Raw genomic sequence first — 113628 nt, forward strand, 5'->3', positions numbered from 1 at the left:
CCCACCCACCCCCCCACCCCCCCCCCCCCCCCCCCCCCCCCCCCCCCCCCCCCCCCCCCCCCCCCCCCCCCCCCCCCCCCCCCCCCCCCCCCCCCCCCCCCCCCCCCCCCCCCCCTCCCCCACGGTCCCGCGCCGCAGAGTGCTCAGCGCGGCCCTGAGCGGGCTCAGGGCCGACGTCGGTCCGGGCCGTGCGGACGGCGGCCGTGGTCACCAGCACACGGCCCCGCACCCACCCGGTCGCCGCCCCTTGGTTTCCGGCCGTGCGGACAGTGCTCCCGTGACGCGGACGGCGGACCCCGGCCCTGCACCAGGCCGGTCGGCCTCTCCGGTGCCGGAGGGGACTCCGGCACCGGACGGTGCGGACGGCGGACCCCGCGGACCGCTCTCCGGCAGCCCTGGGCCGCGAGGACACCGTGAGGGCGCCGTAGCGGCATCTCCCCTTCGCTGGCCCCATCGCCGGACGCGTGCCAGCGGCGGCGTCCCGGCCGTGCTGGCAGGGGCACGGCGGCCGAGGTCCCCGGCCTCACAGCGGTCCTCGGGGTGGTCGAGGGGCAGGTCAGCTGGCGAGACCGGCGGTCTCGCACGCGTCGCGGCCGGTGACGGTGCGAGATCGCCGATCGCGCCGCTGCGACGGCACGAACCGTCGACCGATCAGCACACCGCTGTCACCGGAACGACGAGGGCCCCTCCCCGCGACAGCGGGAAGGGGCCCTCGAGGTCGGGGCGGGCGGGGTCAGCCCTGGGCGTTCTGCCCGACGTAGTACTCGAACAGCAGGCCACCGATGGTGATCAGCAGCGCCGCGCCGGCCGTGATGATCAGCCACGGGTAGAAGAACGCCAGCGCCAGGCCCATCAGGCCGGCCGACAGCGCGATCCCGAACGGCCAGTAGCTGCCCGGGCTGAAGAAGCCCAGCTCGCCGGCGCCGTCGGCGATGTCGGCGTCCTTGCGGTCCTCCGGGCGGGCGTCGATACGCCGGGAGACGAACCAGAAGAAGCCGCCGACGAGGAACGTCAGTCCACCGGAGAGGACGAGCGCGGTCGTCCCGATCGGCTCGCGGGACCAGACGCCGTAGACGACGGCCGCGATGATGCAGAAGACCCCGATGCCGTTGAAGATGAGCGCTTCGACCTTCACGGTCGTCCCTCCTGCTGCGTGGTGTGCGGTGCGCGGGTGCCGGGCACGTCAGCCGTCGGCCCGCTGCGCGTCGTCGATCAGGTCGAACGGCGCGGTGCTCGTGGCCGCACCCGGCTGGCCGATGCTCTCCAGCGCGTCGTAGGTGCTCAGACCGGACTCCCGCGCGGCCAGGTAGGCGTCGTAGTCCTCCGCGGAGACCGCCCGCACCTCGAAGTTCATGTAGGCGTGGTAGGTGCCGCAGAGCTCGGCGCAGCGGCCCACGAAGGCGCCCTCCTCGCGGACGGTCACCTCGAAGACGTTGTCCCGGCCGTTCTCGTTGCCCGGGATGACGTCGAGCTTGAAGAGGAACTCCGGCACCCAGAACGAGTGGATGACGTCGGCCGACGCCAGCTCGAAACGGATGGTCTGGTCGGTCGGCAGCACGAGGATCGGGATCTCCTCGCTGTTGCCGACCGTGTTCACCGGCTCGCCGTCGTCCGCGGTGGTCTCCGGGTAGACGAACTGCCAGTTCCACTTGAAGGCGTTGACCGCGATGGTCACGTCGGGATCGGCGCTGCGCTCCTGCACCCGGTTCTGCACGACCACCGTGAAGAAGAACAGCCCGGCGATGATGAGGAACGGGATGATCGTGTAGACGATCTCCAACGGCAGGTTGTACGCCGTCTGCTTGGGCAACTCGTCCCCGCGCTTGCGGTGCATGACGACCGACCAGCCGATGAGCCCCCAGACCGCGAAACCGACGATCAGGGCGGCGATGACGGACCAGATCCAGAGGGTCCGCATCTCGTAGGCCTCGTCGGTGATCCCGTCGGGCCAGCCCCAGCGCCAGAACTCGTTGTTCGGGGTGCACCCGGTCAGGGCGAGTACCCCCAGGAGACCGAGCGCGGCGACCCGCGCGAGCCTGCTGCCTCGAGCCACTGCTCGCTGCCTCCTCGTCCTCGTCCGGTACGCCGGACGGTCTCTCGGCGCGCCGCCAGCCGGTGCCCGGCGAACGGCGCCTGTGCCGACCACAGTCTGCGGGGAGACTAGCCGACCCCGCACGGCGGCCGACCACCGGAGATGGGTTCCGGCGGGTCGAGGAGCCCGTGAGCTGCAGGGCGCCCTCGCGGCCGCGCCGGGACCGGACGACGGCCCGGCGGCGCGACGGTGAGCCCCCTCACCGACGTGCCCGCCCGGCGGGCGGCGCCGGTTACAGTCGAGGCCGTGTACTCCCGGCTGCTGACGCCCAAGTGGGTGCTGATGCACCTGGTGGTGGCCGCCCTCTTCGTCGCCACCTTCTTCCTGGGGTACTGGCAGCTGTCCAAGGCCGAGGCCGGCGGCGGCGCGGTGAACTGGAGCTACGCGCTGCAGTGGCCGCTGTACGGGTTCATGGGCCTCGGCTTCTACGTGAAGTTGTGCCTCGACGAGGTCCGCCGCGACCCCGACGAGGACGAGCCGGGCGCCGACCTGGTCCTCTACCAGCGGCCGCGCATCGACACCTCGGGTGACCCGGAACTGGCCGCCTACAACGCCTACCTCGCCGAGCTCAACGAGCGGGCGCTGCAGCAGCGGACCGAGCATGGCCGCTGAACCGACGACGGCCTCGCGCCTGCCCCACGCGCTGGCCCGCCGGGTGGGCCGCGACGTCCCCGCGGCCCTGACCCGCTACCGGGTGATGGCCTGGATCGTGGGCGTCCTGCTCATCGCGCTGATCCTGGTCGCCGTGCCGCTCAAGTACCTCGGCGGCATCGAGGGGCCGGTGACCGTCCTCGGCACCCTGCACGGCTGGCTCTACTTCGTCTTCTTCCTGACCGCCTGCGACCTCGCCCTGCGCGCCTCCTGGACGTTGCGCGGCACGGTTCTCACCCTGGTCGCAGGCACCGTTCCGATCCTGTCCTTCGTGGCCGAGCGCAACGCCACGCGCAAGACCCGCGCCGGCGCCCGCGTCTGACCCTGCCGCGGCCACTCCGCCCGGCACACGACGATCCCCGGAGAACCACGCCCATGTGCGGCCTGCTCGCCTACCTGTCCACAGACGCCGACCGTGTCGACGACACCCGCGTGAAGGAGGTCCGCGAGGCGCTGCACTGCCTGCGGCACCGCGGCCCCGACGAGACCCAGGTCTGGCACGACGCGCGGGTCGCCTTCGGCTTCAACCGGCTGGCGTTCATCGACATCGAGCACAGCCACCAACCGATGCCCTACGCCGACGGGCGCTACCGGATCGTCTTCAACGGCGAGATCTACAACTACGTCGAGCTGCGCCAGGAGCTCGCCGCGCTGGGCGCGCGGTTCGCCACCGAGGGCGACACCGAGGCGATCGTCGCGGGCTATCACCACTGGGGTCAGGACGTCGTCCGGCGGCTGCGTGGCATGTTCGCGTTCGTCATATGGGACACCCACACCGGGACGGCGTTCGGCGCGCGCGACCCCTTCGGCATCAAGCCGCTGTTCACCGCGCGCCTCGCCGACGGGGCGCTGGTCTTCAGCTCAGAGAAGAAGGCGCTGCTGGAGATGCTCGGCGGCAGCGACGCCGCGGGCGGCGTGGACTCCGCGTCCCTGCAGCACTACCTGACGCTGCAGTACGTGCCCGAGCCCGCCACGCTGCACCGTGGCGTCCGGCGGATCGAGAGCGGCACCAGCTTCACCGTGGTGGACGGCGAGCTGCACACCAGCCGCTACTTCCACCCGACCTTCCCCGTCCGGCCGGTGGCGCAGGACGAGCAGCAGGGGTTGTACGACCGGATCGCGGAGGTCCTCGACGACTCGGTGCGGGTGCACATGCGCGCCGACGTCACCGTCGGGTCGTTCCTCTCGGGCGGCATCGACTCCACCGCGATCGCGGCGCTGGCCAAGCGCTACAACCCCGACCTGATGACCTTCACGGTCGGCTTCGAGCGGGAGGGCTACTCGGAGATCGACGTCGCCGCCGAGTCGGCGGCCGCGATCGGCGTCGAGCACGTGACCAAGGTCGTCTCCCCGGAGGAGTTCGCCGAGTCGATCCCGCTGGTCGTCTGGTACCTCGACGACCCGGTCGCCGACCCCGCTCTCGTGCCGCTGTACTTCGTCGCTCGCGAGGCCCGCAAGCACGTGAAGGTCGTGCTCTCCGGCGAGGGCGCCGACGAGCTCTTCGGCGGCTACAACATCTACCGCGAGCCGCTCTCCCTGGCCGCGTTCGACCGGCTCCCCGGGGGCATCCGCCGGGCGCTGGGCGCGCTGTCGGCGCGGCTGCCCGACGGCATGCGCGGCAAGGACCTGCTCCGCCGCGGCTCCATCCCCCTCGAGCAGCGTTACTACGGCAACGCGCGGATCTTCCGGGACGACGAGCTCGGCTTCCTCGAGCGCCGCGACCCCGACCTGTCGCACGTGGCCGTCACCCGCGAGCTGTACGAGCGCACCCGGGCCGCGGGCTACGACGACGTGACCGCCATGCAGTACGTGGACCTGTTCACCTGGCTGCGCGGCGACATCCTGGTCAAGGCCGACAAGATGACCATGGCGAACTCCCTCGAGCTGCGGGTGCCCTTCCTCGACCCGGAGGTCTTCGCCGTGGCGGGCACGCTGCCGGTCGACCAGCGGGTGACGAAGGAGACGACGAAGTACGCGCTGCGGCGCGCGCTGGAGCAGATCGTCCCGGCCCACGTGCTCAACCGGCGCAAGCTCGGCTTCCCCGTGCCCACCCGCCACTGGCTGGCCGAGGACCTGCACGACTGGGCGCGGCAGGTCGTCGAGGAGAGCCAGACCGACGAGTGGCTCGACCGGCGGCAGGTCCTCTGGATGCTCGACGAGCACCGGGACAACCACCGGGCCGGCTCGTCCGTCGACCTCTCCCGCAAGCTGTGGACGCTCCTGGTCTTCATGGTCTGGCACGGCGTCTTCGTCGAGCAGCGCATCAAGCCCGAGGTCCCGGAGACCGTCTACCCGGTGCGGCTGTAGGGCGAGACGACGCAGCGCCCGGCTCCCCGTGAGGGGAACCGGGCGCTGCGTCGCGACGAGTGAGGTCCCGGAGGGTCTCCGCGAGGAACGACGGAGCGGCTCAACGCGTCAGGGGGACGCCAACCGTCCGCGGGGCGATCCGGAGGACCGCGGCGTCACGGCTCAGCTGAAGGAGTCGCCGCAGGCGCAGGAACCGGTCGCGTTCGGGTTGTCGATCGTGAAGCCCTGCTTCTCGATCGTGTCCACGAAGTCGATCACGGCGCCGCCGAGGTACGGGCCGCTCATCCGGTCGACGATGACCTCGACGCCGTCGAAGTCGTAGGTCTGGTCGCCGTCGAGGAAGCGCTCGTCGAAGAAGAGCTGGTAACGCAGGCCGGAGCAGCCGCCGGGCTGGACGGCGATGCGCAGGCGCAGGTCGTCGCGACCCTCCTGGTCCAGCAGCGCCTTGACCTTCGCGGCAGCCGGGTCGCTCAGGATGACGCCGGTGGCCGTGGTGTCCTGCACCGTCATGTTGGAAGTCCTCCCACGTTCGAGGGTGCCTGCTGCGGCACGTCCTGCAGCAGGCCAACACCGCCGGAGCGGAGCCTCTTCCCACTGTACGGGGTCCGGGGGCGTGCGGACCGGGATCGGCCGAGGTCACACGTAGACTCGCGGCCGTGAAGTTCCGTCTGCCCGGACGCCGCGACCGCACCGAGGCCGCGCCCGACCCCGCCGCCGACCTCACCACGCAGCTGGTGAAGGCGGGCGGCAAGGGCCGGCCCACACCCAAGCGCACCGAGGCCCAGGGACGCCGTCCCGGGCCTCCTCCGCCGCCGCCGACCACGCGCAAGGAGGCCTACAAGCGGATGCGCGAGCAGCAGGCGGCCAACCGCGGCACCGCCCGCGCCGCGGCCGCCCGCGGCGACGACAGCTACTTACCGGCCCGCGACCGCGGCCCGGTCCGCAAGCTGGTCCGCGACGTCGTCGACGCCCGCCGCAACGCCGGCAGCTTCTTCCTGCTCGTCGCGGCGCTGGTGCTCCTCGGCAACTTCGTGCCCAACGAGCAGGTGCGCAGCTACACCGTCTCCCTCTGGCTGGTCTTCTTCCTGGTGATCATCGCCGACTCGGTCTTCCTCGGCCGGCGAATCAAGAAGACGGTGCTCGAGCGCTTCCCGAACCAGGACCACAAGATGAAGGGCCTGGTCTGGTACGGCATCACCCGGGCCACCATGGTCCGCCGCTGGCGCTTCCCCAAGCCGGAGGTCGCGCTCGGCGCGAAGGTGTGAGCGGCCGTGGCTAGCGTCGGGCCCCGTGGAATCCCGACGCCTGGGCCGCTCCGGCCTCACCATCTCCGCGATCGCCTACGGCAACTGGCTCACGCACGGCGGCCAGGTCGAGGAGGACGCCGCGCACGCGTGCGTCCGCGCCGCCCTCGACGCCGGCATCACCACCTTCGACACCGCCGACGTCTACGCCGGCACCCGGGCCGAGGCGGTGCTCGGCCGTGCCCTGGCGGGTCAGCGCCGCGAGGGGCTCGAGGTCTTCACCAAGGTCTACTGGCCGACCGGCCCGGGCCACAACGACCGCGGCCTGTCCCGCAAGCACATCACCGAGAGCTGCCACGCCTCGCTGCGGCGGCTGCGGACCGACTACGTCGACCTCTACCAGGCGCACCGCTACGACCCCGCGGTGCCGCTGGAGGAGACGATGACCGCCTTCGCCGACCTGGTCCGGGCCGGCAAGGTGCTCTACGTCGGCGTCTCGGAGTGGAACGCCGAGGAGATCGTCGCCGGCGCGGCCCTCGCCCGTGAGCTCGGCGTCCAGCTGATCAGCAACCAGCCGCAGTACTCGATGCTGTGGCGGGTCATCGAGGACGAGGTCGTGCCCACCTCCGAGAAGGAAGGGCTGTCCCAGATCGTGTGGTCCCCGCTCGCCTAGGGGGTGCTCACCGGCAAGTACCTGCCCGGTCAGCAGCCGCCGGCAGACAGCCGGGGCGGGCACGCGGAGGCCGGGGGGTCGATGCGGCGCTTCCTGCGGGACGACGTCCTGACCCGGGTGCAGGGCCTGCGGCCGGTCGCCGACGACCTCGGCCTGTCCATGGCGCAGCTGGCCATCGCGTGGGTGCTGCAGAACCGCAACGTCGCGGCGGCGATCATCGGCGCGACCCGGCCCGAGCAGGTCCAGGACAACGTGGCGGCCGCCGGCGTGACGCTCGACCCCGGCGTCATGACCCGGATCGACGAGGTCCTCGGCGACGTCGTCGAGCGGGACCCCGCCAAGACCGCCCGCGGCTGAGGAGGACCACCGGAGATGGCCCCTCCTGCCGGGTCCCGGCGACCCCTGCAGGGTCCCGCCACGAGCTCGCGAGTGGCGGGGAGCAGGAGGTCCTTCCACGACGGGTGGGGAGGACGGGGTCGTCCCACAAGTGGCAGGGGCAGGGTGGTCCTTCGTCAGGTGGCGGCCAGGCCCATCGGCCCGTAGACCTCCTGCCCGCCGTCGAAGAGCGTCACCGTGGCGACCCCGCGCTCCAGCAGGTCGCGCCAGTTCTCCCCCAGCCAGGACTCCGCGTCGCCCTGGTTGTCCGCCCGCGGGACCTCGACCCCGATCGCGGCGGGGTCCAGTTCCGCTCCCGAGGGGTCCTCCAACCGCCAGTACCAGCTCATGCGCGCCGAGGTTAGCGAGCCGACGGCGGGCCCGCCGTGCCCGGAGTGTGACCTGCGCCTGGTTACCCCGGCGATCGTCGGGGGCATGTGAGGACATCGACAGCTCCCCTCGTCCGGAGGACCGATGACCGACCCCACCGCGGGTGCCACCCGCGCGACCGCCCCACCCGCCGCCCCCGAGGACGCCTCGACCGGCCAGCTCATCGGCCAGCTCACCGAGCAGATCAGCCGCCTGGTGCGGGACGAGGCCCGGCTCGCGCAGGCGGAGGTCACCCAGAAGGCCAAGCGGCTCGGCATCGGCGCCGGCCTGTTCGGCGGGGCCGGCCTGTTCGCCTTCTTCGGCCTGGCGGTGCTCATCGCCACCGCCGTCCTCGCCCTGGCCCTCGTGCTGCCCGCCTGGCTGGCCGCGCTGATCGTCGCGGTGGTGCTGTTCGCCGTCGCCGGCGTGCTGGCGCTGGTCGGCAAGAAGGACGTCGAGAAGAGCACCCCGCCGGTGCCCACCGAGGCCATCGCCAGTACCAGGGAAGACATCGCGACGGTAAAGGAGAGTGCGCGCCGGTGAGCACGCCAGCCAGCCAGGGCCCCGACGGGACGACGAACGGCCAGCCGCCGGCGAAGGACCCCGACGCCATCAAGGCCGACATCGAGGCCACCCGCGAGCAGCTCAGCCGTACCGTCGACGAGCTGTCGCACCGGCTCGACGTCCCCGAGCGTGCCCGCGAGAAGGCCTACCGGGCGCGCGACACCGCCGTGGAGACCTACCGGGAGAGCCCGCCCGCGGTCATCGGCGCCGGCGCCGGCGTGGCCGCGCTGCTGGGCCTGCTGGTCTGGCGCCGCCGCACCAAGGACCGTCGGGTCGCCCGGCGCGCGGCCAGGCGCGAGGCGAAGCGGGCCGCCAAGGTGGCCGCCGCGCGCCGCGCCGCCGCGGAGAAGGCGGCGAGGAAGACGGCGAAGCGGACTGCGAAGAAGGCGGCGAAGGCCCGCCGGGCCGTGAGGAGGACGAAGTGACCAGCAGCAAGGGAGCCAAGCTCGTCTACCGGCCGATCGGCCTGCTCGGCGGTGTCCTCGCCGGTGTCATCTCGGGCGCGGTCTTCAAGCAGGTCTGGAAGCGCGTGTCGAACGAGGAGGACGCGCCCGACGCGCTGCAGAGCGAGTACCGGATGCGCGAGGTCGTCCTCGCCGCGGCCCTGCAGGGCGCCATCTTCGCGGCCACCAAGGCGGCGATCGACCGGGCCGGCGCCCGCGGGTTCACCAAGCTGACCGGCAACTGGCCGGGCGACTGACGTGGCCGGCACCCGACACCGCGACAGCGCCGTCGACCGCATCAAGGAGCGGGTCGAGGAGAAGGCGGCCCGCCGGGCGGCGGCCAAGGCGGCGGAGGCCCGCGGGCCGCACCCCCGGGCCGACCAGCCGCCGCCCGGCGCGCCGAGCGAGGAGCAGCTACCCGGCATCCGTGCGGACAAGCCGACCGAGATCCCCTGGCGGGGCTGGAAGCAGATCGTCCGGCGCGCCTGGGCGGAGAACAACGCCGACAACATGCCGATCATCGGCGGCGGCGTCGCGTTCTTCGGCTTCCTGGCGATCTTCCCGGCGCTGATCGCGATGATGAACATCTACGGGCTGGTGGCCTCCCCGGAGACCGTGGCCCAGCAGGTGGAGGACCTCTCGGCACAGTTGCCGGAGAGCGCCGCCGACCTGATCGGGGACCAGCTCAACGCCATCGTCACCAACAGCGGCGGAGCGCTCAGCTTCGGGCTGGCCGCCTCCGTGCTCGGCGCGCTGTGGAGCGCCTCCGGTGGCGTCGGGAACCTGGTCACCGCGGTGAACCTCGCCTACGACGAGGTGGAGACGCGGGGCTTCATCAAGCGCAAGGCCATCTCCCTGGGGCTGACGCTCGGCGCGATCGTCTTCGTGCTGATCACCTTCACGCTCGTCGCGGTGGTCCCGAACGTCCTGGACGCGCTGCCGCTGGGCCCGTTCGCCACGGTCCTCGCGCAGGTGGTCCGGTGGGTCGTGCTGCTCGGGATCTTCGCCGGGTCGCTGGCGGTGCTCTACCGGGTCGCCCCGGACCGGGACGCCCCGCGGCTGCGCTGGGTGAGCCTCGGTGCCGTCTTCGTCACGGTGATCTGGGCGCTCGTCAGCCTCGGTTTCAGCATCTACGTCGACAACTTCGGGTCCTACGACAAGACCTACGGGGCGATCGCCGGCGTGATCGTGCTGATGCTGTGGCTGTACCTGACCTGCTACCTGATCCTGCTCGGAGCGGAGATCAACTCCGAGGCCGAGCACCAGACGGCGGAGGACACCACGCAGGGCCCGCCCCAGCCGATGGGCGAGCGCGACGCCACGATGGCCGACTCGCTGCCCGACCCTCCGGTGCCCACCAAGGAGTCACACCCCCGCAGCTGAACCGCTCAGCGCACGTGCGAGGGGACGAAGGGCGGCCGCACGACCTGCACGGTCTGCGGCCGCCCGCGCACGTCGACGGCCAGCTCGGTGCCCTCCGCCACGCCGGAGGCGGTGTCGATCAGCGCCAGGGCGATGCCGGTGCGCAGGGACGGCGAGAAGGTGCCGCTGGTGACCTCGCCGACGCGGGCGCCGTCGGCCTCCAGGACGGCCATGCCCCGCCGCGGGATGCCACGGCCGGTCGCGCGCAGACCCCACAGCAGGCGGGCCGGCCCCGCCTCCTTCTCGGCCAGCAGGGCCTCCCGGCCCCAGAACGCCGGCTTGCGCCAGCCCACCGCCCAGCCGGCACGGGCCTGCACCGGGGTGATGTCGGGCGAGAGCTCGTGGCCGTGCAGCGGGTAACCCATCTCGGTGCGCAGCGTGTCGCGGGCACCCAGCCCGCACAGCCGCAGCCCCTCGTCCCGCCCCGTCTCGACCAGCACGTCCCACAGCTCCCCGGCGCGGTCGGCGGCCACGAGCACCTCGTAGCCGTGCTCGCCGGTGTAGCCGGTGCGGCAGACGGTGACCTCGGCGGAGCCGCCGCCGATGCCGGTCACGAAGGACATGTAGGGCAGCTCGCCGGGCAGCCCCAGGAACGCCAGCAGCTGCGCCGACCGCGGCCCCTGGACGGCCAGGACGGCGACCTCGGTGTGCCGGTCGGTGACCGTCACCCCGGCCGGCGCGGCGTCGGTCAGCCGGGCCACCACCTCGGCGGCGTTCGCGGCGTTCGGCACCAGCAGGACGTCGTCCGGGCCGTGCAGGTAGACGATCAGGTCGTCGACGACGCCTCCGGCGCGCGGGTCGCCGTCGGGCAGGCAGCACATCGTGTACTGCGCCTGGCCGGGCCCGATGCGGGACAGGTCGTTGGTCAGGCAGCTGTCGACGAACGCCGCCGCCCCCGGTCCGCGGACCGTGGCCGTGCCCAGGTGCGAGACGTCGAACAGGCCCACCCCGGTGCGGACCGCCTCGTGCTCGGCCAGCACCCCGCCGCCGGCGTACTCGATGGGCATCGACCAGCCACCGAAGTCGGCGAGCTTGGCGCCGGCCGCGACGTGCCGGTCGTGCAGGGGCGAGGTCCGCGCGGTCACCCCCAGACGCTATCGGTGCCGGCAGTGGCTGGGTGGCCCTCCTGCAGGGGCCCGCCGTGAGCCGGCGAACGGTGGGGGCAGGAGGGTCCTTCTACGATCGAGCGGTGCCGCCGACGATCACCGCCACCGACCGCCCGCTCGAGAAGCTCTCCGCCGACGCCGTGGTCGTCGGTGTCGGCAAGGGACCCGACGGCCTCCTGCCCACACCCGGCGCGGAGGCCGTCGACCGGCTGCTGGGCGGCCGGCTGCTGGGCGCCCTCGCCGACCTGGGCGCCCGCGGCGCCGAGGACGAGGTCACCCGGGTCGCCTCCCTAGGCCAGGGCCCGTTCCCCGTGGTCGCCGCCGTCGGCCTCGGCGCGCCCATGACCGGTGGGGGGTACTCCCCCGAGGCCGTCCGCCGCGCCGCCGGCGCCGCGAGCCGGGCGCTGTCGGGCCGCGCGTCGGTGGTCACCCTGCTGGCCGCGGTCGGCGGGACGCCGGACGAGCAGCGGCTGCACGCCGTCGGTGAGGGCAGCCTGCTCGGCGCCTACGAGTTCACCGCGTACAAGTCCGACACCGACGGCCGCCCCACCCCGCCGCGGGAGTTCACCGTCGTCGTCCCCGGCGCCGGGGACGCCAAGGCCCCGCTGCAGCGCGCCCGTGCGGTCGCCGGCGCCGTCGCGCTGGTGCGGGACCTGGTCAACACCCCGCCCAACGACCTCTACCCCGCCGAGCTGGCCGCCCGCGGCGCGGCCGCCGGGAAGGCGGCCGGGCTCAAGGTCGAGGTGCTCGACGAGCAGGCGCTGGCCGCCGGCGGCTACGGCGGGGTCCTCGCCGTCGGCGGCGGTTCCGCGCGCGGGCCGCGCCTGCTGCGGCTGACCTACGCCGGGAAGAAGGCGCGCACGAAGATCGCGCTGGTCGGGAAGGGCATCACCTTCGACAGCGGCGGCCTGTCGATCAAGCCGGCCGCGAACATGCACCACATGACCAGCGACATGGCCGGCGCCGCCGCCGTGATCGCCACCGTCTGCCTGGTCGCCGAGCTCGGCCTGCCGGTCGAGGTCACCGCCACCGTGCCCATCGCCGAGAACCTGCCCAGCGGCACCGCCTACCGCCCTGCCGACGTGGTGACCTTCCGCAACGGCAAGAAGGCGGAGATCACCAACACCGACGCCGAGGGCCGCGTGATCCTGGCCGACGCCCTCGCGCGGGCCGCCGAGGACTCCCCCGACGCCATCCTGGAGACCTCCACGCTCACCGGCGCGCAGCTGGTCGCCCTCGGCTCGCGCACCGCCGGTGTCATGGGCAGTGACGACATGCGCGACGCCGTCGTGGCCGCCTCCGGCCGCAGCGGCGAGGCGATGTGGGCCATGCCGATGCCCGACGAGCTGCGCCGCGGGCTGGACTCGCCGATCGCCGACTTCGTCAACGCCAACGCCGACCGGATGGGCGGGATGCTCGTCGGGGCGCACTTCCTCGCCGAGTTCGTGCCGGCCGGGGTGCCGTGGGCGCACATCGACATCGCCGGCCCGAGCTACAACACCGGCTCGCCGTGGGGCTACACGCCCAAGGGCGGCACCGGCGTCCCCGTGCGCACGCTCCTGGCCACCATCGAGGACCTCATCGCCGCCAGGTGACGGACGGGAACGGCCTCACCCCTCGCAGGCTCGGGCCGAGCCTGCGAGGGGTGAGGAGGACGGGGTCCTTCACCGAGGGGAAGGGGGACGGGGGTCCTTGTTCCAGTCCCGCATCCGCTGCGGGTAGCCGGTCACCTGCGCGTCGTAGACGGGGATGCCGAGCTCGCGCGAGAGCCGTCGGGCGGTCTCCGGGCCGTCGATCCGGCGCCGCGTCCACTCGCCGTCCGCGGCGACGAGGACGATCGTGGTCTCCGTGACCGCCGTCCGGGGTTCGACGTACCCCTCGACACCCCGGCGGCTGGCGACGAACTGCTCGAGGTGGGCGACGTCGGCCCGCTCGGAGCCGCGGTCGAGCGTGCCCCGGCCCGGTGCCTTCCGCCGCGATCGGCCCCACAGCCCCATGCCCGCTCCCGTCGCTCCGGCGTCGCGCTGGCGTCCCGACGTCAGCCGTGGCAACGGTGCTGCCCGCGACCGCGTTCCCGGAGTGGCAGGATGGGCGAGGATCATCCTCCGCCCGTGTGGACGGGACGGGACCCCGGCATTCGAGGAGACCTCGTGAGCTCACCCACCTCCCCCGCCGACCTGGTCATCCTCGGTGGTGGCTCGGGTGGCTACGCCGCCGCGCTGCGGGCCGCCGAACTCGGCATGTCCGTCGTCCTCGTCGAGAAGGACAAGGTCGGCGGCACCTGCCTGCACCGTGGCTGCATCCCCACCAAGGCCCTGCTGCACGCCGGCGAGGTCGCCGACATGGCCCGCGAGGGTGAGCAGTTCGGTGTCAAGACGTCGCTGGCCGGCATCGACATGGACGGCGTCAACGGCTACAAGGACGGCGTCGTCTCCCGGCTCTACAAGGGCCTGCAGGGGCTGATCAAGAGCCGCAAGATCCAGTACGTGGAGGGCGAGGGCCGACTGGTCTCCCCCACCGCGGTCGAGGTCGGTGGGCAGCGCTACGAGGGCAAGCACGTGCTGCTGGCGACCGGCTCCTACGCCCGCTCCCTGCCCGGCCTCGAGATCGACGGCACCCGGGTCATCACCAGCGACCACGCGCTGGACATGGACCGGGTACCGGCCTCGGCGATCATCCTCGGCGGCGGTGTCATCGGCTGCGAGTTCGCCAGCGCCTGGAAGTCCTTCGGCGTCGACGTCACCATCATCGAGGCCCTGCCGCACCTGGTCCCGCTCGAGGACGAGGCCTCCTCCAAGCTCCTGGAGCGCGCCTTCCGCCGCCGCAAGATCGGCTTCGAGCTCGGGAGCCGCTTCTCGGGCGTGCAGAACACCGAGAACGGCGTCAAGGTGTCGCTGGAGAACGGCAAGGAGTTCGAGGCCGAGCTGCTGCTCGTGGCCGTGGGCCGCGGCCCGGTCAGCCAGGGCCTGGGCTACGAGGAGGCCGGCGTCGCCATCGAGCGCGGCTACGTGCTCGTCGACGAGTACCTCCGCACCAACGTGCCCACCATCTCCGCCGTCGGGGACCTGATCCCGACCCTGCAGCTGGCCCACGTCGGCTTCGCCGAGGGCATCTTCGTCGCCGAGCGGCTGGCCGGCCTCGAGCCCGCGCCGATCGACTACGCCGGCGTCCCGCGGATCACCTACTCCGAGCCCGAGGTCGCCTCGGTCGGCCTCACCGAGGCCCAGGCCAAGGAGCGCTACGGCGAGGTCAAGACCCTCACCTACGACCTCGGCGGCAACGGCCGCAGCCAGATCCTCAAGACCGCGGGCGCGGTCAAGCTCGTGCAGGCCGTCGACGGTCCGGTCGTCGGCGTGCACATGGTCGGCAGCCGGGTCGGCGAGCTGATCGCCGAGGCGCAGCTGATCTACAACTGGGAGGCCGAGGCCGACGACGTCGCCGCCCTCATCCACCCGCACCCGACGCAGAGCGAGGCCCTGGGTGAGGCCCACCTCGCACTCGCCGGCAAGCCGCTGCACGTCCACGGCTGACCGCACCACCCCTCCACCCCACCCTGCGCCAGAAGGAGCCCTGCCCCGATGCCGACCTCCGTCACCATGCCCGCCCTGGGCGAGAGCGTCACCGAGGGCACGGTCACCCGATGGCTCAAGCAGGAGGGTGAGCAGGTCGAGGTCGACGAGCCCCTCCTCGAGGTCTCGACCGACAAGGTCGACACCGAGATCCCGTCGCCGGCCGCCGGTGTGCTGACCAAGATCCTGGTCGCGGAGGACGAGACCGTCGACGTCGGCGCCGAGCTCGCCGTCATCGGTGGGGACGGCGACGGGGGCGCCTCCGGAGGGCCGGCGTCCGCCGAGGACGAGTCCACCACGCCGCAGACGCCCGTCGACCAGGTCGAGGACGCCGGTCCCGGCCCGTCCGACGAGCCGCAGCCGGCCCCGGCCCCGGCCTCGGCCGACGGCGGCTCCGGTGGCGGTGGCGGTGGCGGTGGCGGCCAGGGGACGCCGGTGACCATGCCGGCGCTCGGCGAGAGCGTCACCGAGGGCACCGTCACCCGCTGGCTGAAGTCCGTCGGCGACGAGGTGACCGCCGACGAGCCGCTGCTCGAGGTCTCCACCGACAAGGTGGACACCGAGATCCCCGCGCCGGTGTCGGGCACCCTGCTGTCGATCTCGGTCAACGAGGACGAGACCGTCGACGTCGGCGCCGAGCTCGCCGTCATCGGCTCCGGTGCGGCCGGCGGCGGTGCGCCCGCCGCGGCGCTGGCCGCCCCGGCGCAGCAGGAGCCGCAGTCCGCGCAGGAGCCGAGGGAGCCGGCGCCCCCCGCGCAGGCGACCCGGCCCACCCCGCAGGCCGACCCGACGCCGCAGCGGGCGCAGCCGGCGTCCGAGCAGCCCGGCGCCGACTACGGCTCGGGCGGGGTGCTGCCCAGCACGTCGCCCACCGACGCCCCCTCCCCGGCCCAGGCGGTCGCCCCCCAGGCACCCGCCGCGCCGAAGGCCCCGTCCGCGGAGCCCGCCGGTGACGGTGGCGGGCAGTACGTCACCCCGCTGGTGCGCCGGCTGGCCGCCGAGCGCGGCGTGGACCTGTCCTCGGTGACCGGTACCGGCGTCGGCGGGCGGATCCGCAAGCAGGACGTCATCGCCGCCGCCGAGAAGGCCGCCGCGCCGGCGCCGGCCCCGGCCGCCGCGGCGACGGGCCGGCCGGCACCGAGCCCCTCGCCGGCCGCCCAGCCGGACACCTCGCTGCGCGGGCGCACCGAGAAGCTCTCCCGGCTGCGCACCGTCATCGCGCGGCGGATGGTGGAGTCGCTGCAGGTCAGCGCCCAGCTGACGACGGTCGTCGAGGCCGACGTCACGGCCATCGCCCGGCTGCGGGACCGTGCCAAGCGGGACTTCGAGGCCCGCGAGGGCGTCAAGCTGTCCTTCCTGCCGTTCTTCGCCAAGGCCGCGGTCGAGGCGCTCAAGGCCCACCCGGCCGTGAACTCCTCGATCGACCTCGAGGCCGGCACGGTGACCTACCACGACGCCGAGAACCTGGGCGTCGCGGTCGACACCGAGCGCGGCCTGCTCGTGCCGGTCATCCGGGACGCCGGCGACCTGAGCATCGGCGGGCTGGCCCGCAAGATCGCCGACCTGGCCGAGCGGACCCGCACCAACAAGGTCACCCCGGACGAGCTCGGCGGCGGCACCTTCACGCTGACCAACACCGGCAGCCGCGGGGCGCTGTTCGACACGCCGATCATCAACCAGCCGCAGGTGGCGATCCTCGGCGTCGGCACCGTGGTCAAGCGCCCGGTCGTCGTCCAGGACCCCGGCCTCGGCGAGGTCATCGCGGTCCGGTCGATGGTCTACCTGGCGCTGACCTACGACCACCGGATCGTCGACGGCGCCGACGCGGCCCGCTTCCTGGGCACGGTGAAGGAGCGGCTGGAGGCCGGTCAGTTCCACGGGGAGCTCGGCCTCTCCTGAACCCACATCCGATCGGGGCCCCGGCATGGACGCCGGGGCCCCGATGGCGTCCCGCCCTGCCTGGAGGAGACAGATGAAGGTCGCGGTCACCGGCTCCTCCGGACTGATCGGGACGCGCCTGGTGGCCGCCCTGCGGTCCGACGGGCACGAGGTACTGCGGCTGGTGCGCCGGACGCCGAGGACAGCGGACGAGCACCGCTGGGACCCGCACCACCGGCGGGTCGACCCGGCGCTGCTGGCCGACGTCGACGCCGTGGTCAACCTGGCCGGCACGCCCATCCGGCCGCGACCGTTCACCGCCGGCTACAAGCAGCAGCTGCGCTCCAGCCGGCTGGACAGCACCGGGACGGTGAGCGGGGCGCTGGCGGCTGCGGCCGCGGCGGATCCGGGACGCCGCCGCGTGCTGCTCTCGGCCTCGGCCGTCGGCTACTACGGCGACACCGGCGACCGGCCGGTGGAGGAGGACGCACCGCCCGGCAGCGACTTCCTGGCCCGGCTCTGCGTCGACTGGGAGGCCGCCACCCGCCCCGCCGAGGACGCCGGCGTGCGCGTGGTGCACCTGCGCACCGGCCTGGTGGTCGGCCGCGACGCGATGCTGATGCGCATCCTCGGCCTGGTCTTCCGGGCCGGGCTGGGCGGCCGGATGGGCTCGGGACGGCAGTACTGGCCCTGGATCAGCCTGGACGACGAGGTGGACGCGATCCGCTTCCTGCTGACTGCCGACGTCTCCGGCCCGGTGAACCTGACCGGCCCGGATCCCGTGACCAACGCCGAGTTCGCCCGGCGTCTGGCGGCCACGGTGCACCGGCCGGCCGTCCTGCCGGTGCCCGGGCCGGTCCTGTCGCTGGCGCTCGGGGAGTTCGGCCGGTCCAGCGTGCTGGCCGGGCAACGGGCACTCCCTGCCGCGCTCCAGCGGGCCGGCTTCCGCTGGACCCACCCCGACCTCGACGCCGCGTTCCGGGCGGCCCTCCGGCGCGGCTGAGCCCGGCTCAGGTCACCCGCTCGGCCGACGCGATCCGCCACCCTTCAGCACCCGCCTCCAGCGTCATCCGCACCCCCGCCTCGCCGCGGCCCAGCAGCGACCGCAGCGCCGGCCCACCGACGTCCGCGGCCGGGACCACGGCATAGGGCGGCCAGCGGTCGACCACCCGCAGGGTCACCCGGCCCTCGGCTGCCGAGCCGTCGAGCACCGCTGCGCTGACCACCTCGGGCGCGAACCCCCGGAGCGCTCGGCCGGCGGTGGTCAGGTCGGCAACGGTGGCGCGGTCGGCGGCGAGGAGGGTACTGCCCGGCGCGTACACCTCCTCCAGCAGCGCGACGGAGCCGGTGGAGAGGGCCTCGGCCCGGCGTGCGTAGAGCTCGGCGAGGCGGGCCGGCCAGTCCTCCTCCAGCACGGCGGCGGCCGTCGGCTCGGGGGCCGGCGGTGACGGCGTCGGCGTCGGCGTCGGCGTCGGCGATGGCATCGTCGGCTGCGGGGTGCCGGACGACCTCGGCGCTGCTGGCCCCGGCCCGTCCGGTGCCCCGGCCACGCGGTCGGCCGACGCGGCAGGCTCCTGCGCCGGCGCGGACGGGGCGCTCCCCCACCAGCCGCCGAGCCACACCCCGAGAGCCACCACGGCGGCCGCCCCCAGCAGCGCCCCCGCTCTCCGGAGCAGCCGGCCCGACGGGACCAGCCGGGCCCGCAGTCCGGAGCGGTCCGGCGGCGCCTGCTCCGGATCCCGCCGGTGCCGACCGGGGAGCTGGTGGGTCAGCTCCGTGCGCGGGCCGCGTCCGGTGCGGCCGAGCTCCTCGTCGGGCACCCCGGCCCGCGGCAGCCGCACCGGCTCCGGGCGGCAGGCGTGCCGCAGGTCCAGCGCGAAGGCGGCGGCCGACCCGCGGTGGTGCGGATCAGGGGCCAGCCCGCGGGCGATCACGGCGAGCAGGTCCGGCGGGGCGTCGGGTGCGAGCTCGGCCAGGTCGGGCAGCACGCCGTCCGCGGCGACCCGGAGCGTGTCCGCCGGCGTCGCGGCGTTCCACGGCGCCACCCCGGTCAGCGCGTGGAAGGCCGCGGCGGCGACGCCGAAGACGTCCGAGGCCGGGCCGGGCGGGCCACCACGGGCGACCGTGGGGTCGACGTAGGCCGGCGTCACCTCGCCGGCGGCCTCCTCCCCCAGCACCCGCGCCACGCCGAGGTCGGTGAGCACCGGGCGGCCCTCCGCGGTGAAGACGACGTTGCCCGGGGAGAGGTCGCCGTGCACCACCCCGCGCTCGTGCGCGTCCGCCAGCGCCGCGGCCACGGGGGCGAGGGTGGTGACCACCTCACCGGGGCGCAGCCTGCCCCGCCGGGCCAGCAGCGCAGCCAGGCTGCCGCCGGCCGGCAGGTCCAGGACGAGCGCCACGCGCGGCTGCCCACCCCGGCGCGGCTCGTGCACGACCTCGTGCAGGCGGACCAGGTGCGGGTGCTCGAGCTCGCCCAGCAGCGCCGCCTCGCGTGCCTGCCGCTCGGCGTCCCCGGCCACCAGCAGTTTCACCGCCACCGGCGGGCCGCCGGACCGGGGCACCGCGCGCCACACCTCGCCGGACCCGCCGCGTCCGAGCAGCTCCTCCAGCCGGTAGCCGGGGACGACGGGCGCGGACGGGGACGACGGCATGGCGGGCACCGTAGGGGGCCGGGTCGCATCCCCGCCGGCGTTGTCCACAGGGACCGGTCCCGTCCACCCTCCGGGCCTCGTCCCGCCGGGAGTGGTGACGTCACAGCGACCGGCTGCTCCGGCTGGAGGCCGCCGGCCGCAACGGTGCGGCCGACGAACGCGTCCGGGCCGAGCGCATCCGCAGCCGGCGCGACGAGCACGACGGCATCGGCGCCGCGCCGCGGCAGCTCGTCGGCGCCGCAGGACTCCGCAGCGTCCACCGACGGGTCAGGCGCCGGGGCGCCGCTCGGCCGCTCCATCCCGTCGTCGGCGGGACGAGACCAACCCGACCACGATGGAGATCAGCGTCAGGACCGTGCTGACGAGCGGCAGCCAGGCCTGTGTCCAGGTGTTCCGAACCACCAGGACCGACCCGGCGACGACCACCACCACGAGCAGCCACGACTGCTGCCACCACGGCGTCCTGACCGGGCGCGACACGAGACGGACGCCATCCCCTCGCCAGTCCGGCGGCGGGGGTGTGGACACGCCGAGCCCGGGTCCTCGGCAGGCGACGGTGGACGGCCGATCACCACTCCCAGCGAGATGAGGACCGGGCCCGGACGGGTGGGCCGGCGTCGGGCGACCTAGGTTCGGAGCATGCCGCTGCCCGCCCGCGCCCAGGCCGTCGTCGTCGGGGCCGGTCTCGCCGGGCTGTCCGCGGCGGTCCGGCTGGCCGCCGCGGGCGTCGACGTGCACGTGGAGGAGGCGGCCGCGCACGCCGGTGGCCGGCTGGCCACCGAGCGCGTCGACGGGTTCGTCGCGGACCGGGGCTTCCAGGTGCTCAACACCGGGTACCCGCGCGCCGCCGACCTCGACCTGGCGGACCTCGACCTCGGGTGGTTCTGGCCGGGCGCGGTGCTGCGGGTCGACGGCCGCCCGCACCGGGTGGTCGATCCGCGGCGTCGCCCGACGGCGGCCCTCGACACGGTCCGCGCGCCGCTCGGTTCCCCGCTGCACAAGGCCGCGGTCGCGGCCTACTCCGCCCGGGCCGGCTACGTGCCGGTGGACCGGCTGCTCGGCGAGCCGGAGACCGATGCCGAGGATCGGCTGCGCCGGGCAGGCGTCGGCGAGACCGCGCTGGAGCGCTTCTTCCGCCCCTTCCTCGCCGGAGTGCTGCTGGAGGACCGGCTGGAGACCTCGAGCCGGTACCTGGACCTGCTGTGGCGCAGCTTCGCCCGCGGGGCCATCGGCCTGCCGGCCCGGGGCATGCAGTCGGTGGGCGAGCAACTGGTCGGCCGGGTGGGCGACGGCCGCGTGCACCTCGGCGTCCGGGTCACCACCGTCGCCGGGGACGCGGTGACCACCGACGCCGGGCGCACCCGCGCGGACGCGGTCGTGGTCGCCACCGACCCCGCCACGGCATCGGCGCTGGTGCCGGGGCTGACGGCGTCCGCGCCCCGGCAGGTGACCACGCACCTGCACGTGCTGCCGGCCTCACCGACCGGGGACCCGCTGCTGGTCCTCGGCGCGCCCGGCGGACGGCTGGTCAACAGCGTGGTGCTCACCGACGCCCAGCCCGCCTACAGCCCCGACGGCCGGGCGCTGGTCGCGAGCTCCAGCCTCGCGCCCACCCGGGAGTCCGACGTGCGGGGGGAGGTCGCCACCCTGCACGGCATCGGGCCCGGCGACCTGGAACACCTCACCTCGGTCACCGTGCCACGGGCACAGCCGGCCGCCCTCCCGCCGCTCCACCTCCGGCAGCCGGTGGAGCTGGGCGGCGGGCTGTACGTGGCCGGCGACCACCGCGACACCCCGTCCATCCAGGGCGCCATGGCCAGCGGGGCGCGGGCGGCCCGCGCCGTCCTGCGCGCGCTGGCGCCCGCCCAGCGAGGAGCTGCCTGAACCGTGCCCGCCACAGCACCGACCGTCCTGGCCACCAGCATCGGGTTCGACTCCCGGCGCCGAGGTCCCTACGACTGGGCGCCGGGCCCGGTCTTCGACCTCGCGTTCGAGCTCGCGGGGGCACCCGAGCAGCCGCGGCTGTGCTACCTCGGCACGGCCACCGGCGACGACCCGGTGCGGGTGGCCGGCGTGTACGGGGCCTTCGCCGGCAGCGGCGTGCAGGTCAGCCACCTGAGCCTGTTCCCGATGCCCACCGTGCCCGACCTGCGCGCGCACCTGCTGGCCCAGGACGTCGTCTGGGTCGGCGGCGGCAGCGTCGCGAACCTGCTCGCGGTGTGGCGGGTGCACGGGCTCGACCAGGTGTTCCGGGAGGTGTGGGAGGCCGGCGTCGTCCTGGGCGGGGTGTCCGCCGGCTCCCTGTGCTGGCACGTCGGCGGCACCACCGACTCCTACGGCCCCGAGCTGCGCCCCGTCACCGACGGTCTGGGGCTGATCCCCACCTCCAACGGGGTGCACTACGACTCCGAGGAGCAGCGCCGGCCGCTGTACCACCAGCTGGTCACCGAGGGCACGCTGCCCGGCGGCCACGCCACCGACGACGGCGTGGGGCTGGTGTACCGGGGCACCGAGCTGGTGGAGGCGGTCGCCGACCGGCCGGACAAGGCCGCCTACCGGGTGGAGAGGGGCCCCGACGGCACGGCGGTCGAGACCCGCATCGAGCCCCGCCGGCTGCGCTGAGCGCGGGCATAGGCTGGGCCCCGTGAGCGAGCTGCAGGTCGTCCGGGCGGGCACGGTTCCCTACGACGAGGCGTGGGCGATGCAGCGCGAGCTGCACGCGGCCCGGGTCGCCGGTGAGGGCCCCGACACGCTGTTGCTGCTGGAGCACCCGCCGGTCTACACCGCGGGCAAGCGCACCGAGCCGCACGAGCGCCCCTTCGACGGCACCCCGGTCATCGACGTCGACCGCGGTGGCAAGATCACCTGGCACGGCCCCGGCCAACTGGTCGGCTACCCGATCGTCCGGCTGGCCGACCCGGTCGACGTCGTCGCCCACGTGCGGCGCCTGGAGGCGGCACTCATCGACGTCTGCGACGCTCTCGGCCTGCCCACCGAGCGGGTCGAGGGCCGCAGCGGCGTGTGGGTGCGCGCCGACCACCGCGGCCCGGACCGCAAGGTCGCCGCCATCGGGGTCCGCGTGGCCAGGGGCGTGACCATGCACGGGTTCGCGCTCAACTGCGACCCGGACATGTCGGCGTTCGGCAACATGATCCCCTGCGGGATCGTGGACGCCGGCGCCACCTCGCTCACGACCGAAATCGGCCGCGACGTGACCGTCGCCGAGGTCATCGACCCGGTCGAGCGGGCGGTGCGCGAGGTGCTCACCGCCGCCGTCCCCGCCTGAGAAAGGACCCCCTTCCCCGAGCCCTTCGCAGGCTCAGGGCACGCCCGGAAGGGGGCCTCAGCCGACGACGAAGTTGACCAGCCGGCCAGGAACGGCGACGACGCGGCGCACGGTCCTGCCGTCCAGGTGCGCGGCCACCTTCTCGTCCGCCCGGGCCGCGGCCTCCAGCGCGGCGGCGTCGGCGTCCGCCGGCACCGTCACCTGCGCCCGCACCTTGCCGTTGACCTGGACGGCGACCTGCACGGTGTCCTCGACCAGCCAGCGCTCGTCGGCCTCCGGGAACGGCGCCCAGGCCAGCGACGACCCGTGGCCCAGCCGCGACCACAGCTCCTCGGCGATGTGCGGGGCCAGCGGCGCCACCATCAGGACCAGCGGCTCGGCCACCGACCGCGGCACCGGGGAGTCCGCGCCGTACGCCGACGTCAGGTGGTTGGTCAGCTCGGTGATCCGGGCGATCGCGATGTTGAACCGCAGGGTCGAGAACCCGTCCCGCACCCCGGCGATGGTCCGGTGCAGCGCCCGCAGGGTCTCCTCCGACGGTTCGACGTCGGCGGCCCGGACCGCGCCGGTCCGCTCGTCGACCACGACCCGCCAGATCCGCTGCAGCAGCCGCTGCGAGCCGACGACGGCCTTGGTCTCCCACGGCCGGGACTGGTCCAGCGGCCCGGTGGACATCTCGTACACCCGGAAGGTGTCCGCGCCATACGCCCCGATCATCTCGTCGGGGGTGACCATGTTCTTCAGGCTCTTGCCGATCTTCCCGTACTCGCGGTTGACCGGCTTGCCCTCGTGGAAGAACCGGCCGTCCTCCTCCACCACCTCGGCGGCGGGCACGTAGAAGCCCCGCTCGTCGGTGTAGGCGTAGGCCGAGATGTAGCCCTGGTTGACCAGCCGGCGGAACGGCTCCTCGCTGGAGACGTGGCCCAGGTCGAACAGCACCTTGTGCCAGAAGCGCGCGTACAGCAGGTGCAGGACGGCGTGCTCGACCCCGCCGACGTACAGGTCGACACCGCCGACGTCCCCGGGCTCGCGCGGGCCCAGCCAGTAGCGCTCCAGCTCCGGGTCGACCATCCGGGTGTCGTCGCCGGGGTCCAGGTAGCGCAGGTAGTACCAGCAGGACCCGGCCCAGTTGGGCATCGTGTTGGTCTCGCGGCGGTACTTCCTCGGGCCGTCGCCCAGGTCCAGCTCGACCGTCGTCCACTCTGTCGCGCGCGAGAGCGGCGGCTCGGGCGAGGAGTCCGCGTCGTCGTCGGCGAAGGTCTTCGGCGAGTAGTCGTCCACCTCGGGCAGCAGCACCGGCAGCATCGACGTCGGGACGGCGACCGGCAGGTCGTTCTCGTCGTAGACGACCGGGAACGGCTCGCCCCAGTAGCGCTGCCGGCTGAACAGCCAGTCGCGCAGCTTGTAGGTGGTGGTCGCCTCGCCGTGGCCGTTGGCGACCAGCCAGTCGGTGATGGTCGCGATCGCGGTGGCCTTGTCCAGGCCGTCCAGCGAGATCTCGTCGTTCGCCGAGTTGATCATCGGGCCGGCGCCGGTGTACGCGCCGCCCTCGAAGCCCTCCGGCGGCTGCACGGTCCGGATCACCGGCAGCCCGAACTTCTCGGCGAACTCGAAGTCGCGGACGTCCTCGCCGGGCACGGCCATGATCGCGCCGGTGCCGTAGCCCATCAGCACGTAGTCGGCGACGAACACCGGCAGCTCGCGGCCGTTGACCGGGTTGACCGCGGTCGCGCCCGTCCAGACGCCCGTCTTGTCCCGGCCCTCGGTCTGGCGCTCCAGCTCCGAGCGGCGGGACGCCTCGCGCCGGTAGGCGGAGACCGCCTCGCCCGGGGTGGCCGCGCCGCCGGTCCAGCTGGGGTCGGTGTCCGCGGGCCACGCGGCGGCGGTCAGGGACTCGACCAGCGGGTGCTCCGGCGCCAGCACCATGTAGGTGGCGCCGAACAGGGTGTCGGGCCGGGTGGTGAAGACCTCGATCGTCTCCGCGGCTGCGTCGTCCGCCCGCCCCGCCGCCCCGACGGAGAAGCGGATCCGCGCGCCGGTGGAGCGGCCGATCCAGTTGCGCTGCATCAGCTTCAGCGAGTCCGGCCAGTCCAGCCGGTCCAGGTCGTCCAGCAGCCGGTCGGCGTAGGCGGTGATCCGCATCATCCACTGCGTGAGCGGGCGCCGGAACACCGGGAAGTTGCCGCGCTCGGAGCGGCCGTCCGGCGTGACCTCCTCGTTGGACAGCACGGTGCCCAGCCCCGGGCACCAGTTCACCGGCGCCTCGTGCAGGTAGGCCAGCCGGTGGCGGTCGACGACCTTGCGCTTCTCGACCTCGTCGAGCTCGGCCCACGGGCGGCCGGACGGGTTGGTGCCGGGGGCGGGCTCGCGGATGCCGGCGTCCAGCTCGGCCACCAGCTGCTCGATCGGCCGGGCCTTCCCGGCGGACTCGTCGAACCAGGACCCGAAGACCTGCAGGAAGATCCACTGGGTCCACCGGTAGTAGCCCGGGTCGATCGTGGCGAAGCTGCGGCGGTCGTCGTGGTCGACGCCCAGCCGGCGCAGCTGGGCCCGGATGGCCGTGATGTTGGCCTCGGTGGTGATCCGCGGGTGCTGCCCGGTCTGGACGGCGTACTGCTCCGCGGGCAGCCCGAAGGCGTCGTAGCCCATCGGGTGCAGCACGTTGGCGCCGTCCATCCGGCGGAACCGGCTGGTGACGTCGGTGCCCAGGTAGCCCAGCGGGTGGCCGACGTGCAGGCCGGCGCCTGAGGGGTACGGGAACATGTCCATCACGAAGTACTTGGGCCGGTCGGCGACCCGCTCGAAGCCCTCGGACAGCCGGCCGGTGGGGTTCGGGGTGTGGAACGTCCCCTCGGCCTCCCAACGGTCCTGCCAGGCGAGCTCGATCTGCTGCGCCAGGGCCGGGGTGTAGCGGTGCGGCGGGACGTCCCCCACCGCCTGGTCGGCGCTCGGCTGGTCGGCCGTCTGACTCATCGTCGTGCTCCTGGTCATCGGGGTGCTCGTACCGGCGGCGGACAGCAAAAGACCCCTCACGCAGGAGGGGTCGCCGTGCTGACGGGGGATCTCAGGTCAGCACGGCCGCGCGAGGAGGAGCCGCCTGGTCACGCCGTCGATGCTACCGCGCGCGGCCCTCCGGTCCCGGCTCACCCGCACCGGCACCCCGCACCGCCCCGGGTGGAGGACCGGACCCCCTCGGCCGAGAACGGTGGTGTTCGACCGACCGGCCGGGCCTCCGCGCCGTCCCGAGCCGTCCTCGGCCTGACCCTGGGGGCGCTGGCCCTGCTCGCCACCGGTGTGTGGGGCCGTCCGGACGGGGACTCCTGGGCGGTCGCCCACGACCTGGTCCTCTGCAACGCCGTGTACGGGGGTGGCGCAGCAGGTGCTGGCCACCGCCTCCGCCCGGCGGCCCGCCGCGCTGCTGCTGCTGGACCTCGACGGCTTCAAGGAGGTCAACGACAGCCTCGGGCACGCCGCCGGGGACACGCTGCTGCGCCAGGTCGGCCCCCGGCTGCGCGGGGCGCTGCGCGCCTCGGACACCCTGGCCCGGCTCGGCGGCGACGAGTTCGCCGTCCTGCTGCCCGACGCCGGCCTCGATGCGGCCCAGGAGCAGGCCGAGCGCATCCGGGACCTGCTGGCGCAGCCGTTCTCGCCCGGCGGGATCCGGCTGCACGTGGGGGTGAGCATCGGCGTCGCCACCGCCCCCGTCCCCGCGGCGACGGTGGAGGAACTGCTCCGCTGCGCCGACGTCGCCATGTACGCCGCCGAGGCGGGCCGGGAGGGCGTGCGTACGTCCCCGACCCGCACGCCGGCACCGGTGACCGGCTGCACACCATGGAGGAGCTGCGGACGGCGCTGGACGAGGGCGGCCAGCTCGCCGTCCACCTGCAGCCGCAGGTCGACCTCGCCGACGGCCGCGTCGTCGGCGCCGGGGCCCTGGTCCGCTGACACCACCCGACCGGCGGCCTGCTCTCCCCCGCCGACCTGCTGCCCGCCGCCGAGCAGGCCGGGCTGCTGCGGTCGCTGGGCGGCGCCGTCCCGGAGCTGGCGCTGGACGCCGCGGCCCGGTGGTGGCGCGAGCACGGCGTCCCGGTGTCGGTGAACCTCATCACCGACCTCGACCTGCCGGCCGCGGTCGCCGCCGCCCTGGCCCGCCACGGCCTCCCGGCCGCGGCGCTCACCCTCGAGCTGGTCGAGGACACCCTCGTCTCCGACCCCGAGCGGGGACGCTCGGTGCTCGGCGAGCTGCGCCGGACCGGCGTCCGGACGTCGATCGACGACTACGGCACCGGCTACAGCTCGCTCGCCCACCTCCGCACCCTGCCGGCCGACGAGCTCGAGCTCGAGCTCGACCGGAGCCTGACCCAGGACGTCGGCCGCGACCCGCGGGCCACGGCGATCGTCCGGCACACCGTGACCCTCGCCCACGACCTGGGCCTGACGCTCACCGCCGAGGGCGTGGAGGGCGCCGAGACCGCCGCCGCGCTCACCGCGCTGGGGTGCGACACCGCGCAGAGGGGTTCGCGGTGGCCCGCCCGATACCGGTGGAGGCGTTCCTCGACTGGCTGCGCGCACCTGCGTCGCTACAGCCGCTGTAACGCCTCCGGTACCCGGCTGTGGGCGCCGACCGGGAGATCCATCCGGGGTGTGCCGTCCGGAGCGAGCGGGCAGGATGGCCGCCGACACGATCAACCGGAGGTGCATCCCGTGTTCCGCAAGAAGACGCACGGCCAGATCATCGGCGAGGAACTGCAGGAGGGCCTCGTCCACATCGGGACGGCGGTCGCGGAGGCCCGGAAGGCGGCGACGGAGCAGTTGGCGCCGCGCGTGGAGGCCGCCCGGGAGGCGAGCGGCCCGGCCCTGGACGCCGCGAAGGGCGCGGTGGCGCCCAAGGTCGCCGCCGCGGTGGCCGTCGCCGCGCCCGCCGTCGAGGCCGCACTCGACGCGATCGCCCCGCGGGTGGAGGCCGCCCGTGACGCGGTCGGCCCGCGCGTCGAGGCCACCCTCGAGGCGCTCGGCCCCCGCGTCGAGGCCGCGCGCGAGGCCGCGACGCCGCACCTGGCCGCCGCGGTGACCGCGGCCCAGGCCGCGGCCGCCAAGGCCGCCGCCGACCTCGCGCCTCGCATCGAGGCCGCCCGCGACGCGGCGCAGAAGGCGCTGGAGACCGATCTCGTGCCACGGCTCACCGCCGCCCAGGCCGCCACGCTCGCCTACGCCGCCCCCCGGGTGGTCGCCGCTCGCGAGGCGGTCACGCCGGTGCTGGAGAGCACCCGCGAGTCGCTCGCCTCCGGGCTGCTCAGCGCCCGCGACGAGCTCGAGCTGCGCCGCCTGGAGCTCGCCGCCACCACCGCCAAGGCCGCGAAGAAGCGCGCCGAGCTGGAGAAGGCGGCGGCCAAGAAGCGCCGGGAACTGGAGAAGAAGGCCGCCAGAGCGGGTAAGGCGGTCACGCGGAAGGTCGGGAACGAGCCCTCGCCGCGGCGCTGGCCGTGGCTGCTCGCCGTCCTCGGCATCGCCGCCGCCGTGGCGGTGGTGCTGCGCCGCCGCAGCGGCTCCGACGACCTGTGGACCCCCGCCCCCACCGGCGACGGGCCCGTGCCGAGCTACCGAGAGGACCCCGTGCCCAGCTCCCCGAGCAACTCCGGCAAGACCGTCTCGACCGCCCAGACCACGGCGGGCGACGCCACCCCGCCCGACACCGACGCCGGCTCGTGGGCCCAGCAGTCGCACCCCGCCGACGCTGCCGCGCCCGACGTCCCGGGCACCGCGACCGGCGGCACCGAGGACCCGGCGCTGGACACCGCCACCGCCGCCCCGGACGACCAGCCGCAGACCGCCTCCGGCGGGATCGGCTCCGACTCCGAGGACCCGCGCAACCCGGCGACCTGACCCCACACCGCCCCTCAGCAGCAACGCCCGCCTCCGCCGAGGCGGGCGTTGCCGTCTGCGGGGGTACCGTGGTCGATCATGAGCGAGACGGTGGCCCCGACCCCCTCCACCGACACCCCCCTGACGCCGTCCGGCCGGAAGCTGCTGCGCCTCGAGGTCCGCAACAGCCAGGTCCCGATCGAACGCAAGCCGGAGTGGATCAAGACCCGGCTCAAGACCGGTCCGGAGTACACCGAGCTGAAGTCGCTGGTCCGCCGGGAGGGGCTGCACACCGTCTGCGAGGAGGCCGGCTGCCCCAACATCTACGAGTGCTGGGAGGACCGCGAGGCCACCTTCCTCATCGGCGGCGACCAGTGCACCCGGCGCTGCGACTTCTGCCAGATCGACACCGGCAAGCCCGCGGAGTTCGACGCCGACGAGCCGCGCCGGGTCGCCGAGAGCGTCGCCACCATGGGGCTGAAGTACGCCACCGTCACCGGCGTGGCCCGCGACGACCTGCCCGACGGCGGCGCGTGGCTCTACGCCGAGACCGTCCGCCAGATCCACGCCGCCCTCCCCGGCTGCGGCGTCGAGCTGCTCATCCCCGACTTCAACGCCGACCCGGCCCAGCTCGCCGAGGTCTTCTCCTCCCGGCCCGAGGTGCTCGCGCACAACGTCGAGACCGTGCCGCGCATCTTCAAGCGCATCCGCCCCGGCTTCCGGTTCGAGCGGTCGCTGGCGGTTCTCACCGCGGCCCGCGAGGCCGGGCTGGTCACCAAGTCCAACCTCATCCTCGGCATGGGCGAGGAGCCCGACGAGGTCGTCGAGACGATGCGCGCGCTGCACGACGCCGGCTGCGACCTGCTGACGATCACCCAGTACCTGCGCCCGTCGCCGCGGCACCACCCCGTCGTCCGCTGGGTCAAGCCCGACGAGTTCGTCGGCTTCCAGCAGACCGCGGAGGAGATCGGCTTCCCCGGCGTGCTCGCCGGGCCGCTGGTGCGCAGCTCGTACCGGGCCGGCCGGCTGTACCAGCAGGCGGTCGAGGCGCGCGGGTTGACCCGCTCGATCTGAGGACGTCGCGGCCGGTCCGCCGGGGCCGGGCGGCGGCCCTCCTGCAGGGTCCCGACGCGAGCTTGCGAGCGTTGGGGGGCAGGAGGGTCCTTTCTCTATCCTGGGGGCATGGCACGCAGCAGGCCCACCGACTCGTCCGCGCCGTCCGGAAGCGGCAAGGCCGCCACCGGGCCCGGCTCCCGAGGCCGCGGCAGGGGAGCGACGAGGGTCGGCAAGGACGGCCGGCCCAAGGTGGGCCGGCTGAAGAAGGTCGGCAACCAGGCCCGCATGATGAAGCAGGCCTACTCGCTGACCCGCAAGAACGACCCCAAGCTGCCCTGGCTCATGCTGATCGCCTTCGCGGCGGTCGTCGCGGTGGTCGAGCTGATCGGCATCCTGCTCAGCTCGCCGTTCCTCTTCCTGCCCATCGCGATCCTGCTGGGCCTGCTCGCCGCGCTGATCGTCTTCGGCCGCCGCGCACAGGGCTCGGCCTACCGCCAGGTCGAGGGCCAGCCCGGCGCCGCGGCGTGGGTGCTCGAGGGCATGCGCGGCGACTGGCAGGTCTCCTCGGGCGTCGCCGGCACCACGCAGCTGGACGCCGTGCACCGGGTGCTCGGCCGCCCCGGGGTCGTCCTGGTCGGCGAGGGCGCGTCGTCGCGGGTCCGCCCGCTGCTGGCGCAGGAGAAGAAGCGGATCGCCCGGATCGCCGGGGACGCCCCGATCTACGACGTCCTCGTCGGCGACGAGGAGGGCCAGGTGCCGCTGCGCAAGCTCAGCGCGCACGTGATGAAGCTGCCCCGCAACCTCTCCGGCGCCGAGCTCAACGCCCTGCGCAAGCGGCTCTCCGCCCTCGGCGGCACGCGGATGCCGGTTCCCGGCGGCCCGCTGCCCGGCGGTCGCCAGATGACGGTCAGCCAGCGGCAGGTCCGCCGCCGGTAGTCGGCCCCGTCCCCGGGGCGGCGTCCTTCAGCCGAGCCGGGCAAAGGGCTCGGCGTAGCGGAAGGTCCCCTCGGTGCGCCGTCCGGTGAGCCAACGGGCCTGGAAGTGCTCGCCCCAGGCCGGGTCGGGCGCGCCCACACCGACGCTGGCGGCTGCGACGAAGCCGAACCGCCGGTAGTAGCCCGGCGACCCCAGCAGCGCGACCAGCTGCTCGCCGACCGCCTCGGCGACGGCGACCAGTGCGTGCACGAGCACGGTGCCCACGCCCCGGCCCTGCGCCTCGGGCAGCACGCCGAGCGGGCCGAGCCCGAGTACGGGGGTGCCGAGGGGCTCGATCCAGCCGCGGGTGGCGATCACGTGACCGACGACCTCACCGCCGTCGGTCGCGACGAGGGACAGGTGCGGCAGGAAGCCGGCGTCCTCGCGCAGCTCGTCCACCAGCCGGGCCTCGACGACGTCGGTGCCGGGCCGCGCGCCGGGCGGGCGGAAGGCGGCGGCGTGCACCGCGTGGACGGCGGCGGAGTCGGCCGGCCGCTCCCGGCGGACGATCACGCGTCGCGGACCACGGCGGTGTCGGTCAGCCGGTCGTGCAGCCCGCGGCCGTCGGCGTCCACCACGAGCGCGGGGACCAGCACCATCAGCAGCGCCGTCCGGAAGACGGCCCGCCACAGCGCCAGCCGCTCCCCCGGCCGCGGGTGCGCGAGCCGCAGCCCGAGCACCCGCATGCCGGGCGTCTGCCCGAAGACCACCAGCGTGACCACGGTGATCAGCCCGAACGGCAGCAGGCTCCAGTTGCCTGGCAGCGAGGGCGCGGTGAACAGGCCCGCGATCAGCGCCGCGGCCATGGCGTCGACGAGGAAGGCGCCGATCCGGCTGCCGAAGGAGGCCAGGGAGCCGGGCCCCTCGGCGGGCAGCCCCAGCGCGGCGCCCCGCGGGCGCTCTTGAGAGGGTGGCTGCGCGTCCCGGACCATGGACCTCAGCGTAGGACGCGCGCGCAGACCGTCCGCCCGACCGGCGGCGACGGGGTCGGCGACACGCCGCGAGCGTTGTTACCGGCCCGAAACACCCGAGACACCGCAGGGCAACCGCCCGCTCGTACGTTCGCCACCGGCTGTCCGCCCCAACCCGGAGGATCGATGTTCACCAGTCCCGACGAGGTCGCCGCCTACATCCGCGACAACGACGTCGAGTTCGTCGACGTCCGCTTCTGCGACCTGCCCGGCGTCATGCAGCACTTCACGATCCCCGCGTCGACCTTCGGCGAGGACACGTTCTCCGAGGGTCTCGGGTTCGACGGCTCCTCGATCCGCGGCTTCCAGGCGATCAACGAGTCGGACATGCTCCTGCTGCCCGACGCCAACAGCGCCTTCGTGGACCCGTTCCGCAAGCACAAGACGCTGAACATCAACTTCTTCATCCACGACCCGATCACCCGCGAGGCCTACAGCCGCGACCCGCGGAACGTGGCGAAGAAGGCCGAGGCGTACCTCGCCAGCAGCGGCATCGCCGACACCGCCTACTTCGGCCCCGAGGCGGAGTTCTACGTCTTCGACTCGATCCGGCACTCGACCGGCATCAACGAGGGCTACTACCACATCGACGCGGTCGAGGGCTCGTGGAACTCCGGCTCGCTGACCGGCGAGAACGGCGGCCCCAACCTGGGCTACAAGACCCGGCCCAAGGGCGGCTACTTCCCGGTCGAGCCCTACGACCACCAGAGCGACCTGCGCGCCGACATGATGCTCAACCTGACCCGCGCGGGCCTCGAGCTCGAGCGCGGCCACCACGAGGTGGGCACCGGCGGCCAGGCGGAGATCAACTACAAGTTCGACACGCTGCTGCGGTCGGCCGACAGCCTGATGCTGTTCAAGTACATCATCAAGAACACCGCCTGGGCGGCCGGCAAGACGGCGACCTTCATGCCCAAGCCCCTGTTCGGCGACAACGGCTCGGGCATGCACTGCCACCAGAGCCTCTGGAAGGACGGCGAGCCGCTCTTCCACGCCGAGACCGGCTACGCGGGCCTGTCCGACACCGCCCGCCACTACATCGGCGGCCTGCTGGCCCACGCCCCGTCGCTGCTGGCCTTCACCAACCCCACGGTGAACAGCTACCACCGCCTGGTGCCCGGCTACGAGGCCCCGATCAACCTCGTCTACTCGGCCCGCAACCGCTCGGCCTGCTGCCGCATCCCGATCTCCGGCGACAGCCCCAAGGCCAAGCGCATCGAGTTCCGCGTGCCCGACCCGTCGGCCAACCCCTACCTCGCCTTCTCGGCGATGCTGATGGCGGGCCTGGACGGCATCAAGAACAAGATCGAGCCGCCGGCGCCGGTCGACAAGGACCTCTACGAGCTGCCGCCCGAGGAGGCCCTGGGCATCGAGAAGGTGCCGGCCTCGCTGGACGCCGTCCTCGACCGCCTCGAGGTCGACCACGAGTACCTCGTCGACGGCGGGGTGTTCACCCCCGACCTGATCGAGACGTGGATCGAGTACAAGCGGGAGAACGAGATCGACCCGATCCGCCTCCGCCCGCACCCGCACGAGTTCGCGATGTACTACGACATCTGACCTGCCCGGTCCGTTCCGCGGCCCCCGTCCTCGCACCCGAGGACGGGGGCCGCGGTGCGTCCTGCGGCGACGAGGCGGCTCGGTCGCCCCTCCGCCGACCCCGGTACCGTGGCAGGTCGATGTGTCAATCCCATGGGACGAGTTCGTCCGGAACGGTCGGGGTCGTCCAGACCGCGTCGTCGTGGGTCCAACAGCGAGAAGGCGAGAGTCCATGACCACCGACGGCAACCGCACCAGTGTGGCCGTGATCGGCGCCGGCCCCGCCGGGCTGACCGCCGCCTACGAGCTGGTCCGTCGCCAGGTGCCGGTCACCGTCCTGGAGGGTGACTCGATGGTGGGCGGCATCAGCCGCACCGCCGAGCGGGAGGGCTGGCGCTTCGACATCGGCGGCCACCGCTTCTTCACCAAGGTCCCCGAGGTGGAGGCGCTCTGGCACGAGATCCTCCCCGACGAGGACTTCCTCCTCCGGCCGCGGATGAGCCGCATCTTCTACGACGGCAAGCTCTACGACTACCCGCTCAAGGCCGGCAACGCGCTGGGCAACCTCGGGCCGGTCGAGGCCGTGCGGTGCGTGGCGTCCTACCTGTGGGCGCGGGTCCGCCCGCCGAAGAACCAGGAGACCCTGGAGGGCTGGATCGTCGCGCGCTTCGGCAAGCGCCTGTACGAGCACTTCTTCAAGACCTACAACGAGAAGCTCTGGGGCGTCTCGGTCGACCAGCTGCCGGCCGACTTCGCCGCCCAGCGGATCAAGAACCTGTCGCTGACCGGCGCGGTGATCAACGCGCTGACGCCGAAGCGGAACCAGAAGGAGATCACCTCCCTCATCGAGGAGTTCCAGTACCCCAAGTACGGGCCCGGGATGATGTGGGAGACCGCCGCGCGCAAGGTGCAGGAGCGCGGCGGCACGGTGGTCATGGAGGAGAAGGTCCGCACCGTGCACTGGGAGCCCGGTCGCGGTGTCACCGGCCTCACCACGGTCGTCACCGGCGGCTACGGCGCGGGCGCGGGTGCGCCGGAGGCCAGCCGGACCGACGTCGGCACCGAGAAGCGGTACGACGCCCACCAGGTCATCAGCTCCATGCCGTTCTCCTCGCTGGTGCACGCGCTGGACCCCAAGCCCCCGGCGGAGGTGCTCGCGGCGGCCGACGGCCTGAAGTACCGCGACTTCCTCACCGTCGCGCTCGTCCTCCCGGTCGAGGCCGGCTTCCCGGACAACTGGATCTACATCCACTCGCCGGACGTGCAGGTCGGCCGGATCCAGAACTTCGGCTCCTGGTCGCCCTACCTGGTCAAGGACGGGCGCACCTGCCTGGGCCTGGAGTTCTTCGTCAACGTCGGCGACGACACCTGGAACCGGTCCGACGAGGAGCTCATCGCCCAGGGCGCCCGCGAGCTGGAGCAGCTCGGGCTGGCCAAGGCCGCCGACGTCGAGCGCGGCTTCGTCGTCCGGATGCCGAAGGCCTACCCGTTCTACGACGCCGGGTACAAGGACAACGTCGAGGTCATCCGCCGGTGGATGGAGACGAACACGCCGAACCTGCACCCGGTCGGGCGCAACGGCATGTTCCGCTACAACAACCAGGACCACTCGATGATGACGGCGATGCTCACCGTGCAGAACATCGCCGACGGCGCGACGCACGACATCTGGGACGTCAACGTGGAAGAGGACTACCACGAGGAGGTCTCGTCGCAGCGGCCGGACGCCACGGCGGACGACCACGGGAGTCCGCGCCCGTCGGCCGCGTGACCGAGGTACCCGGCGCCCGCCGTCGGCCCGAGCCCCTGGAGAGCGTCGGGCCGGCGGCGGGCGCGTCCGCGTCCGGGGTGGACGCCGCCGCCCGCCCGGGCCCGCTGTCCCGCACCCTGCGGCTGGCGCGCCGGCACCTGGCGTTCCTGGCGCTGCTGGTCCTCGCCGCGATCGCCCGGGGCTACGTCACCGCGGCGTACTCGACGGCCCTGTGGTTCCCGGACTCGGGCACCTACGTCGACCGGGCCGCCTGGGTCGAGCCCGCCGTCGACCGGCCCTGGGGCTACTCGGCCTTCCTCGCCCTGCTCAACCCGGTGACGACCTACCGCGAGGTGGCCGTCGTCCAGCACGTGCTCGGCCTGGCGATGGTGGCACTGGTGTACGCGCTGCTGCAGCGCCGCGGCGTCGCCCGCTGGGTGAGCCTGCTGGCCGTCGTCCCCCTCGCCTTCGACGCCTACCTGCTCGACATCGAGCACTTCATCCTGGCCGAGACGCTGTTCATGTTCCTGATGACCGTCGCGGTGGTGCTGCTGCTGGCCCGCGAGCGACGCGGACCGCTGGTGCTCGCGACGGTCGGCGTCCTCATGGGTCTGGCGACGCTCACCCGCACGGTCGGGCTCTTCCTCGTCGGGGTGCTGTTCGTCTACCTCCTCGTCCGGCTGCTGGTCCGGACGCTGCGCTGGACGGCGGTCGTGGCGTTCGTCGGCGGGGTCGCCGCGGTCCTGCTGCCGTACGCGTTCTGGTTCGGCAGCGTGCACGGCTCGGTGGGGCTCACCGACTACACCGGCCACTTCCTCTACGGCCGGGTGGCCACCTTCGTGCAGTGCGAGGAGCTGGACGTGCCGGCGCGCCTGCAGCCCCTGTGCCCGACCGACCCGCCGGAGGAGCGGCGCCCCGGCGACCAGTTCGTCTGGTTCCCCGACAGCCCGGCCAACGCGGTCGAGAACGGCGTGTGGGTGTGGTCGGAGGAGGACCTCGCGGAGTTCGCCACCATCGCCATCACGGGGCAGCCGCTGGACTACCTGCGCCAACTGGTCTCCGAGACCGTGCACTACGTCGAGCCCGGCCGGGTCGCCGGTCCCCAGGACACCTGCCCGACGTGGTGGGCGTTCCCGTACCCGGCTCCGGTCGAGCAGTACGACTGCACGCCGGTGCTGGCCCCCGGGCCCTACGGCTACGACGAGGAGATGGTCGGGAACCTGCGCTCCTACCAGCGCTACTTCTACACACCCGGACCGGTGCTCGGCGTCTGCCTGCTCGTGGGCCTCGGCGCGCTGCTGGCCCGCCGGCGCGGCTGGTCGGACCGGCCGGACCCGGCGGTCCTGGCGCTGATCGGGTTCACCCTGATGGCCGGCCCGGCGGCGACCGCCTCGTTCGACTTCCGTTACGTGCTCCCGACGCTGGCCGTCCTGCCGCCGGCCGCCGCCCTGGCGTTGCGCGGGGTCGGCCGGCGGCGCCGGGCCGACGAGGGGGCCGTCGCGGAGCCCCGGCCGGAGCCCGCGCCGGCGGCCGGCTGAGTCCGGTCGCCGGCCGCGGGGAGCAGCCCCTGCCGGGCCCGGCTACTCGGGGGGCACGGGCCGCACGGCGACGAGCTGGACGTGGATCCAGACGAGCTGGACGTGGAACCAGGTCGCGCCGCAGCGCGGACAGATCAGCGATCCCGGCGCGGTCGGGGACGGCACCGGTATCCCGCCGAGGGAGTGGCGCTCCCAGGTCAGGCCGTGCCCGTCGTCCCCGTGCTGCACGTCGTAGTCCGCGCTCCAGACGTGCCCGCACCCGGCGCAGGTGAAGCGGTACTGCTCCACCGCGACGTCCTGGAGCATCTCGGTCACGTCCTCTCACCGTCGTGGCGGTGGACGCGCGACCGGGAACGCAGGGGCGCGGCCACACGGTCCCGCCCCTGCGCCGGCGCGGCCAGCGGGGCTCAGCCGGCGATCTCGATGCGCCGCGGCTTCGCCTGCGCGGCCTTGGGCACGCGGACGGTCAGGACGCCGTCGTCCAGCCGGGCGCTGACGTCGTCCGGGTCGACATCCGCGGGCAGGGTCACCGAGTACTCGAAGTGGCCCACGCGCCGGGTCCGCCGACGCAGGACGCCCGTGCGCTCCTTCTCCTTGACCTCACCGGAGACCACCAGCCGGCGGTCGTCGAGCTGGATGTCGATGTCCTCGCGCTGGACCCCGGGCAGCTCGATCTCGACCGAGTAGGCGTCCTCGGTCTCCTCCACGTCGGCCAACGGCGCCCAACTCCGCAGACCGCCGGTGAAGCCGGCCTCCCACAGGGAGTTGACGCGCTCGGCGAGCTCGTCCAGCTCGCGGAAGGGGTCCCAGCCGGCGACTGCGCGGGACCGTGAACGGACGGGCAGTGTCATCTGAGTCGACCTCCTCTGAACCGGTTCGGTGGCTCGCGACCAGGGCCCTGGTCGCGGTCACCTGGTAGAACCTCCAGTGGCCGCTGTAGATTCCCGGGGTCGATGCGAGCGTGCTGCCGGTCCGGTCGAGCCGGGCCCCGACGACCGCGGCCCCGGCCCCCTCCAGGGGACCGGGGCCGCGGTCGCGGGCCGGCTCAGCAGCAGCGGCTGACCGGGTTGCGCTCCGCCTCGTCGGCGCGCCGCCGCTCGAACTCACGCCGGCTCATCGGCTCGTGCCCGTGCTCGGCGCAGTGCCGCAGGTAGTCGTCCCACCGCGCCTCACCGGTGAGCTCCTTGAGGTACCAGTGCACCCCCCTCAGGGCCCGGGTGACGGCGGACCGGACGGCGGTGGCGTTCCCCCCGCTCACCGCGGCGGACCCTCCTGCGTGAAGGTGCCGTGGCCCCGCGCACCCGCGCCGACCAGCCGCTCGTGCTCGGCGATGGCCGCCTTCTCCTCCGCGGTGGCGAACAGCCCGGAGGGCTCGACGATCGACGACGGCACCGCCGGCTCCTCGGTGGTGGGCACCGGACCGCGGGCCCGGAGCGCCCGGGCGATCACGACGACGGCGTTCACCACGACCACGAGGACCAGCAGCGCGAAGACGGCCTGCAGCACGCCGTTCAGCGTCGAGTTGTAGATGATCCGGTCCATCTGGTCGGCGTCCTGCGCGGGCGCCAGGAGCTCCCCCGCCGCCTGCGCGTCGGCGTACCGCTGGCGCTGCGCGAAGTAGCCGACCCTCGGGTCGGCCGAGAACACCTTCTGCCAGCTCGCCGTCATCGTGATGATGAGGTCCCAGGCCAGCGGGATGCCGGTGACCCAGGCGTACTTCGCCTTGCCGTGCTTGATGAGCAGCACGGTGACGAGGGTCAGGGCGATGCCGGCCAGCAACTGGTTGGCGATGCCGAACAGCGGGAAGAGCTGGTTGACGCCACCCAGGGGGTCGGTGACCCCGACGTAGAGGATGTAGCCCCACAGCGCGACCACCGCGGCGCTGGCCATGATGTTGCCCGGCCGCCAGGACAGGTCGCCGAAGCGCTTCCAGACGTTGCCGATCGTGTCCTGCAGCATGAACCGGCCCACGCGGGTGCCGGCGTCGACGGCCGTGAGGATGAACAGCGCCTCGAACATGATCGCGAAGTGGTACCAGAACGCCGCCATCCCGGCGCCGAACGCCTGCGACAGGATGTTGGCGATGCCGACGGCCAGGGTCGGCGCACCACCGGTGCGGGAGACCAGGCTCGGCTCCTGGATGGCCGCGGAGGCCGCGGCCAGGTCCTGCGCCGTGGTGTCGAAACCCAGCCCGTTGACGTAGGCGGCGGCGCTCTCCGCGGTGCCTCCGGTGACGCCGGCCGGCGCGTTCATCGCGAAGTAGAGCCCCTGGTCGATGACCACCGCCGCGATCAGGGCGCTGATGGCGACGAAGGACTCCATGAGCATGCCGCCGTAGCCGATCAGGCGGACCTGGCTCTCCTTGGCGACCATCTTCGGCGTCGTCCCGGACGAGATCAGGGCGTGGAAGCCCGACAGCGCGCCGCAGGCGATGGTGATGAAGACGAACGGGAACAGCGAGCCGGCGAAGACCGGCCCGGTGCCCTCCCGGGCGAACTCGGTGACCGCGTCCGCCTGCAGCACCGGCCGGGCGAGGAGCAGGCCGATGGCGAGCAGGACGATGACGCCGATCTTCATGAACGTCGACAGGTAGTCGCGGGGGGTGAGCAGCAGCCACACCGGCAGCACCGAGGCGACGAAGCCGTAGACCACCAGGGCGAGGACCAGCCACTCCTTGGAGAGGGTCAGCGCCTCGCCGAGCCCGGTGTCGTCGATCAGGCCGCCGCCGATGACCGCGGCCAGCAGCAGGACGACGCCGATGGCGGTGGCCTCGAGGACCCGTCCTGGCCGGATCGTCCTCAGGTAGACGCCCATGAACAGGGCGATCGGGATGGTCAGCGCGATGGAGAACACGCCCCACGGGGACTCGGCGAGCGCGTTGACCACGATCAGCGCGAGCACTGCCAGGATGATGATCATGATGGCGAAGACGGCGATGAGCGCCGCGATGCCGCCGACGATCCCGATCTCCTCGCGGACCATCTGGCCCAGGCTCTTGCCGTTGCGGCGCATCGAGAAGAACAGCACGGTCATGTCCTGCACCGCGCCGGCGAAGATGACGCCGACGATGATCCAGATGGTGCCGGGCAGGTAGCCCATCTGCGCGGCGAGCACCGGCCCGACCAGCGGACCGGCGCCGGCGATCGCGGCGAAGTGGTGCCCGAACAGCACCCGCCGGTCGGTCACGTCGAAGTCGATGCCGTTGTGCAGCCGCTCGGCCGGGGTAGCCCGCCGGTCGTCGACCTGGAGCACGCGGCGCGCGATGAACTTCGCGTAGAAGCGGTAGGCGATCGCGTAGGAGCACAGCGCGGCGAACAGGATCCAGAGTGCCGAGACGGTCTCCCCGCGGGCCAGCGCGAGCACCGTCCAGGCGACGGCGCCGACGATCGCCACCGCCGTCCACACGAGGACGCTCTTCAACGTCGGACGGCGACGGCCGGCTCCCCCGGGGGGTCCTCCGTCGGTGTCGGACCTGCTGACGGTGGTGGACACGGTCGCCCTCCCTCATGCGCGGACAGCGCCCGGACGACGCCGTCCTCGTGGACCCAGGGAGCATGACAAGACCCCGGCCCGGTCCACCAGCAGGGAGCCGGGTCGTGACCGGCCCGTGATCCGTCAGGCGTACCCCCAGACGTCCTGGGCGGTCTCGACGACCAGCGCCAGCTTGGCGATCTGCTCGTCGCGGGTGAGCGCGTTCCCCTCCACCGTCGAGGAGAACCCGCACTGCGGGGAGAGCGCCAGCTGCTCCAGCGGCACGTACCGCGCGGCCTCGTCGATGCGCCGCTTCAGGTCGTCCTTGCGCTCGAGCTCCGGGCGCTTGGTCGTCACCAGGCCCAGGACGACGCGCGTGCCCGGCGGCACGAAGCGCAGCGGCTCGAACCCACCGGAGCGGGCGTCGTCGTACTCGAGGAAGAAGCCGTCGACCTCCAGGCCGCCGAACAGCGCCTCGGCGACGAAGTCGTAGCCGCCCTCGGCCACCCAGGAGGAGCGGAAGTTGCCGCGGCACATGTGCGTGGTGACCGTCAGCCCCTCGGGACGGCCGGCCAGCGCGGCGTTGATCTGCCGGATGTAGCGCTCGTGCTGGTGCTCGGCGTCCCGCCCCTGGGCGGCCAGCTCGGCGCGCTGCGCCGGGTCGTTCAGGTAGGCCAGGCTGGTGTCGTCCAGCTGCAGGTAGGTGCACCCCGCCGCGGCGATCCCGCGCACCTGGGCGGCATAGGCCGCCGACAGCGCGTCCCAGAACGCGTCCTCGTCGGGGTAGACGGCCGGGTCGATCGCCGCGGGACCCCCGCGGTAGTGGACCATCGAGGGCGAGGGGATGGTCAGTTTCGCCGTCTGGGCGTCGGTCACCCTGCTCTGCAGGAACGCGAAGTCCGCGCCGAAGATCGGCTCGTCGATCGACAGCGGCCCGTCGACGCGCAGCCCGGCAGGGGTGAAGTCGATCGTCCCGTCGGCGTTCCGGAAGTGGACGACGATGTCCTCGCCGGTCACCTTGCTGATCCCGTCGATGGCGTAGATGAAGTCCATGTGCCAGGACGCGCGGCGGAACTCCCCGTCGGTGGCGGTGCGCAGGCCGACGTCGTGCTGCATCCGCACCACCTGCGCGATCGCCGCGTCCTCGATGCTGCGCAGCTCGGCGGCGTCGATCTCCCCGGCCGCCAACCGGGCGCGGGCGTCGAGCAGGGGCTGCGGGCGCAGGAGGCTGCCGACGTGGTCGGCGCGGAACGGCGGTCCGGAGGCGTCGGTCATGGCCCCGAGCTCGGTCGAGGGCGCCGGCCCGCGCAGCCCCTGGCCCGCGGGGGTGCCCTCGGCCCCGCGACGGGGTAGGCGACGGGCATGACCGACCTCCTCCGCCACCAGGACGTGGCCGACTCCCCCGGGATCATCGAGGTCGAGGACGTCGTCGCCGGCTGTCCCGACCACCTCGACGCCGTCCGCGGCTGACCGCTCCGGGCCCTCCGGTGATCCGGACCGTGCGCGTGTACGAGCTGGACCCCGGTGCTGCCGGGGCCCGGTTCCTCGTCGACCGGGTGTGGCCGCGCGGGGTCGCGCGGGACGCCCTGGCCCTCGACGGGTGGCTGCGTGACGCCGCTCCCAGCGACGAGCTGCGCCGGTGGTTCGGCCACGACCCGGCCCGGTGGCCGGAGTTCCGCCGCCGCTACGTCACCGAGCTCGACGCCCGCCCGGAGGCGTGGGCGCCGCTGCGGGCCGCGGCGGCTGCCGGCGACGTCCTCCTCCTCTACGCCGCCCGGGACCGCGAGCACAACAACGCCGTCGTCCTGCGCGACCACCTCGAGCAGGCGACCCGACCGCCGGAGGGCTGATCAGCGCAGCACCGGCACCAGGACCGGGACGGCGGCATCCCGGAAGGCCGGGGTGACCTCGCCGTCCCGACGGATGAGGTCCAGCAGCTCGCCGACCTCGTTGCCCTGGGGCCACACCGGCAGCTCCGCGATCGCGCGCAGCGACGCCAGCACCTCGTCCCGGGCCGGGCCGATGGCGTCGGGGTCCCGCTCGGCCTCGGCGAGCAGGGCCTCCAGCGCGCGGTGGGGCTCGGGGTCGGCCAGCTGCTCCAGCGTGGGGACGGCGGCGTCGGCGAAGACGCCGCTCAGCTCGCCCCTCGCCGCGGCGTCCCGCACGTCGGCGAGCAGGTCGGCGGCACGGTCGGCCGTCTCGCCGGCGGGGACGTCGTGGTCGAGGGCGCGGAAGGCGTCGACCAGCTCAGGCCCGGCCGGCCCGACGGCGGGCGGGTCCGCGGCGACCGTCTGCTCGAGGTCGATCAGCCGCGCGGGCCGTACCACGCCGGACAGCACCTGCTGCACCCGCTGTCCCACGGCGGGTGCGAGCCCACCGTCGGTGACCGCGGCGACCGCGGCGTCGTGGACCACGACCGCGGCCGCGCGCTGCGCACCCCCGCCGAGCACCTCCACGCGGCGGAGGCCGTCGAGCACCTCGCCCGCCCGGGGTCCCGCGCCGCCGGGATCCCGCTGGACGAGCTCCTCGAGGTCGCCGATCGTGACCCGCAGCTGCTCCTCCGGTGCCCGGGCGACCGCCGGCAGCGGCGGGAGGGCGACCACCTCCGCGACCTCGGCCGCGCCGACGGAGGTGGTCGCCGCCGTGGCGGCCGGAGGCGTGGCCGGCAGGGCCGGACCGGTGGGCGGGCTCGCTGCGGAGGGCTCCCCGGCGGCGCCCGACACCACCCGGAGGCCCACACCGAGGACGGCGATGGCCACCACGATCCCCGCCAGCACCCTCGTCAGGCGCCGGGCGGCGGGGTCCGGACGCCGGTGGGCGGGCCCGCGCGCGGGTCGGTCGGGACCACCCGCGGGGCGGTCGGTCTCGGGTTCGGCCACGACCTGCTCCCGGGGGTCGAGACCGGCCTGCGCCGGCGGTACGCGGAAGGGCTCATCGTGGACGGAGGAGGCCCGCCGGCACCCGGTCCGGGCTCCCGTCCGGTCCGGGTCGCCCGCCGGTCGTCACGGCGGGCGACCGCCCTCGGACGCCGGGAACGGGGTCCCGCCGCTCCCCCACCTCCGCGGGCGCCCGCGGGTCGCTCCTCGCCGGGCCGGCCGGGGCCCGACGAGGAGCGCAGCGGGCGAGGTCAGCCCTTCGTCGTCCACTGGATGCGGATGTCGTCCGTCACCCGCTCGTCACGGCAGCCGTCCCCATCGGCGTCGGCGCACCAGACGACGTACTGGGTGCCCGGCGTGCTGTCGTTGTCCAGCCGGGCGTGGAACTCGAGGTCGCCGGGCTTGCCGGTCGTCTGGTGGCTCGACTGGAAGCAGAGGTCCATCCGGCCGTCGCGGTTGGTGTCCGACAGCCTCGCGTACGCCGGTCCGCTGCCGTCCGGATCGGGGCAGGCGCTGATGGCGCCGACCCCGGAGCTCTGGAAGGAGGCCGGGCCGTTCCGCTTCTGCCCCGTGCGGTCGAGGAAGCAGGCGTCGTTGTGCAGGTTGCGGTTCGTGGTGCCCCGGTCGCTGAGCTGCTGCCGGTCCTTCTGGTCGGGCCGGGCGCAGGACGAGTCGTCCCTGACGTCCGGGTTCTCCGACGGCATGCCGTTGTCGGGGTTGGTGTAGGAGGCGGCGCGCACGCCGTCGTACCCGCCGCCGTGTGCCAGCGCGGGAGAGGTGCCCAGGCCCAGCGTGGCGACGCCCAGGCTGACGATCGCTGCGGTCCGGATGGCCAGTCGCATGAGGAGCTCCTTGGGTGTGGCCCGTCGTCCCGACCCGGCGGTCCCGGGTCACCGGTACGTACGGGGCGCACCCGCGGTCCGTTGGAGATCCGGGTGACTTCCTCGTCCTGCGCGACCACCTCGGGCCGGCGGTCAGCCGGTGGTCCGGGTCACGGCAGGTCGTGCCGGAGACCGGCGAGGCCCTCCGGCGGGAAGGTGCAGCCCGTGTCGCCGAGCAGCAGGGCACGGTAGGTGGCCGTGGCCGCCTCCTCCAGGTTCAACGCCCGCCGGAAGGCCATGCCGACGTCCGGTCCCAGCGCTGAGCAGCCGTGGTGGGACAGGACGATGCAGTCGTGCTGCCGCGCCTGCTCGGCCGCCCCGTCGGCGAGCTCGTCGCTGCCGTTCGGGGCGTACGGGACCGTGCCGATCGACCGGACGTAGCAGGCGTGGTCGAGGGTGATCAGCCGGATCCGGTGGCCGAGGGCGTCGACCAGGACGGCGTACTGCGGGTGCAGGTGGACGATGGCGTTCACCTCCGGGCGGGCGCGGTACGTGCGCTGGTGGAGCTTCCACTCGCTCGACGGCCGCTCGGCACCGGCGGTGACCTCGCCGTCCAGGGTCACCACGCTGAAGTCCGCGGGCGTCAGCCGGTCGAGCCACGTGCCGGCCGCGGTCACCACGAACTCGGTCTCCCCCGGCAGCCGAGCGGAGAGGTTGCCGCCGCTGGCCAGCACCAGGCCCCGCTCGACCGCCAGGCGGCCGACCTCGACGAGCTGGCCGACCGCCTCGTCGCGGGTCGCGGGTGCCCTCATGCGGCGAAGTAGGAGGCCACGTCGGACGGCGCGAACCGCCCCCGGTCGGTGACCACGACGCCGACGAACCGCGCAGGGGTCACGTCGAAGGCCGGGTAGACACCGGTGACGAGTTCAGACGCCGTGCGGCGGCCGAGGCACTGCAGCACCTCCCGCCCGTCCCGGTCCTCGAGCTCGACGGCGGCCGCGTCCGGCGCGCGCCGGTCCGGGGCCTGGACGAGCGCCAGGTACGGCACGCCGAAGGTGTGCGCGGCGATCGCGATCTGCAGGGTGCCGATCTTGTTCACGACGGAGCCGTCCATGGTGACGCGGTCGGCGCCGGTCACGAAGGTGGTGACGTCGCCCCGGCTCATGAGGTGTGCGGGCATGCCGTCGGTGACCAGCCGCGTGGGGACGCCCATCTCCGCGAGGCTCTCCGCCGTCAGGCGGGCGCCCTGCAGGTAGGGCCGCGTCTCGGTGCACACGGCGTCGATGCGCTTGCCCGAGCGCAGGACCGCCGCCACGGTCTCGGTGAGATAGGAGTCCGCCCAGCAGTGGGTGAGGACCGTGGCGCCGTCGGGGATCAGCGCGGCAGCGTGCTCCCCGAGGCGCCGGTGGCCGGCCCGGTGCCGCTCCGTCACCGCCCGGGCAGCCCGCTCGACCGCGGGCCCCGGCAGCTCCCCGGCGTCCACGGCGGCCGTCCCGGCCGCCAGCAGCTCGGCCACGACGTCGCGGATGCCGTTGTTCGTCGGCCGCGTGGCGACCAGCCGACGGCCGGCCCCGGTCAGGAACTCCCGGCGTGCCCGTGCCGTCGGGAGCCGGTCGGCCTCCCGCGCGGCGAGCGTCATCCCGCCGGCGGCCGCGAACAGCGGGCCGAGGCTCTGGGTGACCATCTCCTCGATCGCCCGGGCCACGTCCTCGTGGCTGCGGCAGGTCACCCACGTCCGCTCGAGGGGGAAGACGCGGCGGTCCAGGATCCGGACGGCGTCCGGCTCGACGACGACGCTCTCCCCGACCAGGGTCGGGACCGGGACGTCCGTCGTGATCATCGTCGGTCGGCCGGCGGACACGCCGGCGGGGGCAGCCACCCGACGATGATCGCGGCCCCAGCGAGCGTCGGCCAGATGCCGGTGACGCGCTTCCGCTCGACGACCGCCGGCTGGTGGTCTCGGGCTGACCCGCGCCGTGAGTGCGCGCGGGTGGTCGCCTCCCCCGCTCGGACGCGTCCACCAGCGCGCACCCGCCGGGGACCCTAGGTCCCGGTGACGTGCTCCGGCCGGATCGGCACCCGGCGCAGCGGCCGGCCGCACGCGGCCCGCACCGCGGCGGCCACGGCCGGGCCGGAGGAGATGGTCGGCGGCTCCCCCACCCCGCGGACGCCGTAGGGCGCGTGCGGGTCGGCGTTCTCCAGCACCTCCACGCGCATCGGGGGCATGTCGAGGATCGTCGGCAGCAGGTAGTCGGTGAACGACGGGTTGCGCACGTGGCCGTCGGTGACGACGACCTCCTCCATCAGCGCCAGCCCCATGCCCTGCGCGGAGCCGCCGTGGATCTGGCCGACGACCGCGTCGGGGTTGATGGCCCGGCCGACGTCCTGGGCGGTGTCGAGGGCGACCACCTTGACCAGGCCGAGCTCGGTGTCGACGTCGACCACCGCGCGGTGCGCGGAGAAGGCGAACTGCACGTGCGCGTCGCCCTGGCCGGTCTCCGGGTCGACGGCGTGGGTGGGCCGGTGCCGCCACTCCACGGTCTCCTCGACCGCGTCGTCCCCGAGGACGTCGGCCAGCCCGGCGAGCACCTCGCCGCCGGGACCGACCACCTTGTCGCCGTCCAGCGCAAGCCCGGCGACCGGCCGGCCGAGCGCGACCGCGGCGCGCTGCAGCACCGCCGTCCGCACCGCCTCGCAGGCGGCCTTGACCGCCCCGCCGGTGACGTAGGTCTGCCGGGACGCCGACGTGGACCCGGCCGAGCCGACCGTGGTGTCGGCCGGCACGACGACCACCCGCTCCACGCCCAGCTCGGTGCGGGCGATCTGCTGCTGCACGGTGACCAGGCCCTGGCCGACCTCGGCGGCCGCGGTGTGCACGGTCGCCACCGCCTCGCCGGCGGTCACCTGCAGCCGCACCCGCGCGGTGGAGAAGTCGTCGAAGCCCTCGGAGAAGCCGACGTTCTTGCAGGTGACCGCGTAGCCGACGCCGCGGCGCACCCCCTCGCCGTGGGTGGTGTTGCCGACCGCGCCGGGCAGGTTGCGCAGGTCGGAGGTCTCCAGCGGCGGGGGCAGCGGCATCGCGGCCACCCGCTCCACCAGCTCGGCGACCGGGGCGGCGGAGTCGATGACCTGGCCGGTGATGGTGCGGTCGCCCTCCTGCACGCCGTTGCGCCGGCGGATCTCCACCGGGTCGACGCCGACGGCGGCGGCGAGCTCGTCCATCAGCGCCTCGTGCGCGAAGGCCGTCTGCACGCAGCCGAAGCCGCGCATCGCGCCGCACGGCGGGTTGTGGGTGAACACCCCGTAGGCGTCGACCGCGACCGAGGGGTAGCGGTACGGGCCCAGGCCGAGCAGCCCGGCGTTGCCGACGACCGCGGCGGTCGAGGAGGCGTAGGCGCCGCCGTCGAGCAGCACCCGGGTCCGCGCGTAGACCAGGGTGCCGTCGCGCTCGGCGCCGAACTCGTAGGTCATCGTCGCCGGGTGCCGGTGCACGTGGCCGTAGAAGGACTCCTCCCGGCCGTAGCTCATCTTCACCGGCCGGCCCGTGCGCAGCGCCAGCAGGCAGGCGTGCACGTGCACCGAGAGGTCCTCCCGGCCACCGAACGCACCCCCGACGCCGGCGAGGGTCAGCCGCACCTTCTCGGGCGGCATGCCCAGGGCCAGGCAGATCTGGCGCTGGTCGACGTGCAGCCACTGGGTGGCGACGTAGAGGTCGACGCCGCCGTCCTCGGCCGGGACGGCGAGCCCCGACTCCGGGCCGAGGAACGCCTGGTCCTGCATGCCGACCTCGAAGTCGAGGCTGACCACGACGGGGGCGACCGGGTCCGGGTCCCCGCGCCGGAGCCTCAGGTGCCGGACCAGGTTGCCCCCGGGGTGCACCTGCGGCGCGTCGTCGTCCAGGGCCCGGCGGGCGTCGGTGAGGGCGGGCAGCACCTCGTAGTCGACCCGGATGCGCGCCGCGGCCCGGCGGGCGGTCTCGAGGTGGTCGGCGGCGACCAGCGCCACCGGCTCGCCCTCGTAGCGGACGAACTCCGCGGCCAGCACCGGCTGGTCGGCGTGCTCGAGGCCGTAGGCGTTCTCGCCGGGGACCTCGTCGGCGGTGAGGACGGCGCTGACCCCGGGCACCGTGAGCGCCTCGGCGACGTCGATGCGCCGGATGCGGGCGTGCGGGTGCGGGCTGCGCAGCGTGACGCCCCAGACCATGTCGTCGTGCCACAGGTCGCTGGCGTAGGCGAACTCGCCGGTGACCTTGAGCGTGCCGTCGGGGCGCTGCGCGCTGTCGCCGATCCGGCCCGACGTCCTCGCCCCGGTCTGGGTGGTGGTCATCGCGCTGCCTGCCGCCGGGCGGCCAGCCGGACCGCGTCGAGGATCTTCTCGTAGCCGGTGCACCGGCACAGGTTGCCGGCCAGCGCCTCGCGGATCTCCGGGTCCGAGGGGTCGGGCACCCGCGCCAGCAGGTCGTGCGCCGCGACCACCAGGCCGGGCGTGCAGAACCCGCACTGGACGGCGCCGGCCTCGACGAAGGCCTCCTGCACCGGGTGCAGCGACTGCCCGTCGGCCAGCCCCTCCACGGTGGTGACCTCGCGGCCGATCGCCTGCCCGGCGGCCACGAGGCAGGCGCACACCGGCTCGCCGTCGAGGTAGACGGTGCACGAGCCGCACTCGCCCTGCTCGCAGGCGTTCTTCGCGCCGGGCAGGCCCAGCCGCTCGCGCAGCAGGTGCAGCAGGCTCGCCCCCGGCCAGACGTCGTCCGCGGTGCGCTCGGTGCCGTTGACGGTGGTGGTGACGCGCATCAGGCGGCCCTCCTCAGGTCGTCCCAGGCCCAGGCGGCGGCGCGGCGGGCCAGCACCGCGAGCGCGTGCCGCCGGTAGGCCGCCGTCCCGCGGACGTCGTCGATCGGGGCGGCGGCCGCGGCCACCCGCTCGCCGAAGGCCCGCGCCAGGCTCTCCGGCAGGGGCGCGCGCCCGGCCCAGTCCAGCTCGCCGGCGAGGAACTCCTCGGCCTCGGGCGCCCGCCGCGGGGTGGGCGCGGCCGACCCGATGCCGGTGCCCACGGCCTGCCGGTCGGGGTGCAGGGCGAGGGCGAACGCCGACACCGCGATCACCATCGCGTTGCGGGTGCCGACCTTGCAGAACTGCTGCGGCCCTCGTGCGGTGCGCACGTGGACGGCGGCGATCAGCTCGTCGCGCTCGAGGGCGTTGCGCTTGACCCCGGTGAAGAACTCGGCGACCGGGATCCACCGGGGACCGCGGGCGGCCGACGCCACCTCCACCTCCGCGCCGGCCGCGAGCAGCGGCGGGTGCGCGTCACCGGCCGGGGACGCCGACCCGAGGTTGCCGCCCACCGTGCCGCGCACCCGGATCTGCGGCGAGCCCACGGTGCGGGCGGCCATCGCCAGGCCGGGCAGCCGGTCGCCGAGCTCGGTGATCACCCGGGCGTAGGGCACCCCGGCGCCGAGCCGGACGACGCCGTCCTCGACCGACCACTCGCGCAGCTCACCGACGCGGGTCAGGTCGAGCAGGGCCCCGGGTCGGCGGCGGTCGAAGTTCAGCTCGACCATCACGTCGGTGCCCCCGGCGATCGGCAGCGCGTCGGACCGCTCGGCCCGCGCCGCGAGCGCCTCCTCCCACGACGACGGCTGCAGGAAGTCCATCGCCCCTCCTCGTCCCCCGCACGGTGTGCCGAGCACTGTGCACGAGGTGTGTCACGAGAAGGGAACAGCGCGTCGCGGGCGCTGACAAGGAGGATCAGACGGTGGTGCTCTCCAGTCCCTCGACCATCCCGTCGAGGACGGCGACCGCGCGCTCGTGGTCCCCGCCGGGCAGCTCGACGGCGTCGGCCAGCAGGGTGCGGCCGTCCCAGTCCAGCGCCCAGGTCGTGATGCGGGTGCCCTCGGGGTAGAGACCGACGGTCGTCACCTGCTGGGTGCGCACCGCCTGCCGGCCGCCGACCTCGAGCTCGGTCCGCGTCACCTCGTCGGGCATCGGCACGGCGACCTCGGTCAGCGGTGCGTCGACGACCTGCAGGGTGACCGGCGCCGTCCGCACGTCGGAGGCCTCGGGAACGACGAACTCGCCGGGGCCGAACCAGCTGCAGGCCGGCAGCACGCCGTCGGCGTTGGTCGACCAGTCGGCGGGGTACTCGACCCGGTAGCCGGCCGGGCTGGTACAGGAGTTCGCGTCGTCCTGCGGGGAGGTCGCGGCGACGGCCCGCGCGGCGGGCGAGACGCCGACCGCCTCGGGCGCCGCGCCGGTGGCCGGGGAGGCGCAGGCGGCGAGGGCGAGGAGTGGGACGGCGGCAGCGGTGCCGCGGAGGTGGCGCACGGTCTCGGCGTCCTCCCGGTCGGGTGCACGGACCCCCTCCCCCTGCCCAGCGGGCGCGCCTCCCGAAACGCGACGGCGGCGGCCGGGTCAGCCGGTGCGCCGCTCCACCGACCGGGCGGCGACCCGGCGGATCCGGTCGGCCTGCCGGGAGAGAACGAGATCGAGCACCCGGTCCACCGGCGGCACCTCGCCCAGCCGGGCCAGCCCCATCCACCGGGGGACGGCGACCGTGCGCGACCACGGCGAGGCCAGGCAGCCGGCGATCTGGTCGGCGACCCGGTCGGGGCGGATGCCGCGGGAGAGCCGGCCCCGGGCGTCGGCGTCCGACACCGGCGGGGAGCCGTGCCCGCGGGCCAGCCACTCGGTGGACACCGGGCCGGGGTTGACCGTGTGCACCCGCACGCCGCGCGCGGCCACCTCCCGCCGCAGCCCCTTCACGAAGCCCTGCACCCCGGCCTTGGTCGCCGAGTAGACCGTCAGCGGCGGCACCTGCGACCAGGCCGCGACCGAGGCGACGGTGACGACGTCGGCACGACCCCGCTGCGCCGCCGCGCTGAACAGGTGCGGCAGGGCGATCCGGGTGAGCTCGACGACGCCGGTCAGGTTGAGCGCGATCAGCCGCTCGACGGCGTCGCCGGGCATGTCCTCGACCAGTCCCGCCCAGCCCAGCCCCGCGTTGAGGACGACGGCGTCGAGCCGGCCGTGCTCGTCGAGGACCCGGTCGAGCAGCCGCGCGCGGTCGGCCGCGTCGGCGACGTCGGCCACGACCGGGCTGACCCCGGGCAGCCCGCCGACGGCATGCTGCAGGCGGTCGCCGCCGCGGGCGCAGGTCACCACCCTGGCTCCGTCGCGGGCCAGCCGGGTGACGGTGCTGCGGCCGATGCCGGCGCTGCCGCCGGTGACCAGGACGACCCGGCCGTCGGTGCTGGTGTGCATGGCCCCCCTCTACCCGCGGACGGACACCACACCCCTGACGTGCATCGACGGGGCCGCCGGTGGGCATGGGAGCTGCCATGCACCTGCCCGAGCCCCGGGGCCCCCTGACCGCTGCCCTCTGCGCCGACCTGACCCGCGGCACGCTCGCCGCCGCCACCGTCGCGCTGGCCGAGCGGACCGCGGCCACCACCACCGACCCGCTGCTCGACGAGGACCTCCAGCTCGCCCTCGGGGTCTGCTACGAACTGCACTACCGCGGCTTCGACGGCGTCGCCGAGACCTGGGAGTGGGACCCCGAGCTGCTGCGGCTGCGCGCGCACCTGGAGCGGGCGCACACCGCGGCGCTGCGCGAGCTGGTCGGCGAGGTGGAGCCCACCGACGAGCCGGTCGACCGGCAGCTCACCGCCCTCATCGCGGCCGACGACGGCCCCTCGCTGTCGGCCTTCATGTCGCGCACCGGGTCGCTGGAGCAGTGGCGCGAGTACCTCACGCTGCGCTCGGTGTACCACCTCAAGGAGGCCGATCCGCACACCTTCGCCGTCCCCCGGCTGTCCGGGCGGGCCAAGGCGGCGATGGTGGAGATCCAGGCCGACGAGTACGGCGGCGGTGCGCCGGCGCGCATGCACAGCGAGCTGTTCGCCGGCATGATGCGCGACCTCGGGCTGGACGCCGGCTACGGCGCGCTGTGGGACTCCGCCCCGGCCGCGGCCTTCGCCTCGGTGAACACCATGTCGCTGTTCGGCCTGCACCGCCGCTGGCGCGGTGCGGCGCTCGGCCACCTGGCCTGCGTGGAGATGACCTCCTCGGAGCCGTCCCGCCGCTACGCGGCCGGGCTGCGGCGGCTGGGCTTCGACGGGACGACGACGGTCTTCTACGACGAGCACGTGGAGGCCGACGCCGTCCACGAGCAGATCGCCTCGGTGGACATGTGCGGCTCGCTGGTGGCCGAGGAGCCCGGGCTCACCGCCGACGTCCTCTTCGGGGCCGCCTGCTCGCTGGCGATGGACGGCCTGGCCGCGCAGCACCTGCTGGGTGCCTGGGAGGCCGGCCGGTCGGCCCTGCGCGGGGAGCGCGCCCTGGCCGCCTGAGGAAGGACCCTCCGGCCCCCACCGCTCACAGGCTCACGGCGGGGCCCTGCAGGGGGGCCGTTCCCCTCGGTCACCCGATGTCTTCGTGCTGGGCCTCGCGCAGGACCCGGGCGGCCGGCCGCGGGCGGCTCGGCGCGCTCGGGGCGGAGAACCCGGAGCGCTTGTGCGACCCGTCGCAGAACGGCTTGATGCCGGACTTGCCGCACCGGCACAGCGCGATCGTCTCCCGGCCGGGGTCGATCTCGTCGCCGTCCTGGTCGACCAGCCGGAAGTCCCCGCGGACGATCAGCGGGCCGTCGCGGTAGGGCGTGATGGTGGCACCGCCTCCGGACGTTGGGGCGGGGTCCTCGAGCGGCTCAGCGGCGGGCCGGGGCTGCGACACGCTCCTCCCCTGCCCCGGCCGGACCCCGCGCACACCACCCGGAGGCGGTCAGTGCCGGTCCTCACCCCAGCGCACCCACGACGCCAGCAGCGGGTGCTCCGCCGCGAACTGCTCGGCCGCGCTGCGCTCCCGGGCCGTGCGCCGCGAGTGCGGGTGGTCGCGGTGGTGCAGCTGCTCCTCGCACTTGCTGTGGCTCAGGTAGTGCTGGAGCGCCGCGGCGGGGTCGACCCGCCGGCCGCGGGCGGCCACGTCGTGGCGGGCCTCCCACTCGGCGACCAGCTTCTCGGCCAGCGACATGGAGTCCGCACCTGACGAGCGCTCCGGCGAGCGGTGGACGGGGTCTGACATCGCGCTCTCCTCCCGGACGGTGTGCCCTGCCCCCGATGGTTCTCCTGAACGGGTCCGGGTTCCAGTCCCCCGGCCCGCGGAGGACGCCGGACCGCGCGGCCGACCGCGGCCTCCCGAGCGGGAAGCGCTGCGCTGTGTCAGGCACCTGACACAGGAGTAGCGTCGGACGGGTGACGACGCCGTCGGCGACCTCGCGGCCGCCCTTCGAGGTCGTCGTGCTCGCCGCCTCGACCGGGGGCGTCCGGGCCCTGCGTCAGGTCGTCTCCGGTCTGCCGGCGGGCTTCCCCGTGCCGGTCCTGGTGGTCCAGCACCGCACCCCCGGCCCGGACGACCTGCTCACCGGGATCCTGCGGGCCACCGCCGTCCTCCCCGTGCACCGGGCCGCCGACGGCCCGCTCCGCGCGGGGGTGCACGTGCTGCCGCCGCGCAGCAGCGCCGAACTGGCCGCCGGCGGGTCCCTGACCCTCGGTCCGTGCGACTCCGGCCGGTGCGCCGACCGGACGATGGCGAGCGCCGCCGACGCCTTCGGCCCGCGCGTCCTGGCCGTGGTGCTGACCGGGCGGCTCTCCGACGGCGCCGCCGGGGTCCGCGCCGTGCGCCGGGCCGGTGGACGGGTGCTGGCGCAGGACCCGGTGGACGCCGAGGCGCCGGGCATGCCGAGCGCGGCGCTGGCCACCGGGTGCGTGGAGCACGTGCTGCCGCTGCGGCTCGTTCCCCCCGCCCTCATCGCGTACACGATGGCGCCGGGGGCCGCCGACCTGCTCGACGTCCCCGTGCCCCCGTGGGCGCGGCTCGCCGCCGGACGGACCGCCCCCACATGACCTCGAGCACCCGGGGTCCCCGATGCGACCCCGGAGGTGGCCCGTGCGCACGCCCGATCGGCCCCGCGACCCCCGCCGCAACCTGATCCTGGGCGCCCTGCCCGACGACGAGTACGCCCGCCTGTCGCCGCTGCTCCGGCCGGTGGACCTCCAGGTCAGGGAGGTGCTGTACGAGCAGGGCAGGCCGATCGAGCACGTGTACCTGCCGCTCGACTGCGTGCTGTCGGTGCTCTCCGCGGTCGAGGGGGAGGCCGCCGTCGAGGTGGCCAGCGTGGGCTACGAGGGCGTCTCCGGGCTGCCGGTCTTCCTCGGCAGCGCGGTGAGCCCGCACGACAGCCTGTGCCAGGTCGCCGGGACGGCGGTGCGGCTGTCCACTGCCGACCTGCGGGCCTTCCTGACCGGCGACGGTGCGCTGCACGACCTCCTGCACCGCTACACGCAGGCGGTGATGGTGCAGCTGTCCCAGAATGTGGCGTGCAACCGGCTGCACACCACCGAGGAGCGCTGCGCCCGCTGGCTGATGCAGACCCGCGACCGGGTCGGCGCCGACGAGTTCGAGCTCACCCAGGAGTTCCTCGCGCAGATGCTCGGCGTCCGCCGCGGCACGGTCTCGCTCACCGCGGGGGTGCTCCAGCAGGCCGGGGTGATCCGCTACACCCGCGGGCGGATCACCGTCGTCGACGCCGGCGCGCTGCACGACGCCGCGTGCGAGTGCTACGACGTCGTGCAGGCGGAGTACGCCCGGCTCAGCGGGGCTCCCGAGGCGCCCGAGCGAGCCGGCCCGGATCAGCTGCCGGGCTGGCCGTAGAAGACCTGCTCCACGACGCTGCGGGCGTGCCGGGTGGCCCGCCGGTAGTCGTCGAGGAACTGCCCCGGGTCGGCGTCGGGCCCGTACCCGCTGGCCCGCGCCACGCCGGCCAGCTCCACACCAGGGCGGGGCAGCTGGTCGCTGGGCCGGCCGCGGACGAGGAAGACCGCGTTGCGGGCCCGGCTGGCCAGCTCCCACGCCCGCCGCAGCGCCCCCGCCTGCTCCTCGTCGAGCAGGCCGGCCTCCCGCAGCCCGCCCAGCGCGGCCACCGTCGAGGGCACCCGCAGCTCCGGGCGCTCGCCGGCGTGCTCCAGCTGCAGCAGCTGGGCGGTCCACTCGACGTCGGCCAGCCCGCCGCGGCCCAGCTTGGTGTGCGTGGTCGGGTCCGCGCCGCGCGGCAGCCGCTCGCGCTCGACCCGCGCCTTGATCCGGCGGATCTCGGCGACCTGCTCGGCGGTCAGCCCGCCGGCCGGGTAGCGGATCGGGTCCACCAGCTCGACGAACGCCGTCCCCAGGGCCTCGTCGCCGGCCACGGGGACCGCGCGCAGCAGCGCCTGCACCTCCCACACCGACATCCAGCGGTCGTAGTACTCGCGGTAGGAGTCCAGGCTGCGCACCAGCGCGCCCTGCCGGCCCTCGGGCCGCAGGTCGGCGTCCACCTCGAAGGCCGGGTCCGGGGCCGGCTCGCCGAGCAGCCGGCGCAGCGTGTGCGCGACGGCGTTGGCCGCCGCGGTCGCCTGCCCTTCCCCTGCGCCCGCCCGCGGCCGGTGCACGAACAGCACGTCGGCGTCCGAGCCGTAGCCCATCTCCCCGCCGCCGAGCCGGCCCATGCCGATGACCGCGATGTCGGTGGGCAGCTCGTCCGGGTCGATCCCGGCCTCGGCGGCGTGCGCCCGCACCGCGACGTGCAGGCCGACCTGCAGCGTGGCGACGGCGATGTCGGTCAGCGCCCGGCCGACCTGCCCGACGTCGAGCAGGCCGAGCAGGTCCGCGGCGGCGACCCGCAGCAGCTCGTGCCGGCGCAGCCCGCGCAGCACCCGGATGCCGCCGACCGGGTCCGCGGCCCGCCCGGCGGCCTGCCGCCACGACGCGGCGAGGGCGGCCGCCGTGCGCGGGCGCAGCTCGTCGTCGTCGGCGAGGATGCGCAGCGCCTCGGGGGTGCGGGTGAGCAGCGCGGCCACGTACTGGCTGGAGCCCAGCAGCGCGGCCAGCCGCTCGGCCACCTGGCCCTCGTCGCGCAGCAGCCGCAGGTACCACTGGTTGCCGCCCAGGGCCTCGCTGACCGTGCGGTAGGCCAGCAGGCCGGCGTCGGGGTCGGCGCAGTCCGCGAGGGTCTGCAGCACCACCGGCAGCAGGTACTTCTGCATCGACGCCGACCGCGACAGCCCGCCGGTGAGCGCCGCCATGTGCCGCAGCGCGCCGTCGGGGTCGGCGAAACCCAGCGCGCGCAGCCAGTCGCCGGCCGCCTGGGAGCCCAGCTGCGCGGCCTCCGGCGGCACCTTCGCCACGGCCGACAGCAGCGGCCGGTAGAAGAGCTTCTCGTGCAGCCGGCGGACCTCGCGGGTGTGCAGCGACAGCTCGGCGTCGAGGACGGCGACGGCGTCCCCGCGGTGGTCGGGCTTGTAGCCCAGCGACCGGGCCAGCCAGCGCAGCTGCTGCTCGTCGGTGGGCAGCAGGTGGGTGCGGCGCAGCCGGAGCAGCTGCAGGCGGTGCTCGACGGTGCGCAGGAACCGGTAGGAGGCGATGAGCGTGTCGGCGTCCTCGCGGCCGACGTAGCCGCCGGCGCGCAGCGCGTGCAGCGCCGGGAGGGTGCCGCCCACCCGCAGCCGGACGTCGACCCGCCCGTGCACCAGCTGCAGCAGCTGGACGGCGAACTCGACGTCGCGCAGCCCGCCCCGGCCGAGCTTGAGCTCGCGCTCGACCTGGGCCGGCGGGATGTTGTCCAGCACCCGCCGGCGCATCGCCTGCACCTCGCCGACGAAGCCGGGGCGGTCGCCGGCCTGCCAGACCAGCGGGAACAGTTCCTCGACGTAGGCCCGGCCGAGGTCGGGATCGCCGGCGACCGGGCGCATCTTCAGCAGCGCCTGGAACTCCCAGGTGCTGGCCCAGCTGCGGTAGTAGGCCGCGTGGTTGGCCAGGGTGCGCACCAGCGCGCCGGCCCTGCCCTCGGGCCGCAGCGCGGCGTCGACCTCCCAGGCCGCCTCGCGGCAGATCCGCATGAGCGCCGCGGCCACCCGCGTCGCGCTCTTCACCGCCGCGCCGGCGTCGACCTCCTCGCCCGCCTGACCCGACGGGCCGACCGGCTCGGCGACGAACACCACGTCGACATCGCTGACGTAGTTGAGCTCGCGGCCACCGGTCTTGCCCAGCGCGATGACCGCCAGCCGGCAGGCCGCGGCGTCGGCGGGCTGCTCGGCGACGGCCAGGGCGAGCCCCGCGGTCAGGACGGCCCCGGCGATGTCGGCCAGCTCGGCGGCGACGTCCTCGGCGGCCAGGCCCTCGCCGAGGTCGCGCCCGGCGACGGAGAGGATGGCCCGCCGGTAGGCCAGCCGCAGGTCGGCGATCCGGTGCGGGTCGGCGTCCGGCGCGCCCTTGCCCAGCCGCACGCCCCACGGCGGGTCGTCGGGGTCGGCGCCGACGGCGAGGAGCATCTGCCGCTCCAGCGCCTGCGGCGTGGGCCGGGTGGGGCCCCGGGAGGTGCCGTTCCCGTCGCCGTCGAGGACGGTCCAGTCGCCGGGGTGGGCGGCGAGGTGGTCGGCGAGCCCGGAGCTGGCGCCGAGCACGGCCAGCAGCCGGGAGCGCAGCAGCGCCGAGCCGCGCAGCCGGGCCAGCAGCCCGGCGGCCGAGCCGCCGGATGGGTCGGCGGCGTCCAGGGACTCGATCAGCCGGCGCAGCGAGCGGACGGCGAGGTCGGGGTCGCCGGTGCGGGCCAGCGCGGACACGACCGGGCCGGCCTCGGGGTCCGCGGGCTCGTTGCGGTCGAGGTCCCACAGGCCCATGGCCGGCTCGGACAGCAGCCGGGCGGCGCGCTCGCCGTCGAGGAACCCGAACCGGACCAGCCGGACGACGGCCCGCCGCGGGATCTCCGGAGCGGGGCTCGTCGTCACGCCGCGCCCGTCTCGGCCCGGACGCTGTTGCGGACCAGGTCGGCGAAGCGGCCGGCGAACGGCGCCCACACCTCCTCGAGGTCGGGGTGCACCGCGGCCGCGCGGGCGCAGATCGTCTCGCGGTCGAAGGGGCTCGCGGCCACGCCCACGACGTCCCGCTCGGCCCACTCGGCGACGATCTCCGGGGAGGTCTCGATGTGGAACTGCAGGCCGTAGACGTGCTCCCCGACGCGGAACGCCTGGTGGGCGTACATGGGGCTGCTGGCGAGCAGGGTGGCCCCGCGCGGCAGCTCGGCGATCTCGTCGTGGTGGAACTGGATCACGTCGGGCGACAGCGGGAGCGGGCGGAAGAGCGGGTCGCGGTCGGCGGCGTCGCGCTTGGCCACCAGGGTGGCGCCCACCTCGGGCCCCTCGACGCCCTTCCGCACGTGGCCGCCCCCGACCTCGGCGAGCAGCTGGGCGCCCAGGCAGACCGCCAGGGTGGGGACGTCGCCGGCCAGCGCCTCGGCCAGCAGGCGGCGGACGCCGGCGAGTTCCGGGCTGGTCCGCTCGTCGTCCATCGCCGACTGCGGGCCGCCCAGGACGAGCAGCCCGTCGAAGCCCTCGAGCGTCGCGGGGAGCTCGTCGCCGGTGCCCGGCCGGCGCTCGTCGAGCTCCAGCCCGGCCTGCGCCAGCCACGCGCCGAGCCGGGCGGGCGGGTCGGTCTCGTGCGGGACGACGACGAGCAGGCGGGCCACGCCGCCGAGGGTAGTTCGCCGCCGCGCCGTCCCCGGCCGTGCCGGCCCCGCGCCCACCGACCGGTTGTCTCCCACGCGGCTACGGCGGTGAGTGCAGCAGCACTCACCGCCGTAGCCGCGCCGACGCACCTGCCGGTCCCTGCGGACACCGTCGGCATGAGCGCCGCGGCTGCGGGGTCCAGCGCGGCCCTTCCCCGGGACCCGTCACGAGGCTCGCCGCGAGCCTGCGAGTGGTGGGGGCAGGGGGTCCTCCTACATGCCGGGCAGGTACCGGGTGAGCTCCCAGGGGGTCACGTTCTGCCGGTAGGCGTTGAACTCGGCCCACTTGTTGCGCAGGAAGAACTCGAAGACGTGCTCGCCGAGGGCCTCGGCGACCAGCTCGCTGCCCTGCATCGCGGTGAGCGCCTCGCCGAGGGACACCGGGAGGTCCTCGTAGCCGGCCGCGCGGCGCTCGGTGTCGGTGAGCGACCAGACGTCGTCCTCGGCCTCCGGCGGCAGGTCGTAGCCCTTCTCGATGCCGCGCAGCCCGGCGGCCAGCAGGACGGCGAAGGTGAGGTAGGGGTTGCACGCGGAGTCCGGCGAGCGGACCTCCACCCGCGCCGACTGGCCCTTGTTCGGCTTGTAGGAGGGCAGCCGCACCAGCGCCGAGCGGTTGGCCCGGCCCCAGGTGGCCGCGGTCGGCGCCTCGGTGCCGGCGAGCAGCCGCCGGTAGGAGTTCACCGTCTGGTTGGTGACGGCCGTGTACTCCTTGGCGTGGGTGAGCAGCCCGGCGATGAACTGCTTGCCGGTGGTCGACAGCTTCATCGGGTCGGCCGGGTCGTGGAAGGCGTTGCGGTCGCCCTCGAACAGCGACAGGTGGGTGTGCATCGCCGAGCCCGCCAGGTCGGTGAACGGCTTGGGCATGAACGTGGCGTGCACGTCCTGGGCCAGCGCGACCTCCCGGACGACGTGCCGCAGCGTCATGATGTTGTCCGCCATCGACAGGGCGTCGGCGTAGCGCAGGTCGATCTCCTGCTGGCCGGGCGCGACCTCGTGGTGGCTGAACTCCACCGAGATGCCCATCGCCTCCAGCGCGAAGACCGCCTCCCGGCGGAAGTCGTGCGCGACGTTGTGGGTGGACAGGTCGAAGTAGCCGCCGGTGTCGGCCGGCTCGGGCGGCCTGCCGTCGGTCGGCAGGTCCTTGAGCAGGAAGAACTCGACCTCGGGGTGGGTGTAGAAGGTGAAGCCCATGTCGGCGGCCTTCGACAGCGCCCGGCGCAGCACGTGCCGCGGGTCGGCCCAGGACGGCGACCCGTCGGGCAGGGTCAGGTCGCAGAACATCCGGGCGGTGTCGCTGGGCTGCCCCTTGGCCGACGGCATCACCTGGAAGGTGCCGGGGTCGGGCTTGGCGAGCATGTCGGACTCGTAGACGCGGGCGAAGCCCTCGATCGCCGAGCCGTCGAAGCCGATGCCCTCGGCGAAGGCGGCCTCGATCTCGGCCGGAGCGACGGCGACGGCCTTGAGGTAGCCGGAGACGTCGGTGAACCACAGCCGCACGAAGCGGATGTCGCGTTCCTCCAGGGTGCGCAGGACGAACTCCTGCTGCCGGTCCATGCTCGCCATGATCGCGTCCAGTCGTTTCCGGGGTGTGACGTCGTCCCCAGCCTGCCTCCTGCACGGGAGCGGCGGCACCCTGGCACGCCCGGCGGCCCGGAGTGCTACCCGGCGAGCATTTCCAGCGGCGTGTCCGGGTCGGCCAGCCGGGCCGGCTGCACCTGGCGCCGCGACCGGATCAGCTGCTGGATCGGCGCGGTGACGTCCCAGACGTTCACGTTCATGCCGGCGGTCACCCGGCCGTCGGCCGTCCAGAAGGCGATGAACTCCCCGCCGTCGGGGTCGCCGCGGCAGACGAGCGTGTCGCCGGGGCCGGCGAGCCCCGAGTACTCCATGCCCAGCTCGTACTGGTCGGTGAAGAAGTAGGGCACGCGGTCGTAGGTCACCTCCTGTCCCAGCATCGAGCGCGCCGCGGCCGGCCCCTGGTGGAGCGCGTTGGCCCAGTGCTCGACGCGGACGTGGCGCCCGTAGGGCGGGTGGAAGGACGCCGCCACGTCGCCGGCCGCGTGGACGTCGGCCGCCGAGGTGCGCAGCGCGTGGTCGGTCACGACGCCGTTGTCGACGTCCAGCCCTGCCGACGCCGCCAGTGCCGTGTGCGGGACGGCGCCGATCCCGACGACCACCACGTCGGCCGGCAGCCCCGCGTGGGCGTCGGTGACCACCGCGGTGACCCGTCCCCCGGATCCGCGGAGCTCCCGGACGACCGTGTCGGTCAGCAGGTCGACGCCGTGGTCGCGGTGCAGCCGGGCGAACACGCGGCCCATCTCGGCGCCCAGCACCGCGTGCAGCGGGGTGGGCTGCGGTTCGACGACCGTGACCGCGTTGCCGTGGGACCGTGCGGCCGCGGCGACCTCGAGCCCGATCCAGCCGGCGCCGACGACGACCACCCGGCGTCCGCCGCCGGCCAGGTCGGCCTGCAGCCGGTCGGCGTCGGCCAGGGTGCGCAGGTACCGGACACCGTCGAGGTCGGCGCCGGGGACCGGGAGCGGCCGGGCCGAGGCCCCGGTGGCCAGCAGCAGCCGCGCGTAGCCGAGCTCCTCCCCCGTGTCCAGCGCCACCCGGTGCGCGGCCGGGTCCAGCCCGGTGGCCCGGACGCCGGTGCGCAGGTCGACGTCGTGCTCGGCGTACCACCCGGCGTCGTGGACGAAGGCGCTGTCGCGGCCGGCGGTGCCGAGCAGGTAGCCCTTGGACAGCGGCGGCCGTTCGTAGGGCCGCTCGGGTTCGGCGCCGACGAGCACGACCGGCCCGTCGAACCCCTCCTCCCGCAGCGTCTGCGCGGCCTTGGCGCCGGCCAGTCCGGCACCGACGATGACGAACGCGTCCTGGTTGGGCACGGGGTCCTCCCCTCGGGGCTGGGTCAGGCGGTTCCGGTGAGTGCGAAGAACTCGGCGCGGGAGCGGGCGTCGGAGCGCAGCACGCCGTGCAGCGCGGAGGTGACGGTGCGGGCGCCGGTCGCCCGGACCCCGCGCAGGGACATGCACAGGTGCTCGGCCTCGATCACGACGCCGACCCCCCGTGGGGCGAGGTGCTCCTGCAGCCAGTCGGCCACCTGCTGGGTCAGCCGCTCCTGCACCTGCAGGTCGCGGGCGAACACCTCGAGCACCCGGGCGAGCTTGGACAGCCCGAGGATCCGGTCACCGGGCAGGTAGCCGACGTGCGCGACCCCGGAGAAGGGCAGCAGGTGGTGCTCGCACAGGGACTGCAGGGGGATGTCCCGGGCGAGGACCAGCTCGTCGTAGCCCTCGTCGTTGGGGAAGGTGGTGAGGTCGAAGTGCCGGCCGGTCAGCAGCTCGGCGTAGGAGCGGGCCACCCGCCGCGGCGTCCCGGCCAGGTGCGGCGACGCCGGGTGCCTGCCCAGCGCCCGGAGCAGCGCGCTGACCGCCTCCTCGGCCGCGGGCAGGTCCACCGCCCCGGTCTCCCGCACGACGCGCAGGGCGGGGGTGCGGCTCTCGACCGCGGAGGCCTCCGCCGGTCCGGCCGCGGTCACGACCGGTCCCCGGCGGTGCGACCGGGCGCGTAGCGCACCGCGAGCCGGGCGAGGGCGACGGCGGCGACGAGCAGCCCGAGGTCGCGCAGGGCCACGTCGTAGAAGCCGGGGACGGTCAGCAGGTCGACGATGATCCCGCCGAGCCAGGCGGCCACCAGCCAGCCGCCGAACCGTGGCGCGACGGCGACCACGACGCCGGCGACGATCTCGACGACGCCGACGGCGTACATCGCCTGCTGCGCGGTGCCGGGCACGAGGTCGTCGATCCACGGCGCGAGGTAGCCCGGCCAGTCGGTGAGCAGGTTGGCGAACTTGTCCAGCCCGAAGGCGATGGGCGCGATGGTGAAGGTCGTCCGCAGCAGCAGGAAGGCCTGGCGGGCCGGGTCGGTGGCCGTGACGGCGCTCCCGGTGCGGTCGAGGTGGGTGGTCATGGGAACCCTCCTTCTAAAACCGATGATGTTTAGAAGTAGAGACCCCTGCCGCACCGCTGTCAACACCCCTCAGACCGGCGGTGACGGCTCCAGACGGACGCAGCAGCCGCCCGGGGCCGGCGCGAGGCGGGCGGCGAGCCCGGTGCCGTCGATGCCGGCGAGGACGCCGTCGAGCAGGCGCAGGTTCATCCCGCAGACGAGGTCGGTGTACTCGTCGGCCAGCGCGTGGAACGGGCAGTTCCCGAGGACCACCCCGCCGTCCTCGGCCCGGGGCTCGAAGCCGTGCTCCTCCAGCACCGCCAGCACGGCGTCCCGGGCATCGGGCTCCCGGCCCGCCCCCCGGCCCAGCTCCCGACCGCGGGCGTGGGCCCGTCGGCCGAGCACGGTCCGGGGCGACTCGCCCGACGCGTCGGCCTCCTGCAGCGCCCCGGCGAGCAGCTCGCCGGCGAGGTCGTAGCGGCGCTCGGGCAGGGAGACCCCGACGGTGCACGCCGCCCGCCGGTAGAGCTTCGCGGGGCGACCGGCGCCGGGCCCGCTGCGGCCGGTGCGCCGCTCGTAGTGCACGTCGAGCAGGCCGTCGGCCACCAGCCGGTCCAGGTGGAAGGCGACCGTCGCCCGGGGGACGGCGAGCGCCGCGGCCACCTCGTCGCGGCCGACCGGCTGCGGCTGACGCACCACGTGGTCGTACAGCCGACGCCGGGTGGGCTCGGCCAGGGCGGAGACGGCGGCGACCTGGGCAGCGCGGGAGTCCACGCGGGAATTCTAGAACCAACAGACCTTGGTCAAACAGTCCCCGACTCGGCCGGGACGTGCTCCCCCCAGTCGGGCGGCGTCAGCGCCGTGTCGAGGCGGCGCAGCTCGTCCCGGTGCAGCGCGCTGAGCCGGCCCAGGATCCGCTCCCCGGCCGCGGTCAGCAGGACCCGGACCGATCGCGCGTCCTCGGGGTTGGCGGCCCGCGCGACCAGCCCCTGCCCCTGGGCCCGGTCGACCAGCTCGACGACGCTGTGGTGGCGCAGCTGCAGCCGCTCGGCCAGCTCCCGCACCGTGGCCCACTCCCGGTCGGGGAAGCCCTTCAACGCGAGGAGCAGCTGGTACTGCTGCGGGGTCAGCCCGTGCCGGCGCACGGTCTCCTCGCTGAAGCGCAGGTAGCGGCGGATGCCGAAGCGGAAGCGCGCCAGCGCCTCGAACTCCTGCTTGGTCAGCGGCGGACCGGCCGGTGCGTCGTCCTCCTCCGCCACGGCTCCATTCGACCACGGATGCGCCGCGCAGCACGCCCTTCCGGCGGACGAAATATCGTCTTACGATGCATCTGTTGGGGCGGACCGCCGTCAGGAGGCGCTCGTGCTCAGTGACTCCGAACGCCGGGCAGTGCAGGAGCTGGAGGTCGCACTGCTGTCGGACCGGGCCTTCAGCCGGGCCGTGCTCCCCGTCGTGCAGCGGCTCCGGAGGTCGCCCGCACCCGTCGTCGTCGGTGTCGCCGCCCACGGGCGGTCCTCACCGGCCCTGGAGTGGGCGGCCACGGAAGCCACCGCGCAGGCGCGTCCGCTGCGGATCGTGCACGCGTTCCCGGCTCCGGTGCCGATGGACCCGCTCGGCGCCGTCCCGGTGGCCGACAGCCTGACCGCACTGCAGGCGGCGGCCGCCCAGCTCGTGGAGGACGCGCTGACACGGGTGCGGTCGATCGCCCCGGGCATCGAGGCCTCCGCTGGCATCGTCCGGGGATCGCCCCGCCGGGTCCTCCTCCGCGAGAGCCGGGACGCCCACCTCCTCGTCCTGGGTGCCCGACCGCGGGCGGGCCGGCCGCCGCGCGTCCGGCGCCGTCCGCACGGGGCGCTCGCCCGGGGGTTGACGACCACCGCCGGCTGCCCCGTCGCGGTGGTGCACCCGGCCGGCGACGGCGCCCGGGACGTCGCCACCGCCCGGGTCGTGGTGGGGATCGACGGCCTTCCGCACTCCGACGCCGCCGTCGACTTTGCCTTCCGCGCCGCCGCCCGGCGCGGCGCCGCCGTCACCGCCGTCCATGCCTGGTGCGCCGACTGCCCTGCCGACCTGGAGGCGGTGACCGCCCCGCTCGTCACCACGGAGGCCGCGGCGCACGCGCTGGTCGACGGCGCCGTCGCGGCCTGGCGGGAGCGGTACCCGGACGTGCCGGTCACCACCCAGGTGGTGCGCTGCGACCCGGCCTCGGCCCTGATCGCCGGCTCCGCGGGCGCCGCACTCGTCGTCGTCGGCTCACGGGGTCGACGGGCCGGGCTGCGAGCCCTGTTCGGCTCGGTGAGCCACGCCGTGGTGGACGGGGCCGCGGCTCCGGTCGCCGTCGTGCGCCGCGGGACCGAGCCCTCCGCGGCGGGGGCCGCCCCGTGGGCGCGCAGCTAGTCGGGCGGCCGGGCCACCGCGCCGTCGGCGCACCGGTGGCCGGCCGGTCCGACGCCGGGCACGCCGTCCCCGTGCCCGCACCGCATCCGACGGGACGACGGAGGCCGAGATGGACGTCATCCTCGTGATCCTGGCGCTCGCACTCGCGGGGCTGCTGGTCCTGCTGGGGGCGAGCGTCCGGGTCGTGAACCAGTACCAGCGCGGGGTCGTGCTGCGGTTCGGCCGGCTGCTCGGCGACGCCCGGTCGCCGGGCCTGACCGTCATCGCCCCGGGCGTCGACCGGCTGCACAAGGTCAACATGCAGATCGTCACCATGCCGGTGCCGGCGCAGGAGGGGATCACCCGCGACAACGTCACCGTCAAGGTCGACGCGGTCGTCTACTACCGGGTGTTCGACCCGGTGCGGGTCGTCGTCGACGTGCAGAACTACCAGGCCGCGATCGCGCAGGTCGCACAGGCGTCGCTGCGGTCGATCATCGGCAAGAGCGACCTCGACGACCTGCTGTCGAACCGCGAGCGGCTCAACCAGGGACTGGAGCTGATGCTCGACAACCCGGCCGTCGACTGGGGTGTCCACATCGACCGGGTCGACATCAAGGACGTCGCGCTGCCCGAGTCGATGAAGCGGTCGATCGCCCGGCAGGCCGAGGCCGAGCGGGAGCGCCGGTCCCGGGTGATCACCGCAGAGGGCGAGCTGCAGGCGTCGGAGAAGCTGGCGCAGGCCGCGCAGGTGATGGCGACCCAGCCGGCGGCGCTCCAGCTGCGCCTGCTGCAGACCATGGTCGAGGTGGCCGCGGAGAAGAACTCGACGGTCGTCCTGCCCTTCCCGGTCGAGCTGCTGCGCTTCCTCGAGCGCGCCACTCCCCCGAGCGCGGAGGCCGTCGATCCCACCCCGGCGGTGAACGGCGTCCCCGTCCCGCGGCCGACGACCCCGCCGGTGGCCACCGGCTGAGACCAGAGCTCGGGGCGGTGCCCTGGACGGGGCCGGCGGCGGCCCCTGCGCGGGCCGCCGTCCTCCCCGCCTGGCCGGGTGCCCGGGACGCGGACCAGGATGGGCACGTGAGCGAACCCGTGCAGCTCAGAGTGGCCCTCGCCCAGGTCGACACCCGCGTCGGCGACCTCGCCGGCAACGCCGCGCTGGTGACCCGCTGGACGGCGGACGCCGCCGCGGCCGGGGCCCACGTCGTCGTCTTCCCCGAGATGACGCTGACCGGCTACCCGCCCGAGGACCTCGTCCTCCGCGAGTCCTTCGCGCAGGCCAGCGAGACGGCGCTGGTCGAGCTCGCCGGCGACCTGGCCGCCCGGGGCCTGGGTGACACCGCGGTCGTCGTCGGCTACCTCGCGCACACGGAGGGCAGCGGCCCGGCGCCAGCGGAGTCCATGCCCGGGGACGACGACCGCCCGGCCGACGCGAACCCGCGGCGCGGCGCCCCCCGCAACGCGGCCGCGCTGCTGCACGGCGGCGAGGTCGTCGTCCGCTACTACAAGCGGCACCTGCCCAACTACGGCGTCTTCGACGAGGCCCGTTACTTCGTGCCCGGCACCGAGCTGCCGGTGGTGCGGCTGCACGGCGTGGACGTCGCGCTGACCGTCTGCGAGGACCTCTGGGTCGAGGGCGGCCCGTGCGGCGTCGCCGGGCAGGCCGGCGTCGACCTGGTGCTCTCCCCCAACGCCTCGCCCTACGAGCGGGCCAAGGACGACCTGAGGCTGCCGCTGGTCCGCCGCCGGGCCGCCGAGGCCCGGGCGACGGTCGTCTACTGCAACCAGGTGGGCGGCCAGGACGAGCTGGTCTTCGACGGCGACTCGATGGCGGTGGCCGCGGACGGCGAGCTGCTCGGCCGGGCGCCACAGTTCGTCGAGCACCTGATGTGCGTCGACCTGTCCATCGACCCGTCGGCGGTGCCCGAGCGGCGGGCGGGCCGGATCGGTCCGATGACGGTGACCCGGCACGTGCTGTCGGAGGACCCCGTGCCGGCGTTCGAGGCCCGCCCGGCGTCGGTGGCCGAGCCGCTGTCGGACTGCGAGGAGGTGTGGCGGGCGCTGGTGCTGGGCCTGAAGGACTTCATCGACAAGAACGGCATGCCCTCGGTCGTCCTCGGGCTCTCCGGCGGCATCGACTCGGCCGTCTGCGCGGCCCTCGCCGTCGACGCGCTCGGCGCCGACCGCGTGTACGGCGTCGGCCTGCCGTCGAAGTACTCCAGCGAGCACTCCCTCGCCGACGCCGCGGACCTCGCCGAGCGCACCGGGCTGCACTACTCCGTCGTCCCGATCGCGCCGATGGTCGACGCCTACCACTCCGCGGTCGAGCTCTCCGGGGTCGCCGGGGAGAACCTGCAGGCGCGGGTGCGCGGGACGCTGCTCATGGGACTGTCCAACCAGCACGGCCACCTGCTGCTGACCACCGGCAACAAGAGCGAGATCGCCGTCGGCTACTCCACCCTCTACGGCGACTCGGCCGGCGGCTTCGCCCCCATCAAGGACGTGCCCAAGACCCTGGTGTGGGCGCTGGCCCGGTGGCGCAACGAGTACGCGCGGGGGCGCGGGGAGACCGAACCGATCCCGGCGAACTCGATCGAGAAGCCGCCGTCGGCCGAGCTCGCGCCCGGCCAGGTCGACACCGACTCGCTGCCCTCCTACGAGGAGCTCGACGCGGTGGTCGCCGACTACGTCGACCGCGACCTCGGCATGGCCGACCTGCTCGAGCGCGGCCACGACCCGGAGGTGGTGGCGCGGGTGCTGCGGCTGGTGGACGCCGCCGAGTTCAAGCGCCGGCAGTCGGCGCCCGGAACGAAGATCAGCCTGAAGGCGTTCGGACGCGACAGGCGGCTGCCCATCACCAACAGGTGGCGGGAGACGCTGCCCACCGTCCGCGAAGGAGCGGCATCACACTCATGACCGACCCGGTTCTCTACGGCGGCACCTCGACCACGCGGGTCCGCGTGCACCACCTCCAGCAGGCCAAGGAGCGCGGTGAGAAGTGGGCGATGCTCACCGCCTACGACACCTCCAGCGCCGCGATCTTCGAGGAGGCCGGCATCCCCGTCATGCTGGTCGGGGACTCCGCGGGCAACGTCGTCCTCGGGCACAGCTCGACGGTGCCGGTCACCGTCGAGGACCTGCTGCTGATGACCAGGGCGGTCACCCGCTCGACCAAGCGGTCGCTCATCGTGGCCGACCTGCCGTTCGGCAGCTACGAGTCCTCGCCGCAACAGGCGTTCGCCACCGCCGTCCGGATGATGAAGGAGGGCGGCGCGCAGGCGGTCAAGCTCGAGGGCGGGGTGCGGGTCACGCCGCAGATCGAGCTGCTGAACGACTCGGGCATCCCGGTCATGGCGCACATCGGGTTCACGCCGCAGAGCGAGCACGCCCTGGGCGGCTACCGGGTGCAGGGCCGCGGCGCCGGTGCGGAGAAGCTGCTCGCCGACGCGCACGCCGTCCAGGAGGCCGGCGCGTTCGCCGTCGTCCTGGAGATGGTGCCCGCCGAGATCGCCGGCCAGGTCACCAAGGAGCTGGCCATCCCGACGATCGGCATCGGCGCCGGCGCGGACTGCGACGCGCAGGTGCTGGTCTGGCCGGACATGGCCGGGCTCACCGGCGGCCGGGTGCCGCGCTTCGTCAAGAAGTACGCCGACCTGCGCGGTGAGCTGCTGCGGGCCGCGCGGGAGTACGCCGACGAGGTCCGCGGCGGCGTCTTCCCGGGCCCGGAGCACTCCTTCGAGTAGGCGGGCGGTCCTCGGGGCTCTGCCGGCGACTTCCCCGCTCTGCGGGCGGGATCTCGCCGGCAGAGCGGGGAACCTGCCCGCAGAGCAGGGTCACCCACTCCGTCGGCGGCCGCGGTCGAGCGCGCGGCGGACCCGCGGCCCGAGGACGGCGGGCGTCAGATCTGCCCAGGTCCACCGGACCACGCCCCAGTCCTCGTCGCGGAAGGCGTCCTCCCGGCGCTTCTCCTCGAAGACGACGTCGCCGGGCTCCTGACCGGGCCGCAGCAGTCGCCCGTACTTGACCCGGCCGTCGAACTCCCCCACCACCCGCGCCTCCTCCCAGCCGAAGTCGGCCCGCCCCAGGAGGCGTCCACCGGCGCTCCGCACGGCCAGCTGCAGGGTCGACGGGGCCAGACCCAGCCGGTGCAGCAGCAACCGGCTGCGGCTCTCGCCCACGCTCTCGCTGCGGCCGTCGGCGAAGCCCACGGCACGGGCCGCAGCGCGGCTCCCGGGTGTCCCGACGACGCCCTCCAGCCGGCGGTCGAGCTCCGGCCGGTGCACCAGTCGCAGCCGCAGCGCCGCGTCGAGCGCCACGACCGCGGGCTCGACGGCGAGTGTTCGCGCCAGGTCCAGCGCCGTGCGCACCGGACTGGTCACGGGCACGCCATCGACCGCCACCACCTCCTCGTCGGTCAGTCGCGCGACGTGGCAGCGCAGGTGCCGCCCCACCTCACTGGAGGCCGGCGGCCGGCGGGTGACGTGCACACGTCGCAGGTCCACGCCCCACAGCGGCATGCCGAGGAGCACGGCCGCGGACTGGTGGCTCACCACTGCCGGACGTCGCAGGGCGTCCAGCGTCGCGGCGACCAGCAGCCGGTGGCGCTGGGCCTCGCCGTCGGGTGCCACGGCGGGGACGTACGCGCCGGGCCGCAATCGCGCGAGCCCGCCTCGGCGCAGCTGCCGGGTGAGCTCGGCGTCCGACCACCCGTTCCGCAGGGCCGCGCGGCGCAGGACGAGGTCGGGGAACAGCGAGGGGTCCACGCTCCGACCGTGGCCGGTGCAGGGCACCGGCGGGAAGTCCGCCGCTGCAGCTGTGGAGGGCCGACGCCCCTGTGGACGCAGGGCTCTGCCGGCGACTTCCCCGCTCCGCAGGCGGGATCTCGCCGGCAGAGCGGGGAACCGCCCGCGGAGCGGGCCCCTCCCGCCGGAGCGGCCCGTCGGTCAGGGTGGTTGGGTGCGTGCTCTCGTCGTCGCCTCGCCGCTCACCGGGCACGTCCTGCCGCTGGTCCCCCTCGCGCGGGCGCTGCGGGACGCCGGGCACACCGTGACCGTCGCGACCGCGGGCGACGGGCTCGGCGTCTGCCCACCGGACCTGGACCCCACCGACGTCGCCCCGCGGCTGCGCCTGGGCCCGCTGTTCCTCCGTCTCATGGCGCGCCCCCCGGCTGGCGCACCGCGAGGCCGCCGCGCGCTGCGGCGTCCCGGCGGTGCTGATCGAGGGCAACCTGTTCGACACGCGCGAGCTGCTCGCCGCGGCCGGCGCGACCTACGGGCCGGCGCGGGGTCTGACGGACCTCCCGGCCCCGGCAGAGGTGCTGAGCACCGCGCCCCCGAGCCTGGTCGGCCGCCGCTCGGGCCGGCCGATGCGGTTCGTGCCCGAGGCCCCGGACCGTCCCTTCGACAGCGCCTGCGCGGAGCCCGGGCAGCGTCCGCGGCTGCTGGTCAGCCGCAGCACGGTGGCCGACCCGCGCCGCGACCGCCTCATGACCACGGTCGTCGCCGCGGCGGCCGGCAGCGACATCGACGTCGTGCTGGTCAAGCCCGACCGCTGGGTCACCCGTCGCCCGCTACCCCCGAACGTGCGGACGACGGACTGGCTGCCGTTCCCCGCGGTCTTCCCGGCCGCCGCGGGCGTGGTGCACCACGGCGGCGCGGGGACCCTCCTGACCGCACTGGCCGCGGGAGTGCCGCAGCTGGGTGGTCCGCGGCGCGGGCGACCGGCGGGTCAACGCCGACCTCGTCGCCGCACGCGGGGCCGGGCTCACGGCGGACCTGGACCAGGTGCGCCGTCCCCTGCTGGACCGGCTGGGGACCGACCCGGGGCTCCGGACAGCGGCCGGTGAGGTCGCCGCCGAGATGGCCGCCATGCCGCACCCGGCGGAGCTGGTCCCCCGGCTGACCGCTCTCGCCGGCGAGTGAGCAGGGTCAGCGCCCGGACTCGTCCGTGAAGAGCTTGCGGAACTGGGAGGCCGCGACGTCCCCGGCCGCCTCCACGATCTTGCCCACGACGGGGTGGACGACGAGTCCCGTGACCGTGCCGGCCAGCTTCGGCAGGTTCTTCACGAACCACTTCCGGACGTACTGGAGGGTCGTGAGGTCGGGCTCTTCCGCGACGACCGCCTGCTCGATCTCGTCGACCCTCTCGAGGGCCGCGGCCTGCTGTTCCGGCGGGGCCTCGGCCCGGATCCGGGCCTTGACCTCCTCGACGGCCCTGCGGAGCTCGGCGAGGTCCGCCTCGGTGACGGCCGGCGCCTGCTGCGCGATGCGCGTGTAGCGCTGATCGATGTCCCGGCCGACGGCGACCTGTCCACCCTCGGCGACCGAGCCGCCGATGCTGACGTGGAAGTCGTCTCCCGGTCCGCGGTTGCTGGTCATGATCGACCCCTCCTGGTGGGCTCTACATCTAGGACAGCGCTCGGCGGCCTCTCCGGCGGCTCTCCGCATGCTTCGGGAACTGCGTGTGGAGAGGGACCGGGAGCCCGGTGCGCGAGCTCGCGGGCTCAGCGCGTCGCGCAGCCAGGAACCGGCTGGGCCCGAGGACACGCCCACCCCGGCGACCGACCGGTCGTCGAGGCGTGGCAGCCGTTGACTGTCGGAGTCCGACTCCGGGTCCCTCGACGAAGGACGTCGGTTCGCACGGAGAGGTCGGCGTCTCCCGCACCTGCCCCTCCGGACACGGCGGCGGCACACACTCCCCCGACGAGTCCCGCACCTGCCCCTCCGGACACGGCGGCGGCACACACTCCCCCGACGAGTCCCGCACCTGCCCCTCCGGACACGGCGGCAGCACACACTCCCCCGACGAGTCCCGCACCTGCCCCTCCGGACACGGCGGCAGCACACACTCCCCCGACGAGTCCCGCACCTGCCCCTCCGGGCACGGCGGCGTGACACAGGTGTTGGTCTCCGGATCCAGCACCTGCGGCTCGGTGCACTCCACTTCGATCGGCTCGCACGGAGAGCTCGGCGTCGCCCGCTCCTGCCCCTCCGGGCACGGCGGCGTGACACAGGTGTTGGTCTCCGGATCCAGCACCTGTGGCTCGGTGCACTCCACTTCGATCGGCTCGCACGGAGAGCTCGGCGTCGCCCGCTCCTGGCCCTCCGGGCACGGCGGCGTGACACAGGTGTTGGTCTCCGGATCCAGCACCTGCGGCTCAGTGCACTCCACCGTGATCGGCTCGCACGGAGAGCTCGGCGTCGCCCGCTCCTGCCCCTCCGGGCACGGCGGCGGGCCGGAGGAGACGACGATGGTCACGGTGCTGCCGCACTCCGGCGTCGCTCCCGCGGCCGGACTGCTGCGCAGCACGGTGCCCTCGCCGACGGTGGAACTGGCTTCGGTGCCACCGTCACCCACCGTCAGCCTGGCGTCCCGGATCTCCGCGGCCGCCTGGTCACGCGTCATGCCGACCACCTGGGGCACCGTGCACAGCTGCGGGGTGACGGTGGAGGCCACGACCAGGTCGACCGAGCTGCCGCACTCCAGCCTCGAACCGGCAGCCGGGCTGCTCTCCAGCACGGTGCCCGCCTCGAGGCTCGGGTCGGGACGCTGGGTGACCTGCCCGACCGACAGCTCGGCCGCCCCGAGCGCCCCGACGGCGTCCCGCTGGGACATCCCGACGAGCTCGGGCACTGTGCACGGCGGGGGGTCGGCAACCGAGACCACGAGGTCGACATCGCTGCCGGCGGCCACCTGCGTCCCGGCGGGCGGACCGGTCTCCAGCACGACACCGGTCTCGACGCTCGGGTCCGGGCGCTCGGACACCGCGCCGACCCGCAGGTCGACGTCCAGGAGCAGCTGCGCTGCCTCCGAGCGGCTCAGGCCCACCACGTCAGGCACCGGCACGAGTTCCGGGCCACTGGAGACCAGCAGATCGACGGACGAGCCCGCGGCGACGGGGACGCCGGGACGCGGCGACTGGTCGGCGACGGCCCCCTCCGGGATGTCGGGGTGCGCGACACGCCCGATCGCGCCGACTTCGAGGTCGGCCGCATCGAGCCTCTCCTCCGCCTGCGCGAGGGGCAGTCCGATCACGTCCGGCACCAGCGGTGTGTCACGGCGGACGCCGACACCGCTGAGCACCACCGCCGCATCGGGGAACCCCTCCGCGGTCAGGAGCAGGACCCCCGAGTGCTCCCCTGCGGCCGTCGGCGCGAAGCGCACGGTGACGGTGCACGATCCGCCCGGTGCGACGGCCGCACCGGCGCACTCCGCGCCGTCCAGGCGGAACGCCCCGGCGACGCCCGTGGCGGCGCCCGCCGTGAGCTGCAGCGGGCGGTCGGCGCGGTTGGTCACGACGACGTCCCGCGGGGGGCTGAGGTCACCGACGCGCACCTGGGAGAAGTCCAGGACCCTCGGGGAGATGTCGGGCGCGGCGGTCGGCGGTGCCGTCCCCGAGCCGCTCAGCGGCACGGCCGGTCCGTCGCCGCCGAAGAACAGCTGCGCCGTCCGGAGTCCCGTCGTCACCGGGGCGAAGACCACGGTGACGACGCAGTCCTGGCCTGGCTCGAGGGAGGCCGGGCACGCCGCCTGGGTGAGCGCGAAGTCGGGCGAGCCGAGGACGGACACGGTGGAGACGTCCAGGGGTGCGTCGCCGGAGTTGGCCAGCACCACCCGCTCCGGCGGGGAGGGGCTGCCGACCGGTCGGGCACCGAAGTCCACCGCCCGGGGGTCGACCTGGAACGCCGGGTCCGACGGCGGATCGACACCCGTGCCGTTCACCGGCACGGCGATCGCGGGGACACCGTCGGGACCGGGCAGGGTGAGCAGGCCCTGGCGCGAGCCCTCGTCAGCCGGGGTGAACCGGACACCGACCGAGCACGTCGCACCGGGCAGGAGCTGGACGCCCGAGCAGCTGTCGCCCTCGACGACGAAGTCCGCGGCGTCGAGTCCCGACAGCGCGACCGGCCCGAGGACCACGGGGACCTCGGGCGGCCCGCTGACGGTCACCTGCCGCCGTCCGCTGGACTCGTTGAGCGTCTGGTCGCCGAAGGACAGCTCGGTGGGCACGGCGGTCGGCGAGGACGGGTCCGGTTCCGTGCTGGTGCCGGACAGCGTCGCGGTCGGGTCGTCGTCCAGCTCACGGACGTCGACCGTCATCGACGCCGCGCGCGGCCCGGCGCCGGTCGGGCTGAAGACGACGTCCGCCGTGCACGTCTGCCCGGCGGCGATCTCCCGGTTGCGGCACGTGCTCGCGGTGACGACGAAGTCCGAGTGGTTCGGACCCGACGTCCGGAAGTCGTCCAGGTGGATCGGTGTGGCGCCGAGGTTGCGCGCGGTCAGGGAGCGGGACTCGGAGGCCTGGTTCACCGCCGCGGCCCCGAACGACAGGGCTCGCTCGTCGAGCGCCACGGTGGCCGCGTCGTCCGGTTGGGATCCGAGGATCACGAGCCCGGCCACGAGCGCCGGGACGACGACCAGCGAGGCCCCTATGGCCAGCACCTTGGCCGAGATAGTGGTGGGACCTCCGCCCACGCCGAGGCCCGAGGACGAGTGCACGGCGGTAGCGCCCGCGTGCCCCTGGGCGCCCACCGAGGCGCTCTCCTCCGCAAACTCCAGGATCCCGTGGTCGTCCTCGACCGCCGTCGACCCGTGGCCGTCCTCGACCGCCGTGGACGCGCCGTCGTCCTCGACCGCCGTGGAGTCGTCCCGCTCGTCCGGTAGTGGCGGAGGCACCATGAGCAGGGACAGGTTGTGCTGGGTGACCTGCGCCGCCGCGTAGGCACCGACGGCCGCCCGCAGGCGGAGGGCGGCCTGGAGCAGGTCCCTCGCCGTGCCCGTCTCGCCGACGCAGAGCGCCCGCGTCCCGAGCTGGTGCAGGGCCATGGCCTCGGCAGCCCGGTCGCCCAGCTCCCGGGCGGCGGTCAGCTTGTGCTGGGCGACCTCGCGCCAGGCGTCCCACCGCCCGCTCAGTGCGTAGGCCGCGTCGAGCAGGACGCCCAGGGCGAGCACGTACCGCCACTCGCGGTGACGCGCGGCGTCGGCGTGGACCGCGCGCAGCGTCTCGGCCGGAGCTCCGGGGGCCAGCAGCGTCTCGCTGCGCCGCTCCGCCAGGTCCAGGAAGTACTGCCGCACCTCCGCGCGCCGCTGCTCCATCTGCCACAGGAGGGGCGGGCCGAGGTCCACCCCGTCGGCGAGGCTGTAGGCGATCCGCGCGCGGGTCGGCACCGGGGGTGCGGACGCGAGCACCAGCCCCCGGGCCACGAGCCGGTCGACCCGTTCCTGCACGTCACCGTCGCCGGTGATCGCCGACAGCTCCTCGACGCCGAGCTGGACGCCGGGGATGGCCGCCAGCAGCGCCAGCAACCGCAGGTCCTCGACGGAGTCCACCGGGATCGGCGGGACCCCGGACGCCACAGCGCTCTCGGCGAACTCGGCCAGCGTGCCGCCGGAGGTCCGGGCCGCGGCGGCGAGCCGCAGCAGACCGGCCGGAGCTCCGCGGACGAGACCGCACAACCTGTCGACCGCGGGCTGCTCGTCGGGACCGACGGGACGGCCGAGGGCGCGGGCGACCAGCGCTCGGGCGGCTGCCCCCTGCAGGCCAGTGAGCTCGATGGACAGCGCGTCGCCGGCCTCGGTGCCGGACGTCGTCGTGAGGATGAAGCCGCACTCCGGTGCGTAGTCCTCGACGTCCGCGACGTCGTCCTGCACCAGTGCGACGTCGTCGAGCAGGAGCGCCGCACGGGCGTGCTGCAGGTAGTGCCGCAACTCGCCGGGGGTGGGCCGGACCGGGATGTCGGAGGAGTAGAAGACGTCGAACAGGACCTGCAGCAGGTCGTCGTGCGAGAGCCCGCGGGCGGACAGGTGCGCCATCCCCCCGCACGCCTCGGCGATCGGCAGCTGGTGGGCGAGCGAGCGCAGCAGGGTGGACTTGCCCATGCCCGCCGGCCCGTACAGCTCGACCGGCCGCCGGGTGGAGAGCGCCTCGACCGCGAGCGCCGTCTCCCGCTGACGGCCGACGAGGAAGGCCGGCCGGCGGGGCACCAGGCTGATCGGCACCGGCCGCGGGGTGACGTTGGCCCGGGCGTCCGGCGGGAGGACGGTCACCAGGTTGCCGAGCACCGTGTCCACGCGCATCTGCACGATGTGCGAACCGACGGCGAGCTGTCCGCTGACGTCGCCACCCACGGTCACGCTGGTGCGGATCTCCCCCACCGGGGCGCCGACGCCCTGACCGGGACCCGCGACCTCGTCCCCGGTGTGCCGCGTCATCGCTCACCCCCAGCAGCCCCGCTCCGCGTACTGTGGAGAGGCGCTCGGGTTACCGGTGGCACCTCGCCACGGGACCCGCCGTCGACCGGACCGTCGACGGCAGTGAGCCATGGGAGCGGTTGGTCTCGTCGTCGATGTCAGGGCATGGCTCGTCGGCGCGACGCTAGGAGGCGTCCGTCACCACGTCGTCAACGGACCGTCACCGCTCCGCGGGCGCCGCAGGGGCGGGCCCGCCGGTGGGTCACACGTCGGTGACGCGGATCCCGGCGTGCGCCTTGTACCGGCGGTTGACCGACACGAGGTTGATGGTCAGGGCCTCCACCTGGCGGGCGTTGCGCAGCCGCCCGGCGTAGATCCCGCGCATGCCGGGCAGCCGGCCGGCCAGCGCCTGCACGGTGTCGGTCGCCTCGCGGACGTCACCGACGACCATCACGTCGCCGTCCAGGGTGGGCCGGGACAGGTCCTCCAGCAGCCGGGCCGACAGGTGGTGGAAGGCGCCGACCACGGACGAGTCGGGCAGCAGCGCGGCGGCCTGCTGGGCCACCGACCCCTCGGGCACGTCCAGCACGTAGGCGCCCAGCTCGTCGAAGGCCATCGGGACGACGCAGTCGACGACGACCTTGCCGGCCAGCGGGGTGGCCAGCTCGGCCAGGGTGTCGGCGTGCCCGCCGTAGGGCACGGCGACGATCACCAGGTCGGCCGCGCCGGCGACGTCGACGTTCGAGCCGCCGGTCACCGACACCTCGCAGCCCCCGGCCGCGGCGGTGGCCCGCTCGGCGACCTGCGCGGCGACCTCCCCGGCCCGCTCGGCGTCCCGCGAGCCCAGCAGCACGCGCTGCCCGGCCGCGGCCAGCCGGACGCCGAGCCCGCGACCCTGCGGACCGGTGCCCCCCAGCACGCCGACGACCAGGTCCTCCACCGAGCGTCCGTCCGACACGCGTCCACCTCCTGCGCCGCCGGACCTCCCGGCGTTCCCGCCGCCGATCATGCCCTGGCGACGGAGTGGAACGGCCACCCTCCAGGGGCCCCCGCACCGGCGAGCCGCGGGGAGGAGGGTGGCCCTTCCTCAGTCGCCTTGCCACCGCCGGTCCTCGGCGGTCAGCCGCTCCTCGCGCTCGGCCACCGACTGCAGCGCGTGCTCGGCCTCCTCGCGGGTCTGGTACGGGCCCAGCCGGTGCCGCTCGGCGCAGCCGTCCCGGTCCTCCACGGTGTGGTGCTTGAGGCAGTAGAACCACGGTCCCTGCGCCATGTCGTCCTCCTCGGGTCGTCGTCGGCTGCTCGTTCCTGCCCGGTCAGACGTCGACCATCACCTGGTCGTGCCGGGCGTAGAAGGCGGTCATCTCCTCCGGGGTCGGCGTCCGCCCGCTGCGGCGGAGTTCGGCCATCTCGGCGAAGAAGTGCTCGCGGGCGATGCCCGGGGCGAAGAGGATGAGGAAGCCGGCCGGCTCGTCGCCGTCGTTGCGGAAGCCGTGCACGCCGTGCTCGGGCACCAGCGCGAAGTCCCCCGCCGAGTACGGCCGCCACGTGCCGTCGGCGTAGACGGTCAGCCGTCCCGAGACCACGTAGAAGGACTCGGAGAACGTCCGGTGGTAGTGCGGGGCGGCGCCGGGACTGCGCGGGGCGAGGCGGTACTCGACCAGGCCGAAGCGGCCGGCGGTGTGCGAGCCGGGCGCCACCATGCGCAGGGTGGCGGTCCCGCCCGCGTCGACCATCGGGTGCTCGGCGAGGGTGCGGACGACGACCGTGCCGGGCTCGGGGTGGGACACGCCGCCACCCTCGCACCGACCTGCGGCGCCGTCGACCCGTCCCGGCGACTGGGACATCTGAGGCACCCGGGTTCCGGGACTCCCTGAGAACCGGCTGTGTACGGCATGCTGCCTTCCGTGAGCGGGGGGCAACGCAAGGACACCGACACACGGACTGTGGCGAGGGCGTCCGACCTCGCCGTGAGCCGCGGCGCGGAACAACGTTTCGCCGCGCGCACGCTCGCTGGTCTCACCTTCCTCGGCGGGCTGACGGGCTCGGTGAACCTCTTCATCGACGGCACGCTGCACGAAGGCACGACCCGCCTCTTCTACGCCATCGCCATGGTGGCCTGTCTGCTCGCTGCCCTGGTGCTGGCTTGGCGTCAGCGAGCCGGGCGCTGGCCGACGTTCGGCCTCGTCCTGCTCGGTGACCTGGTCTACGTCATCGTCGTCGTCGGCATGTCCGAGCCCTCGCAGGTCACGCCGCTGGTGCTGCTGTTCCCCGCCTTCGTCGCGGCCTGGTTCCTGGGCCCGTGGATGCTCGGGGGCAGCATGCTGGCCACGGTGGTCGCCTGTGCAGTGGCGATGGACCACACCCACGACGGCCTGCTGCTGGTGACCGTCCAGGCCGGGGTCAACGCCGGGGTGCTCCTGGCGGCGTCCTGCGGAGTCCACGTGCTGCGCCGCCGGGTGCAGCGGCTGCTGGAGGCCACCCAGGCGCTCTCCCACCAGGACCCGCTCACCGGGCTGTCCAACCGCCGCTTCCTCGTCGAACAGGCCCCGCGGGTGTGGCGGCAGGCCCGCCGCGAGGGGTCGCGGGTGGCCGCGATGGTCCTCGACCTCGACCACTTCAAGCGGCTCAACGACGCCCACGGGCACGCCGCGGGGGACGCCGTGCTGCGCGCGGTGGCGACCTCGCTGGCGCTGACCGTGCGGCCCACCGACGTGCTGGCGCGCACCGGCGGCGAGGAGATGATCGTGCTCGGCCTGGTGAGCGACCCGGCGGAGGCCCGCCGGCTCGCCGAACGGCTGCGGTCGGCGGTGCGGACCAGCCGCAGCGCCGACGGCCACTCGGTGACCGCCTCGATCGGCATCGCGCTGACCCGCCCGGTGGACGGCGAGGACGCCGCCGACGCGATGTGGCGGCTGGTCGACCGCGCTGACGGGGCCATGTACGAGGCCAAGCAGGCCGGCCGGGACCGGGTGGCCGCCGTCCTGCCCCGGCAGCGGACCCGGCCGCTGCACGACAGCGTCCCCCCGGCCGGCCGCGCGGCCGGCTGAGGAAGGACCCCGCTGCCGCCCGCCGCTCGACCGGTGGGGACGCCGGTTCTCTGCTCCACTCTTCCCATGACGCTCGTCGCGCCGGACCCCACCCGGACGGTCCCGCTGCCGCTCCGCGAGCAGGCCGACGTCCGCGACCGGTGGCTGACCCAGCGGCTGCTCGACCTGCTGCCCGGGCTCATGGACCGCGCCGGCATCGACCTGTGGCTGGTCGTCGGCCGGGAGTACAACGAGGACCCGGTGCTGGCCACGCTGCTGCCGGCCACCTGGCTGTCGGCCCGCCGGCGCACGATCCTCGTGCTGCACCGCAGCGACGACGGCGTCACCGCGGCCGCGGTCTCCCGCTACCCGGTGGGCCAGTTCCTGCCGGCCTGGTCCCCCGAGGACGGCGGCCGGCTGCCGGCCGAGGGCACCCAGTGGGCCGAGGTGCGCCGGATCGTGGAGCAGGCCGCGCCCCGGCGGATCGGCATCGACGTCTCCGCCGACTTCGCCCTCGCCGACGGGCTGTCGCACACCGAGCACCGGCAGCTCACCGAGGCGCTGGGGCCGTGGGCCGACCGGCTGGCGTCGGCCGAGGAGCTCGCCGTCGGGTGGCTGGAGACGCGGCTGCCCGAGGAGATCGCCGTGCTCGACGGGCTCAACCACCGGGTGCGGGAGGTGGTCGAGGAGGCCTTCTCCCCCGCCGTCCTGACCGCCGGGGTCTCCACCGCCACCGACCTGGCCTGGTGGCTCCGGCAGCGCCTGACCGACCTGGGCGTCGAGCCGTGGTTCCACCCGGTGGTCGACGTGCAGCGCGCGGGGGTCGCGCCGCTCCGGGAGCAGGGGGCGCTGCTGCCCGCCGTCCCCTACGACGTGCCGGTGGAGCCCGGCGACCTGGTGCACTGCGACGTCGGCCTGTCCAGCCTGGGTCTGCGGACCGACAGCCAGCGCAACGGCTACGTGCTGCGCCGCGGCGAGACCGACGCGCCGGCCGGGCTGCGGCAGGCGCTGGCCGTGGGCAACCGGCTGCAGGACCTGACGACCGCGGAGCTGGTCGCCGGCCGCACCGGCAACGAGGTGCTGGCCGCGGCCCGCTGCGCCGCCGCCACCCAGGGCATCGACGGCGACATCTACTCCCACCCGGTCGGCGTCCACGGGCACGGGGCCGGTCCGGCGATCGGCCGGTGGGACGACCAGCGCGGCGTCCCCGGCGCCGGCGACCGGGTGCTGCACCCCGACACCGTCTACGCGCTGGAGCTGTGCGTGCGGGTGCCGGTGCCGGAGTGGGGTGACCAGCCGGTGCGCATGGCGCTCGAGGAGGGCGTGGCCCTCACCGCGGACGGCGTGGCCTACCTCGGGGACCGGCAGACCGAGCTGCTGCTCATCCCCAGCGCTTGATGCCAGCGGCGCGAGCACCGCAGCGAGCTCTGCGAGCGAGGAGCGCACCGACGCACCGAGAGCGAGCCGAGGGACGCCGCACCGGTGCGGCGCCTCCGGCCGGCGGCCGGGTGGACGCGCTGCACCGGTTCACCAGGTGACCGGCTTGCCCGGCGTGTCGATCCAGGTGGTGAAGAAGGCGCCGAGGTCCCGACCGCTCACCTCCTCGGCCAGGGCGACCAGGTCGGCGCGGCTGACGTTGCCGCCGGCGTTCTCCGTCGCCCACCGGCGCAGGAGGGTGCGGAACGGCTCCTCCCCGACCTCCCCCCGCAACGCGTGCAGGGCCGCCGCGCTGCGACCGTAGACCGCGGGGGCGAACAGGTCGGCCGGGCCCGGGTCGCCGGGCGGGACGGCCCAGAACGGGTCCTCGGCCGGCCTCGCGTGGACCTCCTGGAACCGCTGCTGCGCGGTCGGGCCGCCGCGGGACTCGGCCCACATCCACTCCGAGTAGGTCGCGAAGCCCTCGTTGAGCCAGATGTCGCGCCAGGTCTCCGGCGAGACGCTGTTGCCGACCCACTGGTGGGCGAGCTCGTGGGCGACGGTCGACTCACTGGCGACCCCCGAGTAGACCGGCCGCGTCTGCGTCTCCAGCGCGTACCCGACGGAGTCGTCGTCGACGATCGCGCCGAACGAGGTGAACGGGTACGGGCCGTACAGGTCGACGAAGAAGTCGATCATCTGCGGCTGCAGCGCCAGGCTGGCCTCGGTCGTGGCGCGGTCGGCCGCGGTGAGGTCACGCTCCACGAACTCGAGGATCGGCAGGCCGCCGGGTCCGGTCCGCGTCGTCGCGACGTGGTCGCCGATGGACGCCGTCGACAGGTAGCTGGCCATCGGGTCGGTCGCCCGCCACACGAAGGTGGTCCGGCCCTCCGCGGTCACCGGGGCGCCGACCGGCTCGCCGTTGGCGATCGCCGTCTTGCCCTCGGGCACCGTGATGCGGAAGTCGTAGGTCGCCTTGTCGGTCGGGACGTCGTTGACCGGGTACCACGTCGCGGCACCGTCGGGCTCGTTGGCGACGAAGGCGCCGTCCGGGAAGCTCACGAACCCGTAGCGCGCGCCCGTCGAGTCGACCGGCTGGCCCGGGACGCCGCCGTAGACGACGGTCACCCGGTGCGGGGTGTCCGCCTCGAGCTCCGGCCGCGGCCGGACGACGAGCTCGCCGCCGCGGCCGGTGGCGTCCGGGGGCTGCTGCTCGAAGCCCGCGGGCCGGCCGTCGACGGTCACCGAGGTCGCGGTGAGCCCGCGCAGGTCCAGGCTGAACCGGTCGAGGTCGGCGGTCGTGGTGAGGGTGACGACCGCGGTGCCGTCCAGCCGCCCGGTCGCGGGGTCGTAGGCCAGCGTCAGGTCGTAGTGGCCGACGTCGTAGCCGCCGTTGCCCGCGGCCGGGAAGTAGGGGTCGCCTCCGGAGGTGCTCCCGGGGTCGTGACGCTCGGCGAGAGCCGGCGTGGTCGCCAGCAGCGGCACGGTCAGGACGAGGACGGTGCCCGCCACCACGAGGGGGTGTCGCATGGCCGGACCGTAGATCCACGGGTGTGACGACGGCGTCACCGCGGACGGAGCGGCCCCGATCCTGATCCGCGCCGGGCACTCTGCCTCGGCGGGTCCTGCCGAGCGGATCGAGGGCCTGGTCACTCCGGAGCTGGCCTGGTGGACGGAGGGGGAACGCGGAGGTCAGGGGTCCGTCCGACGGACTGACCGGAGGCCGACGAGCGGAGGCTCAGCCGGCCCGCGCCCACCGCCGGACCCGGCCCGTGCCCCACCCCAGCACGGCCGACTGACCGGCCGCGGAGCGTGACCGGGGACGGACGGGTCGTCGGCCATCGGGGGCGGCGTACCACCGGCGGTGCGAAGGGGCCGCTGGACGGTCGTCTGCCGACGTCACCTCCCCGGGCCTTCGCTGTCGCCTCGTCGCCCTCCTGGCCGGAGCGGCGGCCCTCGTCGTCTCGGCGTGGCGCCGGGACGTGGCCCCGTTCCTGTGGGCAGCGGCGGTGGTCGCGTTCCTCGGCACCGTCGGCCTGGTGCAGGACGCGATCAGGCAGGCTCGGCTCGACCGCCTGCGAAACGGCTTGCCGCGAAGCCACCCGGGAGGAGACTCGCAGCTGCACGATCGCGACGGCCCGCGGAGGGCATCATGACAGCGACAGAGGACATCACCCGACTCGTGCAGGACTACGGCCGTGCGTGGGACGCCGACGCGCCACGGGATCTCGTCGACCGGATCTTCGCCGCGGACGTCATCGACCACAATCCCCAGCCGGGTCAGGGGCCGGGCCGCGAGGGCATCCACCAGGTCATCGACCTGTACCACGCCGCCTTCCCCGACCTCCGGGTCACCAACGAGGACGTCGTGGTGTCGGGCGATCGCGCCGTGCTCCGCTGGAGTGCCACGGGCACGCATGAAGGAGACCAGCTCGGCGTTCCTCCCACGCACCGGACCGTGCGGCTGACCGGTATCGACATCCTCCGGATCGAGGATGGTCGGATCGTCGAGCGCTGGGCCGAGTTCAACGGGCTGGAGATGATGCAGCAGATCACCTGAACCCGGGCTGGACCCCAGGACCGCTGCGGCTGGCCGCGACCTCGTCAGGAGCGCGCCTGTCGCGTCTCACGGTCGTTGGCCTTCTGGATGGCGTCGACCAGCTCGTCCTTGGTCATCGACGACCGGCCGCTGATGTCCAGCCGCTTCGCGACGTCCATCAGGTGCTCCTTGGTGGCGTTGGCGTCGACGCCGCCCCTGGTCCCGCGGTCGGTGTCCCGGCCGCCCTCGGCCTGCGGGTCGCTCGGTCCCTTGTGGTCTTTCGGCTCCCAGTGGTCGCCGACCTTCTCGTGGGTGTGCTTCACCGCGGCCCAGGCGACCTGGTTGGCGCGCTGCTCGTCGTCGTAGGAGTCCATCGCCGAGTCGTGGGCCTTGGCGAAGGTGCGCTGTGCCTTCCCGTCCGAGCGCTGCAGGGTGCTGGGGATCTCGTCCTGCTTGGCCTTTCCGCTCTTCGTCGTCTTCGGCATGCCCGGCCGGTACCCGCAGGCCGTGGGGGTCAGTCGCCCTCCCCCAGCCAGGTGACGCCGTGCTCCCGGGAGGCCCGCTCGTAGGCCTCGTCGAACGGCGACCCCGTGCGGCTGGCCTCGGCGAGGACGCGGAAGAAGTCCTCGAACCCGGCCGGGGAGGTCATGCACAGCAGCCGGCCGGTCCGCGGGACCACCCGCCGGTGCGAGTGCGGCACGCCGTGCGGCAGGAACAGGGTCCCGCCGGGGCCCACCGTGAACTCCTGGTCCCCGCACACGAAGACGTGCTCGCCCTCGATGACGTAGTAGAGCTCGTCGGTCTCCCGGTGCACGTGCCGCGAGGTGTCCAGGAGCGGCGCCGCCTCCTCGACGAGGGTGAACGCACCGCCGGTGGTGTCCGCGGACGCGCGGACGACGACCGTCGTCCCCCAGAACTCCAGGCGCTCCCCGCCGTCGTGGTCCCGGGCGAAGGGGGCGGCCATGCCAGGCCGGTACCCGCGATTGGTGCGCGAGGAACGGGACCAGGGCCGCGGCGAGCTCGTCGGGCGCCTCCTCCGCCATGTGGTGGCCGCTGTCGATGCGCCCGCCGCCGCGCAGAGGGAGGACCCTCCTGCCCCCACCCCTCGCAGGCTCGCGGCGGGTCCCTGCAGGAGAGCTGGGCCCGGTCGCGGCCAGCAGCGGGCGGCTCCTCGCCACCGACCCGCACGCGCAGCCGGACGCCGTCCGCCCCGTCGGCGCCGGTCTCGGCGAAGCCGTCGAAGAGGCCCACTCAGGCCACACCTCTCGCCTGACTCCGCGCACCGGTCCGCCCCTCGCAGGGACCGCTGTCGTCAGGCCTCGGCGAACCGGGACCAGTGGGCGCGCTCGTCGTCGGTCATCGCCCGGCTGGAATCCGTGGCGAAGTCGAACAGGACCATGACCACGTGCGCGCGGATGGCGACCGCGTCGTCCTGCACCAGCTCCTGCCGGACGGTGAGGGACTTCGCGCCCAGCCGCGTCACCACGCTGCGCACGCACAGCCGTTCACCGACCCGGTAGTACAGCTGCCGGAGGTAGTCGACCTCCAGCCGGGCCAGGATCAGCCCGCGGTCCCCCGGCGCCCCCTCGGCCATCGCCAGCCGCGCGTCCTCGAGCAGGCTCAGTGCCCGGGCGTGGTTGACGTGGCCGAGGGAGTCGGGGTCCGACCAGCGCAGCTGGACGGCGTGCTCGTGGACGGCGCTCAGGGCAGGTCCGCCGTCTCGGCCGACTGGCGGTGCGCCCCCTGGGCGTCGTCCGGGTCGGGGTGGACGGTCCGCTCCTCGGACTCGGCGAGGATCACCTCGGCGGCGACCTCCTCCATGCCGCTGCCGTGGAGCTCCTCCTCCTCGGGCAGCAGCTCGGCCCGCGTGTGGACGTTGTGCTCGGTGACGTTGGCCAGCGCCTCGGGGCTGGGCTCCTTCTGCGTGGTCATCTCAGAACCGCTGCTGCTCGGTGCCGATGCCCAGCGCCCGGGCGACGTCCTGCACGTTGTCGAACTGCTGGCCGGACGGGAGCCGGCGCAGGTCGGACAGCACCCTGTCCGGGGCGTTGCCCTCCTGGGCCTTGGCCACGAGCGTGTCCCGGTCGGCCGGCCACACCTCCTTGCCGAGGGCCTCGGCGAGCGCCGCGCGGTGCTCGACGTCGCCGGGAGAGGTGCCGGGTGCGGTGGCGGGCTGGTGCGGGTCGGTCACGGGGTCTCCCATCGATCGGGGGTCGGGGTCACTGAGAGTTGGGCGTGGAGTCGTCGGTGTAGCGCAGGATCGCGGCCACCGGGATGTCCTCGGGCATCGCCGCCCGGGGCACGACCACGACACCGGCCGCACTCGCCACCGCGGCGGCGAGCAGCGCGCCCTCGGCCGGGACGACGGTGCCGTGGGTGCCCAGCGCGTCCATGTCGTGCTGGTCGACGCCGAGCTCGAGCGGTGAGTTGCCGACGATCAGCGTCTCGTCGGGGTCCTGCTGGTCGGCGAGGACCAGGGTCTCGACCTGCCCCTTGCGCAGCGCCTCCACCACCGCGGCCTTGCCCGTGACAGCCAGCCCGTGGGCGCCGGCCGAGGCCAGCTTCTCCACCGCGTCGGCCTCCTCGCGGGCCTCGTGCTCCGCGACGAGCGCGGCGGTCCGCTGGTCGACCGGCTCGCGGTCGGCCCCGGCGGCGCGGCCACCCTCGTCCATGGAGACGATCAGGTCCGACCAGAGGTCACTGGCGCGGTCGGTGAGGATCTGCCGGGCCCGGATGTCTCCGGCGACGAGGACGAAGGCCGGGTGCAGGCGGCGCACCAGCGAGGTGATGCGCTCGGCGACGTTGTCGGCGTTGTGGACCCACTTGTTCTCGGCGTTGTGCTGGTACCGGTGGTGCGCCCAGCCGCCACCCTGGAACTTGCGGATCTGGAAGCTGTCGCCCTCGACCTCGTCCTCGATCTCGGGCCGGCCGACGAGGGTGGCCACCGAGATGTCGGCGCCCACCCGGTCGGTGACGACGACGATGTGCGGCACGCGTCCGGGCAGCTGCCGCAGGATCGGGAGCAGGTTCGGCGTCGGCGACCACTCGGCGACCTCCTGCCGCGGCGCGTCCACCAGCGGCTGGTCGAGGACGACGGAGCCGTCGGCCGCGACGACGACGGCCCGGCCCCGCAGCGTGGCGACCTCCCCGCCGTCGTTGGCCTCGAGCAGCCGGCTGCGGACCGCCTCGACGACCGCCTCCGGCGCGCCCTGCTCGGTGAGCTTCTCGGCGATGGCGCGGACCCGCAGCTCCACCTCGGTGTCGGCGTTCTCGGTGGTGTGCGTGACGTCGGCGCACACCGTGGCGTAGGGCCCGGAGGCGGTGAAGACCGGTGCCAGGAAGGACACGTCCATGGGGGTGGAACCACTCCTCGATCGCGGTGGGGCTCGGGGTCCGCGGGGCCCGCAACCCGGGCGGTCCCGCTCCCGCCGCCTACCCACCGGCCGTGGCCTCACACCCGTGTCGGATCCGGGAGGCGGGGGTAGGCGGTCGCCCATGACCGAGCACGACCAACTGCCGCTGCCCGACTACGACCACCTCCCCGTGGAGGGCCTGGCGTCGCGGATCCGCACGCTGGACGCCGCGGGCCTGGAGACGCTGCTGGAGTACGAGCGCGCGCACGCCGACCGGCTGCAGGTGGTGACGATCATGGAGAACCGCCTGACCGCGCTGCGGGAGGGCGCCCAGCCCTCCGGGGGCGACCCCGCCGCCGCGGCCGTCGACGACCCGGTGCACGCCGCGGCCGGCTCCAAGGTCTCCGAGGCGACGACCGGCCCGGTGATCAACCCGCCGTCCCAGGGCGACCCGACCAACCCGGCCCAGCCCCGGTCCACCGGCTGAGCCCTGGGGGTCGACGCCGAGTCATCCGAACTCGTGGCCATCAGCGCCTGATCGCCCCGAGTTCGCATGACTCGGTGCCCCTGTGGACAGCGCGAGCGGGAGCACGGCGGACGACGGCATCGTGCGCAGGTGCCCACGCCTCGCGTGCCCCCGCCGATCCGACGACCGACCGACCGGGCCGGCGCCCGCGCCGAAGGGGTGACCGACTGGCAACTGCGGCACCTCGAGGTCGTCCGCAGCTCCCGGAACACCTACCTACCCGCCGCGACGGCGGACGACGTCCGGACCCGCGTGACCGCCGTGCTGCTCGGTGCCCCGGCCGCCGCCCTCCTCAGTCACCGGACCGCAGCCGCGCTGTGGGGTCTGCAGATCCCGCTCGTGCCGGCGGACCACCGGATCCACCTCACGGTCCCGCCCGGCACGCGCATCCGGTCGCGTGCCGACCGCCAGGTGCACTGCGCCCACGTGCCCGAGTGGCAGATCGTCCGGCGCGGTGACGTGGCCCTGACCTCGCCCGGCCGGACGTGGCGTGATCTGGCGGCCGTGCTCCCCGCCGCTGCCCTGCTGGCGGTCACCGACCAGATGCTGGCGCGGAGGTACCCCAGCGAGGCCTTCCAGCGGGTGCTCGACACGGCCCGCGGGCTGCGCGGGGTCCGCACCGCACGGGCGGTCCTGTCCGTCGCCGATGCACTGGCCGGCTCACCGATGGAGTCGGTCGCGCGGTGGATCGTCCACGAGGCCGGGCTGCCGGCGCCGGTGCTCCAGCACGTCGTCCGCGGCGGGCGCGGGGAGTTCCTCGGGCGCGTGGACATGGCATGGCCGGAGCACAGGGTGCTGCTCGAGTTCGACGGCGACGTCCATCGCGAGCGCCGCGTCTTCGTCGACGACCTCCGCCGGCAGAACCGTCTGGTGCTCGCCGGCTGGGTGGTGCTCCGCTTCACCTCCGCCGACCTGGTGGGCCGCCCCGCGTGGGTGGCGGCCACGATCAAGCGCGCGCTCGCAGGCTCCTGACCCCACGCGGCGCCGAGTCATGCGAACTCGTGGCCATCAGCGCCTGATCGCTCCGAGTTCGCATGACTCGGTGAGATCGCGCGATCTCGCCGGAGCTCACTCCCCGCCGAACGCCGCCGCGATGTCCAGGACGGCGGGACCGAGCAGCACGATGAACAGCGTCGGCAGGATGCAGAGGATCAGCGGGAAGATCACCTTCACCGGGATCTGCATCGCCTTCTCCTCGGCCCGCTGCCGGCGCTTGAGCCGCATCTCGGCGGCCTGGGTGCGCAGCACGTCGGCGATGGAGACCCCGTACGCGTCGGCCTGCACGACCGCGCGGATGAACCGGCGCAGGTCGGGCACCGCCGTCCGCTCGGCCAGCGCGAGGTAGGCCTCGCGGCGGGGCTGGCCGACGGCGATGTCCTGCAGCGTGCGCACCAGCTCCTCGGCGAGCGGGCCGCGCCCGTTGCGCCCGGCCCGCGCCATCGCCGCCTCGAAGCCGAGCCCGGCCTCCACCGCGATCGTCATCTGGTCCAGGGTGTCCGCCAGCTCCAGCGCGATCGCCTGCTGCCGTTCCTGGCCGCGGCTGTAGAGCAGCAGCTCGGGGACGACATAGGCCACCCCCGTCACGACGACGGCCAGCAGCACGGTGAGCGGGCCGGGGCTCGCCGACACCACCAGCCCGCCGAGCGCCGCCGCGACGACGGCGAGCACCAGCTTGGCCGCCACCAGCCGGGGCACCGGCCACTCGGCGGGGCGGCCCGCGGCGCCGGCCAGCCGGTTGAGCCGGGCCACCGTGCCGGCCGGGGTGAGGGCCCGGGCCAGCCCGGGCAGCAACCGGGCCCGCGGCCGGGCGGGAGCCGCACCGGTCAGCTCGAGGCCGCGGGTCAGGTTGGCCCGGGCGCGGGCGGCGGCGTCCTGCGGGCGGGCGAGCAGGGCCCAGCCCAGCAGCGGGACGGCGAGGGCGACGGCCAGCGCGGCCGCGAGCACGGGAGCGGGGAGCATCAGAACCTGATCGCCACGGTCTTCTTGAGCCACAGCCCGCCGACGACGAGCAGCACGACGACCGTGGCGATCATCAGGTAGCCGGCGAGACCCTCGGTGAAGCCGGCGAGGTAGGCGGGGTTGGTCACCGACAGGAACCCGACGATGCCGAACGGCAGGCCCATCAGCACGATCGCCGACAGCTTGCCCTCGGCCGACAGCGCCTTGACCTGCCGCCGGATGGCGTTGCGCTCGCGGATGGTGTGCCCGACGGTGTCGAGCACCTCGGCCAGGTTGCCGCCGACCTCGCGGTGGATGCCGATCGCCTGGGCGACCCAGCGGAAGTCGTCGCTGGCGGTCCGCTCGGCCACCTCCTCGAGGGCGTCGCCGAGGTCGCGGCCCACCCGGGTCTCGTTGACGATGCGGGCGAACTCCTCGGCCGTGGGGGACGCGGCCTCGGTGGAGACGGCGTCGACCGCGCGCAGCAGGCTGTGGCCGGCGCGCAGGCTCGACGCCATCAGCTGCAGCGAGTCGTCGAGCTGGTCGGCGAACGCCGCCTGGCGCCGTCCCCGCTTGACCCCGAGCAGCGCCTTGGTGCCCAGCGGGGCCACCGCCGCGAACACGACCGCCAGCAGCACCCCGCCCAGCAGCAGACCGAGCGCGCCGAGGATGACGGTGGCCAGGCCGACCAGCAGGACGACGTCCGGCAGCGCCATCGCCACCCCGGCCCGCTCCAGCGCGGCGGTGCCCGAGGCGATCCGGCCGCGGCGGGCCAGCGCCCGCTCCACCGCGGCACCGGCGGCGGCCGAGGCCCCGGCCAGCGGGGACGTCGGCGGCGCCACCGCGGGGTCCAGCCGGGACAGCGGCACCCGCCGGGGGCCGGCCGGCAGGACGACGAGGGTGAGCAGCAGCAGCGCGCCGGTGACCGCGAGCAGGCCCGCGAGCAGCAGCATCAGGCCCACCCCCGCCGCGGCTCGACGGTGCCGAAGACCCGCGGCGAGACCTTGATGCCGAGCTCGTCGAACCGGTCGGTGAACCGCGGCCGCACCCCGGTGGGCACCGGCTTGCCGAGGAACCGGCCCGCGGCGTCCACCCCGGCGGAGTAGTCGAAGAGGAACGCGTCCTGGAGGGTGACCGTCTCCCCCTCCATGCCCTGCACCTCTGTCACGTGGGTGACCCGGCGGGTGCCGTCGCGCAGCCGGGTCAGCTGGACGACGACGTCGACGGCGGAGGCGATCTGCTCGCGGATGGCGCGCAGCGGAAGGTCCATGCCGGCCATGAGCACGAGGGTCTCCAGGCGGGCGATGGCGTCGCGCGGGGAGTTGGCGTGCACGGTGGACAGCGACCCGTCGTGGCCGGTGTTCATCGCCTGCAGCATGTCCAGCGACTCCCCGCCGCGGCACTCCCCGACCACGATCCGGTCGGGGCGCATCCGCAGCGAGTTGCGCACCAGGTCGCGGATGGTGATCGCGCCCCGGCCCTCGATGTTGGGCGGCCGGGACTCCAGCCGGACGACGTGGTCCTGCTGCAGCTGCAGCTCGACGGCGTCCTCGATGGTGACGATCCGCTCGCCGTCCGGGATGAAGGAGGACAGCACGTTGAGCAGCGTCGTCTTCCCGGTGCCGGTGCCGCCGGAGACGATGACGTTGAGCCGGGCCTCCACGCAGGCCCGCAGCAGCTCGGCCATCTCCGGGGAGAGGGTGCCGAAGCCGATGAGGTCGTCGACGGTGAACGGGTCCTTGGCGAACTTGCGGATGGTCAGCGTCGATCCGCTGAAGGCCAGCGGCGGGATGATCGCGTTGACGCGGGAGCCGTCGGCCAGCCGGGCGTCGACCAGCGGGGAGGACTCGTCGATCCGCCGTCCCACCCGGGACACGATCCGGTCGATGACCCGGCGCAGGTGCTCCTCGGAGGTGAACCGGGCGGGGGTGCGGACCAGCCGGCCCTCCTGCTCGACGTAGACCGCGTCCGGGCCGTTGCACATGATCTCGGTGACGCTCGGGTCGTCGAGCAGCCGCTGCAGCGGGCCGTAGCCGAGGACGTCGTCGGCCAGCTCGGCGGTCAGCCGCGCCCGCTCCTCGGCCGAGAGCGGGACCCGCTCCTCCTCGACCACCTCGTCGAGCTCGCCGAGGACGATCGTGCGCAGCTGGTCCTCGGACAGCAACGGGTCGTTCATCCGGTTGCCCATGCGCTCGAACAGCGCCTTGGCGACGCGGTCCTTGAGCTTGGCGAGCGCGTCGGTGGGTGGGGCGGCCGGGGCCGAGGGCCGGGCCGGGGTCACGGGCCGGGGCTGCGGGACGACGGCGGGCGCGGCCGGGAGGTCGGGGACGGCGGACCGCCCCTGCGCCGCGGCGAGGCGCGAGGCGAGGTTCACGACGCCGCCCGGTGCTTGGCCCGGTACTGGCCGGGCTTGACGATCGGGGTGGCGGAGAACCGGGCGACCAGCCGGCGCAGCTCCTTGGCCGCCGGGTCCTTGCGGCCGCCGGTGACGATCGGCACGCCCTGGTTGGTCGACACCGGCACCGCGGCCGAGCGCGGGACGACGACGTCCACCCCGGTGCCGATGGCGGTCTCCACGTCGCGCACCGACAGCCCGCCCTTGGCGTCGGCGAAGTTCATGACCACGTGCCGGCCGGCCGGGATCATGCACAGCTCGCGCAGCACGTCGAGCTCCTTGCGCAGCCCGCGGACGCCGGGGACGTCCATGCTGCTGAGCATCACCACGTCGGTGGCGCGGTCGAGGGCGGCCAGGGTCTGCTCCGAGAGCCCCGGCGCGGTGTCGACGACGACGTAGCGGAACTCGCGGGCCAGCGAGGCCAGCAGCCGCGTGACGTCCGCGGCGGTGACCGTGTCGCCGGCCGCCGGGGACTCCGCCCCGCACACCGCGTACAGGCCGCTGGAGTGCTGGGTGAGGAAGGTCTTGAGGACCATCGTGTCCTCGGTCGCCGGCCCGTGGGCGACGTCGGGCAGCGCGTACTCGGGCACCAGGCCGAGCGCGGAGGCGACGTCGCCGAACTGGACGTCGAGGTCGACCAGCACGGTCGACTGCGGCGCGGCCGCGGTGAGGCCGATCGCCAGGTTGGTCGACACGGTGGTCTTGCCGACGCCGCCCTTCGGCGAGGCCACGGTGATGACCCGGCCGGTGTAGCGGGCGGTCTCCTCGACCGGGCGCAGCACCCGTCGCCGTCCGGCCGCGGCGGCGCCGGCCCGCTCGACGGCCTCCCGGATGGTGAGGACGTCGGCGGAGGGCGAGAGCAGGTCGCGGATGCCGGAGCGCATCGCCGCCTGCCACATCTGCGGCGAGGCCTCGGCCATGAGCACCACGGTGATCCCGGGGCTCTGCACGTCCAGCCGTGAGGCGAGCGAGAGCACCGCGTCCGGTGGCGCGAGCGGGCCGATGAGCAGGACGTCGGGCAGCTCGCCGTCGACCAGCTGCTCGAACAGCCGCCCGGGATCGGCGGGCAGCCGGCCGGCGGGCAGCACGTGCACGTCGCCCTCGGTCGCCTCCTTGACGCGCAGGACGATCTCCTCGTCGGCTGCGCCGAGAACCACGCGACTCATGAGTAGTCCTTGTCGTAGACGTTCTGGGAGGTGACGACCTCGGTGCCGGTGGTGTCGACGCCCTCGGGCTCGAGGGAGAGCCAGACGGTGCCGTGCTCCATGGCGAAGACGACGGCCTCGGCCGCCTCGGCGCGCAGCCCCAGGGTCACCATCAGGCTGGCCGAGGGAGCCGCACCGCCCGTGGCGGCGGTGTCGGTCGTCTGACCGTCCGGAACGGGGGCGGGGGCACCTTGCACCTGGGTGACCAGCACGCGGTTGAGGACGACGTCCGTCCTGCCCTCGAGGGAGACGTGCACGCCGACCGTGTCGCCGGCCGCCAGGCGGCCGCCGACGGCGCGCTGCGGCTCGAGCAGGATGCTCACCTCCGACGTGCCCGCGGGCGCGGCGACCGTGCCCGGCACGCCGAGGTCCTCCGGCGCGGCGAAGCGAGCGGCCAGCAGCTGCTCGCCCGGCTGGAGGTCGACGGTGGCGACCTGCCCGGCGAGGGTGTCGAGGTCGGTGACCCCGCCCGGGACGACCGCCTTGGCCGGCAGCCGCTCGGTGCGGACCAGGTCGGCCAGGTCCTCCCCCGGTGTCCCCTCGGCGACCGGCTGGTCGACCACGAGCACGTCCACGGTCTCGGTCCCGGCCAGCGCGCGGGCGTCGGCACCGCGCACGTAGGCCAGCAGGACCACGGCGCCGGTGGCGGCGAGGACCAGCGCCGCGAGGGCGGCGAGCAGTCGGCGTCTCACGAGGGGCCCCTATCGGACGAGTCGGAGGACCCAGGCGCCGGTGTCCGGAGCGCTGGAGTCGTAGTCGAAGCGGTCGGACATCTCGACGAAGCGGGTGAAGTAGCCGCTGATGCAGCGCTCGTTCCCGCCGCACGGGCGTGGCGTGGTCCCGAACTGGCCGCCGAAGTGGTACCCGGTGATCCGGAAGGCCGCGTAGGCGTAGACGTGGTACCAGGCGTTGCTGCCGGAGTCGCCGGACCGGTCGAAGAGCGGCAGGAGCACCGTCTGGCCGACCAGCGAGGCGACGTAGGACGGCTGGCACACCGCGGGCGGGGTGTTGCCCGTGGAGGAGTACGAGCGCTCCTCGCGCGCGCTGGCCGCCTCGCACTTCGCGGCCGGGGTGTCCAGGTAGGCGAAGCCGCCCGGGACGAAGTTCTCCGACGGGCCCGTGCAGCCCACCGTGTTCGACGTCTTGGTGAAGAAGACGGTGTGCTCGGTCGTCCCCGAGGGCAGCCCCCCGCCGGTCTGCTGCTCGAACTCGCACCACGAGAAGGTCAGCGGCAGGACGGCGGTGCCGCGGCCGACCCCGCCCCACGCGACCGTCGCGGTGGCCGTCACCCGGGTGGACTCGTGGCCGATGACCGGGGCGAACCAGTGCTCCTTCGGGGTGTCCCCGGAGACGGTGACGCGGTTGGGGTCGGACGCGAGGACCGGCGGGGCGGCGTCGGCACCACCGAGGTTGGCGTCGACCATCGCCTGCGCGGTCGCCTGCATGTCGCCGCAGGCGCCGCGAGCGCAGTCGGCGGCCACGGCGAGGGCGGCGGCGTCGGCGGCGACCTGCAGCCGCGCCTTCTCCGCGTACAGGGCACCGACGTCGACGGCGATCGCGGTGAACCCGAGGACCGGGACCAGCAGCAGCGCCAGGAGCACCGCGGAGGCGCCGTGCTCGCCGGCCAGCCGGCGCCGAAGGGCAGAAGGGGCCTTCGTCAGCCGTTGCACCGCATGACCCCCGTCCCGGTCAGGCCGATGCGCGCGCCGAAGAAGCCGGTGAGGAACGGCATCGGGTAGTCGACGGTCACGCGCACGTTCTGCGTCGTGGTGCTCGTCATCGGGCAGCCGGTCGGCGGCGTGACGGTGATCTGGGCGTTGGTGACCGCCGGGTCGAGGGTGGGGCTGGCGTCGCGGACGGCGGCGCGCGCCGCGGCCGGGTCGTTCTGCAGAGCCATGACCCGGGCGCCCTCGCGGGCGGCGGCGGACAGGGTGCCGTGCACCTGGAACGCGTGCCCGAACTCGGCGATGCCGAGCACCAGGACGAGCAGCAGCGGCACGATCATCGCGAACTCCACGGCGGTGGCGCCGTGCTCGTCGCGCAGTCTGGTGCGCACTCCTCCCCACCTCCTTCCCGCTGGTCGTCGTCGCCGGGTGCGGCGCGGCGCAGCGGCCCCGGGGGGACGGGGCCGCTGCGCCGGTGGGTGGAGCCGAGGTCAGGGCGTGACGGTGCCGCCGAGGCTCGTGACGATGGTCGTGAACAGCGTGTTGAGGCGACCGCCGAGGGCCACGACCGCGGCGATGATGACGACGGCGATCAGGCCGACCATGAGGCCGTACTCGACGGCGGTCGCGCCCTTCTCCTCGCGCGTGAGGCGCTCCTCGGCGAACGAGTAGAGCGTGACGAGCGTGGCCAGCGGGTTGGTGACGAGGTTCAGCACGGGGACTCCCAGGGGACGGTGCCGGCCGGTCCGGGTCGGGCGACCCGGCGTCGCGGCACTTGCCAGGAGGTGTCGGTCGGGACATGCGCCGGCTTGAGCCCCGTGCACCTGATCGGGCGACGCCGCTCCCCCGGAGGGGTGGACGCGCAGGTGTGGGTCACTCCCCGTCACCGCCCACGTGCGGCGTTTCCGCGGAAACCGCCGGGAGGGGCTCAGGGCAGCAGCGCGGTCCCGCCGATCACCAGGGCGGCACCGGCGAGCATCGCGGGCCCGAACGGCAGCTCGCCGCGCAACCCGATCCGCCGGGTCGCCAGCAGGGCCAGCGCGACCCCCGCCTGGACGACGAAGCCGGCGAGCGCGCCCAGCAGGACCGCCGCCCAGCCGAGCCAGCCCAGGTACAGGCCGAGGAGAGCGGCGAGCTTGACGTCGCCCATGCCCAGGCCCCCGGGCGAGACCAGCGCGAGCGCCAGGTACACCGCGAAGAGGGCCGCCGCGCCGAGCACCGCCCGCAGCAGCGCGCCCCAGGCGCCGTCGGCCAGGGCCGGGAGGACCAGCAGCGCCGTGCCCGCGGCCAGCGCCGGCAGCACCACGCGGTTGGGCAGCAGCCGGTGCTGCAGGTCGACGACGGCGAGCAGCGCGCCCACCACGGCGAGCAGCAGGAACGCCGGCAGCTCCCAGGACAGACCCGAGCGCAGCACCGTCAGGGCGCACAGCAGCGCGGTCGCGACCTCGACCCACGGCGGCCGGACGGCGACCGGACCGGGGCCCAGCAGCGCCCGGGCCCCGGCGTCCGCCGGCCAGGGAAAGCGCCCCGCCGCGCGGTTGACGAGCACCCCGGCGGCCGCCCCGAGGAGCAGGGCGACGACGGCGAGGGCGGCGAGCACAGCGCGACGATGGCACGACGGCGGCCGCCGGTGCGGGACCGCCACCGATCCGGGGACGGCGCGAGCCGCCGCCGCACGCCCTGGGGGGACGTGCGGCGGCGGCTGGCCGGGAGCGCGGGCTCAGCGCCCGTCGGTCACCTCGAGACCGCCGACCCGGACCGTCGTCGCCGCGGTGGAACTGCCCGGCCGGTAGGCGGCCAGCCCGACCGCGCCCGGTGCCTGCAGCGCCGCGGTGGTGTCGGTGCGCACCAGCTGCGGGGTGGCCGGCTCGGGCATGCCGTCGGCCCACACCGTCGCCGCGACGTCGGTCGTGCCGGTGCCCGACACCCGTACCCGCACCTTCAGCGTCGTGCCCTCGGTGTAGGTCAGGCCCGGGACGATGACCTCGCCGCCCGGCCAGGCCTCGACCCCCTCCGCCAGCCGGGACAGCGTCAGCGACACCCGCCCGTCGGCCAGCACCTTCACCAGCACCCGGTACTCGTTGCCCGCCGAGACCCGCCGCCCGGTGACGTACACGTACGTGCCCCCGCCGGTCGGCATCGAGCTCAGCGAGAACGACGTGCGCAGGTCGACCGAGGCCGAGGACACCGAGCCCAGGAACGCGCCGGTGTTGTTCCCGGCGCCCGGGAGGGCGAGCTCCGCCGTCCCCGGGGTCACCGACAGCCGGGCCGCGCCGGCCGACGCCGTCCACGTCCCGCCCAGGTCCGCGGTGCCCCAGCCGCCGGTCGCCGTCCGGTCGAAGGCGTCGCGGGCGAGGGCGCCCGCCGGCGGGGCGGTGACGGTCACCTGCTGCGAGGTGCTCGCGGTGGCGCCGTCGTCGTCGGTCACCGTGAGCGTCACCGGGTACGTGCCCGCCGCCGCGTAGGTGTGCTGCGCGGTCGCGCCGGTCGCCGTCCCGCCGTCGCCGAACGTCCAGGCGTAGGAGGCGACCCGGCCGTCCCGGTCGGCCGAGGGCGAGCCGTCCACCGCCAGCTCCAGCCCGCTGGGGGCCGCGGTGAAGGCGGCCGCCGGCGGCTGGTTGGCCGGGGGCGCGGTCACCGTGACCTGCTGCGAGGTCCGGCCGGTCGTGCCGGTGTCGTCGGTGACGGTGAGGGTCACCGTGTAGGTGCCGGCCGCCACGTAGGTGTGCGTGGCGGTGGCGCCGGACCCGGTCGCGGTCCCGTCACCCCAGTTCCAGGCGTGCGCGGTGACCCGACCGCCGGGGTCGGTCGACCCGCTGCCGTCGACCGCGACGGTCAGGTCGGCCGGCGTCGCGCTGAACGACGCGGTCGGCGCGGTGTTGGCCGGCCGGCCGGTCGTGCCCAGGCTGTGGTGGTTGGCGATGGTCGCGGGCGAGAGCGCCGTCTCGTAGATGGCCACCTCGTCCATGCGGCCGGCGATGAACGGGGCGCCCGACCAGGTCGAGTCGCCGCCGATCCGCCAGTAGCCGTACTGGTCGTGCGCCCGGGTGGTCCAGGGCTGGGAGGCGACCAGGGCGCCGTCCACGTAGAGCTCCAGGCCCCGCCCGCCGAGGGTGCCGACGACGTGGTGCCAGCGGCCGTCGTTGTAGGTGGCCGGCGAGGTGACGGCCCGGCCCTCGAGCGGCCAGACGGCGAAGTTCAGCCGGCCGGCCGGGTCCAGGTAGATCAGCCGGTCGTACTCCGTGCTCAGCCCCGTGCGGGCGTTGCCGAAGCCGATGAACCGGCCGCCGGCGCGGGACGTCGTGGCGAACCAGAACTCGGTGCTGAACACCTGCGGCGCCGCCACCGGGTTGGTGGTGACCAGGTAGCCGTTGGGAGAGCCGTCCAGCTGCACGGCCGGGTCGGGGTCGCCGGCGATCGCCCCGGGGGCGCCGAAGCGGGCCCCGGGGAACGCCTGCATGTCGGTCCCGCCGGCGCGGGCCCAGGCGACGTCGCCGCCCAGCTCGCCCAGCGGCCAGTAGTCGACCGCGCCGTCGGCCCGGACGGCCGCGTGGTACGGCCGCATGCCGCTGCCGCCGGTCGGCAGGGTCACCGGGATCGAGCCGGTCCAGACGGTGTTCCCGGCCGGGTCGGACACGCGGAGCTTGTAGGTGTGCGGACCGGCGCTCAGCCCGGTGTCGACCCAGCCCATCATCGGCCGGTTCCACCACTCGGAGGCGCGGGTCAGCGTGGCGATCGGGGTGGTGGTGTCGCCGTCCCGGTAGACGCGGTAGGTGAGGTTGGCGTTGTCCAGGTCGAACGCGGCCTTCCACGCGAGCCGCGCGGCACCGGGGCCGGCGACCGTCGCGGTCGGCGCCGTGCCGCTGAGGTCCGGGCCCACCCGGTTGGGCGCGAGCGAGGGCAGCGCGTAGCGGACCAGGCCCTGCTGCGGCACCCCGTTGACCGTGGGGAACTCGCCGCCGAAGACGACGTACTGGCCGTTGCCGCTCACCGACCACCCGGCCTGGTACTGGCCGGTGGCGGTGCCCGCGGCCATGGTCGGGAACCACGGGAGCACCGCGGGCGCCGGCTTCTTCAGCCAGGCGGTGTTGTTGATGACGAAGTGCCCGACCTGGCCCACCGGGGCGAGGCTGACCGCGGTGGCGCGCTTCCAGACCTGCGGGTTCTGCTCGGGGTAGCTGCCGATGTTGTGGCAGTCGTGCTCGTGGGTGGCCTGGTAGAGGGCGCCGCCCATCGCGTACGTCGAGTAGGTGTCGCCGCGGCAGTCGTTGATCCACTTCAGGTGACCCCCGTCGGCCGTGGCCGCGAAGGAGCCCTCCAGGTTGCCGGGGCCGAAGAGGTTGTAGCCGGTGCCGTAGACCGACGTCCCGTCGGTGGACAGGCTCCAGATGGCGGAGTTGATCCCCTGGTTGGTGATCTGCCGGCTGATCGCGAACGGCCGGAGGAGGCCGGTGACGGCGTCCAGGGCGGCGACGCCGGTGGCCGGCTGGCCGTTCATGCCGTCGAAGCGGCCCGCGACCACGAGCTGGGACCCGTTGTTGGTGAGGACCATCGAGAGGACTTCGTTGGTCATCGTCCGGTTGCCGTTGGCGTTCCCGTCGGTCGAGCCGTAGCCCGGGTGCGGCCACCACCCGGTCAGCGCGCCGTTGTCGGCCCGCACCTGCGCCAGCCGGTTGCGGCTGGCCGAGCCGACGCCGGACAGGTTGCCGCCGAACCAGACCATCGTGTTGCTGGCGGCGATCGCCTTGACCGGCCCGTTGACGCTGGGCCGGAAGGAGTCGACGAGCGCACCGGTGGGCGTGAACGCCGCGATCCGCTGGCGGGGCTGGTTGTTCGCGATGGTGAAGTCCCCGCCGACGTAGATCCGCTGGCCGTCCGGGGAGGCGGCGAGGCTCAGGGCCTGCCCGTTGAGGTACGGCGCGAACGTCGTGGACAGGGCACCGGTGCGGATGTCGTAGGCCAGGATGTTGTGCCGCCACACCTCGCCCACGCCGGCCGGCGCGCCCGCGGGCCGGGCGGTGCTGAACCGGCCCGCGACGTACACGGTGTTGCCGACGACGACCTGCGCCCAGGCGACGCCGTTGATCTGCACGGTGGGCAGCGGGTCGGCGGTCACCGTGACCGGCGTGGCCGGGTTCGCCGGGTCGAGCGGGGCGGAGTCGGCCTGGGCGGCGCTGGGCGCCAGGACCGCCAGACCGCCGGCGAGCAGGAGCGTGCTGATGAGTCCGGCCAGGAGCCTTCGCAGCGCAGCCGTCGACCTCGAGTGCATGGTTTCCCCCGTCATGACCTCGTGAACCGGCCCTCCCCCGGACCGGACGACGAACACTAAGCGTGACGATCTGAGCGTGCCCAGGGGTCGTCACCCCACACGATCCGGTGACGAGCAGGGCTTTCCGGACCCCGGCTGCCGCGTTCGTCACCCGCTGTGATGCCTGGCCCGTCGCCGGGGCACCCGTCCGGGTGGCCGGGGACGCGCGAGGGCCCCCGCCGGACCGGTCCGGCGGGGGCCCTCAGGAGGTCGGCCGGCTCAGCCGACCGGGCGCACCTCCAGCGCGGTGACGCGGACGGCGACCGGCGCCGTCGCGGTGCCCGAGGTGTAGGCGGCCAGCCCCACCGAGCCGGCAGCCTGCAGCGCCGCGGTGGTGTCGGTGCGCACCAGCTGCGGGGTGGCCGGCTCGGTCGTCCCGTCGGCCCACACCGACGCCGCCACCCGGGTCGTGCCGGTGCCCGACACCTGGACGCGCACGTGCAGCGTCGTCCCGGCCCGGTACGTCAGCCCGGGGACGACGACCTCGCCGCCCGGCCAGGCCTCCGTGCCGCCGGCGAGCCGCGAGAGCACCAGGGACACCTGACCGGCCGAGCCGACCTTCACGCCCACCCGGTACTCGTTGCCCGCCGACACCCGCCGGCCGGAGACGTACACGTACGTGCCGCCGCCGGTCGGCATCGAGCCGAGCGAGAACGAGGTCCGGACGTCGGCCGAGGTCTGGGAGACCGCGCCGAGGTAGGAGCCGGTGTTGTTGCCCGGCCCCACGGTGAGCGTCGCCGTCCCGGGGGCGACCGACTGGCGGGTGCCGCCGGCCGAGACCGTCCACGCACCGCCCACGTCGGCGGTGCCCAGGCCGCCGGAGACGGTGCGGCCGAAGGCGTCGGCGGCGATGACCGCCGGGTCGACCGGGTCCGGCGGCGCGGGCGCGTCGTCGGCGACGGTCACCGAGCGGGTCGTCGTCGCCGTGGCGCCGTCGTCGTCGGTGACGGTGAGGGTCACCGGGTAGGTGCCGGCCGCACCGTAGGTGTGCGACGCGGTGACCCCGGTCGCCGTCCCGCCGTCGCCGAAGGTCCAGGCGTAGGAGCGCACCGTGCCGTCGGGGTCGGTGGAGCCCGACCCGTCCACGCTCACCGACAGCCCGCTGGCCGTGGCGGTGGCGGCGGCCGTCGGCGCCTGGTTCGGCGCCGGCGGCTCACCACCCCCGGCGCCGGGCGCGGTGGCCGTGAAGCCGGTGACCCGGACGGCGGTCGCCGCGGTGGCGCTGGTCGGGCGGTAGGCCGCCAGGCCGACCGCGCCGGGCGCCTGCAGCGCCGCGGTGGTGTCGGTGCGCACCAGCTGCGGGGTGGCCGGCTCGGGCGCGCCGTCGGCCCAGACCGTCGCGGCGATGCTCGTCGGGCCGGTGCCGGTGACCTGCACGCGGAGGTGCAGCGTCGTCCCGGCCCGGTACGTCAGCCCGGGGACGACCTCGCCGCCCGGCCACGCCTCCGTGCCACCGGCCAGGCGGGACAGCGTCAGCGACACCCGCCCGTCGGCCATGACCTTCGCGAGCACCCGGTACTCGTTGCCCGCCGACACCCGCCGGCCGGAGACGTACACGTACGTGCCCCCGCCGGTCGGCATCGAGCTCAGCGAGAACGACGTCCGCACGTCGGCCGCGGTCTGCGACACCTGACCCAGGTACGCGCCGGTGTTGTTGCCGGTGCCGGGCAGGGCCAGGGTCGCCGTCCCCGGGGCGACGGACAGGCGCGTGGCGCCGGCCGAGGCCGTCCACGGGCCGCCGACGTCGGCGGTGCCCAGCCCGCCGGAGACCGTGCGCCCGAAGGCGTCGGAGGCGATCGCGGCGGGAGCGGCCGGCGGCGGCGGCGCGGTGACGGTCACCTGCTGCGTGGTGCGCCCGGTGGCGCCGTCGTCGTCGGTGACCGTGACCGTGACCGGGTAGGTGCCGGCGGCGGCGTAGGTGTGCGACGCCGTCGTCCCGGTGCCGGTGGCGCCGTCGCCGAAGTCCCACGCCACCGAGCGGACCGTGCCGTCGGGGTCGGTGGACGCGGCGGCGTCGACCGCGACCGCCAGGCCGTCGGTGGTGGCGGTGAACCGCGCGGTCGGCGCCGCGTTGGGCGCGGGGGCGCCGGTGGCGGTCGCGTGGTGGGCCGTCACCTGCTCGGCGGTGAGCGCCGTCGAGTAGATCGCGACCTCGTCGAGCGAGCCGGTCAGCGACGCGCTCGCCGGGGCGCCGGGCCAGCCGGTCAGCGAGCCGCTGCCGAGGTGCCAGTACCCGGCCAGGAACGCGTTGGCGGTGGTGAACGTCGGCTCGGTGGCCACCTGGACGCCGTCGACGTGCAGCGCCGCGCCGCCGGTGCCCACCGTGGCGACCACGTGGTGCCAGGCGCCGTCGTCGACCCGCTGGGGGCTGCGGACGAGCGGGTAGGTGGGCACGTTCCGGACCACGCGCCGGGAGCCGAAGGTGAGCCGCCCCTCGGCGTCCACGTAGAGGGACCGGTCGACCGTGGTGGCCGCGCCCGCCGGGTTCGTGGCCGCGGCCGTGGGCGAGTCGCTGTACTGGGCGATCAGACCGCCGGAGGTGGTGCGCACCCAGGCCTCCACCGAGAACGAGCCGGCGGGGGTGGGCACGGTGGCGGCGCGGGTCGACGCGATGCCCGTGGCCGTCCCGTTCGCGGTCACCGCGGAGTCGCCCCCGACGGCGCCCGCGGTGCCCCGGGTGATCCCGGCGCCCGTGGTCAGGTTCGTGGTGCCGGCGTGGTCGAGGGACGTGGTGCCGGAGGGCTCACCGAGCCGCCAGTACTGGTCGGGGCCGTCGGCCAGGACCCGGTTGGCGTAGGCGCTGGTGGCCGACGCGACCGTGACCGTGTTCGACGGCGAGCTGGTGACCGTGTTGCCGAACGGGTCGGTGACGACGACCCGGTAGGACGCCGTGGAGCCGGCGGGCCGGGGGTCGGTGAAGGTCAGCTCGGGCCGGTCCCACCACGAGTTGGTGGCCGTGACGGTGTGGATGGGCGTCGTCCCGCCGTCCCGCAGGACCTGGTAGGTCAGCTCGGCGTTGTCCATGTCCCACGCGGCGGGCCAGGTCACGGTGACCTGCCCGGCCGTGGTGGAGGTGGCGTTGGGTCGCAGCGCCGCCGCCGTCGTCTCCGGTCCCCGGTCGTTGGGCGCGAGGGAGGAGACGGCGTAGCGGACCAGGCCCTGCTGGGCGACGCCGTTGACCCGCGGGAACTCGCCGCCGAACACGACGTACTGGCTGTTGCCGCTGACCGACCAGCCGGCCTGCAGCTGACCGGTGACCTGGCCGGCGGACATGGTCGGGAACCACGGCAGCAGCGTCGGGGCGGGCTGGTCGCGGAGGTTCGTGTTGCGCAGCGACGGGTCCGTGGTCCTGCCGGTGGCGGTGGTCGTGACCGCGGTCGCGAACTTGTTCACCCGGGGGTTCTGCTCGGGGAAGCCGCCGATCGGCGCGCACTGGTGGGCGTGGGTGGCGATGTACAGGACGCCGCCGACCGGGAAGCTCGAGTAGGAGTCGCCGTGGCAGCCGTTGATGGCGATGACCGCCCCGCCGTCGGCCCGCGCGGCGAACGAGCCCTCCAGGTTGCCCGGCCCGAAGTAGTCGTAGCCGGTGCCGTACACGGCGGTGCCGTCGGTGGAGAGGCTGTACACCGCGGAGTTGATGCCCTGGTTGGTGATCAGCTGGTTGACCGCGAAGGGCCGGGTCGCGCCGGTGACGGCGTCGAGGGCGCCCACACCGGTGGCCTTGGCGCCGTTGAGGGTGTCGAACCGCCCGGCGGCCACCACCTGGCTGCCACCGCCGGTGACGACCAGGGCCATCACCTCGGTGCTGGTGGCGGTGTTGCCGTCGCGGTTGCCGGTCACCGGGCCGGGGCCCGGCACCGGGGCCCAGGGCAGCAGGCCGCCGTCGGAGGCCCGGACCGCGGCCAGCTGGCTGCGGCTCACACCGCCGAGGGCGGCGAAGTTGCCGCCGAGGTAGACGGTGTCGTTCGTAGCGGCCAGTGCGCGCACCTGCGAGCTGACGCTCGGGGCGAAGGACGGCACCAGCGTCCCGGTGCGGAGGTCGTAGGCGGCCACGCGGTTGCGGACCTGCCCGTTGGCCTGGGTGAAGTCGCCGCCGACGTAGAGGCGGGTCCCGTCGGGGGACGCCGCCAGCGCCAGCGCCTGGCCGTTGAGGTCGGGTGCGAAGGACGTGACGAGCGCGCCGGTGCGGATGTCGTAGGCGAGCAGGTTGTTGCGGACCGTCTCCTGCGTGCCGGGGGCGGCACCGGCCGGGCGGGCCGTGCCGAACCGCCCGGCGGCGTAGACGGTGTTGCCGACGACGACCTGCGACCAGACCACGCCGTCGACCTGCACGGTGGGCAGCGCGTCGGCGGCGACGGTGGCCGGCGTGCCGGGGGTGACCGGCCGGGTGTCGGCGGCCGCGGTACCGGGCACGGCGAGACCGAGGACGGCCAGGCCGGCGGTCAGCACACCGGCGACGGCCGTGGAGCCTGCCCGGCGCCGGCGCAGGCGCCGGTCGGACGGCTCGAGAACTGAGGACATGCGGGATCTCCGGGAGCTCGTGGACGCGGACAGCCGTCGCCACGGGTGTTCGTACGAGCTCGTTCGATCCCCCGGATGGTGACTGGCGGGCGTAACCGACCACGCAGCGTCACCACAGGTCAAGGCGCCCGCACCCGCACGGGGGCCGGTCCACCTGATCGGGTGGACCGGCCGACCCCGGTCGCGGCGGGCCCGCGGTCAGGCGTCCTGCGCGGCCCGGACCGCCTGCTCGGCGGCTCGCCGCGGTCTCGTCTCCCGTGAGGTGCCTTTCGCGCGCGAAGGGCACCTCAGCCGGTGACGACGTGGGCGGCCGGCGGTAACCGGTGCGTCCGACGACGCGTGCACACATGGTCGTCCGGAGGCCGGCCGGTTCCAGCGGTCGATGCACTCGACGCGGCCCGGACTAGATCACCTGCTTGCGCTGGAGCGTCAGGAAGGCGAGCCAGCCGAAGGGAGCCGGCAGCCAGAACGTCGCCGTCCGGAAGGCGAGTACGGCGGTGAGCGCGGCCGTCAGGGGGACGCCGGTCGCCGTCAGGGCGCCGACGAGCGCGGCCTCGACGGCGCCGAGCCCGCCGGGCGTGGGTGCGGCCGACCCGATCGTGGACGCCGCCAGGTAGACCACGACGAGCGTCGGCAGGGACAGCGACGCGGAGAAGGCCCGCAACGAGGCGTCGAGGGCGAGCACGTAGCCCCCGTTGAGCAGGAGGATGCCGACGGCGGCCGTCCCCAGGCGGCGCGGCTGGGTGAGCGCGGCGAGCAACTGCGGCAGCGTCTGGCGCAGCAGCGGCTCGACGCGGCGGTGCAGCAGCCGCCGGCTCGGGGGCAGCAGGGCCACGGCGACGAGCACCGCCGTCGCCGCGAGCAGGACGACGAGCACCTCACCGCTGGGCAGCAGTGTCGGGCGGGTCCCCGAGACGCCGCTGACCCAGCTGCACACCAGCAGCACGGCCACGGTGACGACGACGGTGACCACCTGGCTCACCGCGACGCTGGCCGCGGCGGTCGCCAGGGGGATGCCGGCGCGCTGCAGGTAGCGGATGCCGAGCCCGACGTGCCCGACGGTGGGCGGCGTGACGAGCGTGACGAAGGCCGTCGCGACCTGCACCAGCGTCGTCCGGCCCAGCGGCAGGTCGACGGGCACGAAGGCCTGCAGCGCGAGCGCGGCGCCCACGTAGGTGACCGCGGAGCCGACCACCGCGACGGCGAGCCACTCCCAGCGGGCCCCGCTCAGCGCGCTCCCGAAGTCGACCTCGGAGAGCTGGCCGGCCAGCACGTAGGCGGCGACGGTCGCCGCCACCACGCTGACGACGGTCCGCAGCCGCACCCGCTCGAGCCGCGGCGCGGTCGCCGGGCCCGCACCCGCGACGCCGGCGAGGGCGGTGCGCAGGTCGCCGACGACCGTCGTCCGGCGCACCGCCTCGCGCAGGGACGGGGGCAGCACCAGCGGCTGGGCCAGCGTCGCCAGCCGCGCCTCGGCCGGCGCCCCGGAGCCGTACCCGTCGCGGAACGCGGTCACCGCCGCGTCGGCGCCGGCGTGCGCGGCGGCGGTGGCCAGGAGCGCCACGACGTCCAGCTCGCGCTGCAGGTCACTGGCCGCGGGCTGGGCGGACCTCCACCGGGTGAAGCCCACCCGACCGTCCGGCAGCCGGACGACGGACCTCGGGCTGATCCCGCCGTGGGCCACCCCGGCCCGGTGCACCCGCCGGAGCGCGGCGAAGGCGGCCCGCAGCACCTCGGTGTCCTCGCCGTCCGCGTCGGCGAGCGGCGTGCCGGCCAGCGGCCGGGCCACCGACAGCAGGGCCGGCCCTGCGGACAGCAGCGTCAGCACGGTGGGCGCGGGGACGTCGGCCGCCCGGGCGATGCCGGCGCAGAGCGCCTCCCGTTCCAGCTGGCCGCGCAGCGTCAGCGCGGGCCGGCCGACGACCGACGACCGCAGCCGCACCAGCGACACCCCGCGGCGGGCCAGCGAGACGCCGCGGCGGTCGGGGTCCACGACGGCGACCTCGAGGACACCGCCGGGCGAGGTGGCGGCGTAGCGCAGGCTCTCCGCCGGGTGCGGCAGCGGGCACAGCTCGTCCACCGGGAGGCCGGCCGCGGCGAGGAGCGCGCGGATCCGTCCCTCGTCCGGACGGGCGGGCACCACGCCGACCAGCACCCGGACCAGCAGGCCCGCCGTGGTCCCGGCGAGGAGGGCGACCGCGCCGCTGAGCAGGGTGAGGCTGCCGAGTGCCAGGGCGCACAGCAGTGCCGCGCCGAGCACCACCCGGGCGGGCGTCGTCCACCGCGGGCGCCGCTGGAGGTCGGCCCCGACGAGCAGGCCGACGGCGGCGGCGATGGGCGTGACCGCCGCGTCCTCGGCCGTGCCCAGCAGGTCCTGCCGGCCCAGCAGCCACTCCGCGGCCTCCCCCGCGCCCAGCGCCAGGGCACAGGCCAGCACCGCGGAGGTGACCGCGAACCGGCGCCGTCGCAGCGCGTCGAGGAGGACGGCGCCCAGGACGGTCAGGACGGCCAGCGAGGCGACGCCGTTGGCGATGGAGAGCACGGTGCCGGGCAGCCCGCCGAGGGCGGTGTCGGCGAGGTCGGCGCCGGCGGCGGGCACCTGGGGTGCCTGCACGGCGAGCAGGACCAGGAGCAGCAGGGCCGCGGCCGCGAGCGCCAGCGCGACACCGTCGGCGGGACGGCGGACCCGGGTGGGCGGCCAGAACGACGTCCGCGGGTCCGCGCCGCCCTCCGTCACCCGGCCAGTATTCGCAGCTCCCGGCCACGCCACAGCCCCGGGTCAGCCGTGCCGGGCGGCCCGCTCGGGTGGGGATCCCCGCCGGTCCTCCGCGCGGGGCGACGCCGCGCGCGCCGACGCGGCCGGCCCGGGCAGTCGCAGGCTCACCAGCAGCGCGAGCAGCGGCAGCGGGAGGAGAGCGGCCACCGCCCAGCCCAGGCCGTGCGCGTCGGCGAGGACCCCGAGGAGCGGTGTCACGGCACCGCCGGCCGAGACGGCCAGGCCGAGGGTGACGCCGGAGGCCGTGCCGACCCGGTTGGGGAGCAGCTCCTGCCCGAGGGTGGTCTGCACGGAGAAGGGCAGGTAGATCCCCAGGCCGAGCAGGACGGCGGCGGCGACGGCGACCGGCCAGGACGGCGCGGCAACGAGCAGGACCAGACCGGGCACGGCGACCGCGTAGCCCAGCCGGATGGCCGGCACCCGACCCCACCGGTCGGCCAGCCAGCCGCCGGCGAGGGTGCCGACCGCCCCGACGGCGAGGAACGTCGCCAGCGCCGCGGAGCCGGTGGAGGGCGGGACGGCGAAGCGGTCGATGACGTAGAGCGCGACCAGGGACGACACCCCGAAGTAGAGGACCGAGCGGATGACCACCAGCCCGGTCAGCCAGCCGAACGACCGCCAGTCGTCGTCCCGCTCCCGCTGCCCGCCGGCAGCGGCGCGCGGACGGGCGCGGGCTCGGCGGCCGAGGGCCAGGAGGACGGCGGCCGTGACCAGGGCCGGCAACGCCAGCAGCGGCGTCCCCGCCACGCCGTACGCCAGCAGCACGGGTGTGACGACGACCGGGCCGAGGGCGAGACCGGCGTTGCCGCCGACGGCGAACCAGCTCATCCCCTGCGCCGAGGCTCCGGCAGCCGCACGGGCCGCCCGGGCCGCGGCGGGGTGGTAGGCGGCCACACCGAGCCCGGAGAGCGCCACCGCCGCCCACGTCCACCAGTAGGAGCTGCCGAGTCCCGCCAGTCCGATGCCGACCCCGGCGACCAGCAGGCCGACCGGGGTCAGCCAGGGCAGGGGCCGGCGGTCGGCCAGGACGCCGAAGGCCGGCTGGACCACCGACGACAGCACGGTGGCGGCCAGGGTGATGCCGGTCGCGGCGGCGTAGGAGTACCCCCGCTCCAGCACGAGGAACGGCAGCAGCGCGGGGACCGCCCCCTGGTACAGGTCGTCCACGACGTGGCTGGCGGTCAGCAGGCCCAGCCCGCGCCGGTCGACCACGCACTCGCCCGGGGTCGGTCGGCCGTCCCCGTGCCCGCTGCGCACCAGGGAACCGTGGACGCGCGGCCGCCGGCCGTCAAGCGGCGGTCAGTGCGCGGGCGCGGGCTCGTCGACCAGCTGCCAGGGCCGGACGACGGTCACGAGGACGGCGATGGCGAGCAGGAGCGCAGTGAGGATCACCGTGCCCATGGCCGCGGCGTCGTTGCCCAGCAGGCCGACGACCGGGGAGACCGCGGCGCCGACACCGAACTGCACCGCGCCCAGCAGCGCCGCGGCCGAGCCGGCCGACTCCCCGTGCCGGGACAGCGCCAGCGCCGGCGCGTTGGGCAGGGCCAGCCCGGAGGCGAAGAGCATCGCCCACAGCGGGACGACGACGCCGAGCAGCCCGCCAGTGCCGGTGACGGCCAGGCCGAGCAGCAGCGCGCCCGAAAGCGCCCCGGCGACCGTGCCGGCGATGAGCACCTGGGCCGGCGTCCAGCGGCGCAGCACCACCGGGTTGAGCTGCGTGGCGGCGATCAGCCAGAACGCGCCGGCGCCGAACAGCAGCCCGAACTGCTGCTCGTCGAGGCCGAACTGCCGCTGGAACACGAAGGACGATCCGGACACGTAGCTGAACAGCCCGGCCATCGTCAGCCCGGCGACCAGCACCAGACTGACGAACGTCCGGTCGCGGAGCAGCCCCCGGTAGGTCTGCAGCGTGCCGGCGACCCCGCGGGTGCTCCGGCGGGACGGCGGCAGCGTCTCGCGCAGCGCCAGCGCCCCGACGGCGAGCAGCAGCAGGCCGTAGCCGGCGAGGACGGCGAAGATGCCGCGCCAGCTCGTGACCCGCAGCAGCTCCCCGCCGAGGGTCGGCGCGAGCACCGGCGCGGCCCCGAGCACCAGGAACAGCCGGGACAGCATCGTGGCCGCCGCCCGCCCGGTGAACAGGTCGCGGACGACCGCCATGGCGACCACGGCGCCCGCCGCGGTGCCCACGCCCTGCAGCAGCCGCAGCGCGCCGAGGACCTCGATGCTGGGGGCCACCAGGACCAGCGCGGACGCCACCACGTACAGCGCCGTCCCGGCCAGCAGGGGTCCGCGCCGGCCGAACGCGTCCGACAGGGGGCCGAGCACGAGCTGCCCGAGGGCCAGGCCGACCAGGGTGCCGGTGAGCGTCAGCTGGACCATCGCCGACGTCGTCCCCAGCTCCGCGGAGATGGTGGGCAGCGCGGGCAGATACATGTCGATCGTCAGCGGCCCGACGGCGACGAAGGCGCCGAGGAGGAGGGCGAGCAGCGCCCGGTTGGGCGGCGCGGTCGCAGGGGTCGGGGGGAGCGTCGCGGTCGCGGCGCGGTCCTGCAGGTCGGTCACGGACGTCCATTCATCGAGGCGGTGGTGCGGGCGGCCCACGCTGGCCGGACCTCAGGGGCCAAGGCCGCACCACCGCCGTCCATTCCTGGCCGTGACCGACGCCGCTCACACCCCCAGTGGCTCCCGGGCGGTGGCGACCGCGCGGCGGGTGTCCTCGAGGACCAGGTCGTAGTTCACCTGGGCCGCCGCGGCCGCACCCGCCGCGGCTGCGGCGCCGACCTGGGCGGCCAGGTCGGTGACGTTGCCGGCGACCCACACGCCGGGGACGTCGCTGCGCCCGGTGGGGTCGGCGGCCAGGTGCTCGCCCATCCCCGAGGGGTGCGGCACCGGGGTGAGCCCGAGCCCGGCGAGGAACCCGGCGCGGGCGACCATGCGCGACTGCACGGTCACGGCCGCGCGCTCGACCACGGTGCCGTCGGCCAGGCGGACGCCGGCGAGGCGGTCGTCGACGACCTCCAGGGCCGCCACCTCGCCGGCCACGACGGGGATGCCCAGGGCGGCCAGCTGCTCGGCCTGCTCGCCGGTCGGCGCCGGCTGGGCGTGCGCGAAGAGGACGACGTCGGCGCTGAGCTGCCGGAACAGCAGCGCCTGGTGCACCGCCATCGGCCCGCAGGCCAGCACGCCGATGGCCTGGTCGCGGACCTCCCAGCCGTGGCAGTACGGGCAGTGCAGCACGTCGCGCCCCCAGCGCTCGCGCAGCCCGGGGACGACGGGCAGCTCGTCCACCAGCCCCGTGGTGACCAGCAGCCGGCGCGCGCGGGTGGTCCGCCCGTCCGCCAGCCCGACGGTGAACCCCTCGCCGTCCCGGGTCACCGAGGCGACCTCGCCGTCCACCACCGAGCCCCCGTAGGAGCGGACCTCGGCGCGGCCGCGCTCGAGCAGCTCCTCCGGCGGCATGCCCTCCCGGGCCAGCAGCCCGTGCACCCCTGTCGCGGGCGCGTTGCGCGGGGCGCCCGCGTCGAGCACCACCACCGACCGCCGCGAGCGCGCCAGCATCAGCGCGCCGTTCAGCCCCGCCGCGCCCCCGCCGATCACCACGACGTCGTACCCGTTCCCCAGTTCACCGGTCACCGTGACCACCTCCACGGCGACTGTGCGACCGCGGCGGCCTTGACGGCAAGGTTCGTTGCCAGGTCGGCAAGGTCTGCCCGATACGGGACGCGGCCGGATCCCTTGCCGACGCCGGCCGGCCCGGGGAACGCTGCCGCCATGGCCACGTTCCTCCTACTGCACGGCGGCCTCTGCCGGAGCTGGATCTGGGAGGACACGGTCGACGCCCTGTCCGCGGGCGGGCACGACGTCGAGGCGCTCGACCTGCCGAGCTCTGGACCGGAGCCCGCCTGCCTCGGTGGCCTCCAGGACGACGTGGCGACGGTGACCCGCGCGCTCGAGCGCAACGGCACGGGGACCGTGCTCGTCGGGCACTCGGGCGCCGGCATGGCGCTGGCCGAGCTGGCCGGCCACCCGGCGGTCCGGCACACCGTGTACGTGGCGGCGCTGCGTCCCCAGCGAGGTCAGTCCATCGCGGATCTGCTGGGGGGCCGGCTGCCGGACTGGATCCGCGTCCGCCCCGACGAGGGTGCCGCACAGGTCAGCGACGACGCCGACGTGGTGCGGCGAGCGCTGTGCGCGGACGTCGACGAGGACCGCTTCCTCCGGGACGTCTACCCGCGCTACGTCCTGATCTCGCTGAGGAGCCTCGCGGAGGTCAGCACGGCGCCCGCCTCCCGGCACGGGACGACCTATGTCGTCTGCGAACAGGACCAGGCCGTCCCGCCGGAGGCCCAGGAGGCCATGGCGGCCGACGCCGACCGGGTGGAGCGACTGGCGTCCTCGCACTCGCCGATGCTGTCGATGCCCGGTCGACTCGCGGAGGTGCTGGAGCGCGCGGCGACGGAGCCCTGACCCTCGTCGGACCGGCACGCCGGCCGGCTGGGCGCCGAGGGCCGGGGCGAGCGCCTCAGGTGCCGCAGAAGGTGCGGTAGGGGCCGGAGCCGCCCGGGGCCGGGGCCGCGTAGCGCTCGAGGCCGGGCCGCTCGTCGTAGGGACGGGCCAGCACCTCCAGCAGCCGCTCCAGCGGCGCCAGGTCGCCGTCGGTCGCGGCCGTCAGGGCCTCCTCGACGAGGTGGTTGCGCGGGATGTAGACGGGGTTGACCCGGTCCATCCCCTCGGCGTCCGGTTCGAGCGCCCGCCACCGCTCCAGCCAGGCGTCGAACGCCGCCAGGTCCAGGACCAGCAGGCGCGCGGGCTCGGCGTCCCCGCGGGCCGCGGCGCCCAGGGCGCGGAAGAACGTCGTGAGGTCGACGCGGCTCTGCTGCATGAGCGCCAGCAGGTCCTCGACGAGCGGGGTGGTGACCGCGTCGTCCAGACCCTCGGGCAGGCCGAGCTTGGCGCGCATGCCGGCCGACCAGGCGGCGTTGTACGCGGGGCGGAACCCCTGGAGGGCCGTCACCGCGAGGTCGACGGCGTGCTCCTGGTCGTCGGCGAGCAGCGGCAGGAGCGCCTCGGCGAAGCGGGCCAGGTTCCACTCCGCCACGATCGGCTGGTTGCCGTAGGCGTAGCGCCCGCCGACGTCGATCGAGCTGAAGACGGTGGCCGGGTCGAAGGCGTCGAGGAAGGCGCAGGGCCCGTAGTCGATCGTCTCGCCGGAGATCGTCGTGTTGTCGGTGTTCATGACCCCGTGCACGAAGCCGACCAGCATCCACTGCGCGACCAGCTCCGCCTGGGCCGCGACGACGGCCTCGAACAGCACGAGGTACGGGTTCTCCGCGTCGGCCGCGGCGGGGTGGTGGCGGTCGATCGCGTGGTCGGCGAGGCGGCGCAGCAGCTCGGCGTCCCCCGTGGCGCGGGCGTACTGGAAGCTGCCGACGCGCAGGTGGCTGCTGGCGACCCGGGCCAGGACGGCGCCCGGCAGCAGGGTCTCGCGGCGGATCGTGCGCCCGGTCGCCACCACAGCCAGAGAGCGGGTCGTCGGGATGCCGAGGGCGTGCACCGCCTCGCTGACCACGTACTCGCGCAGCATCGGCCCGACCGCGGCGAGCCCGTCACCGCCGCGGGAGAACGGGGTGCGCCCCGACCCCTTGAGGTGCAGGTCGCGCAGCCGGCCCCCGGCGTCGGTCAGCTCACCCAGCAGCAGCGCACGGCCGTCACCCAGGCGCGGGACGAACCCGCCGAACTGGTGCCCCGCGTAGGCCTGCGCGACCGGCCGGGCGCCGTCGGGGACGGCGGTGCCGGTCAGCAGGCCGATCCCCTCGGCGGTGCGCAGCGCGTCGGGGTCCAGGCCGAGCTCCGTGGCCAGCGCGTCGTTCAGCACGAGCAGCTCGGGATCCGGCACCTCGTCGCCCTGCCAGGGGATCGCCAGCTCCGGCAACTCGCGGGCGAAGCGGTCGTCGAAGGCAACGGTGGATGCGGGCGCGACACTCACGAAGTCGACAGCAAGCCCCGCGCCGCTGCTGTTCCCCGTCCCCCAGGATGTTCCCCGTCCCCCAGGAGATCGGTCCCTGCCCTGGCCGCCGTCGTCGGGACGGTCCCGGGGCACACCGTCGGACGGCGCCCGTGCCGCTGGGGTCCGAGGTCCTCCGCCGGCGGCTGCTCCGTGCGGGGCTCCGCGGCTGTCGTGAGGGGTGCCCGTACCCGGTGCGGACGCCGCTGCGCCCGGCCCGATCCGGCGGATCGACCGCACGGGCGGGCCGGGCGCAGCCGGACCCGCGACGGATCAGCCGTGGAGGAGCTTGCCGAACCGCCCACAGCTGTCGTCGATGGCCGCCTGGGCGGCCGGCGAGACCGCTCCCATGTCGAAGAAGCCGTGGATCATGCCGTCGTACCGCCGGACCTCGGCGGGCACGCCGGCTGCCTCCAGCGCCTCCCCGTAGGCCTCGCCCTCGTCCCGCAGCGGGTCGTACTCCGCGGTGACGATGACCGCGGGGGGCAGGCCGGACAGATCCGCGCCGTGCAGCGGGGACAGCCGGGCGTCCCTGGCGTCCTCCCAGGCTCCCGCGTAGTGGCCGTAGAACCAGTCCATCGTGTCCTTCTCGAGAAAGTAGCCCTTCGCGTTCTCGACCCGGGACGGGTACTCGCCCTCGGCGTCGACCGCTGGGTAGATGAGGAACTGCCCGGCCAGCGGAACGCCGTCGGCGTGCAGGTGCTGGGCCACGACGGCGGCCAGGTTGCCCCCCGCGCTGTCGCCGGCGACCGCGAGCCGCCCGTCGCCGCCGAGCTCGTCGAGGTGCTGGGCCACCCAGCGTGCCGCGGCCACCGCGTCCTCGGCCGCAGCGGGGAACGGGTGCTCGGGGGCGAGGCGGTAGTCGACGGCGATCACCACGGCCCGGGCCCCGCGGCAGACGTTGCGGGCCATGTTGTCGTGGGTGTCCAGGTCACCGATCACCCACCCGCCGCCGTGGAAGAACACGACGGTCGGGGAGGGCCCCTCGGGTCCGGGCCGGTAGACCCGCGCCCTGAGCTCGCCGTCGGCACCGGGGACGGTGCGGTCCTCGGTGCTCCCCACGGGGACGACCTGCTCGGGGGTGCGGGCGCCGTGGGTGAGCTGGAGGTACAGCGCTCGCCCGGCTTCGGGGCTGCCCTCGTACATGGGAGGCATTCCGGCCTCGTCGAGCATGGTGAGCATCGCGGCGATGTGCGGGTCGACCGGCACGGGGATCTCCTGACTCTGGGAGGGAGGGGACGGCGGGGTGCGAGCACCCCGCCGGTCGATCGGGTGGGGCGTCCTCAGCTGTAGAGGAGCGACGTGTCGTCGAGGTCGACCGCGGGCAGCGTCGTCCGCTCCTCGGCGTACTCGAGCAGGTGC

General features: G+C 74.9%; 103 protein-coding genes and 2 pseudogenes (1 of these 105 only partly in view). 39 read left to right on the top strand and 66 right to left on the bottom strand.

What is annotated here, in order from left to right:
* Window positions 1-733: 733 nt before the first annotated feature.
* Together ACI78Z_RS06010 and ctaC are read right to left on the bottom strand one after the other, a co-directional pair.
* Entirely contained in the window at window positions 734-1135 is a 402-nt protein-coding gene (locus tag ACI78Z_RS06010; protein ID WP_457035617.1) for a cytochrome c oxidase subunit 4, read from the bottom strand.
* A gap of 48 nt (window positions 1136-1183) precedes the next feature.
* The gene (gene ctaC, locus ACI78Z_RS06015) at window positions 1184-2053 is read right to left on the bottom strand and encodes an aa3-type cytochrome oxidase subunit II (protein ID WP_457035618.1); all 870 of its coding nucleotides are present in this window, start codon (window positions 2051-2053) and stop codon (window positions 1184-1186) included.
* Between the two features lie 285 nt (window positions 2054-2338).
* Here ctaC and ACI78Z_RS06020 point away from each other — a divergent pair, with 285 nt between their 5' ends.
* Genes ACI78Z_RS06020 through asnB form a run of 3 tightly spaced genes read left to right on the top strand, consistent with a single transcriptional unit; the run spans window position 2339 to window position 5050 of the window.
* Window positions 2339-2704, top strand: coding sequence for a metalloprotease (locus ACI78Z_RS06020; RefSeq protein ID WP_457035619.1), 366 nt, complete (start codon window positions 2339-2341; stop codon window positions 2702-2704).
* Entirely contained in the window at window positions 2694-3065 is a 372-nt protein-coding gene (locus ACI78Z_RS06025) for a DUF3817 domain-containing protein (protein ID WP_457035620.1), read from the top strand. The genes ACI78Z_RS06020 and ACI78Z_RS06025 overlap by 11 nt, the downstream gene beginning before the upstream one ends.
* 53 nt (window positions 3066-3118) lie before the next feature.
* Window positions 3119-5050: an asparagine synthase (glutamine-hydrolyzing) gene (asnB, locus tag ACI78Z_RS06030; RefSeq protein WP_457035621.1), complete on the top strand. Its 1932-nt coding sequence runs from the start codon at window positions 3119-3121 to the stop codon at window positions 5048-5050.
* A gap of 162 nt (window positions 5051-5212) precedes the next feature.
* Here asnB and ACI78Z_RS06035 read toward each other — a convergent pair whose 3' ends face one another.
* A complete protein-coding gene (locus ACI78Z_RS06035) occupies window positions 5213-5560 on the bottom strand; it encodes a HesB/IscA family protein (protein WP_448607882.1) in 348 nt (115 codons plus the stop codon).
* Window positions 5561-5706: 146 nt separating this feature from the next.
* Here ACI78Z_RS06035 and ACI78Z_RS06040 point away from each other — a divergent pair, with 146 nt between their 5' ends.
* Both ACI78Z_RS06040 and ACI78Z_RS06045 read left to right on the top strand, forming a co-directional pair.
* Window positions 5707-6315, top strand: a complete 609-nt coding sequence (locus tag ACI78Z_RS06040) for a DUF3043 domain-containing protein (RefSeq protein WP_457035622.1) — start codon at window positions 5707-5709, stop codon at window positions 6313-6315.
* Window positions 6316-6340: 25 nt separating this feature from the next.
* Window positions 6341-7324 (top strand): annotated as a pseudogene (locus ACI78Z_RS06045) (aldo/keto reductase family protein).
* Window positions 7325-7479: 155 nt separating this feature from the next.
* Here ACI78Z_RS06045 and ACI78Z_RS06050 read toward each other — a convergent pair.
* Entirely contained in the window at window positions 7480-7692 is a 213-nt protein-coding gene (locus tag ACI78Z_RS06050) for a hypothetical protein (protein WP_457035623.1), read from the bottom strand.
* Window positions 7693-7816: 124 nt separating this feature from the next.
* Here ACI78Z_RS06050 and ACI78Z_RS06055 point away from each other — a divergent pair, with 124 nt between their 5' ends.
* Genes ACI78Z_RS06055 through ACI78Z_RS06070 form a run of 4 tightly spaced genes read left to right on the top strand, consistent with a single transcriptional unit; the run spans window position 7817 to window position 10101 of the window.
* Window positions 7817-8254: a phage holin family protein gene (locus ACI78Z_RS06055; RefSeq protein ID WP_457035624.1), complete on the top strand. Its 438-nt coding sequence runs from the start codon at window positions 7817-7819 to the stop codon at window positions 8252-8254.
* On the top strand, window positions 8251-8700 hold the full coding sequence (locus ACI78Z_RS06060) for a DUF3618 domain-containing protein (RefSeq protein WP_457035625.1): 450 nt from the start codon (window positions 8251-8253) through the stop codon (window positions 8698-8700). The genes ACI78Z_RS06055 and ACI78Z_RS06060 overlap by 4 nt, the downstream gene beginning before the upstream one ends.
* A complete protein-coding gene (locus tag ACI78Z_RS06065; protein WP_457035626.1) occupies window positions 8697-8975 on the top strand; it encodes a DUF4235 domain-containing protein in 279 nt (92 codons plus the stop codon). The genes ACI78Z_RS06060 and ACI78Z_RS06065 overlap by 4 nt, the downstream gene beginning before the upstream one ends.
* A gap of 1 nt (window position 8976) precedes the next feature.
* Entirely contained in the window at window positions 8977-10101 is a 1125-nt protein-coding gene (locus ACI78Z_RS06070; RefSeq protein ID WP_457035627.1) for a YihY/virulence factor BrkB family protein, read from the top strand.
* Between the two features lie 5 nt (window positions 10102-10106).
* Here ACI78Z_RS06070 and gcvT read toward each other — a convergent pair whose 3' ends face one another.
* Window positions 10107-11225 carry a glycine cleavage system aminomethyltransferase GcvT gene (gene gcvT, locus ACI78Z_RS06075; protein WP_457035628.1) on the bottom strand — a complete coding sequence of 373 codons (1119 nt, stop codon included), beginning with the start codon at window positions 11223-11225 and terminating at the stop codon, window positions 10107-10109.
* Between the two features lie 104 nt (window positions 11226-11329).
* Here gcvT and ACI78Z_RS06080 point away from each other — a divergent pair, with 104 nt between their 5' ends.
* Complete coding sequence (locus ACI78Z_RS06080; protein ID WP_457035629.1) at window positions 11330-12841, top strand: leucyl aminopeptidase; 1512 nt, start codon at window positions 11330-11332, stop codon at window positions 12839-12841.
* A 69-nt stretch (window positions 12842-12910) separates the two neighbouring features.
* On the opposite strand, the gene ACI78Z_RS06085 is transcribed toward ACI78Z_RS06080, so the two are convergent.
* A complete protein-coding gene (locus ACI78Z_RS06085) occupies window positions 12911-13243 on the bottom strand; it encodes an oxidoreductase (protein WP_457035630.1) in 333 nt (110 codons plus the stop codon).
* 153 nt (window positions 13244-13396) lie between these two features.
* Here ACI78Z_RS06085 and lpdA point away from each other — a divergent pair, with 153 nt between their 5' ends.
* The 3 genes from lpdA to ACI78Z_RS06100 all read left to right on the top strand — a co-directional run bounded on the left by lpdA (window position 13397) and on the right by ACI78Z_RS06100 (window position 17696).
* Window positions 13397-14776 carry a dihydrolipoyl dehydrogenase gene (gene lpdA, locus ACI78Z_RS06090; protein ID WP_457035631.1) on the top strand — a complete coding sequence of 460 codons (1380 nt, stop codon included), beginning with the start codon at window positions 13397-13399 and terminating at the stop codon, window positions 14774-14776.
* 48 nt (window positions 14777-14824) lie between these two features.
* Window positions 14825-16714, top strand: a complete 1890-nt coding sequence (gene sucB, locus ACI78Z_RS06095; protein ID WP_457035632.1) for a 2-oxoglutarate dehydrogenase, E2 component, dihydrolipoamide succinyltransferase — start codon at window positions 14825-14827, stop codon at window positions 16712-16714.
* 73 nt (window positions 16715-16787) lie between these two features.
* Window positions 16788-17696, top strand: a complete 909-nt coding sequence (locus ACI78Z_RS06100) for a TIGR01777 family oxidoreductase (RefSeq protein WP_457035633.1) — start codon at window positions 16788-16790, stop codon at window positions 17694-17696.
* Between the two features lie 7 nt (window positions 17697-17703).
* On the opposite strand, the gene ACI78Z_RS06105 is transcribed toward ACI78Z_RS06100, so the two are convergent.
* Both ACI78Z_RS06105 and ACI78Z_RS06110 read right to left on the bottom strand, forming a co-directional pair.
* Entirely contained in the window at window positions 17704-19344 is a 1641-nt protein-coding gene (locus ACI78Z_RS06105) for a protein kinase domain-containing protein (protein ID WP_457035634.1), read from the bottom strand.
* A gap of 267 nt (window positions 19345-19611) precedes the next feature.
* The gene (locus ACI78Z_RS06110; protein WP_457035635.1) at window positions 19612-19824 is read right to left on the bottom strand and encodes a hypothetical protein; all 213 of its coding nucleotides are present in this window, start codon (window positions 19822-19824) and stop codon (window positions 19612-19614) included.
* 159 nt (window positions 19825-19983) lie between these two features.
* Here ACI78Z_RS06110 and ACI78Z_RS06115 point away from each other — a divergent pair, with 159 nt between their 5' ends.
* The 3 genes from ACI78Z_RS06115 to lipB are packed head-to-tail and all read left to right on the top strand — an operon-like array spanning window position 19984 to window position 22630.
* Window positions 19984-21228, top strand: coding sequence for an FAD-dependent oxidoreductase (locus tag ACI78Z_RS06115; RefSeq protein WP_457035636.1), 1245 nt, complete (start codon window positions 19984-19986; stop codon window positions 21226-21228).
* 3 nt (window positions 21229-21231) lie between these two features.
* The gene (locus ACI78Z_RS06120; RefSeq protein WP_457035637.1) at window positions 21232-21966 is read left to right on the top strand and encodes a Type 1 glutamine amidotransferase-like domain-containing protein; all 735 of its coding nucleotides are present in this window, start codon (window positions 21232-21234) and stop codon (window positions 21964-21966) included.
* A gap of 22 nt (window positions 21967-21988) precedes the next feature.
* On the top strand, window positions 21989-22630 hold the full coding sequence (gene lipB, locus ACI78Z_RS06125) for a lipoyl(octanoyl) transferase LipB (protein ID WP_457035638.1): 642 nt from the start codon (window positions 21989-21991) through the stop codon (window positions 22628-22630).
* A 57-nt stretch (window positions 22631-22687) separates the two neighbouring features.
* Here the strand turns inward: lipB and leuS are convergent, their stop codons facing one another.
* Window positions 22688-25603 carry a leucine--tRNA ligase gene (gene leuS, locus ACI78Z_RS06130; RefSeq protein WP_457035639.1) on the bottom strand — a complete coding sequence of 972 codons (2916 nt, stop codon included), beginning with the start codon at window positions 25601-25603 and terminating at the stop codon, window positions 22688-22690.
* A 394-nt stretch (window positions 25604-25997) separates the two neighbouring features.
* Between leuS and ACI78Z_RS06135 the strand changes: the two genes are divergently transcribed.
* The 4 genes from ACI78Z_RS06135 (at window position 25998) to ACI78Z_RS06150 (ending at window position 30484) form a co-directional block, all read left to right on the top strand.
* The gene (locus ACI78Z_RS06135; RefSeq protein ID WP_457035640.1) at window positions 25998-26729 is read left to right on the top strand and encodes a GGDEF domain-containing protein; all 732 of its coding nucleotides are present in this window, start codon (window positions 25998-26000) and stop codon (window positions 26727-26729) included.
* Entirely contained in the window at window positions 26615-28513 is a 1899-nt protein-coding gene (locus ACI78Z_RS06140) for an EAL domain-containing protein (protein ID WP_457035726.1), read from the top strand. The genes ACI78Z_RS06135 and ACI78Z_RS06140 overlap by 115 nt, the downstream gene beginning before the upstream one ends.
* Before the next feature lie 78 nt (window positions 28514-28591).
* Window positions 28592-29566, top strand: coding sequence for a lipoyl synthase (gene lipA / locus ACI78Z_RS06145; protein ID WP_457035641.1), 975 nt, complete (start codon window positions 28592-28594; stop codon window positions 29564-29566).
* A gap of 108 nt (window positions 29567-29674) precedes the next feature.
* Window positions 29675-30484 carry a DUF4191 domain-containing protein gene (locus ACI78Z_RS06150; RefSeq protein WP_457035642.1) on the top strand — a complete coding sequence of 270 codons (810 nt, stop codon included), beginning with the start codon at window positions 29675-29677 and terminating at the stop codon, window positions 30482-30484.
* A 27-nt stretch (window positions 30485-30511) separates the two neighbouring features.
* Here ACI78Z_RS06150 and ACI78Z_RS06155 read toward each other — a convergent pair whose 3' ends face one another.
* Complete coding sequence (locus ACI78Z_RS06155) at window positions 30512-31036, bottom strand: GNAT family N-acetyltransferase (RefSeq protein WP_457035643.1); 525 nt, start codon at window positions 31034-31036, stop codon at window positions 30512-30514.
* Entirely contained in the window at window positions 31033-31455 is a 423-nt protein-coding gene (locus tag ACI78Z_RS06160) for an RDD family protein (RefSeq protein WP_457035644.1), read from the bottom strand. The genes ACI78Z_RS06155 and ACI78Z_RS06160 overlap by 4 nt, the downstream gene beginning before the upstream one ends.
* Before the next feature lie 165 nt (window positions 31456-31620).
* On the opposite strand from ACI78Z_RS06160, the gene glnA (ACI78Z_RS06165) reads away from it, so the two are divergent.
* From glnA (ACI78Z_RS06165) to ACI78Z_RS06175, 3 genes are all read left to right on the top strand, one after another.
* Entirely contained in the window at window positions 31621-33054 is a 1434-nt protein-coding gene (gene glnA / locus ACI78Z_RS06165; RefSeq protein WP_457035645.1) for a type I glutamate--ammonia ligase, read from the top strand.
* A gap of 211 nt (window positions 33055-33265) precedes the next feature.
* Complete coding sequence (locus ACI78Z_RS06170) at window positions 33266-34804, top strand: NAD(P)/FAD-dependent oxidoreductase (protein ID WP_457035646.1); 1539 nt, start codon at window positions 33266-33268, stop codon at window positions 34802-34804.
* Entirely contained in the window at window positions 34801-36321 is a 1521-nt protein-coding gene (locus ACI78Z_RS06175) for a phospholipid carrier-dependent glycosyltransferase (RefSeq protein ID WP_457035647.1), read from the top strand. The genes ACI78Z_RS06170 and ACI78Z_RS06175 overlap by 4 nt, the downstream gene beginning before the upstream one ends.
* A gap of 42 nt (window positions 36322-36363) precedes the next feature.
* On the opposite strand, the gene ACI78Z_RS06180 is transcribed toward ACI78Z_RS06175, so the two are convergent.
* The 5 genes from ACI78Z_RS06180 to ACI78Z_RS06200 all read right to left on the bottom strand — a co-directional run bounded on the left by ACI78Z_RS06180 (window position 36364) and on the right by ACI78Z_RS06200 (window position 41067).
* The gene (locus ACI78Z_RS06180) at window positions 36364-36636 is read right to left on the bottom strand and encodes a hypothetical protein (RefSeq protein WP_457035648.1); all 273 of its coding nucleotides are present in this window, start codon (window positions 36634-36636) and stop codon (window positions 36364-36366) included.
* A 92-nt stretch (window positions 36637-36728) separates the two neighbouring features.
* Complete coding sequence (locus tag ACI78Z_RS06185; protein WP_457035649.1) at window positions 36729-37172, bottom strand: Hsp20/alpha crystallin family protein; 444 nt, start codon at window positions 37170-37172, stop codon at window positions 36729-36731.
* A 194-nt stretch (window positions 37173-37366) separates the two neighbouring features.
* Complete coding sequence (locus tag ACI78Z_RS06190; RefSeq protein ID WP_457035650.1) at window positions 37367-37579, bottom strand: YbdD/YjiX family protein; 213 nt, start codon at window positions 37577-37579, stop codon at window positions 37367-37369.
* A complete protein-coding gene (locus tag ACI78Z_RS06195; protein ID WP_457035651.1) occupies window positions 37576-39741 on the bottom strand; it encodes a carbon starvation CstA family protein in 2166 nt (721 codons plus the stop codon). The genes ACI78Z_RS06190 and ACI78Z_RS06195 overlap by 4 nt, the downstream gene beginning before the upstream one ends.
* 195 nt (window positions 39742-39936) lie before the next feature.
* The gene (locus ACI78Z_RS06200; protein WP_457035652.1) at window positions 39937-41067 is read right to left on the bottom strand and encodes a 5-methyltetrahydropteroyltriglutamate--homocysteine S-methyltransferase; all 1131 of its coding nucleotides are present in this window, start codon (window positions 41065-41067) and stop codon (window positions 39937-39939) included.
* Window positions 41068-41279: 212 nt separating this feature from the next.
* Here ACI78Z_RS06200 and ACI78Z_RS06205 point away from each other — a divergent pair, with 212 nt between their 5' ends.
* Window positions 41280-41642 carry a DUF488 domain-containing protein gene (locus ACI78Z_RS06205; RefSeq protein ID WP_457035653.1) on the top strand — a complete coding sequence of 121 codons (363 nt, stop codon included), beginning with the start codon at window positions 41280-41282 and terminating at the stop codon, window positions 41640-41642.
* Here ACI78Z_RS06205 and ACI78Z_RS06210 read toward each other — a convergent pair whose 3' ends face one another.
* The 9 genes from ACI78Z_RS06210 to ACI78Z_RS06250 form a co-directional block, all read right to left on the bottom strand.
* On the bottom strand, window positions 41643-42671 hold the full coding sequence (locus tag ACI78Z_RS06210; protein ID WP_457035654.1) for a hypothetical protein: 1029 nt from the start codon (window positions 42669-42671) through the stop codon (window positions 41643-41645). It lies immediately after the preceding gene.
* Between the two features lie 248 nt (window positions 42672-42919).
* The gene (locus ACI78Z_RS06215; protein ID WP_457035655.1) at window positions 42920-43510 is read right to left on the bottom strand and encodes a hypothetical protein; all 591 of its coding nucleotides are present in this window, start codon (window positions 43508-43510) and stop codon (window positions 42920-42922) included.
* Window positions 43511-43659: 149 nt separating this feature from the next.
* The gene (locus ACI78Z_RS06220) at window positions 43660-44301 is read right to left on the bottom strand and encodes a class II aldolase/adducin family protein (protein WP_457035656.1); all 642 of its coding nucleotides are present in this window, start codon (window positions 44299-44301) and stop codon (window positions 43660-43662) included.
* Entirely contained in the window at window positions 44298-45368 is a 1071-nt protein-coding gene (locus ACI78Z_RS06225) for a s-methyl-5-thioribose-1-phosphate isomerase (RefSeq protein ID WP_457035657.1), read from the bottom strand. The genes ACI78Z_RS06220 and ACI78Z_RS06225 overlap by 4 nt, the downstream gene beginning before the upstream one ends.
* Window positions 45369-45532: 164 nt before the next feature.
* Complete coding sequence (gene pucD / locus ACI78Z_RS06230; protein WP_457035658.1) at window positions 45533-47815, bottom strand: xanthine dehydrogenase subunit D; 2283 nt, start codon at window positions 47813-47815, stop codon at window positions 45533-45535.
* Window positions 47812-48282 (bottom strand): (2Fe-2S)-binding protein, encoded by a 471-nt coding sequence (locus tag ACI78Z_RS06235; RefSeq protein ID WP_457035659.1) that lies wholly within the window; start codon window positions 48280-48282, stop codon window positions 47812-47814. The genes pucD and ACI78Z_RS06235 overlap by 4 nt, the downstream gene beginning before the upstream one ends.
* On the bottom strand, window positions 48282-49142 hold the full coding sequence (locus ACI78Z_RS06240) for an FAD binding domain-containing protein (RefSeq protein WP_457035660.1): 861 nt from the start codon (window positions 49140-49142) through the stop codon (window positions 48282-48284). The genes ACI78Z_RS06235 and ACI78Z_RS06240 overlap by 1 nt, the downstream gene beginning before the upstream one ends.
* A gap of 94 nt (window positions 49143-49236) precedes the next feature.
* Complete coding sequence (locus ACI78Z_RS06245; protein WP_457035661.1) at window positions 49237-49812, bottom strand: hypothetical protein; 576 nt, start codon at window positions 49810-49812, stop codon at window positions 49237-49239.
* A gap of 87 nt (window positions 49813-49899) precedes the next feature.
* Window positions 49900-50748 (bottom strand): SDR family oxidoreductase, encoded by an 849-nt coding sequence (locus ACI78Z_RS06250; protein WP_457035662.1) that lies wholly within the window; start codon window positions 50746-50748, stop codon window positions 49900-49902.
* A 77-nt stretch (window positions 50749-50825) separates the two neighbouring features.
* Here ACI78Z_RS06250 and ACI78Z_RS06255 point away from each other — a divergent pair, with 77 nt between their 5' ends.
* The gene (locus ACI78Z_RS06255) at window positions 50826-51836 is read left to right on the top strand and encodes an iron-containing redox enzyme family protein (protein WP_457035663.1); all 1011 of its coding nucleotides are present in this window, start codon (window positions 50826-50828) and stop codon (window positions 51834-51836) included.
* Between the two features lie 70 nt (window positions 51837-51906).
* Here ACI78Z_RS06255 and ACI78Z_RS06260 read toward each other — a convergent pair whose 3' ends face one another.
* Window positions 51907-52218 carry a CDGSH iron-sulfur domain-containing protein gene (locus tag ACI78Z_RS06260; protein ID WP_457035664.1) on the bottom strand — a complete coding sequence of 104 codons (312 nt, stop codon included), beginning with the start codon at window positions 52216-52218 and terminating at the stop codon, window positions 51907-51909.
* Window positions 52219-52266: 48 nt separating this feature from the next.
* Window positions 52267-52566, bottom strand: coding sequence for a hypothetical protein (locus ACI78Z_RS06265; protein ID WP_457035665.1), 300 nt, complete (start codon window positions 52564-52566; stop codon window positions 52267-52269).
* Window positions 52567-52736: 170 nt separating this feature from the next.
* Between ACI78Z_RS06265 and ACI78Z_RS06270 the strand changes: the two genes are divergently transcribed.
* Both ACI78Z_RS06270 and ACI78Z_RS06275 read left to right on the top strand, forming a co-directional pair.
* Window positions 52737-53387, top strand: coding sequence for a chemotaxis protein CheB (locus ACI78Z_RS06270; RefSeq protein WP_457035666.1), 651 nt, complete (start codon window positions 52737-52739; stop codon window positions 53385-53387).
* Between the two features lie 43 nt (window positions 53388-53430).
* Complete coding sequence (locus ACI78Z_RS06275) at window positions 53431-54195, top strand: Crp/Fnr family transcriptional regulator (protein ID WP_457035667.1); 765 nt, start codon at window positions 53431-53433, stop codon at window positions 54193-54195.
* Here ACI78Z_RS06275 and ACI78Z_RS06280 read toward each other — a convergent pair.
* From ACI78Z_RS06280 to ACI78Z_RS06315, 8 genes are all read right to left on the bottom strand, one after another.
* Window positions 54174-57302 carry a bifunctional [glutamine synthetase] adenylyltransferase/[glutamine synthetase]-adenylyl-L-tyrosine phosphorylase gene (locus tag ACI78Z_RS06280; protein ID WP_457035668.1) on the bottom strand — a complete coding sequence of 1043 codons (3129 nt, stop codon included), beginning with the start codon at window positions 57300-57302 and terminating at the stop codon, window positions 54174-54176. The two genes, ACI78Z_RS06275 and ACI78Z_RS06280, sit on opposite strands and share 22 nt — an antisense overlap.
* The gene (locus ACI78Z_RS06285; protein ID WP_457035669.1) at window positions 57299-58039 is read right to left on the bottom strand and encodes a type 1 glutamine amidotransferase; all 741 of its coding nucleotides are present in this window, start codon (window positions 58037-58039) and stop codon (window positions 57299-57301) included. The genes ACI78Z_RS06280 and ACI78Z_RS06285 overlap by 4 nt, the downstream gene beginning before the upstream one ends.
* Before the next feature lie 252 nt (window positions 58040-58291).
* Window positions 58292-59632 carry a type I glutamate--ammonia ligase gene (glnA, locus tag ACI78Z_RS06290; protein ID WP_457035670.1) on the bottom strand — a complete coding sequence of 447 codons (1341 nt, stop codon included), beginning with the start codon at window positions 59630-59632 and terminating at the stop codon, window positions 58292-58294.
* 104 nt (window positions 59633-59736) lie between these two features.
* Complete coding sequence (locus ACI78Z_RS06295) at window positions 59737-60966, bottom strand: NAD(P)/FAD-dependent oxidoreductase (protein WP_457035671.1); 1230 nt, start codon at window positions 60964-60966, stop codon at window positions 59737-59739.
* A gap of 23 nt (window positions 60967-60989) precedes the next feature.
* Window positions 60990-61619, bottom strand: a complete 630-nt coding sequence (folE, locus tag ACI78Z_RS06300; RefSeq protein WP_457035672.1) for a GTP cyclohydrolase I FolE — start codon at window positions 61617-61619, stop codon at window positions 60990-60992.
* Window positions 61616-62050, bottom strand: a complete 435-nt coding sequence (locus ACI78Z_RS06305; RefSeq protein ID WP_457035673.1) for a hypothetical protein — start codon at window positions 62048-62050, stop codon at window positions 61616-61618. The genes folE and ACI78Z_RS06305 overlap by 4 nt, the downstream gene beginning before the upstream one ends.
* A gap of 69 nt (window positions 62051-62119) precedes the next feature.
* Complete coding sequence (locus ACI78Z_RS06310) at window positions 62120-62803, bottom strand: helix-turn-helix transcriptional regulator (RefSeq protein WP_457035674.1); 684 nt, start codon at window positions 62801-62803, stop codon at window positions 62120-62122.
* Window positions 62804-62832: 29 nt separating this feature from the next.
* The gene (locus ACI78Z_RS06315) at window positions 62833-63288 is read right to left on the bottom strand and encodes a MarR family winged helix-turn-helix transcriptional regulator (RefSeq protein ID WP_457035675.1); all 456 of its coding nucleotides are present in this window, start codon (window positions 63286-63288) and stop codon (window positions 62833-62835) included.
* A 103-nt stretch (window positions 63289-63391) separates the two neighbouring features.
* Here ACI78Z_RS06315 and ACI78Z_RS06320 point away from each other — a divergent pair, with 103 nt between their 5' ends.
* The 4 genes from ACI78Z_RS06320 (at window position 63392) to panB (ending at window position 68148) form a co-directional block, all read left to right on the top strand.
* Window positions 63392-64426 (top strand): universal stress protein, encoded by a 1035-nt coding sequence (locus tag ACI78Z_RS06320; RefSeq protein ID WP_457035676.1) that lies wholly within the window; start codon window positions 63392-63394, stop codon window positions 64424-64426.
* Window positions 64427-64535: 109 nt separating this feature from the next.
* Window positions 64536-65378, top strand: a complete 843-nt coding sequence (locus tag ACI78Z_RS06325; RefSeq protein WP_457035677.1) for a slipin family protein — start codon at window positions 64536-64538, stop codon at window positions 65376-65378.
* A 107-nt stretch (window positions 65379-65485) separates the two neighbouring features.
* Window positions 65486-67321, top strand: coding sequence for an NAD+ synthase (locus ACI78Z_RS06330; RefSeq protein ID WP_457035678.1), 1836 nt, complete (start codon window positions 65486-65488; stop codon window positions 67319-67321).
* Entirely contained in the window at window positions 67318-68148 is an 831-nt protein-coding gene (gene panB / locus ACI78Z_RS06335; RefSeq protein ID WP_457035679.1) for a 3-methyl-2-oxobutanoate hydroxymethyltransferase, read from the top strand. The genes ACI78Z_RS06330 and panB overlap by 4 nt, the downstream gene beginning before the upstream one ends.
* 90 nt (window positions 68149-68238) lie before the next feature.
* Here panB and ACI78Z_RS06340 read toward each other — a convergent pair whose 3' ends face one another.
* Window positions 68239-69168 carry a type IV toxin-antitoxin system AbiEi family antitoxin domain-containing protein gene (locus tag ACI78Z_RS06340; RefSeq protein WP_457035680.1) on the bottom strand — a complete coding sequence of 310 codons (930 nt, stop codon included), beginning with the start codon at window positions 69166-69168 and terminating at the stop codon, window positions 68239-68241.
* Between the two features lie 722 nt (window positions 69169-69890).
* Here ACI78Z_RS06340 and ACI78Z_RS06345 point away from each other — a divergent pair.
* Together ACI78Z_RS06345 and ACI78Z_RS06350 are read left to right on the top strand one after the other, a co-directional pair.
* Window positions 69891-70091, top strand: a pseudogene (locus tag ACI78Z_RS06345) (glycosyltransferase); the annotation flags it as partial.
* Window positions 70092-70104: 13 nt separating this feature from the next.
* Entirely contained in the window at window positions 70105-70326 is a 222-nt protein-coding gene (locus tag ACI78Z_RS06350; RefSeq protein WP_457035681.1) for a nucleotide disphospho-sugar-binding domain-containing protein, read from the top strand.
* Between the two features lie 6 nt (window positions 70327-70332).
* Here ACI78Z_RS06350 and ACI78Z_RS06355 read toward each other — a convergent pair whose 3' ends face one another.
* The 5 genes from ACI78Z_RS06355 to ACI78Z_RS06375 all read right to left on the bottom strand — a co-directional run bounded on the left by ACI78Z_RS06355 (window position 70333) and on the right by ACI78Z_RS06375 (window position 77382).
* The gene (locus ACI78Z_RS06355) at window positions 70333-70782 is read right to left on the bottom strand and encodes a hypothetical protein (RefSeq protein WP_457035682.1); all 450 of its coding nucleotides are present in this window, start codon (window positions 70780-70782) and stop codon (window positions 70333-70335) included.
* 28 nt (window positions 70783-70810) lie between these two features.
* Window positions 70811-75616 (bottom strand): choice-of-anchor D domain-containing protein, encoded by a 4806-nt coding sequence (locus ACI78Z_RS06360; protein WP_457035683.1) that lies wholly within the window; start codon window positions 75614-75616, stop codon window positions 70811-70813.
* Window positions 75617-75857: 241 nt separating this feature from the next.
* Window positions 75858-76553 carry an NADPH-dependent F420 reductase gene (npdG, locus tag ACI78Z_RS06365; protein WP_457035684.1) on the bottom strand — a complete coding sequence of 232 codons (696 nt, stop codon included), beginning with the start codon at window positions 76551-76553 and terminating at the stop codon, window positions 75858-75860.
* Window positions 76554-76682: 129 nt separating this feature from the next.
* Window positions 76683-76865 (bottom strand): hypothetical protein, encoded by a 183-nt coding sequence (locus tag ACI78Z_RS06370; RefSeq protein ID WP_457035685.1) that lies wholly within the window; start codon window positions 76863-76865, stop codon window positions 76683-76685.
* A gap of 43 nt (window positions 76866-76908) precedes the next feature.
* A complete protein-coding gene (locus ACI78Z_RS06375; RefSeq protein WP_457035686.1) occupies window positions 76909-77382 on the bottom strand; it encodes a cupin domain-containing protein in 474 nt (157 codons plus the stop codon).
* 156 nt (window positions 77383-77538) lie between these two features.
* On the opposite strand from ACI78Z_RS06375, the gene ACI78Z_RS06380 reads away from it, so the two are divergent.
* Entirely contained in the window at window positions 77539-78642 is a 1104-nt protein-coding gene (locus ACI78Z_RS06380) for a diguanylate cyclase domain-containing protein (RefSeq protein WP_457035687.1), read from the top strand.
* A gap of 66 nt (window positions 78643-78708) precedes the next feature.
* On the top strand, window positions 78709-80019 hold the full coding sequence (locus ACI78Z_RS06385; protein ID WP_457035688.1) for a M24 family metallopeptidase: 1311 nt from the start codon (window positions 78709-78711) through the stop codon (window positions 80017-80019).
* Between the two features lie 129 nt (window positions 80020-80148).
* Here the strand turns inward: ACI78Z_RS06385 and ACI78Z_RS06390 are convergent, their stop codons facing one another.
* A complete protein-coding gene (locus tag ACI78Z_RS06390) occupies window positions 80149-81567 on the bottom strand; it encodes a M1 family metallopeptidase (RefSeq protein ID WP_457035689.1) in 1419 nt (472 codons plus the stop codon).
* Between the two features lie 622 nt (window positions 81568-82189).
* On the opposite strand from ACI78Z_RS06390, the gene ACI78Z_RS06395 reads away from it, so the two are divergent.
* Window positions 82190-82597: an ester cyclase gene (locus ACI78Z_RS06395; protein ID WP_457035690.1), complete on the top strand. Its 408-nt coding sequence runs from the start codon at window positions 82190-82192 to the stop codon at window positions 82595-82597.
* Between the two features lie 44 nt (window positions 82598-82641).
* Here the strand turns inward: ACI78Z_RS06395 and ACI78Z_RS06400 are convergent, their stop codons facing one another.
* From ACI78Z_RS06400 to ACI78Z_RS06425, 6 genes are all read right to left on the bottom strand, one after another.
* The gene (locus tag ACI78Z_RS06400; protein ID WP_457035691.1) at window positions 82642-83061 is read right to left on the bottom strand and encodes a ChaB family protein; all 420 of its coding nucleotides are present in this window, start codon (window positions 83059-83061) and stop codon (window positions 82642-82644) included.
* Between the two features lie 29 nt (window positions 83062-83090).
* Window positions 83091-83540 carry a cupin domain-containing protein gene (locus tag ACI78Z_RS06405; RefSeq protein ID WP_457035692.1) on the bottom strand — a complete coding sequence of 150 codons (450 nt, stop codon included), beginning with the start codon at window positions 83538-83540 and terminating at the stop codon, window positions 83091-83093.
* Window positions 83541-83888: 348 nt separating this feature from the next.
* On the bottom strand, window positions 83889-84281 hold the full coding sequence (locus ACI78Z_RS06410; protein ID WP_457035727.1) for an acyl-CoA thioesterase: 393 nt from the start codon (window positions 84279-84281) through the stop codon (window positions 83889-83891).
* Complete coding sequence (locus ACI78Z_RS06415) at window positions 84278-84508, bottom strand: hypothetical protein (protein ID WP_457035693.1); 231 nt, start codon at window positions 84506-84508, stop codon at window positions 84278-84280. The genes ACI78Z_RS06410 and ACI78Z_RS06415 overlap by 4 nt, the downstream gene beginning before the upstream one ends.
* Before the next feature lies 1 nt (window position 84509).
* Entirely contained in the window at window positions 84510-84767 is a 258-nt protein-coding gene (locus tag ACI78Z_RS06420) for a DUF2795 domain-containing protein (RefSeq protein WP_457035694.1), read from the bottom strand.
* 28 nt (window positions 84768-84795) lie between these two features.
* On the bottom strand, window positions 84796-85929 hold the full coding sequence (locus ACI78Z_RS06425) for a baeRF2 domain-containing protein (protein WP_457035695.1): 1134 nt from the start codon (window positions 85927-85929) through the stop codon (window positions 84796-84798).
* A gap of 142 nt (window positions 85930-86071) precedes the next feature.
* Here ACI78Z_RS06425 and ACI78Z_RS06430 point away from each other — a divergent pair, with 142 nt between their 5' ends.
* Window positions 86072-86416 (top strand): hypothetical protein, encoded by a 345-nt coding sequence (locus ACI78Z_RS06430; RefSeq protein ID WP_457035696.1) that lies wholly within the window; start codon window positions 86072-86074, stop codon window positions 86414-86416.
* A 129-nt stretch (window positions 86417-86545) separates the two neighbouring features.
* The gene (locus ACI78Z_RS06435; protein ID WP_457035697.1) at window positions 86546-87427 is read left to right on the top strand and encodes an endonuclease domain-containing protein; all 882 of its coding nucleotides are present in this window, start codon (window positions 86546-86548) and stop codon (window positions 87425-87427) included.
* Window positions 87428-87523: 96 nt separating this feature from the next.
* Here the strand turns inward: ACI78Z_RS06435 and ACI78Z_RS06440 are convergent, their stop codons facing one another.
* From ACI78Z_RS06440 to ACI78Z_RS06510, 15 genes are all read right to left on the bottom strand, one after another.
* On the bottom strand, window positions 87524-88414 hold the full coding sequence (locus ACI78Z_RS06440) for a type II secretion system F family protein (protein WP_457035698.1): 891 nt from the start codon (window positions 88412-88414) through the stop codon (window positions 87524-87526).
* Window positions 88414-89346 (bottom strand): type II secretion system F family protein, encoded by a 933-nt coding sequence (locus ACI78Z_RS06445; RefSeq protein WP_457035699.1) that lies wholly within the window; start codon window positions 89344-89346, stop codon window positions 88414-88416. Before ACI78Z_RS06445 ends, ACI78Z_RS06440 begins: the two co-directional genes overlap by 1 nt.
* Window positions 89346-90767 carry a CpaF family protein gene (locus tag ACI78Z_RS06450; RefSeq protein ID WP_457035700.1) on the bottom strand — a complete coding sequence of 474 codons (1422 nt, stop codon included), beginning with the start codon at window positions 90765-90767 and terminating at the stop codon, window positions 89346-89348. The genes ACI78Z_RS06445 and ACI78Z_RS06450 overlap by 1 nt, the downstream gene beginning before the upstream one ends.
* On the bottom strand, window positions 90764-91954 hold the full coding sequence (locus ACI78Z_RS06455) for an AAA family ATPase (RefSeq protein ID WP_457035701.1): 1191 nt from the start codon (window positions 91952-91954) through the stop codon (window positions 90764-90766). Before ACI78Z_RS06455 ends, ACI78Z_RS06450 begins: the two co-directional genes overlap by 4 nt.
* Window positions 91951-92685 carry a Flp pilus assembly protein CpaB gene (gene cpaB / locus ACI78Z_RS06460; protein WP_457035702.1) on the bottom strand — a complete coding sequence of 245 codons (735 nt, stop codon included), beginning with the start codon at window positions 92683-92685 and terminating at the stop codon, window positions 91951-91953. Before cpaB ends, ACI78Z_RS06455 begins: the two co-directional genes overlap by 4 nt.
* 9 nt (window positions 92686-92694) lie before the next feature.
* The gene (locus ACI78Z_RS06465) at window positions 92695-93663 is read right to left on the bottom strand and encodes a pilus assembly protein TadG-related protein (protein WP_457035703.1); all 969 of its coding nucleotides are present in this window, start codon (window positions 93661-93663) and stop codon (window positions 92695-92697) included.
* Complete coding sequence (locus ACI78Z_RS06470) at window positions 93651-94049, bottom strand: TadE/TadG family type IV pilus assembly protein (RefSeq protein WP_457035704.1); 399 nt, start codon at window positions 94047-94049, stop codon at window positions 93651-93653. Before ACI78Z_RS06470 ends, ACI78Z_RS06465 begins: the two co-directional genes overlap by 13 nt.
* 99 nt (window positions 94050-94148) lie before the next feature.
* Window positions 94149-94373, bottom strand: coding sequence for a Flp family type IVb pilin (locus ACI78Z_RS06475; protein WP_457035705.1), 225 nt, complete (start codon window positions 94371-94373; stop codon window positions 94149-94151).
* Window positions 94374-94585: 212 nt separating this feature from the next.
* On the bottom strand, window positions 94586-95257 hold the full coding sequence (locus tag ACI78Z_RS06480) for a prepilin peptidase (RefSeq protein WP_457035706.1): 672 nt from the start codon (window positions 95255-95257) through the stop codon (window positions 94586-94588).
* Between the two features lie 120 nt (window positions 95258-95377).
* The gene (locus ACI78Z_RS06485; protein WP_457035707.1) at window positions 95378-98941 is read right to left on the bottom strand and encodes a PKD domain-containing protein; all 3564 of its coding nucleotides are present in this window, start codon (window positions 98939-98941) and stop codon (window positions 95378-95380) included.
* 243 nt (window positions 98942-99184) lie between these two features.
* Complete coding sequence (locus ACI78Z_RS06490; RefSeq protein ID WP_457035708.1) at window positions 99185-103486, bottom strand: PKD domain-containing protein; 4302 nt, start codon at window positions 103484-103486, stop codon at window positions 99185-99187.
* 403 nt (window positions 103487-103889) lie between these two features.
* Window positions 103890-106223, bottom strand: a complete 2334-nt coding sequence (locus ACI78Z_RS06495) for a lysylphosphatidylglycerol synthase domain-containing protein (protein ID WP_457035709.1) — start codon at window positions 106221-106223, stop codon at window positions 103890-103892.
* Window positions 106224-106265: 42 nt separating this feature from the next.
* Entirely contained in the window at window positions 106266-107519 is a 1254-nt protein-coding gene (locus ACI78Z_RS06500; protein WP_457035710.1) for an MFS transporter, read from the bottom strand.
* 42 nt (window positions 107520-107561) lie between these two features.
* Entirely contained in the window at window positions 107562-108824 is a 1263-nt protein-coding gene (locus ACI78Z_RS06505) for a multidrug effflux MFS transporter (RefSeq protein ID WP_457035711.1), read from the bottom strand.
* 105 nt (window positions 108825-108929) lie between these two features.
* Window positions 108930-109895: an NAD(P)/FAD-dependent oxidoreductase gene (locus ACI78Z_RS06510; RefSeq protein WP_457035712.1), complete on the bottom strand. Its 966-nt coding sequence runs from the start codon at window positions 109893-109895 to the stop codon at window positions 108930-108932.
* A 138-nt stretch (window positions 109896-110033) separates the two neighbouring features.
* Between ACI78Z_RS06510 and ACI78Z_RS06515 the strand changes: the two genes are divergently transcribed.
* Complete coding sequence (locus tag ACI78Z_RS06515) at window positions 110034-110729, top strand: alpha/beta fold hydrolase (protein WP_457035713.1); 696 nt, start codon at window positions 110034-110036, stop codon at window positions 110727-110729.
* A 55-nt stretch (window positions 110730-110784) separates the two neighbouring features.
* Here the strand turns inward: ACI78Z_RS06515 and ACI78Z_RS06520 are convergent, their stop codons facing one another.
* From ACI78Z_RS06520 to ACI78Z_RS06530, 3 genes are all read right to left on the bottom strand, one after another.
* Entirely contained in the window at window positions 110785-112248 is a 1464-nt protein-coding gene (locus tag ACI78Z_RS06520; RefSeq protein ID WP_457035714.1) for a protein adenylyltransferase SelO, read from the bottom strand.
* A gap of 291 nt (window positions 112249-112539) precedes the next feature.
* Window positions 112540-113475, bottom strand: coding sequence for an alpha/beta hydrolase (locus ACI78Z_RS06525; RefSeq protein ID WP_457035715.1), 936 nt, complete (start codon window positions 113473-113475; stop codon window positions 112540-112542).
* 74 nt (window positions 113476-113549) lie between these two features.
* Window positions 113550-113628, bottom strand: partial view of a flavin-containing monooxygenase gene (locus ACI78Z_RS06530; protein ID WP_457035716.1) — the 3' end only. 1421 nt of this gene lie beyond the right edge of the window; 79 of the gene's 1500 nt are visible here — the last part of the coding sequence; the start codon falls outside the window, past its right edge; the stop codon is at window positions 113550-113552.

The organism is Geodermatophilus sp. SYSU D01176, assembly GCF_054050015.1.

Coding starts and splice junctions, on each gene's coding strand:
- ACI78Z_RS06025 (WP_457035620.1), top strand. CDS start 2,694: ATGGCCGCTGAACCGACGACGGCCTCGCGCCTGCCCCACGCGCTGGCC.
- asnB (WP_457035621.1), top strand. CDS start 3,119: ATGTGCGGCCTGCTCGCCTACCTGTCCACAGACGCCGACCGTGTCGAC.
- ACI78Z_RS06035 (WP_448607882.1), bottom strand. CDS start 5,560: ATGACGGTGCAGGACACCACGGCCACCGGCGTCATCCTGAGCGACCCG.
- ACI78Z_RS06050 (WP_457035623.1), bottom strand. CDS start 7,692: ATGAGCTGGTACTGGCGGTTGGAGGACCCCTCGGGAGCGGAACTGGAC.
- ACI78Z_RS06055 (WP_457035624.1), top strand. CDS start 7,817: ATGACCGACCCCACCGCGGGTGCCACCCGCGCGACCGCCCCACCCGCC.
- ACI78Z_RS06085 (WP_457035630.1), bottom strand. CDS start 13,243: ATGGGGCTGTGGGGCCGATCGCGGCGGAAGGCACCGGGCCGGGGCACG.
- sucB (WP_457035632.1), top strand. CDS start 14,825: ATGCCGACCTCCGTCACCATGCCCGCCCTGGGCGAGAGCGTCACCGAG.
- ACI78Z_RS06100 (WP_457035633.1), top strand. CDS start 16,788: ATGAAGGTCGCGGTCACCGGCTCCTCCGGACTGATCGGGACGCGCCTG.
- ACI78Z_RS06105 (WP_457035634.1), bottom strand. CDS start 19,344: ATGCCGTCGTCCCCGTCCGCGCCCGTCGTCCCCGGCTACCGGCTGGAG.
- ACI78Z_RS06115 (WP_457035636.1), top strand. CDS start 19,984: ATGCCGCTGCCCGCCCGCGCCCAGGCCGTCGTCGTCGGGGCCGGTCTC.
- leuS (WP_457035639.1), bottom strand. CDS start 25,603: ATGAGTCAGACGGCCGACCAGCCGAGCGCCGACCAGGCGGTGGGGGAC.
- lipA (WP_457035641.1), top strand. CDS start 28,592: ATGAGCGAGACGGTGGCCCCGACCCCCTCCACCGACACCCCCCTGACG.
- ACI78Z_RS06150 (WP_457035642.1), top strand. CDS start 29,675: ATGGCACGCAGCAGGCCCACCGACTCGTCCGCGCCGTCCGGAAGCGGC.
- ACI78Z_RS06160 (WP_457035644.1), bottom strand. CDS start 31,455: ATGGTCCGGGACGCGCAGCCACCCTCTCAAGAGCGCCCGCGGGGCGCC.
- glnA (WP_457035645.1), top strand. CDS start 31,621: ATGTTCACCAGTCCCGACGAGGTCGCCGCCTACATCCGCGACAACGAC.
- ACI78Z_RS06170 (WP_457035646.1), top strand. CDS start 33,266: ATGACCACCGACGGCAACCGCACCAGTGTGGCCGTGATCGGCGCCGGC.
- ACI78Z_RS06185 (WP_457035649.1), bottom strand. CDS start 37,172: ATGACACTGCCCGTCCGTTCACGGTCCCGCGCAGTCGCCGGCTGGGAC.
- ACI78Z_RS06200 (WP_457035652.1), bottom strand. CDS start 41,067: ATGACCGACGCCTCCGGACCGCCGTTCCGCGCCGACCACGTCGGCAGC.
- ACI78Z_RS06215 (WP_457035655.1), bottom strand. CDS start 43,510: ATGCGACTGGCCATCCGGACCGCAGCGATCGTCAGCCTGGGCGTCGCC.
- ACI78Z_RS06220 (WP_457035656.1), bottom strand. CDS start 44,301: ATGAGGGCACCCGCGACCCGCGACGAGGCGGTCGGCCAGCTCGTCGAG.
- pucD (WP_457035658.1), bottom strand. CDS start 47,815: ATGACCACCACCCAGACCGGGGCGAGGACGTCGGGCCGGATCGGCGAC.
- ACI78Z_RS06235 (WP_457035659.1), bottom strand. CDS start 48,282: ATGCGCGTCACCACCACCGTCAACGGCACCGAGCGCACCGCGGACGAC.
- ACI78Z_RS06240 (WP_457035660.1), bottom strand. CDS start 49,142: ATGGACTTCCTGCAGCCGTCGTCGTGGGAGGAGGCGCTCGCGGCGCGG.
- ACI78Z_RS06250 (WP_457035662.1), bottom strand. CDS start 50,748: ATGCACACCAGCACCGACGGCCGGGTCGTCCTGGTCACCGGCGGCAGC.
- ACI78Z_RS06255 (WP_457035663.1), top strand. CDS start 50,826: ATGCACCTGCCCGAGCCCCGGGGCCCCCTGACCGCTGCCCTCTGCGCC.
- ACI78Z_RS06265 (WP_457035665.1), bottom strand. CDS start 52,566: ATGTCAGACCCCGTCCACCGCTCGCCGGAGCGCTCGTCAGGTGCGGAC.
- glnA (WP_457035670.1), bottom strand. CDS start 59,632: ATGGACCGGCAGCAGGAGTTCGTCCTGCGCACCCTGGAGGAACGCGAC.
- ACI78Z_RS06305 (WP_457035673.1), bottom strand. CDS start 62,050: ATGACCACCCACCTCGACCGCACCGGGAGCGCCGTCACGGCCACCGAC.
- ACI78Z_RS06325 (WP_457035677.1), top strand. CDS start 64,536: ATGGACGTCATCCTCGTGATCCTGGCGCTCGCACTCGCGGGGCTGCTG.
- panB (WP_457035679.1), top strand. CDS start 67,318: ATGACCGACCCGGTTCTCTACGGCGGCACCTCGACCACGCGGGTCCGC.
- ACI78Z_RS06355 (WP_457035682.1), bottom strand. CDS start 70,782: ATGACCAGCAACCGCGGACCGGGAGACGACTTCCACGTCAGCATCGGC.
- ACI78Z_RS06360 (WP_457035683.1), bottom strand. CDS start 75,616: ATGACGCGGCACACCGGGGACGAGGTCGCGGGTCCCGGTCAGGGCGTC.
- ACI78Z_RS06370 (WP_457035685.1), bottom strand. CDS start 76,865: ATGGCGCAGGGACCGTGGTTCTACTGCCTCAAGCACCACACCGTGGAG.
- ACI78Z_RS06385 (WP_457035688.1), top strand. CDS start 78,709: ATGACGCTCGTCGCGCCGGACCCCACCCGGACGGTCCCGCTGCCGCTC.
- ACI78Z_RS06390 (WP_457035689.1), bottom strand. CDS start 81,567: ATGCGACACCCCCTCGTGGTGGCGGGCACCGTCCTCGTCCTGACCGTG.
- ACI78Z_RS06395 (WP_457035690.1), top strand. CDS start 82,190: ATGACAGCGACAGAGGACATCACCCGACTCGTGCAGGACTACGGCCGT.
- ACI78Z_RS06400 (WP_457035691.1), bottom strand. CDS start 83,061: ATGCCGAAGACGACGAAGAGCGGAAAGGCCAAGCAGGACGAGATCCCC.
- ACI78Z_RS06405 (WP_457035692.1), bottom strand. CDS start 83,540: ATGGCCGCCCCCTTCGCCCGGGACCACGACGGCGGGGAGCGCCTGGAG.
- ACI78Z_RS06415 (WP_457035693.1), bottom strand. CDS start 84,508: ATGACCACGCAGAAGGAGCCCAGCCCCGAGGCGCTGGCCAACGTCACC.
- ACI78Z_RS06425 (WP_457035695.1), bottom strand. CDS start 85,929: ATGGACGTGTCCTTCCTGGCACCGGTCTTCACCGCCTCCGGGCCCTAC.
- ACI78Z_RS06430 (WP_457035696.1), top strand. CDS start 86,072: ATGACCGAGCACGACCAACTGCCGCTGCCCGACTACGACCACCTCCCC.
- ACI78Z_RS06440 (WP_457035698.1), bottom strand. CDS start 88,414: ATGCTCCCCGCTCCCGTGCTCGCGGCCGCGCTGGCCGTCGCCCTCGCC.
- ACI78Z_RS06445 (WP_457035699.1), bottom strand. CDS start 89,346: ATGCTGCTGCTCGCGGGCCTGCTCGCGGTCACCGGCGCGCTGCTGCTG.
- ACI78Z_RS06455 (WP_457035701.1), bottom strand. CDS start 91,954: ATGAGTCGCGTGGTTCTCGGCGCAGCCGACGAGGAGATCGTCCTGCGC.
- ACI78Z_RS06485 (WP_457035707.1), bottom strand. CDS start 98,941: ATGACGGGGGAAACCATGCACTCGAGGTCGACGGCTGCGCTGCGAAGG.
- ACI78Z_RS06490 (WP_457035708.1), bottom strand. CDS start 103,486: ATGTCCTCAGTTCTCGAGCCGTCCGACCGGCGCCTGCGCCGGCGCCGG.
- ACI78Z_RS06515 (WP_457035713.1), top strand. CDS start 110,034: ATGGCCACGTTCCTCCTACTGCACGGCGGCCTCTGCCGGAGCTGGATC.